We start from the raw sequence: 115,343 nt of genomic DNA, 5'->3' as shown, positions 1-115,343 counted from the left end.
TACCAAGATGACCAGCACCTAAAACTCCTACTTTTAACATGAGAATGTATTTTAAACAAAAATATAATTTATTTGTTTAACGTGAAAATGAATTTAGCTAATTGTGAGTTGTTAGTTATGAATTCTAAATTATCAGTTGTGGCTTTTGACTTTATTAATTTAATATTTAAAAATCAATATTTGAAATACTGTTTTGTTTCTTATTTTTGCCAAAATAAAACCAACCCATTTTGAAAGACACTGCCAAACATCAAGGACTTCGTAATCAATTAGTAAGCACTTTGGAACAAAAAGGAATTACTGACAGAGCGGTTTTGGATGCGATAAAAAAAATTCCAAGACACCTTTTTTTGAATTCAAGTTTTGAAGATTTTGCTTATCAGGATAAAGCTTTTCCAATTGGAGCAGGGCAGACCATTTCACAGCCTTATACAGTTGCTTTTCAGTCGCAATTGCTTGAGGTTAAAAAAGATCATAAAATTTTAGAGATTGGAACTGGTTCTGGTTATCAAACTGCCGTTTTGTTTATGCTTGGTGCTAAAGTGTATACTGTTGAAAGACAAAACGAGTTATTTAAGACAACATCTAATTTATTTCCGAAATTAAATATTCGTCCAAAGCACGTTACATTTGGAGATGGATATAAAGGATTGCCAAATTTTGCACCGTTTGACAGTATTATAGTTACAGCAGGTGCTCCATTTATTCCACAACCTTTAATGGCTCAGTTAAAAATAGGAGGAAGGCTAGTTATTCCGTTAGGTGAAGATGTTCAGATTATGACATTGTTAATCAGGAAAAATGAAACGCAATTTGAGAAACATGAGTTTGGAGAGTTTCGATTTGTTCCTTTATTAGAAGATAAAAATTAATAATAAGCCCAGTTAACGCTGGGCTTTTTTTTATTGCGTAAGAATTGAGATATATCTTTCTAAACTTTCCTTTTGTGTTTGAGCAATAAAAAGCAGAAAATCCTCTTTATCTTTTTTTGTCTGAGCAACTTCCAGAGATTGGTAATAACGCATTCGGTTTTCGTAATCACCTTTTATATTGGCAATTAAATAGCCTTTCTGCATCAAAATTAAATTCATAATCAATCTTGAAGTTCTTCCGTTTCCATCAATAAAAGGATGAATTGTTACTAATCTTTCATGCATTTCGGCAGCCAGAATAACTGGATGAAGTTTGTTTTTGTTGATTTCATACCAAGTAAAATATTCTTCCATTTCCTGTTGAACTAACAATGGTTGTGGTGGCATATGACTGCTTCCTTGTATCATAGCCTGAACTTTTCGGTAGCGTCCTGCATCTTCAGGAATTATCCCTCTAAGAATTAAATTATGAATAGACAAGAGATCACGTTCGTTTAATGAATTGTTTTTATTCATCAAATCTTTAATAAAACCAATTGCTTCTTGATGATTTATTGCTTCGAGATGTTCTCGCATGCTTTTTCCAGAAATTGTCAATCCTTCATTTATCACCATATCAGTTTCACGCAGGGTCATTGTGTTTCCTTCAATTCTATTGCTTTCAAAAGTATATTCAAGTTCTAAAGCTTGTTTAATTTTAAAACTGTCGAATTGTCGATAAGAGTCTAATTTTTCTTTTAGAAGATCAATTTCTTTTAATATTTTTTCTAATGAAGTAGATAATTTAAGACTTGAAACTGTTTTATTGTATTTGATTTCGTCTTCCGCAACTTTTAAAGCCTTCAAAGCAAATTCATCATTACCAATTTCGTAAAGGATCTTTTCTTTAAGCCAGGCAACCATTAAAGTTTCATAATCAATTTCTAAAAGTTGAGACAATTTAGAAATTTGATCTTTTGTTGGCTTTCGTGTTCCAGATTCAAATTTACTGATTAATGCCTGATCTATACCGAGCAATTGTGCAACCTCACGGGTTTTTAAACCTTTTTGTTCTCTGGCATTTTTTAAAAGTGATTTCACTGTAAGAAATATTTTGTCTTGACAAAATTAGTCAATTTTTAAATAAAAGTAAAGCAGCATTTTTTAGAAATGCTGCTTTATATTATTTTATTTTGGAGGTAAAGAACCGTCTTTTCTCATTTCCTTAACTACGGCTTGCATTATAGCATCAATTGTTTGACCTAAATCAGTAACGTATTGTGACTCTGTAGTTCCTGTCCAAATTAGTTTATTTTGTTTTAATGAAAAAATATTGGTTTCAACCATATAAGATGTTGTTTCCTGATAATATCCAGGATCATAGAAATTTGGAGAATACATTCCGTACCAATTGCCAAAGCCATAACCGTACATTCCAGTATACATTCCGTCAAATCCTCCGTAATACATTCCGGTATAAGTTCCAGGTACGTAATTGGTTTCTTTTTCTTTGCTGACTAAACGCATTGTGACAACGCCATCAAAGTTTTCATCCTGTAATATTTTTAATTTTTGCTCCTGAGTTAGTTGCGATGTTGCATTAAGATATTGATATGAAGTTTTAAAAATCGGATTGCTTGCTGCAATTCTGTTTTCAGTAATTCTTCTTGAAGCTTCGTCCTTGACCAAAGCAACAACTAAAACTTTTTTAAATTCTTCCTGAGCAACAGTTATGTCTGGATCTCTCCAGCTGTTTACAATAGAAGTATTACTGCCACAACCAGAAAGTGACAGTACGACGATTAAGAAGACTAGGTACTTTTTCATATTTTAAGGTTATATTGTTTGTAGTAAAAATAACGATAAAATATTTATAAACTCATCATTTTCAGAAAATTAAAACTTATTAGTTGTAAGCTTTTTTGATTCTGTCCAAATCTCGTTTTGTATCCTGTTCCTTTAAAGATTCGCGTTTGTCGTAGTTTTTCTTTCCTTTGCAAAGGCCAATTTGTAGTTTGGCTAATCCTTTTTCGTTGGTAAACAATTTCAGCGGAACAATAGTAAGTCCTTTTGCCTGAACGCTTTTATGAAGTGTCTTTAATTCTTTTTTGTTGAGAAGCAATTTTCTTTCACTTCTGGATTTATGATTGAATTGATTTCCAAACGAGTATTCTTCAATATAAGTATTGATTGCAAAAAGCTCCATACCGCTGAATTCGCAAAAACTCTCTGTAATATTTGCTTTGCCAAGACGTATTGATTTTATTTCGGTACCTGCTAAAACAATTCCTGCAGTATAAGTATCGATTATCTCATAATCAAATCGAGCCCTTTTATTTAGTATGTTAACTGATTTTATCATAACTGCAAATGTAAAACAAAATTGAAAAATTTTAATGCGATAAAAGATAATAAAAGATTTTTTTTAATCTATGATTTTAATCAGTATTAAAGAAAAAGCTTACAGTTAAGTTTGTTTAATAATTTAAAACAAACTCAAAATGAAAAAGATTTTTACACTAGTTAGTATTGTGTTTTTTGGATTTGCAGTTCAAGCTCAGGATTCAAATCAAGGTTTAAAAGGTGCATGGTTTGCAACTTCTCAATTTGGCTATCAACAAACAAAAACTGCCGATGTCAAAAATACAAATTTATCGGTATTGCCAGTAGTTGGAACATTTGTTACGCCATCTGTGGCAGTTGGGGCAGGAATTGGCTACATTAATATAAAACAGGATTCAAAAGTTGCAACTGCTGCAAATACAGATTTGATTGTAATTGAACCATTAGCAAGAAAATATTGGAACGTTGCAGGTTCGCTTTATTTCTTTGGACAATTAGCATTACCAGTTATCACAGGAAAAGAGAAAGAAAGTGAATTAAAAGTAAATCAGGTTGGTTTATCTCTTTCAGGTGGATTTGATTATTTTGTTACAAAGAATTTCTCTGTTGAGTTTTCTTATGATTTGGCAAATTTTACCTCAACAACACTTGATCCTAAAGTTGGAGAGAAAACAACTGTAACTAATTTTGCATTAGCTCATGTAGCAAATGTTGATTCAGCATACACAGTTGGGAATCCTACTTTGACAACTCCACTTTCTGTTGGATTTAAATTCTTATTCTAAATATTTATTATTTGATTAATGTCAAATTCTATTTTGTAATTTTGCAAAAAGAGAAAGACCGTACTTTTTTATAGTACGGTCTTTTTTATATAATTTAAAAAGTATAAAAATGGAAAATAAATCAAAAGATCCTTTACATGGAATTACACTTCAAAAAATCGTTGAGACTTTAGTTGATTTTTATGGTTTTGATACTTTAGGAGAACTAATTCCGATAAAATGCTTTATTTCAAATCCAAGTATAAAATCATCACTTACTTTTTTGAGAAAAACAGATTGGGCTCGCAAAAAAGTGGAAGATTTATATGTGAGATCTTTAAGTAAATTTGAAAAATTATAATTTATAAGAAATCATTACGCCTCCACGGTATGGCAACCACTCACCACTTTTGTTATAATCTTTAGCTTTGTCTGCAGGATATCTTCCAGGTGTTCCATCATTATATAATCCTTTATAAAAGCCTTGGTGCCATCCACCTCCAGCAAAAATATCTAATAAAAATTTATCATTTAATTTAATATTATATCCAACAGTAACTCCTAGTCTGTAACCAAAACCTTTTTCGTATTGATTAGTGTCCCAATAATCCCATTTTTGAATTCTGTAGATGTCTGGACCAGCATGACCTCCTACGTAAAATCCATTGTATTTTTCTTTAAAATGGTAACGAACTTCTGGAGTGAAAGTATAAAGTTCCATTGGGTTATGTCCGTTGAATGATTTCCAGAAGGATGCCATGACATCAAAGCTAAAAGTTGTTTTTTCTCCAATACTGGTTTCAATACCAACATTTGGAACTGCTAGAAGTGCGGTTGCTCCATTAAATTTAATAAAAGTCTGGCTTTGTGAATGAACCGAAAATAAGATAATGGCTAATAAAAATATTTTTTTCATAAAGGTGTTTTTAGAACGAAATCATGTAAAGTGGCTAATTTCGCGTGCAAATATAGCATATAAACACATTTTGAACATTAATAATATATGTTTTAACAAATATTATTTTTTTGTCAGAAATTAACAAATTCTATCGTTCTAATAATGAGTAAATTACTTTGTCTAAAAAACGCCCTTCATAAAATTCAGATTCTTTGAAATGCGCTTCTTTAACAAAACCGCATTTTTGCAAGACTTTTTCCGAAGCTTGATTTTCAGGGTCAATAACAGCTTCAATTGAATGTAGTTTTAAATCTTTAAAACCATAAATTATTAATCGGTTTACAGCTTCGGGGATGATTCCTTTTCCATGAAATTCCGGCAAAAGCATATAGCCAATTTCGGCGCGGTAATTTTCAGGTTGCATTCGATAATAACCGATAATTCCGAGAAGTTTTGGATTATCTTTTAAAGTAATTGCCCAATTGATTCCAATATTATTGTCAATATTTGTATTAATTGTTGCGATGTGTGCCAAAGCGTCTTCGTTGTTTTTGGCCAACGGACGCGGAATATATTTCATGGTCTCAGGATTCGAACGCAATTCGAAAACTTCATTAACATCATCGTTTGTAATTCTTCTCAATAATAAACGCTCTGTTTCGATTACTGGAAACGGATGGAAGTTGAATTCTAACATTTTATTTATAAGATTTTAATACTAAATTGAGAATGAAAGGTCTGATCTTCTTCTAAAACAATAATTCCTTCTTTTTTAAATAAATCGCCAGAATTATTTGCAGTATCAGAGTAGCCAAACCACGGTTCAATACATACAAATGGTGCTTGATCTTTGGTCCAGATACCTAAACTTGGAAAATCTTCAAAATCTACTTGAACATAAGGTTTCGAATTTTCAAGAATAGTCAACGAATTTGATTCTAACGTTTTAAAAACAAGCGCATCATTTTCGAAAAGTTTATAATTCAGCGGCACTAAGTTTTCAGTCGTTTTTAGAATTTCAGTTTTATTCGAAATTAAATCATTTTCAAGAAGATTGTATTTTAAAGGCTCTTCTTTTTCAAATTTAAAAGAATAGTTTGTAAAATTTTCAGGAAGTGCAATTGCAGGATGAGCCCCAATTGAAAAAGGCATTTTATTATCTCCTGTATTAATTACAATATATTCGATTTTTAGAGAGGTATTTTCTAATGTGTAAATAAGCTGTAATTCGAACTCGAAAGGATATTTTTTTAAGGTATCTGTATTTGATTTTAAAGAAAAAACGGCACTGTTCCCTGTTTTTTCAATTAATTCAAATTCCATATCTCTCGCAAAACCATGTCTTGGCAAATGATATTCATTTTCATTAATTGTATAAGAGTTGTTTTTCAATGTGCCGACAATAGGAAAAAGGACAGGTGAGTGTTTGCCCCAAAAATCAGGATTTCCTTCCCAGATGTATTCCTTGTTTTGATTGTTTTTTAATGAAAATAATTCGGCTCCGGCATGCTTAATTGAAGCTGTTAATATTGAATTTGATATAGTTGTCGTCAAAATAGTAGAGTTGAAAAGATTAATTTTTATGTAAATGTAAAGGTATTTGAATAATTTTTATTTTTTAAGGAAAATCGCTCAATTTATTTTATTTGTAAAATTTTGCTAAAATTAAATTTAAGCTTGATTATTTCTCTGTAAATAGCTTTTTTTTTCATTAATTTGCTACATAAACAGCTAAAAAATATGAAGAAGCAATCTGCAAAAGCCATTTTAACCGCGGCTTTATTTTTTGGGATTTCTTGTTCCTGGGCGCAACAAACACCTTCAGGGACAGCAACAAATCCAGTAAATAATTATAATTACCATGATGCCTTTGCCCCGCATTTTTACACTAAAAACGGAACATCTACACGTACAGCGAGTGGTCAGCCTGGTGTAGAGTATTGGCAAAACAGAGCCGATTACCAGATAACGGCAAAATTAAATGCTACAACAAATGAAATTGTAGGTACAGATCAAATTACATATACGAACAATAGTCCTGATAAATTAGGATTTCTTTGGTTGAATTTAGATCAGAATTTATTTAAAGATGATTCTAGAGGAAATGCCGTTGTACCTTTATCTGGAAGCCGTAACGGAGCCCAAGGACAGGTTTTTGATGGAGGAAATAAAATTAAATCTGTAAAAGTAATTTCTTCAGGGAAAAATGCTTTAGAGGTTGAGGCAAAATATATTGTTACAGATACCAGAATGCAGATTTTCCTTCCTCAGGAATTGGCCGCAAAAGGAGGTTCTGTAAAAATTAAAATCGAATTCTCTTTCATTGCTCCTTTTGAGGGATCAGACAGAATGGGAGTTTTGGAAACTAAAAACGGAAAAATCTTCACAATTGCACAATGGTATCCGCGCATGTGTGTGTATGATGATGTACGAGGATGGAATACAGCACCATATTTAGGAGCTTCTGAGTTTTATTTAGAATATGGAGATTTTGATGTAAAACTGACTGTTCCCGGAAATCATTATGTTGTTGCTTCTGGCGAGTTGTTGAATGGTCAGGAAGTTTTTTCTGCTGAACAGTTAAAACGTTACAAAGACGCTTCTCAAAGCGATAAAACGGTTATGATTCGTACTGCTGATGAAGTAAATTCGACAGCAAAAACAAATTCGGGAACTGAAAAAACTTGGCATTATAAAATCAAAAATGCTCGTGATTTTTCTTGGGCTTCATCTCCAGCTTTTATTCTTGATGGAGCAAAAATCAACTTGCCAAGTGGTAAAAAAGCTTTGGCATTGTCAGCTTATCCTGTTGAAAGTAATGGAAATGATGCATACGGACGTTCAAGCGAGTATGTAAAAGGAGCAATTGAGCATTATTCAAAACAATGGTTTGAATATCCTTATCCGGTTGCTACAAATGTGGCTGGAAATGAAGGTGGAATGGAATATCCTGGAATTGTTTTTTGTGGATGGAAATCAAAAGGGCAGGATTTATGGGGAGTTACAGACCATGAATTTGGTCATATCTGGTTTCCAATGATTGTTGGTTCAAACGAGAGATTGTTCGCATGGATGGATGAAGGATTTAATACTTTTATTAATTCATTGAGTACGGCAGCATTCAATAATGGTGAATACAAAGAAAAGCCAATAGATTTGCATGAAGAGGCAGAATCTTTTACACGTCCAGATTTAGAAACTATTATGAGTTCTCCTGATAATATGAAGGAAGCAAATATTGGTATGTTGTGCTATTTTAAACCAAGTGCAGGTTTGATTCTTTTAAGAGAGCAAGTTTTAGGAAAAGAACGTTTTGATACTGCTTTTAGAACTTATATTCAGCGTTGGGCCTTTAAACATCCTCAGCCAGATGACTTTTTTAGGTCAATGGAAAATGTTGCCGGTGAAGACTTAAGTTGGTTCTGGAGAAGTTGGTACGTAAATAATTGGCGATTTGACCAAGGTGTAAATTCGATTAAATACATAAAAAATGATCCGGCAAAAGGTGTAATTATTACGGTAGAAAATTTTGAGAAAATGCCAATGCCAATTGTTTTAGATGTTAAAACAAAAAGTGGGAAAGTAACGAGAGTTAATCTTCCTGTAGAAATTTGGCAACGTAATAATGATTGGTCTTTCAAACATAATTCTACTGAAGAAATAGAAAGCATTACATTAGATCCGGATCATGCGTTTCCTGATTTTAATGAATCAAATAATGTTTGGACTGCAGGAAAAGGTAAAGTTGAACAAGACGTTATTTTAGATGGTTATTTAGGAAATTATTCTACATCTAAAGCACCTATAAAAATTGAGTTTACAGAGAAAAACAGTGCTTTATATGCAGAATTGACTAATTATCCGAAATTCTCTGTGAAAGCTGTAGATGGAGAAAAAGATACTTTTGAATCAAAAAGAGCAGGTGTGAAGTTTAAATTTAACGAAGCTAAAACTGCTGTTGATATGATTTTGTCTGATGGAAAAGCAATTCCTTTTACTAAAAATTAAAAAGTAGATATTTTAAATCATTTAAAACCCGATAGTTACTGATAACTATCGGGTTTTGTTTTTTTGTATATTCACAAAACGTAAAAAAAATGTTAGAATTTTGATTTTTTGTTTTCTAAATAAAAAATTAATGTACTTTTGCACCGATGAATAAAATAAGTTTACATATAACTTCTTTGTCACGGACAAACTCACCGATTACTTCTCCCGAAGTACGGACGCTATCTCTATAGTGTTCACTGAGTTTTATAACCGTATATTTATTCATATCCATTTTTCATTTTGAAATCACATAATTTGTCCATTGGACAAACATATCCTAAAAGTATTTATTATTTTGTAAATTTCATTAATCAAGTTTTTGATTTTGAGAATGTTACTTCTATTTTGCTTAATTTTATTGGATTCAATTCTGGATTTCAAACTAAACAATATGCTTTAATTTTTAACTCTAACTTCAATTATTGAAATGAAGATCTCTATTGTTGTTACCCAGGAAGAACACTTCAAATTCGCACAAGAAATCTGCGATACGATAGAATCATCTGCCTTGTTAAGAGGCACGGGGATTGCTAAAAGAACTCCTGAGTATATTCAGAAAAAAATGTCGAATGGTGATGCAATGATTGCTCTGGCAGACGGGAAATTTGCAGGTTTTTGTTATATCGAAAGCTGGCAGCACGGAAAATTCGTGGCACATTCGGGGTTAATTGTACATCCTGACTATAGAAGTTTAGGATTGGCAAAAAAAATAAAATCTAAAGTTTTTGATTATTCTTTGCAGCGATATCCAGATGCTAAAATATTTGGAATTACAACTGGTTTAGCTGTAATGAAAATTAACTCTGAATTGGGTTATAAACCAGTTCCTTTCTCAGAATTAACCACAGATCCTAGTTTTTGGTCAGGTTGCAAAACTTGTACTAATTACCAAATTCTGCAAAGCAAAGAAAACAAAATGTGTCTTTGTACAGGGATGTTATACGATCCGAAGGAAAAACAAAAAACACCGCCAAGACATCCTTTTAACGAGGCTGTGTTGAGCAGACTTAAAAAAATAAAACAGGCTTTATTCTTAAACAAAATCTTGTCATTTGTTTTTTTATTTAAAATTTAATTAAAAAGAAATCTCAAACTGCTATATACGAAAGTATTAGCCTAAATTATAAAAAATGAAAAAAGTAGTATTAGCTTATAGCGGAGGATTAGATACTTCGTATTGTTTGAAATATTTAAAAAATGAAAAAGGATACGAAGTCCACACTGTTCTTGTAGATACAGGAGGATTTTCTGCTGAAGAATTAACAGCTATTGAAAAAAGAGCTTATGAGTTAGGAAGTGCTCAACACGCCAACTTAACAATTTTAGACAAATATTACGATAAAGCTATCAAATACTTGATTTTCGGAAACGTATTAAAAAACAACACATATCCATTATCAGTAAGTGCAGAACGTGTTTTTCAGGCTATTGAAGCTATAAAATATGCAAAAAAAGTAGGAGCAACTGCAATCGCTCACGGAAGTACAGGTGCAGGAAACGATCAAATTCGTTTTGATTTGATTTTCCAAACTATTGCTCCGGAAATTGAAATTATTACACCAATTAGAGATTTAAAACTTTCAAGACAAGAAGAAGTTGATTATTTGGCTCAAAATGGAGTTCATTATTCTTGGGAAAAAGCACAATATTCTATCAATAAAGGACTTTGGGGAACAAGCGTTGGAGGTAAAGAAACTTTAACTTCAAGCCAGCCATTACCAAGCGAAGCCTATCCATCGCAATTGCAAAAAGAAGGAGAAGAGAAAGTAACGCTTCATTTTGAACAAGGAGAATTAGTTGGTTTAAACGGAAAATCGGATAAACCTTCAAACAATATTGTAGCGCTGGAAAAACTAGCAAGTGCTTACGCAATTGGTAGAGATATTCACGTTGGAGATACGATTATTGGAATTAAAGGAAGAGTTGGTTTTGAAGCTGCTGCGCCATTAATTATTATCAAAGCGCACCATTTATTAGAGAAACATACTCTAGGAAAATGGCAGCAATATTGGAAAGAGCAACTAGGAAACTGGTACGGAATGTTATTTCACGAAGGTCAGTTTCTAGATCCAGTTATGAGAAACATCGAAACTTTCTTGCAAGACACACAAAAGACAGTAAACGGAAAGGTAACAGTTTCATTAAAACCATATCATTTCTCACTTGACGGAATCGAATCTGAAAATGATTTAATGAACACAGGCTTCGGTCAATACGGAGAAATGAACAATGCCTGGACGTCTGATGATGCAAAAGGATTTATTAAAATTCTAGGAAATGCACAAAACATATTTTCATCTGTAAATCAATTAGATCATGATTAATGTCGGAATTATTGGTGGTTCGGGCTACACAGCCGGAGAACTCATCAGAATTTTAATGTATCACCCAAAAGTCAACATTGATTTTGTTTACAGTACGACAAATGCTGGAAAACCACTTTCTGTGGCACACCAAGATTTGATGGGAGATATCGAAATGAATTTTACAGCTGAAATCAATCCAAATGTGAATGTTGTTTTCTTGTGTTTAGGTCACGGAAAATCGATTTCATTTTTGAAAGAAAATCAGTTTGCAACTCACACTAAAATCATTGATTTAGGAAATGATTTCAGATTGAATAAAGACGCTCATTTCGAAGGGAAAGATTTTATTTACGGATTACCTGAAATCAATAAAGCAGAAATCAAAAAAGCGAATTATATCGCAAATCCGGGTTGTTTTGCAACTGCTATTCAATTGGCTTTATTGCCTTTAGCAGAACATAATTTATTGAATAATGATGTTCATATTAATGCGACAACAGGAAGTACAGGAGCAGGAGTAAGTCTTTCAGAAACGTCTCATTTCAGCTGGAGAAATAATAATATGTCACATTACAAAGCTTTCGAGCATCAACATTTAGGTGAAATCGGAGAAAGTTTGGTCCAATTACAAGACGATTTTGACAGCGAATTGCTTTTTATTCCGAATAGAGGAGATTTTCCAAGAGGAATTTTTGCAACGCTTTACACATTGTGCGATGATAGTTTGGAGCAATTGGTTGCTAAATATGAAGATTTCTATAAAAATGAACCTTTTGTAACTGTTACCACAACAAACATTAACGTGAAACAAGTGGTGCAAACGAATAAATGTATCATCAGTTTATTGAAAAAAGGAAACCGGGTTCTCATAACATCAATTATTGATAATTTGACCAAAGGTGCTTCAGGACAAGCAATTCAAAACATGAATTTAATGTTCGGTTTAGAAGAAACCACAGGTTTACATTTGAAACCAAGCGGATTTTAGGAAAAATTTGTTTCAGGTTTAAAGTTTCAAGTTACACGTTTTGTGTAAAGCTTGAAATATGAAACAGAAACGCAAATCAGTTTCAAGTTTTAAGTTCCAAGTTTCACGTTCTGTGAAAACTTGAAACGTGAAACCTGAAACAAAATAAACAAAAAAAATGAACTTATTCAACGTTTACCCACTATACGACATAACTCCAGTAAAAGCAATAGATTGTACAATTATTGACGACAAAGGAGTAGAATATTTAGATTTATACAGCGGACATGGTGTGATTTCTATCGGACACACGCAACCGGATTATGTAGCAAAATTGAAGAATCAGTTAGATAATTTAGGATTTTATTCAAATGCCATTCAGAATCCTTTGCAGGTGGAATTGGCTCAGAAATTAGGAAAACTTTCTGGTTTAGAAGATTACGAATTGTTTTTATGCAGTTCTGGCGCCGAAGCCAATGAAAATGCTTTAAAATTAGCTTCTTTCCATAACGGAAAATCAAGAGTTGTAGCTTTTGATAATTCTTTCCACGGAAGAACTTCAGCAGCTGTTGCTGTTACTGACAATAAAAAAATTGTTGCGCCATTAAACGCACAACAAGAAGTTACATTTTTACCTTTAAACCAAATTGAATTAGTTGAAGCTGAATTGGCTAAAGGAGATGTTACGGCTGTAATTATCGAAGGAATTCAAGGAGTTGGAGGTTTAGACCAAGGAACAACAGAATTTTTTCAGGCTTTAGAAAAAGTATGTAAAAAATACGATGTTGTTTTGATTTTAGATGAGGTACAATCTGGATATGGAAGAAGCGGAAAATTCTTTGCTTTTCAACATCACGGAATTAATGCTGATATTATCTCCGTTGCAAAAGGTATGGGGAACGGTTTCCCAGTTGGAGCTATCTTAATTTCTCCAAAATTTGAAGCAAGTTTCGGATTATTAGGTACCACTTTCGGCGGAAGCCATTTGTCTTGTGCGGCTGGAATTGCTGTTTTAGATGTAATCGAAAAATTGGATTTACAAAAAAATGTAAACGAAGTTTATGAATATTTCTTAGAAAAAATAAAAGAAGTTGAAGGCATCAAACAAGTAAAAGGAAAAGGATTAATGCTTGGAGTTGAGTTTGATTTTGACGTAGCAGCTTTAAGAAAAAAACTGATTATCGAAAAGCACATTTTTACAGGAAGCGCCAACAATAAAAATCTATTGAGAATTTTGCCGCCGTTGACTGTAAAAAAAGCGGATATCGATACGTTTGTAAAAGCTTTAAAAGAAAGTTTAGAAGAACTTAAAAACTAAGTTTGCCTATAACTTTTAATTCGTTTAATCGTTTAACTGGTTAATCGATTAAACGAATTAACGATTAACCAATTAAACCAAAAAAATGAAACCATTATCAATTGAAAAACGCAATCTGGTTTTGCGGTTCATGGCCAAGCTGGTCGAACAGGAGCGGAACGAGATAATCTTGACCAATCAGGAAGATCTCGCTGATTATGACGGCTCAGATTTAGCGATGGAAGAACGCTTAAAAGTAGATGATAAAAAAGTCGACGAAATGATTTTGTCATTAAATCAATTGGCTTCTCAGGAAGATCCCGTTGGCGTTGAGCGTTTTCACTTTACTCATGATAATGGAATAAAAGTGGTGAATAAAACAGCCGCTTTCGGAACGATTTTAATTATTTACGAATCTCGTCCTGATGTTACCATCGAAGCGGGCGGAATTGCTTTTAAATCCGGAAATAAGATTTTATTAAAAGGAGGAAAAGAATCTTTAAAATCAAATTTGAAAATCGTAAGCCTTTGGCATAAAGCTTTGGAAGAAAACGGGGTTTCAAAAGACTGGGTGGAATATCTAAATTACAATAGAACAGAAACTCAGGCATTTTTAGAAAAACCAACTCAAAAAGTCGATTTAATTGTTCCAAGAGGAGGAGAAAAATTAATTGAGTTTGTAAAAGCGCACGCAACGTGTCCAGTAATTGTAAGCGGACGCGGAAACAATTTTGTTTACGTTCATAAAAATGCGGATACAGATTTGGCTTTAAAAGTGATTTTGAATGCCAAAACCTCTAAAATCTCGGCGTGCAATGCTTTAGATAAGGTTTTAATCGATTCAAGATTACCCAATTTTGAAGGTTTTACAGCAATGCTAATCGAAGCTTTAGTAGAATCAAAAGTGGAAGTTATTGTCGATAAATCTTTAACAAATTTCGAAAACACGAAAACACTTCAAAACGAAGATATTTGGTACGAAGAGTTTTTAGATTATAAAATTGTCATTGGAACAATAGATTCTCAGGAAAATGCAATCGAAATGATCAATAAATATTGCGGAGGACATTCGGCAGCAATTATTACAAGAGATAATGAAGTGGCAAAGCAGTTTATGGAATCGGTAGATGCAGCAGCAGTTTATCAAAATGCATCAACAAGATTCACAGACGGCGGACAATTTGGTTTAGGCGGAGAATTAGCCATAAGTACTGATAAACTGCATCAACGTGGTCCAATCGGCCTTCAACATCTCGTAACGAATAAATGGTACGTTTACGGAGAAGGACAGATAAGATAATTTTAGATTTTAGAGTTCAGATTTTAGATTGAAAAACTTAGAATTTCAGCATCTTAGAACCTTAGCACCTTTAAAAAAAAAATGGGTAAGAAACGGATTTTATTAAAAATAGGAAGTAATACTTTAACCAAAGAAACCAATCATATTTCGCGGGGAAAGATCGAAGACCTAGGAATACAGATTGCAGCTCTAAACGACGAATATGAGTTTATCATAGTAAGTTCAGGAGCAATTGCTGCAGCAAAACAGTTTGTGAAACTGGATAATCAGGATAAAGATGTTTTTGTAAAGCAGGCTTTAGCTTCTATAGGACAGCCTCATTTAATGCGGATTTACAATGAGAATTTTAAGGATTTAGGATTAAATACGTCGCAGTGTTTGCTTTCTTACTCTGATTTCGAAAAAGAACAGACCAAAAAGAACATTGTCAATACCATTAATGTATTGGTAAAAAATAATTACATTCCGATTATCAATGAAAATGATACTGTTGCCACTGATGAGATTCGGTTTGGAGATAATGATAAATTAGCAGCGTTAACGGCGGTTCTTTTAAATGTTGATATTCTGATAATTGCAACAAATACAAACGGGATTTACACGAAAGAATCCATTCATTATGAAAATCCAGAGACCATAAAATTGGTAAATGATTTAAAGTTGCTCGAAAAAGAAATCGGCGATTCAAAATCATCACACGGAACAGGAGGAATGCAATCCAAAATAGAAGCCGCCGCAATTTCAAAAGCAGCTAATATAGAAACCTGGATTGTAAATGGGTTGAATGATAATTTTATTTTAAAAGCATTAAAAGACGAAATTCCGTTTACTAAAATAATCTAATTATCACATTATCTAAACTAATAAAGAAAAACAAATGAACTATATCTCAATAAAAGACATCAACTCATTATCAAAATGGGTAAAAAGCGCGATCAAAATCAAAAAAGACCCGCTTAAAAATAAAAAATTAGGTAAAAATAAAACCTTAGGAATGTTATTTTTTAATCCGAGTTTAAGAACGCGTTTGAGTACTCAAAAAGCAGCAATGAACTTAGGCATGAACGTTATGGTAATGAATTTTACCAACGAAGGATGGACATTGGAATTCGAAGACGGAGCAGTGATGAATTCTGGCGCTTCTGAACATATCAAAGAAGCAGCAGAAGTAGTTTCACAATACTGTGATATTATTGCTATCCGTGCTTTTGCAGGTTTGGTTGACAAAGAAAAAGATTATCAGGAAACTGTAATTTCAGGATTTTTGAAATATGTTACAGTGCCAATCGTAAATATGGAAAGTGCTGTGCGTCACCCGTTACAGTCGTTGGCAGATGCCATTACAATGGAAGAATATAAAACGAAACACAAACCAAAAGTAGTACTTTCTTGGGCGCCGCATCCTAAAGCTTTGCCTCAGGCTGTAGCCAATTCATTCGTAGAAATGATGCAAATGCAAAAAGACATGGATTTTGTAATCACACATCCAGAAGGATATGAATTGAGTCCAGAAATCACGCAAGACTGTAAAATCGAATATGATCAAAATAAAGCTTTTGAAAATGCCGATTTCGTTTATGTAAAAAACTGGAGTAATTTCAACGATTACGGAAAAGTGACCAACAGCGATCCAAATTGGACCGTTACAGCCGAAAAAATGGCTTTAACGAACAACGGAAAATTCATGCACTGTCTTCCAGTTCGTCGCAACGTAATTGTAAGTGACGAAGTTCTTGATGGAGAAAATTCAATCGTAATTGAACAAGCGAATAATAGAACGTATTCAGCACAATTAGTTTTACAAAAGATTCTTAAAAAAATATAGCTTTTTTAGATACTAAGGTTCTAAGTTTCTAGGATGCTAAGAAACTGCCTAACAAAAACCTTAGTCCCTTAGAACCTTAGCAACTTAGAACCTCATGAAAAAAGTTACCGTAATCAAAATAGGTGGAAACATCATCGACAATCCGTCAGAATTAGAACAGTTCTTAACCGATTTTTCTAAAATTGAAGGCTACAAAGTTTTAGTTCACGGCGGTGGAAAATCGGCTACAAAAATGGCGCAGAGTATTGGTTTGGTTCCGCAAATGATTGATGGGCGCCGAATTACAGATGCTCCAATGCTTGATGTTGTGGTCATGATTTACGCCGGACAAATCAACAAACATATTGTGGCGCAATTACAGGCAAAAGATAATAATGCTGTTGGTTTTTCTGGAGCTGATGGAAATTTAATTCAATCAACAAAAAGAAATCACCCAACAATCGATTACGGATTTGTAGGCGATGTAAAACAAGTCAACACTAAACTGTTAGCGACTTTGTTAGAAACTGGAATTGTACCCGTTTTCTGTGCCATTACACATGACAAAAACGGACAATTGTTAAACACAAATGCCGATACAATTGCAAGCGAATTATCAATTGCATTGTCAGAAGTTTTTGATGTGACGCTGACATATTGTTTTGAAAAACAAGGTGTTTTACAAAATTCAGAAGACGATTCCTCTGTAATAACAGAAATCAACGAAGCATTATATCATAAACTAAAAGAAGAAAAAGTAATCCATTCAGGAATGATCCCAAAATTGGATAACTGTTTCAATAGTTTATCAAGAGGTGTGCAGAAAATCAAAATTGGTCATCACAAAATGCTCCAAAACTCAGATATTCCGCATACAACGATTACATTATAAAAAATGTTGCCACGAATTGACATTAATTTTTGCTGTTAAAAGAGAAAATAATTTTAGAAGAACATTAAAAAGTTCATTTTGATTTTAAATCTGTGATAAAAAAAGAATGTTTGAAAATCCATGTAATTAGTGGCAAAAAAATAGAGCGCACAAGGTATTTTAAATAAATTTGCGCAAGTAAAAATGGTCAAAGGAAAGCTCAAAAACTTTGCTGCTTTGTTCCTTTGAGCCTTTGAACCTTATTAAAATGAAAAATATAGATACGCTTACCCAGGAAGCAATTAGTTTATTAAAAAGCTTAATCGAAACCCCTTCATTTTCAAGTGAAGAAGACCAAACAGCTCTTTTAATCGAAAATTGGTTCAATCAGAATGAAATTCCTTTCAAAAGAGAAAACAACAATGTGTGGGCTTTTAACAAATATTTCGACGAAAACAAACCAACACTTTTATTAAACTCACATCACGATACTGTACGACCAAATCAAGCGTACACCAACGATCCGTTTAAAGCAATTGAAAAAGATGGAAAATTATTTGGATTAGGAAGCAATGATGCTGGCGGATGTTTAGTTTCATTACTGGCGACTTTCGTTCATTTTTACGAAAATAAAAACCTTTCTCACAATATTGTAATTGTGGCTTCTGCCGAAGAAGAAAGCAGCGGGAAAAACGGTTTAAATAGTGTTCTAAAACATTTACCAGAACTAGATTGCGCGATTGTAGGAGAACCAACTTTAATGCAATTAGCAGTTGCTGAAAAAGGTTTATTAGTCCTTGACGTAAAAGTAAAAGGTACAGCAAGCCACGCCGCACATCAAAATGATGATAATGCATTATACAAATCTATTCCGGTAATGGAATGGTTTAAAAACTATAAATTCGATAAAATATCAGATGTTTTAGGTCCTGTAAAAATGACCGTAACACAGATTAATGCTGGTAAACAACATAATGTGGTGCCGTCAGAATGTGATTTGGTTGTTGATATTCGTGTAACAGACCGCTATACAAATGCTGAAATTCTGGAAGTTGTAAAAGCAAATGTAAATGCCGAAGTAACACCAAGATCAATGCACTTAAATTCATCATCTATTCCAATTGCACATGGTTTAGTACAAGCCGGAATCGCTTTAGGAAGAACGACTTATGGCTCGCCAACACTTTCAGATCAATCCGTTTTAAGCTGTCAGTCTTTAAAATTAGGACCAGGAGAAACATTACGTTCGCATTCAGCAGATGAATTTATTTTTGTAAATGAAATTGAAGAAGGAGTTGACCTGTATATCAAAATACTAACAGATTTCTTTAAATTATAATATTTTTTAGGAGCTAATCCCGCTATCCGTTCCAATCTTTTGTGTCTCGTTAAAGAAACGAGACACAAAAGGATTTCCACTACTATCGGGGCTAGAAACACCACCAGTATAAACAATGACATTAGGTCTAAATTAGAAAAAAAATCTAAGAAGTCTAAAATCTAAGAAGTCTAAAAATCTAAGTTATGAAACTTTGGGAAAAAGGAATACCAACAGATAAACAAATCGAGCAATTCACAGTAGGAAACGATCGTGAACTGGATTTGGTTTTAGCAAAATATGATGCTTTAGGTTCAATCGCTCACGCTAAAATGTTGGGACAGATTGGTTTATTGACTACAGAAGAAACAACTTCTTTGGTTGATGCTTTAAACGAAATCATTGCTGATATCGTAGTTGGAAATTTCGAAATCGAAGATAGTTTCGAGGACGTACATTCTAAAATCGAATATCTTCTAACAGTAAAACTAGGCGATGCAGGAAAGAAAATCCACACTGCACGTTCTCGTAATGATCAGGTTTTGGTTGATGTTCATTTGTATTTAAAAGACGAATTAAAAGCCATAAAAGAACAGGTAAAAACACTTTTTGACTTGTTAATGGAATCGGCAGAAAAACATCAAAATGTGTTGTTGCCAGGTTATACCCATTTGCAAATCGCCATGCCATCATCATTCGGAATGTGGTTTTCTGCTTACGCTGAGAGTTTAATTGATGATGTAACGATGCTGAATGCAGCTTCAAAAATTGTAGATCAGAATCCGTTAGGATCTGCAGCGGGTTACGGAAGTTCATTTCCAATCAACAGAACATTTACAACACAGGAATTAGGTTTTGAAACCTTAAAATATAATGCTGTTGCAGCACAAATGAGCCGTGGAAAAGCAGAGAAAACTGTTGCTTTTGCGATGACAAGTGTGGCTGGAACATTGTCAAAATTTGCCATGGATGTTTGTTTGTATATGAGCCAGAATTTTGACTTTATTGGTCTTCCGGCGCATCTTACAACAGGTTCAAGTATTATGCCTCACAAGAAAAATCCTGACGTATTTGAGCTAATCAGAGGAAAATGCAACAAGATTCAGGCGCTCCCATACGAAATTACTTTAATTACCAATAATCTTCCGAGTGGTTATCATAGAGATTTACAGCTTTTAAAAGAAGGCTTGTTTCCAGCGATTCAGACTTTAAAATCTTGCTTGGATATTGCTATATTTTCTATTAAAGATATTACAGTTAAAGATCATATTTTAGAAGATAAAAAATACGATTATTTGTTTACGGTTGATACTTTAAACGAAATGGTGGTTGAAGGAATGCCTTTTAGAGATGCGTACAAAGCTGTTGCAGAACAATTAGAAGGTGGAACGTACAAATCTCCAAAAGAAACCAAACACACGCACGAAGGTAGTATTAATAATTTATGCTTAGATGCGATTAAAGATAAAATGAAAGCTGCTTTTTAATATTTGGGGATATAAAAAGTAAAAAATATAAAAGGTCATTGATTTGTTTCAATGACCTTTTTTACGGAAATAATTTAAATTTTCAGAAGTTTAAAAGTTTTACTGCGGTTTTCAATCTGAACCTTACAGATATAAATTCCTTTGGCAAGATTTCCAACATTTAATTCTAATTTTTCGGCAGCAGCAATATTTTTTGATTCCGAATATACTTTGGCACCACTGGAAGAAAACAAATTTACATAAGCTAAGCCGTTGTCGCTTCCTGAAAACTCAATGTTTAAAAGACGATTGATTTTGGTTGGATAACATTTAAGTTCTAAATCATTTTTGTTTTCTTTTAAGCCTAAACCATTGCAGCTTGATGCTATTTTTCCATCTTTAGAAACTTGAAGTGTTGCACCCGCGCCACACGAAGCATTGGCAACATATCCCACAACATCATTTACTGCAAAAGTAGTATAGGTATATGAAGGTTTTAAAACCGGGTCGCCATAATCTGCTCCAGCTTTTAGGCAGTTAGAAAATGTAATTCCAACAGTTCCGCCGTCTGTACTGATGTAATTTTTGAAAGCTGTTCCAATTTTAGCAAAATCTGTTCCTTCAACATAACAAGTTGTATTATTATCTCCACCGCCTAATCCAATTGCCAAAGAACTTGAAACGGAAGTATTGTAATAACAATTTAAAATATGTAATTCTGCATTTCTTGCACGAGGCATACGTTCTCTGCATCCGTCAGCCCAATAGCAATTTTTGAAAGTAATGCTGTAATGTCCGTCAGATGGTGCGTCGCTCTTTGAAGAACCTACTAAATCTGAAAATCGGTGATCATCGGCTCCACCAGACCCACCGGCTTTTGGTGTTTTTAAGTACGTAAACTTTGTCCATGAAATAGTCACATTGTCTGCGGCTCTTTTATTATCAAAATTGCCATCCATTCCATCCTGAAATTCGCAATGATCTACCCAAACATTTGTAGCTTCAGAAGTAAGATTATCATGTCCGTCCACATCATAAGCGCCAGGACCTTCAAAAATTAGATTTCGGATAATAATATTGTCTGATCCAGGTTTTAAGCTTAAAATTCCCGAACCCGCCGCAGTTTGATCGGTATTTACTAATCGGGCTCCGGGAAGCCCAATGATAGTCTTGTTTGTAACTAGTAAACTAGTATAACTGCAGTTGATTGTTCCAGAAACTAAAATGACTTGTGGTGTTGTCAGTTTTAGTTTCGATGTTAAATCGGTATAAGTGGTTACGGTAACGGGAGTTGTGTTGCCACCTCCGGTAGCAGACGCTCCAAATCCTTCTGGAGACGTCATCACATAATTTTGTGCAGAAAGAGACAGACTCAAGAGGAAAAGAAGTGAAAACAAATTCTTTTTCATTTTAATATTTGGTTTAAGTGGTTTTGATATCAATTTAATGTAATCGATTACACGAATGTAATTAATTAATTTTAAAGTCAATAATATTTGTGATTTTTTTGCATTCTAATACTTTGTTTTTATGAAGAATTTGGATTTCAGAAAGATGCCAATTAGTGTTTTACAAGAATAAAGCCGAATTTATTTACAAATAAAAATTGATTGCATTAAAAAAAAACTATTTTTGATTGTGCTTTTAAATAGAAAATATGAATAAGTTCGATGAGAAATTTACAGAATCGCTTCGGGATAAAAATCTAATTACAGAAAATCAGTACAAGGAAATTACATCTTATCGTAATTTGGGTATTTTTTCATTAAATGCAGAATTAAAACTGTTTTTGTATTTGTCTGTTTTGCTTTTTACTTCTGGAATTGGAATCTTGATTTATGAAAATATTGATACAATTGGTCATATTGCCATTCTTTCCATTTTACTTATAGTCATTGTAGTTTGTTTTTATTATTGTTTTAAAAATTCAAAAGGTTTCCAAAAATCAGAAACCGTTTTTGAACATCCGGTTTTAGAATATTTGGTGCTTGCGGCCAATATTCTGACTTGTATTTTTATTGGTTATTTGCAGTTTCAGTACAAAACCTTTGGCGAACATTACGGATTAGCGACTTTAGTTCCAACAATAGTGAGTTTCTTTTGTGCTTATTATTTTGACAACAAAAGCGTTTTGACAATTGCAATTACTGGTTTGGCAGCTTACATAGGACTTTCGGTAACACCACAAGATATTTTTAATGACAGTAATAATTTGTATGCAAGTCAGAATTTGAGCTATTCGGCTGTAATGCTTGGCGTCTTATTAATTTTATGGACAATTTACAGTCGTAGAATTTCCTTAAAAACGCACTTTAGTTTGATTTTTCTGACTTTTGCTTTGCATATTGTAAGTGTAGCTTCGACTAGTAATTTAACCAGTTACGATACCCTTAATTGGATGTTGTTTGCTATTGTTTTAATCGGTTCTACATTTTATTTCTATAAAGCTAGTTATGAGAATAAAGCAATGTCTTTATATGTTTTTATGATTGTTTACGGCTATATCGGTGGAAATATAATTTTGTTCAGAATATTTGAGAATATTGACTTTTCTAATATTTGGGAGCTATTCATATTTCTTTTACCGGCCTATTTTATTGGTTCAATAGTGCTATTTATAAAACTGATTAAAAAATTCAACAAAGAAATTAGAGCATGATAGTGTACGATAAAAAAATGTTAGATAATGGAGCTTTACTCGATGAAGCGGATACTTTATATAATGGAGGTTTTATAAGCAAGGATCAAAAGAAATTTATAGAAAAGGAATTGCCAGTTCTCAAAAGTCAAAGCAATATTCTGGTTAGAATTGGATTCTTTTTACTGGGTTGCTTATTATATCTTTCAATTTGTGGAGCAATTTCTTTATTTGGTTTAAGTGGCGAACATGTTTTTTTTCAAATTTGCTGCTATATTTTTGCTGTCGTTGGATTTGTTGGAGCAGAATTATTGGCTACACAAAATTATCATAATCATGGTTTAGATGATGCGTTTGTTCTAGGAGCACTGCTAAATGTCGGAATTGCAATTGCCGTCACAACAGAAGGCTATGAAGCTGTAATCGCTTTTTTTGTTGCAATTGCAGCACTTTTTATGTTTTTACGATACCTTCATTTGTTATCAATGTTAGTTTTCTGTATAGCTGCAACGGGATTTTTGTTTTTTGAAATGTTTGAATTTGGTGATATAGGAAAAACAATTTTGCCATTTGTAGCAATGATTTCTGCAGCAATTTTATATTTTGTGACTAAAAAAATAATCTTCAATTTAAAAGAAAGTTATTATTACAACGGACTTTTATTAGCCAATAGTTTTTGCTTGATATTGTTTTATCTATCCTGCAACTATTTAGTGGTTAGAGAACTTTCATCAGAATTATTAGGAAATGAAGTAAAACCAGGAACAGATATTCCGTTTGCATTTTTCTTTTATGCATTTACGATTATTGTCCCAATAATTTATTTGATTCAAGCTTTAAAAGGAAAAGACAGAATAATGCTATGGATCAGTTTTTTGGCAATTGCATTTTCAATTTACACTATCCGATTTTATTATTCCGTTTTGCCAATTGAAGTTGCACTTACACTTGGCGGAGTAGTTTTATTTGCAATTGCTTTTTTTTCAATTAAAAAATTAAAAGAAAAAGAAAGTGGTTTGACTTTTAAACCAGACCGAATCAATCATTCAGATAATTTCTTAAACACCGAAGCTTTAGTCGTCGCTTCAACTTTCGGAATGAAACCAGAAGTTAAGATAGATTCTCCAATGGAGTTTGGAGACGGAGGTTTTAGTGGAGGAGGTTCTGGAGGAAGTTTTTAATTTTAATTGTGAGTTGTGAGTTGTGAATTGAGGGTTCAAATTGAAATCAAATTAAAGTTAAATTTAAAGTAAAGAAAGAAAAAGCCTGAAATTGTCAAATACAATTTCAGGCTTCCTAATTTTTAAATTTCTCTGTAGTCTAAGCCGAGTGATAAATTCTATAATTCATAACTTAAATCTTGTTTTTCAATGCCTCGGCATCAATATCGCTGTGCGAAACATCGTAAACGGCTTTTCCGTTTTTGATTAAAATTAATTGTGGTGATTCATGATAAACACCAAATTTATTTGCAATTTCATTTGAAATATCACGATGCGCGATCAAATCCAGAAAATAAGCATCAACCACTTCTTCAAGATCAAACTCTCTTTCAAATTGTTTCAACGCCATTCGGCTGATGCTGCATCTTGTGCTGTGTTTAAAAATTACAACTGGCTTTTCGTTTGATATTGCTTCAATCTCCATTAATTGAAGAATATCGGTTAATTCTGTCCAGTTTACTTTACTTTTTGGAGTTTCTGAGTTCTCAGAACTTCCGAAGATTGAATTAAAAAAACTCATATTTGGCTTGTTTTATGACTTTTTGACATTTTAAAATGATAGAAATCATGTTTTTAATGTCATTTTGTCTTTATTTTTACTGTGGAATATAATTTGTCTATTCGAATACAAAGTTAGATTATTTGAATTAAAAATGTATCTCTATAAATCGTAACTTTAATGTTATTGAATATTAGATAATTAAAAATCAGTCAAATCATAAAAATATGAATATTAACAAGTTTACTATTAAATCGCAGGAAGCCATTCAGTTGTCACAGCAATTAGCGCAACGAAATGGCCAGCAGCAAATTGAAAATGAACACATTTTCAAAGCTATTTTTGAAGTTGATGAAAACGTAGCACCATTTATTTTGAAAAAACTAAATGTAAATGTGCCTTTGTTTTTACAAATTTTAGACAGTACAATTCAGAGTTTTCCAAAAGTTTCCGGAGGTGAAATTATGCTTTCAAGAGACGCCAATAAAGCTTTGAATGAAGCTGAAATTATTGCACAAAAAATGAACGACGAATACGTTTCGATCGAGCATTTAATTCTAGCTATTTTTGATTCCAAAAGTAAAGTTTCTCAGATTTTAAAAGATCAGGGAGTTACTGGAAAAGGCTTAAAAGCGGCTATCGAAGAATTGAGAAAAGGAGAAAGGGTAACATCAGCTTCGGCAGAAGAAACTTATAATTCGTTAAATAAATACGCAAAAAACTTAAACGAATTAGCAAGGACAGGAAAACTAGATCCAGTTATTGGTCGTGATGAAGAAATACGTCGTGTCTTGCAGATTCTGACGCGTAGAACAAAAAACAACCCAATGTTAATTGGAGAACCTGGAGTTGGTAAAACCGCCATTGCAGAAGGGTTGGCCCATAGAATTGTGGACGGCGACGTTCCTGAAAATCTAAAAGAAAAAATCGTTTTCTCATTAGATATGGGAGCTCTAATTGCTGGAGCAAAGTACAAAGGAGAATTTGAAGAACGTTTAAAATCGGTTGTAAAAGAAGTTACTTCGGCAGAAGGAGATATCGTTTTGTTTATTGATGAAATTCATACGCTTGTGGGAGCGGGTGGAGGAGAAGGCGCAATGGATGCGGCTAATATCCTGAAACCAGCTTTGGCTCGTGGAGAACTAAGAGCAATTGGTGCAACAACTTTAGATGAATATCAAAAATATTTTGAAAAAGATAAAGCGCTTGAAAGACGTTTTCAAAAAGTACTAATCGACGAACCAGATACTGAAAGTGCCATTTCAATTCTTCGTGGAATTAAAGAAAAATATGAGACGCATCATAAAGTTCAAATTAAAGACGAAGCTATTATTGCGGCTGTAGAACTTTCACAAAGATATATTACAAATCGTTTCTTGCCAGATAAAGCAATCGATTTGATGGACGAGGCTGCTTCTAAGTTGCGTATGGAAATCAACTCAAAACCTGAGGAATTAGATGTTTTGGATCGTAAAATCATGCAGTTGGAAATCGAAATTGAAGCCATTAAACGAGAGAAAGAAGAAAGCAAACTTAAGATTTTAGGTATGGAATTGGCCAATCTAAAAGAAGAGCGAAATGAAATCTTTGCAAAATGGAAACAGGAAAAAGATATTGTTGACGGAATTCAGGCTGTAAAACTAGAAATTGAAGACTTTAAATATGAAGCAGAACGCGCAGAACGTGATGGTGATTACGGAAAAGTAGCAGAAATTCGTTACGGAAAAATAAAAGAAGCGCAGGAACGCCAAGAAAATTTGCAAAAACAATTACAGGAATTCCAATCGGGAACTTCATTAATTAAAGAAGAGGTTACCAGAGAAGATATTGCAGAAGTGGTAGCAAAATGGACAGGAATTCCAGTAATGAAAATGCTTCAAACGGAAAGAGAAAAGCTATTGCATCTTGAAGACGAATTGCATAAGCGTGTAGTAGGTCAGGAAGAAGCGATAGAAGCTGTGAGCGATGCTGTTCGCAGAAGCCGTGCCGGTTTACAGGATATGAAAAAACCAGTTGGAACTTTCTTATTCTTGGGAACAACCGGAGTTGGTAAAACAGAATTAGCAAAAGCCTTGGCCGAATATCTTTTTGATGATGAAAATGCCATGACACGTATAGATATGAGTGAGTATCAGGAACGTCATAGTGTGAGCCGTTTGGTTGGTGCGCCTCCAGGATATGTAGGTTATGATGAAGGTGGTCAATTGACAGAAGCTGTTCGTAGAAAACCTTATTCTGTAATTTTGTTAGACGAGATCGAAAAAGCGCATCCAGATACTTTCAATATTTTATTACAAGTATTAGATGAAGGCCGATTAACAGACAACAAAGGTCGTCTTGCTGATTTCAAAAACACAATTATCATTATGACTTCTAATATGGGAAGCCAGATCATACAAGAGAAATTTGAAAATCTAAAAGGCGGAATTGAAGCGGCTACAGAAGCTGCAAAAACAGAAGTTTTAGGATTATTGAAACAAACAGTACGACCTGAATTCATAAACCGTATCGATGAAATCGTAATGTTTACACCTCTTACCGTCGATAATATTTCAAGAATTGTAAGTTTACAATTGAAGAGTGTTACGAAAATGCTGGCTCTGCAAGGTATTACAATGGATGCAACTCCAGAAGCAATCGCCTATTTATCTGAAAAAGGATTTGATCCTCAGTTTGGAGCAAGACCTGTAAAACGTGTGGTTCAGAGAGAGGTTTTAAATCAGTTGTCAAAAGAAATTCTAGCTGGAAATATTACTACAGACAGTATTATTTTAATTGATGCGTTTGACGGAAAATTGGTTTTTAGAAATCAAACATCAACAGTAGAATAATTTTTTTTAATACTTTAATGTTCTCAAAAAACATCAAATCAGAAATGATTTGGTGTTTTTTTGTTTAAATATTGAAACATTTTTTGAAAGTATTATAAATGATGTTCTAGGTATAATTCTCAAATTTACAATAACTTAAAAACATACATTATGAATAATATATTTAGAGGATTGATCGCAGGATATGGCGCCAAAAAATTAGGTGGAGGATGTTTCGGAACCATATTAGTTTTTGTAATTATCTGGCTTTTGTTGGGACAGTGCAGTTAGGAATTAATCCAATATTCAGTTAAGAAATTAGGATAAAAGTGGTAGATTCGCACAACTAAAAATTAATTAAAAAATGGGTTCAGGTTTTTTCGCTCTATTGGATGATATCGCAGCAATTATGGATGATGTTGCAGTAATGAGCAAAGTTGCAGCAAAAAAAACAGCTGGAATTTTAGGAGACGATTTGGCTGTAAACGCCGAAAAAGCTTCAGGTTTTGCATCATCGAGAGAGCTTCCGGTTTTATGGGCAATCAGCAAAGGTTCTTTATTGAATAAAATCATTATTCTTCCAATTGCATTTTTATTAAGTGCATTTTTTCCAGTTGCTATCATGGTAGTTTTGGTTTTGGGAGGATTGTTTTTAGCTTATGAAGGAGCCGAAAAAATCTATGAATTTATAGTTCCTCATGCGCATGAAGAATCTGAAGGAATTACAGATGAAGTACTTACGGAGGAAGAGATTTTAATAATTGAAAAAGACAAAGTAAAATCGGCCATTGTTACTGATTTTATTCTTTCTGTAGAAATCGTAATTATCGCTTTAGGAACTGTAATTGGTAAGCCCTTAATGTCACAAATTATCACAGTTTCAATCATTGCGTTGATAGCAACAATTGGAGTTTACGGAATTGTAGCGCTTATCGTTCGTATGGACGAAGTTGGTTTCAAAATGATTCAACGCAGTAAAAAAGAAAAAAGCCTTTTAAAATTTATTGGAAATATTTTGGTTCAGGCACTTCCAAAAGTGATCAAAGCATTAACTGTTATTGGCACAATTGCTCTTATTTTAGTAGCCGGAGGTTTGTTTGTGCATTATATCCCATACATTCATCATTTAGCGGAAGAAATCAAGATTCCATCAATTATTAAAGAATTTGTAGTGGGGCTTGTTTTTGGATTTATTGTCCTGCTAATCGTAAATCTTTTCAAAAAAATATTTAAAAAGAAAGAACCAGTAGTTTAAAATACTGATTTTAAAAATAACAAAAAACACTAGTCAAAAGGCTGGTGTTTTTTTTTTGGAGCAGAAATATCAGTTTTCAGTTCAAATTTAGTCCCGCTCTCCGCTATATCTTTTCCCTGCTAAAGAAGCAGGAAAAAGGATGCCGCTTCGATCGGGGCTAGACGAGAAGTTTTTATTTTCATAGGAAATATCGGCATTTTGAAAAAAAATATTAAAAAATAAACTTCTGATTTATAATGATTTGAATTTTTAATTAAACTATTTAACATTTTCTCAAAGCAACCTTTGCAGTTATGCCGCATCTTCATAGTAATTAACAATTAATTATTATTTTATATGAAAAGGTTTAGATTAAAATCAGTTTTAGTAGTATTATTTTTATCAACTGCATTAATTTCATGCAGCAACGACGATGACAACGCAGAGGCAGCAGTTAAAACAAAAACAGCATTTGTAACTAAAATTGAAGGTCCGGCAACAGGAAAAGTAAACGACGAATTGAGTTATGATGTTACTTATTTAGTAGATAATGCTTGCGGAGAATTCGATAAAATTGCTGAAACTACAATTGGTGAAGCAAAAGGATTACAAGTTGTGGCAAAATATCCAGTAGATGGAGTTTGTACACAGCAAGTTCCAGATCCTAAAAAGACAGTTTATAAAATCAAAGCAACTGCAAAAGGAACTATCGAAATCAAATTCAGAAAATCAGAAACTGAATTCCTGACTCAAAAAGTCGTAATCGAATAACAACTTTCTTAGTTGATATTTTTTTAGGTTGAAAGCCATTTTGCAAAAGTTTAAATTTTAAACTGATGTAAAATGGTTTTTTGTTTTTGATTGATTGCATTGCTTTCTTATATGTTATATAAAAGTTATAGACTTTGCCAATCCTTTAAAAAGTATTATTTTTGCACTCTAAAATTTATGTCATGCCGAAAAGAAAATATAAAATATCAGTAATTCAGTTGAATCTGAATGATGTTGCTGAAAATAATCTTAAAAAATGTATCAACTGGGTAAGAGATGCTGCAAGCCAAGGTGCTGAAGTTATCTTGCTTCCTGAACTATATAGCAGTCATTATTTCTGCCAAAGCGAAGATGTAGATAATTTTGCATTAGCTGAACCACTTTACAGTACTTCATTTATTGCTTTCAGTGAATTGGCAAAAGAATTAGGAGTTGTAATCATTGTTCCTTTCTTCGAAAAAAGAATGGCTGGAATTTACCATAATAGTGCTTATATCATTGATACAGATGGTACAGAAGCTGGTTTGTATCGTAAAATGCATATTCCAGACGATCCTCATTTTTATGAAAAATTCTATTTTACGCCAGGTGATTTAGGTTTTCAGGCAATAGAAACTAAAAAAGGAACTGTTGGAACTTTAATCTGTTGGGATCAATGGTACCCGGAAGCGGCGCGTATTACAGCATTAAAAGGTGCAGAAGTTTTATTCTATCCAACAGCAATCGGATGGCATCCTAAAGAAAAAGAACAATACGGTGAAAATCAATACGGCGCTTGGATGAACGTAATGAAAGGTCACGCAGTAGCAAACGGAGTTTTCGTAGCAGCAGCCAACCGAATTGGTCTTGAAAAATATCTTGAAGGAACTGAAGGAATTCAATTTTGGGGAGCATCATTTATTGCTGGACCACAAGGTGAAATTTTAGCTCAGGCTTCACACGATAAAGAAGAAATTTTAATTGCAGAAGTTGATTTGGATTTACAGGAAAATGTTCGTCAAAACTGGCCATTTTTTAGAGACAGAAGAATTGATGCTTTTGGCGATATTACAAAAAGAGCAATTGATAAATAATTATATTTATTTTCATATAAAACAAAAAGGCGGTTTCAATAGTTTGAAACCGCCTTTTTTAATTTAGTTATAATTGTTATTTCACCTGAAAAGTAACTCTTCTTACGATTTGTCTCGCTTCTTTAGAGTTTTTGTTAACAGAAGTATCTTCTCCGTTAGCAACTACATTCAATCTTGAAGCATCGATTCCAGCATTTATAGCTACTTTTTTCACAGCTTCAGCTCTTTTTCTTGATAATTCAGTGTTGTAGCTTGAATTTCCAATTTCGTCAGCATAACCAATAATATCAGCTGATTTTCCTGGATTGTTTTTCAAATATTTCACTAAAAAATCAACTCCAGACAAAGAAGCATTTGTAGGTTTTGATGAATTAAAATCGAAATAAACATTTACGTAACCTCCGTTAATCAATTCTTCAACTGTATTGTTTGTAAGACTTCCACTTCCAGCGCCTTTCTTTTCGTAAGTTTTGTCTAAATAACTTTCCAGCTCATCAGGTACGCCGTTTTGATTGGTATCAATAGATTGACCTTTTGTGTTTACCGCAACTCCTGCAATACTATTTGGTTCTAAATCATATAAATCAGCAACGCCATCTTTATCAGTATCTAGAAGTCCGGTTTCTACTAAATCAACTCTTTTTTCCAATTCGCTAATTCTGTCTTCTTCGCCTACCCAGTCGGCATGTTTTTCATTTTTACCTAAGTAAAAAGTCAAACCAACAGAAGCATTCAGTAATACCCCATCAAATGCACCCGTTGATGTATTTCCCATTCCGTCAAAGTTCCAATTTTGTCTTCCATTTACAATTCCGGTAAGGTCACCAGTTAGTGCGACTCTGTTTGATAATTTCACTTGTCCGGTTAGACCTAAAATCCCGTGTCCCATATAATCCTGACCACCCGGGCCAGTTTCGGTACTAATTTGTGAAACTCCAATACCTCCATGTGCTAAAACGCCAATAGTATTTGTCCATGTTTCAAAATTTAAAGCGCGTCCAATGTTTACAACACCCTGGATGCTTGCTCTTACGTATCTGCTTTCAAAATCCGGCGTGTCATCACGTTCTGTAAACTGGTCGTATCCAACATCCAATTTCACTCCAAATTTTGGACTAAACATATATCTCACACCTAAATCTGCATGAAATGGATTTAAAGTTGAAGTAGAGTAACCTGGAGTCATTGTTCGCGTCGGTTTATTAACCCCGCCATTTAATTCTATAGACCATTTGTTGTATTGTGATTGATCAACAGTTGGAGTAGTAGTGGTCGTCATATTTTGTGCGCTTGCAGAAAACGCTAATATTAAAAAGGACAGAGAGCATAATTTCTTTTTCATGATATTCAATTTTAGTTTGGTTTTATTTTAAACTCATGACAAAATTATGTGCTGGTTTTTAGAATGTGTTCTATTTGGTCTTACATAATTTCCACCTTTTGGCATTTTATTATGTAAAATCGTTAATGAAATTAAAATTTAGAGCACAAAAAAAGGGCAAAACATATATTTTGCCCTTTTGTACTTTGCCGTAGTAAAATTATTTTAAGTCCGGCTGGTATATTTTCACAGTTCCGTCACCTTCACTGCTCACTACAACCAAACTTCTCTTAGTAGGGCTTTTAGATGCAGGAATGAATAATATTCCTTCTGGTGCATCTCCTGTTTTTACAGTTTGTAAATACTGTGGAGAAGATGGATTGGTTACATCATAAGTCATAAAAGCATCAGATCTTTCAAGACCAACAAATAAAATAGTTTGATTTCCAATTTTAGTGACAACTACAGCTTCAGGTTCAGAACCTTTGTCATCACTTCGTTTGTCATCATAAGTTCCTAATTCGTTTGTTTTTTTATCAACATCATTTTTGCTGTCAAAAACGATTTTTCCTGTATTTCCATTCCAAATTGAGAAAGATCTAGCACCGAAACTCACCATTTCGTCTAAGTCTCCGTCGCCGTCTGTATCGCCCATGTCAGCAACAAGATTTAATCGGCCTAAATTTGTGTCTAGTTTTAATGTAGCAGCATCTGGAAAAACGGTTGCATCAAGTTTTAAGCTTTTCATTCTCTTTATATCTGTGTTTGCCGTATATTCTCTTGCGTCACCTTCATTGGCAGTTACAAAATAAGGAACATTGTTAGCAGAAAAATGACTGATAGCATCTGGCATATACATTCCTTTAATTTTCCAAGGGTTGAAAGCAATTTTGTCATCACTGTCGCTTACATCAATAGCATTTTCAGCAGTATTATAATCTTTTAAACCTAAAGGATAAATAGCAGTAATAGTTTTAGAAGCTAAATCAACTTTAGCGACTCCATTATTTTCCTGTAAAGTCACCCACGCAGTTTTAGAATCATCAGAAATAGTAATGTATTCTGGTTCAATATCCTGAGCAAAGCTTTTAGCAATCTTAGAAATTCTGAACCCATCTTTTGCTAAAGTTGCTGCTTGAGCACTGAAAGAACTGAAATCTAATGTTGTTACTGCATAAGTGCTTGTTTCAATAATAGAAATTGTTCCGTTAGGATCTTGTGAATAATCAGTATTTGGTTCGCCTTCATTGGCAGTCATGATATATTTTCCATCAGCAGAAAAAGTGATCATATCTGGCAAAGCACCAACAGTAACTTGTTTTATTAAGCTGTAATCTGATGTATTGAAAATAACTACTTTTCCATTTCCTTGTTTGTTTACAGTTGATTCTAAGGCAACTGCTAGTTTTCCGTCAAAAACAGAAACACTGTTTGATGCACCTTCGTATGCTGTTAAATCAATTTTTCCAATTTTTAAAGGTTTTGTAGGATCAGAAATATCGATAACATCAATTTGATTTGTTCCACTGTTGTTTACAGTGAAAAGTCTTTTAGTTTTTTCACAATAAGCTGAAATTTCAGCAGCAGCTTCTCCGCCAATAGTTATAGAACCAATTTCTTTAAAAGTTCCTGGATTTTCATTTACAATAACTTCTGGTTCATTGTTAGAATTTTCATCGTTATTACAGCTTGTCATAATAAGCAGTGCTGTTAATAACGAGATAGTTAATTTTTTCATTTTTTATTAGTTTTTAGTTTCGCAAATGTAATTCTCCGATTTTTGCCAAATATTAAGCCTTTATTATTTAATCTTTAACTTAATTTTTGCAGGATATTTTTGTAAAATTAGTTACGAATTTCAATCAAATGTTTTATAGTCCTAATGAATGCTTATCTTTGCATTTTCTAAATTAGAACCTTTTTATGTCAACAAATAATAGAAGATTTCCAGCAGAATGGGAAAAACAACAAGGAATTGTATTGTGTTTTCCTCATAATGGCAACGATTGGCCAGGAAAATATGAAGCTGTTCAATGGGCTTTTGTAGAATTTATAAAAAAAGTAGCCACTTTTGAAACTGTTTTTTTGCTCGTAGCCGACGAAAAACTTAAAGAAAAAGTTGCTGATATGCTTGAAAGAGCCCGAGTTAACATTAAAAATGTTTCTTTTATTATTCATAAAACAAACAGAAGTTGGATGCGTGATTCAGGTCCAATTATTGTGAAAAATGGTTCTAAAAGAGAAGCTTTAAATTTCAACTTTAATGGCTGGGCGAAATATAAAAACTATCAGTTAGATAAATTTGTCCCGGGTAAAGTTGCTGATTTTATTGATGTTCCATTAACACAAGTAATGTACAAAGGAAAGCCAGTAATTGTTGAAGGCGGTGCCATTGATGTAAACGGTAAAGGTACTTTATTGACTTCTGAAGAATGTTTAATGCATCCTACAATTCAAGTTAGAAATCAGGGTTTTACGAAAGAAGATTACGAAGCTGTTTTTAAAGAATATCTTGGAGTTACAAATGTGATTTGGTTAGGAGACGGAATCGAAGGTGATGATACACATGGGCATATAGATGATTTATGCCGATTTGTAAATGAAGATACAATCGTAACAATTGTCGAGACTGATAAAAATGATTCAAATTATAAACCTTTACAGGATAATTTGAAACGTCTTCAAAATGCAAAATTGGAAAACGGAAAATCTCCTGTAATTGTAGCGCTGCCAATGCCAAAACGTGTCGATTTTGAGGATTTAAGATTACCGGCGAGTTATGCTAATTTCTTGATTTTAAATAATTGTGTTTTAGTACCAACATTTAATGATAGCAATGATCGTGTCGCTTTAAATATACTAGCAGAATGTTTCCCAGATAGAGAAGTAATCGGAATAAGTTGTATTGATTTTATTTGGGGATTCGGGACATTGCATTGTTTAAGCCAGCAGATTCCAGCTTAATTTATTTTTGCTGCGAAGGCACAAATACACAAAGTTTTGTTTTGTCAGGCTGAGCGAAGTCGAATCCCGCAAAGTTTTTCTTCAAAGTATTATTGTAAAGATTTAATCCCGCAAAGTCGCGAAGACGCAAAGATTTTTATAATTTATTGAATAGCCTCCAGTTTTAACTGGAGGAAAAACAAAGTCAGCATTAAGGGCTTTAGCCAGACTCTTTTTTTGGCTAAAGCCTTTTTTCTTGCAAAATATAAATACCTCCAGTTAAAACTGGAGGCAACTAAAAAAAAACTTTGCGTCTTCGCGACTTTGCGCGATTCAAAACATTCGGATAAAAAAATCATTTTAATCCTTTTAATCTGTGGAAAAAAAAAACACAAAAAAACCTTGGCGACAACCAAGGTTTTTTATTTTCTATATCTCTTGAGGTAACTTATCTGCTCTTCATGGTCTGATAAATGGAGGTAAAAGCTGGCTTGCAACTTCTCCAAAACCAATTCTTACTTCTGCATTTTCGCAGAAACCTCTAATGATTACAGTATCATTATCTTCAATAAATTTGCGTTCGCTTCCATCCTTTAATTTTAACGGATTTTTACCGCCCCAAGTCAATTCCAGCATAGAACCAAAACTGTCAGGAGTTGGACCTGAAATAGTTCCTGATCCCATCATATCACCAGAATTTACACGACATCCGTTAGAAGTATGATGCGCTAATTGCTGTGCCATTGACCAATATAAATATTTGAAATTTGATTTGGAAACTATAGTTTCTTCTTGATCTTCAGGTTGTATTGAAACTTCTAAATGAATGTCAAAAGCTTTTTTTCCTTTTGTTTGCAAATAAGGAAGCGGCGACGGATCTTGTTTAGGTCCTTTTGTTCTAAAAGGCTCCAAAGCGTCCATTGTCACAATCCAGGGAGAAATTGAAGTTGCAAAGTTTTTAGCTAAAAATGGTCCAAGTGGTACATATTCCCATTTCTGAATATCACGTGCACTCCAGTCATTTAGTAAGACCATTCCGAAAATATAATCTTCTGCTTCATACGTTGGGATGTTTTCTCCCATAATATTTACATCAGTAGTAATAAAAGCGGTTTCAAGCTCAAAATCTACTAAACGAGATGGACCAAAAACAGGATAATCGCCGCCGGCAGGCATTGTTTGTCCCATTGGTCGGTGAACCGGAATTCCAGACGGAACAATTGTAGAACTTCTTCCATGATATCCAACAGGGATATGAAGCCAGTTTGGAAGAAGCGCATTCTCTGGGTCACGGAACATTTTTCCTACGTTTGTAGCGTGTTCTTTACTTGAATAAAAATCGGTATAATCACCAATCAAAACTGGCAATTGCATCTCGACATCGTCGATATTAAAAATAACAATATCGCGATCTTTTGTTGAATCTCTAAGCTGTGGATTGGTTTCGTCGAAAATATCAGCGATACGATTTCGAACTAAACGCCATGTTTTTTTTCCGTCAGAAATAAAATCATTTAGCGTGTCCTGCATAAACATATCATCGGTTAAATCTATTCCCTCAAAATAGTTTAACTGTTGTAAAGCCCCTAAATCTATAGCGTAATCACCAATTCTTGTTCCTACTGTAACGACATTTTCTTTAGTAAGAAATACACCGAAAGGAATATTTTGAATAGGGAAGTCACTATTTTCTGGTACTTCTAACCATGATTTTCTTTTGGTATCGTTGGCGGTTATTGGCATGTTAGATGTTAATTATTTGTTGAAAAATTACATGTCAAATATATCATAATCTAACTGTATGACAAACGTTTTTTTGTATTTTTGCATCAAATTAACGAAAAACGAAAAAATGCAACGCGACGAACAAATTTTTGATCTTATCCAAGAGGAAAAAGAAAGACAAATTCATGGACTAGAGCTTATCGCTTCTGAAAACTTCGTAAGTGATGAAGTAATGCAGGCAGCTGGTTCTGTTTTAACGAATAAATATGCTGAGGGTTATCCTGGCAAAAGATATTACGGAGGCTGCGAAGTAGTTGACGTTATTGAGCAAATTGCAATTGACAGAGCTAAAGAGTTATTTGGTGCTGAATACGCAAACGTACAACCGCACTCAGGTTCTCAGGCAAATACAGCTGTTTATCACGCTTGTTTGAATCCTGGTGATACTATTTTAGGTTTCGATTTATCTCATGGTGGTCACTTGACGCATGGTTCTCCAGTAAACTTCTCTGGACGTTTATATCGTCCTGTATTTTATGGTGTAGATGCTGAAACTGGTCGTTTAGATTATGATAAAATCCAGGAAATTGCAACCAAAGAAAAACCAAAATTGATTATCGCAGGAGCTTCGGCTTATTCTCGTGATATGGATTTTGCTCGTTTCAGACAAATTGCAGACAGCGTAGGAGCAATTTTATTTGCTGATATTTCTCACCCGGCTGGTCTTATTGCAAAAGGTTTATTGAATGATCCAATTCCACATTGTCATATTGTTTCTACAACAACGCACAAAACATTAAGAGGACCACGTGGAGGTTTGATCTTAATGGGGAAAGATTTCCCAAATCCACAAGGATTAACAACTCCTAAAGGAGAAATCAGAATGATGTCTTCATTATTAGATTTAGCTGTTTTCCCAGGAAATCAAGGTGGACCTTTAATGCACATTATTGCTGCTAAAGCAGTTGCGTTTGGTGAAGCCCTTAAAGATGAGTTCTTTACTTATGCAATGCAATTACAAAAAAATGCAAATGCAATGGCTGACGCTTTCGTAAAAAGAGGTTACAACATTATCTCTGGCGGAACTGATAACCACATGATGCTTATTGACTTAAGAAATAAAAACATTTCTGGTAAAGAAGCTGAAAATGCATTAGTAAAAGCTGAAATTACAGTAAACAAAAACATGGTTCCTTTTGATGATAAATCACCATTTATCACTTCTGGAATTCGTGTTGGAACAGCTGCTATCACAACTCGTGGTTTAGTTGAAAAAGATATGGAAACTATCGTAGCTTTAATCGATAAAGTTCTTGCTGATCACACAAACGAAGATCTTATCGAAGAAGTTGCTGAAGAAGTAAACGAATTAATGAGCGAAAGACCGATTTTTGCGTATTAAGAAATAGTTTCAAGTTTAAAGTTTCAAGTTTAAAGTTTTACATTGTCCAAAGACAGTTTAGAACTTTAAACTTTTTTCGTTCCTAAAAGAACCTTAAACTTGAAACCTGAAACAAAAAAAACAAAGACAATGGGCGTATTAAGATTACAATTGCCAACCGACCCAAGATGGGTAAATATCGTTGAGAAAAACATCGAAGAAATCTTGACAGATCACGCTTGGTGCGAGCAAAAAGCAGCAACAAACGCGATTACAATTATTACTAATAATTCAGAGCATCAGGATTTAGTGAAAGATCTATTGGCTTTGGCTAAAGAAGAAATTGATCATTTTGAGCAAGTTCACAATATCATTATCAAAAGAGGACTAAAATTAGGTCGTGAACGTAAAGATGATTATGTAAACGAACTATACCAATACATGAAAAAAAGCGGAGATGGTAGCCGTGTTTCTGGTCTTGTAGAAAGATTATTATTTTCTGCAATGATAGAAGCAAGAAGCTGTGAACGTTTTAAAGTGCTTTCTGAAAACATTAAAGATGAAGAATTGGCTCTTTTTTACAGAGAATTAATGGAAAGCGAAGCTGGGCATTATACCACATTCATTACTTACGCTCGTAAATACGGAACAGGAATTGACGTTGAAAAACGTTGGAGAGAATGGTTGGAGTTTGAAGAATCAATCATTACCAATTACGGAAAAGGAGAGACTATTCACGGATAAAGTTTTTGTTTCTTTTGTTTAATGTTCCAAGTTTCAAGTTTGTCAGGATGAGCCAAGAAGAAGTCCACGAAGAGTGTATTAAATAGATTGAAAATTACTTTGGATAGCGCTTTCGCGAAAGCAAACTAAATAGTCTAATTGTTCAAAAGTTCAAGTTTTTGTTAATCTAATATCTGAAATCTAAAATCAGAAATTCTTACATTTGAGAGTAACCAAAATCTCGAACTATGAGAATAGAAATGGACCTAAAGCTTGGGTTTAAAGATGTAATGTTTAGACCAAAAAGATCAACGCTAAAAAGCAGATCGGAAGTTTCGTTAGAGCAGAATTTTAAATTTTTGCACAGCACAACATCTTGGACAGGAATTCCAATTATGGCTGCCAATATGGATACGGTCGGAACTTTTGAAATCGCAAAGGTTTTGGCAAAAGAAAAGCTTTTTACAGCCATTCATAAACATTACACTTTAGAAGAATGGAATAGTTTTCTTCAAAACGTCACTCCAGATTTTTATGATTATATAGCAGTTAGTACAGGAACAGGAAAAGAAGATTTTGAAAAGATTGGAAAAATAATAGATGCAAATCTTTTACTGAAATTTATCTGTATTGATGTTGCAAATGGTTACTCAGAGCATTTCGTTCAGTTTTTAAAGAAAACCCGAAAACAATATCCAGATAAAATCATCATAGCCGGAAATGTAGTTACAGGAGAAATGACGGAAGAACTTTTATTAGCTGGCGCTGATATCGTAAAAGTTGGAATTGGGCCGGGTTCTGTATGTACGACGCGTGTTAAAACTGGCGTTGGTTATCCGCAATTATCTGCAATTATAGAATGCGCTGATGCAGCACACGGTTTGGGTGGACATATTATCAGCGATGGAGGTTGTACAACTCCGGGAGATGTCGCAAAAGCTTTTGGAGCTGGAGCCGATTTTGTAATGTTGGGGGGAATGCTTGCAGGTCACACAGAAAGTGGTGGTGAACTAATCGAAGTAAAAGGCGAAAAATTCAAGCAGTTTTACGGAATGAGTTCTAAAACAGCAATGGACAAACATTCCGGAGGTGTTGCAGAATACCGAGCTAGTGAAGGAAAAACAGTTCAGGTTCCTTTTAAAGGCGATGTAATTCATACGGTTTTAGATATTTTAGGCGGAATAAGAAGCACTTGCACTTATGTAGGAGCTTCAAGATTAAAAGAATTGACTAAACGAACGACTTTCATCCGCGTAAGCGAACAAGAAAATCAAGTTTTTAAAAAATAAATATGATTAAGATTACCGAAGCATTTGTTGAAGATATTGCTAAAATTCAGGAAATTGCACATATAACCTGGCCAATAACGTATGGCGAAATTTTGACTTCAGAACAATTACATTATATGTTAGATCTGATTTATTCTGATGAAGCGCTTTCCAAACAAATTCAGAATAAAGAACAATTGTTTTACCTTATTTCAGATTTAGAATCTGTAATTGGATTTATCGGAATTGAACACAATTATAAAAATGAAGCGATTACCAAAATTCATAAAATTTATCTTTTGCCAGAAACTCAGGGCAAAGGTTACGGCAAAATAGTGTTTGAAGAAATTGCAAAAATGGCTTCAGAAAACCATTCAAGAGAACTTTTGTTAAATGTAAACCGATTTAATACGGCTTTAAATTTCTATAAAAAACTCGGTTTTGAGATTAAAGAAACGGTTGATATAGCAATTGGGAATGGGTATTTAATGGAGGATTATGTGATGGGGAAAAATATTTAAAAGTAATTTTTATCTTGTTAAAAATATTCTAATTTTACTTTTTTAATTTAGTCAAAGAATGGTAGAGGTATTATTAGGTATAATAATTAGTATTGTTACAGGTGTGATTTCATCATATCTATTTTTAATGTATTTCCTAAACAGAAAAAGAGTCAAAATAGAAATTTCTGCACATATAAGTAAAGTTACTTTCGAAGGACAGACGAATTATTTTTTTAAATTCGTTAATAAAACAAATTCTGAAATATTTGACATTCGAGTGGAACCCACTTTTTATAAGCAAGTTGGAGGTGTTGGAGGAATGAATATTCAAGGAAAAGATATTCTTTTAATAGATAATTTCATTTCTTACATACCAGGCAAACGAAAAAGTGATAATAATAGTTTGCATGCAATGAGAGTACGAACTGTGGAAGATATCGAAGGAAATTGGAGTAATCCTTCATCTTATATAAGACTTACAGTTATTGCAAAGCATTCATTGTCTGGTTTTACAGATATTTTTGTGAAAGATTTTTATTCTAAAGATGCCATTACAACAAAGAAATTCAAATCGGGAGATGATTTGGGAGTTGCATAATATTTAACATTCATAAATTGCGGATTGTATTATTTATCTGTAATATTGTATATAATTAAAAATTAGTTGTCATGAAAAACGATGTAATAGTAGGATAGTATTCGAAATAAAAATATAACAACAGCCAGTTTTGTAAACTGGCTTTTTTTATTCTACGAACTCACAACCACATCATGCTTAAATAATAGACCTTTCACTTCATTCAAAGAAAAAACAGCCTTCTTCAATTTAGTTTTTGATGGATCAATAGTATAATTATAACTCGTTTTAAAATCGGTTTTGTTGGCGATGGCTTTGTCGAATTCTGAGCGGTATAAATCACAATTGTAGAAAACCACATTCGTAAGATCTGTTGCCATAAAATCTACGGCTATCAAACTACAATTGGTGAAAAATGTTCCTTTTAATTTTAAAGTGTAAAATTTCGAAAAATCCAAAATGCACTCATTAAAGCGAACTTCAAAAATCAGTTTGTCACACATGGCAAAATTCACTTCTATAATTTCGCAATTATTAAATGTAACAGTTCGAAACGCCACATAATTAATCTTGGCTTCACTAAAAATACAGTCGTTAAAAACGCAATCTATAAAAGTAACAGCTAAAAAAGCACAGGCAGAAAAATTGCAATTATTAAAAACGCAGCATTCAAAATCCTTAAAATTTAAGTCATCTTTGGCGTAAATAATAGTATTGTATTCTTTGTCAAGAAAATATTCGCTTTCTTTTTTCAAGTTTATTCCGATAATTATTTGAGGCTGAAAAGGTAATAATTTGTGGCAAAATATTCGGTCTAAATCATAAAACATTTAAAAACCTATCTGCTTTCGAGTAAAAATAATGTAGCTTTACACATATTTTTTTAAGCTAAAACATATCGATTTATTATATGGAATCAACAAGAAAAGAGCATGATTTTTTAGGAGAATTAGAAATTCCCAATCATTTATATTATGGAATTCAGACTTTTAGAGCGGTAGAAAACTTCAATATTACCGGAATTCCAATCTCAAAAGAACCATTATTTATAAAAGCATTAGGATATGTAAAAAAAGCTGCGGCATTGGCAAACAAAGATTGCAATGCAATTGATCCTAAAATTGCCGAAGCGATTTGCTATGGGAGTGATCAGGTTATTTCGGGTAAATTTGATAGAGAATTTGTAAGCGATTTAATTCAGGGCGGAGCAGGAACTTCTGTAAATATGAATGCCAATGAAGTTATTGCAAATATCGGATTGGAATATCTTGGTCACAAAAAAGGCGAATACAATTTTCTTCATCCAAACAATCATGTAAACTGTTCGCAGTCAACAAATGATGCTTATCCATCAGCATTCAGAATTGCTTTGTATTTAAAAATGGAAAGCTTTATTAAAACTTTAGCAGGTTTAGAAGTTGCTTTTGCCAAAAAAGGCGTGGAGTTCAAAGAAGTTTTAAAAATGGGAAGAACGCAGTTGCAAGATGCTGTTCCGATGACTTTAGGACAGGAATTTAAAGCTTATGCAACGACAATTGGAGAAGATATTCAACGTTTGAAAAATGCTCAGGAATTATTGTTAGAAATCAATATGGGCGCAACAGCCATTGGAACAAAAGTAAATGCTCCGGAAGGTTATCCTGAAATCTGTGTAAAATATTTGGCTGAGGAAGTCGGAATTCCGTTAACGCTTTCACCTGATTTAATTGAAGCTACAGTTGATACAGGCGCTTATGTTCAAATTATGGGAACTTTAAAACGTTCGGCGGTTAAGATTTCAAAAATTTGTAACGACTTAAGATTGTTAAGCTCTGGTCCAAGAACAGGATTAAACGAAATTAATCTTCCTGCACGCCAGCCAGGTTCGTCTATTATGCCAGGGAAAGTGAATCCGGTAATTCCGGAAGTTGTAAATCAAACTTGTTTTTATGTAATTGGTCAGGATTTAACGGTTACAATGGCGGCAGAAGCGGGACAATTACAATTGAATGTTATGGAACCGGTTATTGCTTTTGCAATGTTTACTTCGTTGGATTATCTTTCAAATGCGATTCAAACTTTAATTGATAAATGTATAAACGGTATTACAGCAAATGTGGATCATTGCTATAATATGGTAATGAACAGTATTGGAATAGTAACGCAATTAAACCCAATTATAGGCTATGAAGAAAGTGCTAGTATTGCCGGAGAAGCTTTAAAAACAAATAAAAGTGTACATCAGATTGCTGTTTTAGAAAGAAAGCTAATTACTCAGGAAAAGTGGGATGAAATCTATTCGCTAGAAAATTTGATCCATCCAAAATTTATCACAAAATAGATTTCTTATAAAAATTATTATCGCGAGCCGTCATTTATCTGACGGCTTTTTTTTATTTCAATTTTGTTGAGATGTTATCTTAAAATATTGAAAATAAGCTATATATTTACATGTGAATTGATTATTGCTTCAAAAAATTAAAACTTTCACATGGTAAAATTTTTAAAAAATAATTATTTTCAGCATAAATTTAAAATCTTATGGTTGCTCTTTTTTATTCAATTTAATTTGAATGCCCAAACCGAAATTGACAGCTCAAAGATTTGTCCTCCTAAAACAATATTAGAAATCTTCAAAAAAAAGGATTCTGTTTATGTTGTAAAGCCCATAAAAAATAGTTTTTTTCTAATAATTCCGGCAATTGGTTCTCAGCCTGCAACGGGATTTTTTTATGGCGCGGTGGCACAATATACTTTTAAAGGGAAAGAAAAAGCAGATAAGTATTCTATCGCAAATGTTGGAATAACGTATACCACAAAAAAACAATGGCTGGTAAATGTCAAAAACAATATTTTGCTCAAGAACAACAATATATTTTTAAGTGGCGATTATCGATTATACATATTTTCACAACCAAATTACGGTTTAGGAACTAATATTATTCCGCCTCGGCGAAATCAGGAACCCGGCTTCAGTATTGATTCTATTGCAGAGCCAATGGATTATAATTATTTCAAATTTCATCAGTCGGTTTCCTTTCAGGTTCGACCGAATTTTTATGTTGGTGGCGGTATTAATATCGATTGGTATTCCAGTATTGTTGATAAAGATCTTGATGTTGCAAACGGAAATTTGACTTATCACTATAATTACAGCCAACAATACGGATTTAATGATAAAGAATATTTTTTAAACGGAATGAGTCTTAACTTAGTTTATGATTCAAGAGACAATCAGGTAAATGCAAGTCACGGATGGTTTGCTAATATCAATTACCGTTTTAATCCAGTTTTGTTTGATAATCAGGAAGTAAGTAATGTTTTGTATGCTGAATATCGAAATTTTATTCCGGTTTCACAAAAAGATAAAAGGTATATTTTGGCACTTTGGACTTATGGGCAATTTGTCACGAAAGGAAAAGTACCTTATTTAAATTTACCTGCAATTGGTTGGGATCAACGCAGCCGAAGCGGGGAGGGCTATACACAAGGATTATTTAGAGGAACAAATTTAGTTTATCTGGCAACCGAATTTAGGTTTCCAATTACTTGTAACCAAATGTTGAGCGGTACCGTTTTTACAAATTTCGTTACCACAAGTAATCCAGAAACCAATACTAAGCTTTTTGAATATGTACAGCCGGCTTTTGGCTTTGGGCTTCGAATTTTAATTGACAAAGCAACAAGAACCAATCTTATCGCAGATTATGCCTGGGGAAATAATTCAAAAGGTTTTTATTTGAATGCAGGCGAAACTTTCTAATCGTTTTAAACTCTTGTTTTTAAATGTAAATAGTTATTGTTCATAATTAAATCATAATTTTTAACTATTCTGATTTACATTTTTAATGTCAATCCCTATTTTTGTTGTATATCCAAATTTAAATGAAGTTACTAATAGTCGAAGACGAACCAAATCTTTTATCGATTTTACGAAAAGGATTTGCGGAAAACAATAACGAAGTAAGTGTGGCACTCGATGGAAAAACGGCTATCGAAATGATTCACAATTACCATTTCGATGTTATCGTTTTAGATGTAATGCTTCCGGATATTAACGGAATCGAAATTTGCAGAAGACTTCGTGCCAGCAAAAATTTTGTACCAATTTTGCTTTTGACGGCCTTAGGAACTTCAGAAAACATTGTTACAGGACTAAATGCAGGTGCAGATGATTATCTTGTAAAGCCTTTTAAATTTGGTGAACTCGATGCCCGAGTAAATGCTTTGCATAGAAGAGCAAATCAGGATACAGAAAGAATCGATAAAATCATAATTGGTGATTTAGAAATTGACGGAAAAGCCAAATCTGTAAAAAGAGATGGAGAAGCAATTGTTTTGACCGCTAAAGAGTTTAAATTATTGTATTATTTAGCCAGAAATGCCGGCAGAATTGTTTCTCGTGATCAAATTCTAGATAATGTCTGGGATATTAATTTTGATATGAACACAAATGTTGTAGATGTTTATATCAATTATTTACGAAAGAAAATTGATAAACCTTATAAAACCAAACTGATTCACACTATGAAAGGTTTAGGTTATGTTATACAGCTATAAAATGGATATAAGAAAAAAAATTACGTTCAATTATGTAGCTTTATCGACCTTTAGTACGTTATTGTTATGTATTATAGTTTTTGTTTTATTTAGAGAAAATAACCGATATCACTTTTTAAAAAGATTGGAAGACCGTGCTAAAATTGTAGCTTCGATTCATTTTCAAAAAGATCCCGAAAAAATAAAATACTACAGCAATCTAAAAAAAAATGGACTGGAAGAACTTATCGAAGAAGAAGAATATGTTCTTAAAATAAACAGTGCCAATAGTTTTGATTACAATACAAAACTAAATTTACCCAACGAGTTTTATACCAACATTCTAAATACCGGAAAAGATTATTTTGAAGTCAACAGCAAGTATTATTTAGGTCAGATTTTTACAGAAAGCAATCAAAAATATATTGTTATTATTGGTGCAAGAGATCGAAGAGGAAAAACAACAAGTATTTATATTATAAAAATTTTACTTTTTGGCGGTATCGGATTTGTGCTTCTGGCTTTCTTTTTAGGACGTTTTTTAGCAAAAAGAGTTATTGATCCTGTAGCGAGAATTACAAAAGAAGTAAACCGAATCAGTGCGTCAAATCTTCATAACAGATTGCCTGAGGTCAAAAATTCAGATGAAATTTCAGATCTGACACATACTTTTAATGATATGCTCGATAGACTTGAAACTTCGTTTGAAATTCAGGCCAATTTCATAAATAATGCTTCACACGAATTAAAAACCCCGATTACGACTATTATTGCTGAGGCGGAAATTATGCTTTTGAAAGAAAGAGAAGTTTCAGAATATATTCAGTCTCTTGAAAATATTTACAGTCAAGCTTCGAGATTAGGAAATTTGACCGAAAGTTTATTAAAACTTACACAAACTGGCTACGACGGAAAAAAACAGGTTCTGGATATTGCCAGAATTGATGAGTTATTGATGGAAGTAAAATCGGATTTGGATAAAATTTTCCCAGACAACCGCGTAAGCATCAAACTTAATTTTGCGCCAGAAGATTCTAATTTACTTTTAATTCCGTGCAATAAACCACTTTTAGAATTGGCAATCAACAATATTATTACAAACGGTGTGAAATATTCGGATAATAATGAAGTATTTGTAACACTTTCTGCCAATAAAGAAGTAATTAAAATTGCTATTAATGACATAGGAATTGGGATTCCGCCAGAAGATATTCCGCATTTATATGAGCCTTTTTTCAGAGGAAAAATTGCAACTAAATATATTGGATATGGTTTGGGACTTCCTTTGGCATCTAAAATCATTCGCATGCACGATGGCGAAATTCAGGTACAGTCTGAACAAAATAAAGGAACAATCGTTACTATTATTTTCAACAAATCAAAAATCAAGAAAAACAACATTAAAAATTCTAATGTTGAATCTTAGAAAATTCTAATTTAAGATTAATATCCTTCTAATTTACAGGGAGTTATTTTGTACGTATAAACTAAAAGATTATACTTATGAAAAATATCCTTATACCGACTACTTTAAAAAATGATACAATTTGCGCAGTAAAATCTGCCGTAAATCAAAGCAAAGATTCGGCTTGTGAAATCATTTTATTGATGGTTGCCGAAACTCCGGATTCATTTTCTTCTTCATTTTATTTGCGTGAAATGAAAACAGGACTTACCATCAGTCAGGAAGAAGTTTTGGAAACTTGCAGATATATTGTAGAACATACGCCAAACTGCAAAATAAAAGTACACAATCAATACGGACTTTCATCTCCAATTTTCAAACGTGTTATTGAGCATTTCTCCGTAAAATTAGTTATTCTGACTAATTCTTATAAACAGGAAACAAAACGTATTCACCAATATTTGATTCAATTGGCCGGAAATCAAAAATGTCCAATTCTGCATTTAGGAAATGAGCGTTTAAAAGAAGATTTCACAAAAGCACTTTATATTGAAAATGGCAGAGCCAATATGCACGTAAAAGATGTACAGCAATTTTTGAATGAGAATTTCTCATATGAAATTGTAAGCCAGGCTTCTAAAATTGAAGATGATTACGAAAATCTTGCTCCGTATTTATCTGAAGCAATTTCGAAATATGAAATCGATTTGTTAGTTGAAACGCGAAAAGGCGAGAAAATCAAATTCAAAAAAAAGAAAAAAGAAAACATCAATGAAAAACTTGGACTTCCGGTTCTTTCATTGTACGAAGAGATGGCTTGATTTTTAAGCTTCTAAGTTTTCTAATTCGTAGATCTTAATGCCTTAGCATCTTAGTTCCTTAGAACCTTAAAAAAATATTAATTTAATTTAAAACCGAAAATATGTTATTAAAGAAAAGAATACCAATGAAGTATGTTCTCGGGAAAATTAAAGTAGAAATTGTACTTGTATTAGCTTACACGATTTTATTTGAGATTTTTCATTACTATTTCATCAATTTGCCTGTAGATATTCCTATTGCAATTCCAACAATGATTGGAACAATTATATCATTATTGTTGGCTTTTAAATCAAATCAGGCATATGACAGGTGGTGGGAAGCCAGAATTGTGTGGGGCGGAATTGTAAATGATTCCAGAACATTGATTCGTCAGGTTTTGACATTTTACAAAGACCCTGATTTTTCTCTTGAAGCAAGCGAGTTCAAGGAAAATTTTGCAAAAAGACAAATTGCTTGGTGTTATAGCTTGGGGCAAGCACTTCGAAATAAAGATGCCGTAAAACCGCTTGAAGGTTTGATGAGTGAAGAAGAAATAAAATATATTAAAAATCATCAAAACATACCAAATGCGATTTTAATGCTCCATGGACGCGACTTGCGAAATGCTAAAAATGATAAGCGATTCAATAGGTATCAACAAGTTGAAATTGATAATACGGTAACACGATTGTGTGACGGAATGGGTAAATGTGAAAGGATTAAAAATACCATTTTCCCAACGACTTACAGTATGTATATAAGATTGATGCTATGGTTGTTTATTATGTTATTACCATTTGGACTGACTAGTGTACTAAGCTGGTTTGCAATTCCACTAATCACGGCAATAGGAGCAGTGTTCTTTTTAATTGAAAGAATGGCGATTCATTTACAAGATCCATTCGAAAACAGAGCTACAGATACTCCAGTAACAGCAATTGCGAATACAATTGAAAAAAATATCAAGCAAATGCTGAATGAGTACCAAAGCGAATTTGATATTCTGAAAGAATTTGAGTTGAATGAAGAACCTAAAAAGGCTGAAAAAGATGCCTATTATGTTTTATAAAAAGCAATTGACTTAGTTTCTCAATTTGTTCCAGGCAGCGTTTTAATTAGTGGCGCTGTCTGGTTTTTTTATTTTAAAGTGAATATTGTTTAAGCAAATTCCCCAAAGTTTGAATTGATAAACGCAATTCATTTGTCCACGGAAGACCGAAACTCAAGCGCATACAATTTGAAAATTGATCTTGAAAAGAGAAAATTCTTCCCGGTGCAATGCTGATATTGTGTTTCATAGCCAAATGATAAAATGCCGCTGTATCTATTTTTTTATCCAGTTCTACCCATAGAAAAAAACCGCCTTGAGGCTGACTGACTTTTGTTCCAGTAGGAAAAGATTCCAAAACGGTATTGATATAATTATTGCAATTCCGATTTAAAATCTGGCGTATTTTTCGGAGGTGATTCTCATAGCGACCATTTTTCAGGAAATTACCAACAACTTCGTGCGTAATCGTAGTTGCAGAAATGGTGTGATACAATTTAGTTCGCAATATTTCTTTTTTAAATTTTCCGGGAGAAACCCAGCCAACACGATATCCCGGCGCCAATGTTTTAGAAACCGAACTGCAGCAAAGTACAATACCGCTTTCGTCATAGGTTTTACAGTTTGTAGGTCGGCTTGCGCCAAAGTACAAATCGCCGTGAATATCATCTTCAATTAATGGTACATTATAAAAATCCATTAAACGTACAATTTCTTTTTTATGTTCGTTTGGCATCATGCTTCCAGACGGATTACTGAAGTTGCTCATTAAAACACACGCTTTTACTTTGTTGGTTTTCAGTGTTTTTTTTACAGCTTCCAGTTCTATTCCGGTTGTCATATTGGTTGGAAGTTCCATTACATACAAACCTAAAGATCTGGCCAATTGCAGAATACCAAAATAAATCGGACTTTCAGTAATAATGGTATCGCCGGGTTTTGTCAGCGTTAACAAACAATCAGAAATGGCAGATATACAGCCGGGAGTTGTAATAATATCATCTTCAGTCAAAGAACCGCCCCACTTAAATGACCAACGCGCAATTTCTTTTCTCAGGTTGCTGTTTCCCTGAATTTCCTCATAACTTGTACCACTATTTGGCAATTGACGCATCGCCTGAACCATTCCTTTATTCAGTTTGGCAATTGGCAAAAGTTCATTTGAAGGAAAACCAAGCGAAAGCATCGTAACATATTTCACTCTCATATCTCCATAAACTAAATCAAGCAAATCTTCGCGATCGATATTTTCAACTTTTAAAATTGGCTTGCTCGCAGAAGGTTCAGCAATAACTCTGGCTGAAACATTACTCACATAATACCCAGACTGCGGACGCGATTCAATCAGTGATCTGCTCTCGACTTCATAATAGGCTTTGCTGACTGTACTCATGCTATAGCCAGTTTCCGCACACACTTCTCTTATCGATGGCAATTTGTCGCCAACATTTAAAAGACCAGATTTTATCTGCTTTTCAATAATATCTGCAAACTGTAAATACAAGTAATTGGAACTTTTCATAAAATAAACTGTTATGCTGCAATTTACAAAAACTGTATCTGTATTGCTATTTAATTTTTAAGAAATTTGTCTCAAAATAAAAGAAGAAATAGAAATCGTGAAAACAACAAAATATTATACTGCTGCGATTACCGCTTATACTGTCTGGGGATTTTTCAGTTTGGTTTTAAGACCAATTCATGATTATCAATCCTTGGATATATTATTTTTTCGAGTTTTCAGTTGCAGTATCTTAATGCTACTGATCTCTTTTCTTTTTAAAAGAAGCAAAATAAAAGAAACAGTGGGGAGTTTCAAAGCGCTTTCTTCTTCAGAAAAGAAGAAAGCAATTTTGCTTAACATTGGCGGAAGCTTTTTTCTAATGGCAAACTGGTTCACTTTTATTTATGTAATGAATCATGTGAGCGTTAAAGCGACTTCTTTAGCGTATTTGGTTTGTCCGATTTTAACAACTTTACTGGCTTATTTTTTATTGAAAGAAAAATTGGCTAAAACACAATGGCTTGCTGTAGGATTAAGTATTTTAGGTTGTTTGTTGCTGTCTTATGCAGATATCATGGATATGTTTTTCAGCATCATTATCGGATTGACGTATGCTTCTTATTTAGTAAGTCAGCGAATTAATAAAGGTTTTGATAAATTCATTGTATTAACATTTCATATTACTTTGGCAGCATTGGTTTTATTGCCTTTTTACCCAGCATACAGCGGACCAGTTCCAACAGAATTTAAATTTTATTTTTTCATTGAAACGATTGCAATTGCGTTTACAATTATTCCATTGTTTTTGAATTTATATGCTCTTTCAGGTCTTCCATCTTCAACTGTGGGAATGTTATTGAATATAAACCCAATGATTGCTTTTATGTTGGCTGCTTTTGTATTTAATGAACAAATTAGCACTTTGCAGATTGCAGCTTATAGTATAATTTTTATAGCTGTGTTAGTTTTTAATTCACATCATATTTTTGCTCTAAAACAAAAAAATATCCTGTCATCTAAAGATTCTCAATAAAGTAATTTTACATTTTTTATTGGTTTAAAAAGTAAAATTACGAGAATCTTAACAGGGTTTTAAAACAGGAATGATTATTTTTCATCCCTGTTTTTTTTATGCGATAAAATGAAATAAAAGGTCAGCCACGAATTACACGAATGATTTTCAATAAATGAATTTACAATTCGTGAATTGCTTCGCCTGTTCGCTATCGCTCGGGTCGTGGCTAATTTTTTGCACAAAGAAAATTAATTCTTTTAATCTGTGTAATCAGTATCAGACTATCAATTTAAATTAGATTTTTAATGCACGATAAACTATTAAATTTAGTTAGAGAAATTATTGAAATCGATGAAACTGATATCAAAATGATTCAAAGTTTTTTCGAGCCTATTTCTTTTGAAAAAGGTCAAATTTTAGAAATTGAAAACAAACCTGCTAAGTATTTATATTTTATAAATTCGGGCTTTATAAGAATCTTTTATAATGAAAATGGGGCTCGGGTTACAACCCATATTAATTGTCCTTCCGGATTTATTACTTCTTTTAATAGTTTTATAAACAGAACTGCTTCAAATGAGAATGTAGAATGTATAACATCTTGTGAAGTTTTGCGAATTACAAAAAGCGATTTTGATATTCTTTGCCGAAAAAGTCAAAAATGGGCTGATTTTGCTAAAATCGTTTATGAAAAATCTGTGATTTATAATGAACAGAGAACTAAAGACATTATTAATTTATCAGCGGAAGAGCGATATTTAAATCTATTGAAAAATAATTCTGATATAATTCAGAATGTACCACTTCAATATATTGCATCTTTTATTGGGATCAAACCCGAAAGTTTAAGCCGAATTAGAAGAAAACTAATTTCCTAACATAAGTCAAGTAGAATAGTTTAGTTATTGCTGAATTTTGTATCAGTAAAATAACTAAAAATGAAAACAATAAAAAATAAAACGGTGCTGATAACTGGTGCATCTTCAGGTATTGGTGAAGCTTTTGCTTACGAATTTGCAAAACAAGGATCTAATCTAATTCTAACAGCAAGATCAGAAGACAAATTGAATTTTTTGGCCAGCAAAATTTCTAAAGAATATAAAGTAAAAGTGAGTGTTTTTGGAGGTGATCTTCTTCAAAAAGAAACCCCATACAAATTGTATAATCAAATTAAAGAAGCTGGTTTATCTATTGATATTCTTATAAATAATGCTGGATTTGGGAAATGGACAAATTTTCTGGATGAAAGTATAGAACAGTATGAGGATATGATAGAAATAAACATTAATGCACTGCTGAAATTATGTCATTTGGTACTACCGGATATGATTAAAAAAGGAGAGGGAGGTATCATTAATGTTGCATCTACCGGAGCATTACAGCCTTGTCCGTATGTTGCTGCGTATTGTGCAAGCAAATCTTTTGTACTTGATTTTTCAGAAGCTTTATATGGCGAGTATAATAAAAAAGGTATAACTATAATGGCTCTTTGTCCTGGCAATACAACAACTGGATTTCAATCTGTTGCAAAAGCTTATACAAAAGGTATGGCAGCAGATAAGCCACAAGATGTTGCAAAACAAGGAATCAAAGCACTTCTGAAAAATAAAAGCTTTAAAATTGTTGGAACAATGAACTATATCCAATCGTTTTTGCCAAGATTCTTAACCAGAAAAGCAATGATTAATGTTGTAAGTGGTATGATGAACAGCAAGATAAACAGATAATTTGCATACTGCAATTTCAATAATATATTAAGAGAATCTTAACGAACTTTAAGCGAAATTTCTTTAATTTAACCAAAGTAAAAATTAAGATTCTCTATGAAAAATACCAAACTTCAAGCCTTTATTCCGTTATTTTATTTAGTGTGGTCTGATGATTTACTGACACAAAAAGAGTTTATTACTCTAAAAGAGTTTATCAATTCGCTGTCAGCATTAACTTCAGCCGAAAAAGAATTTCTTCTCTCAAAAGTGGATATTTCAAATCCGCCTTCGCGAAATGAACTCACGCAATGGAAATTAGACATTGAAAAAAGTATTCAGGATAGATCGTCTATAAAATCTATTTTAGACATTGCAAAAGCACTTTCGGGAAGCGATTTGGATTTAACGCCAATTGAATCTGATTTTAAAAAATTGGAAAATGATCTTGGAATTTTAGGCGAAGAAGCACTTCAAAATTTCAAAACAAAAGCCGATTCATTTACAGCAAATTCGCAGACATCTGAAAATTTTGATATTAATAAAATAACCGAATTATTAGACGGAAAAGAAGCTCCAATTATAAAAAGAGTAAAATCAATTATTTCCCGACCTGAATTTGCTTATGAAACTTCAACAGATATAAATGTTTTTCGTCAAACGGTTTATAATTGGTGTAAAATTTTAGCCGAAGAAAACTTAGGAAATATGGCTTATCCGAAGGAATATGGTGGAGGAGGCAATGTAGAGGATTATTTTGCAATTATGGAAACGCTGAGTTATCACGATTTGAGTTTGGTGATAAAATTTGGTGTTCAGTTTGGACTTTGGGGAATGAGCGTTCAGTCTCTTGGAACCGAAAAACATTATGCTAAATATTTAAAAGATATTGGCTCTCTGAAACTTCCCGGTTGTTTTGCCATGACCGAAACCCATCATGGATCAAATGTAAAAGGTTTAGAAACCACTGCGACTTATAATCATAACAATCAGACCTTTACGATTCATACACCAAATAAAAATGCACAAAAAGAATATATCGGAAACGCAGCTGTTCACGGCCAAATGGCAACTGTTTTTGCTAAATTAATTATCGACGATCACGATTATGGCGTAAATGCTTTTGTAGTGCCTTTGCGTGATCCAAATGGAAATGTTTTAAACGGCGTTACTATTGGTGATTGTGGTCATAAAATGGGTTTAAATGGCGTTGACAATGGAACAATCAGTTTTGATAACGTCGTAATTCCGAAGGATAATATGTTGGATCGTTTTGCTTCTGTAAATGAAAAAGGAGAATTCGAAAGTCCAATTCCGAGTGATAACCGTCGATTTTTTACAATGCTTGGAACTTTGGTAGGAGGAAGAATCGGAATTCCGCGTTCGGCTTTGGCGGCAGCCAAATCAGGTTTGACCATTGCCATTCGCTACAGCGATCAAAGAAGGCAATTTGGACCAGAAGGTGGATCAGAAGTTCCGATTTTAAATTACAGAATGCATCAACGAAGATTACTGCCGAATTTGGCTAAAACATACGCGGTTCATTTTGCACTTCAATACCTTACGAATAGATTTTTGAATAGAACAGAAGCCGAAATGCAGGAGATTGAAGCCTTGGCTGCCGGATTAAAATCATATTCAACCTGGAGCACAAGAGATATTTTACAGGAATGCCGTGAAGCATGTGGCGGAAAAGGGTATTTATCTGAAAACAGAATCGATGCTTTAAAAAATGATACTGAAATTTACACGACTTTTGAAGGAGATAATACCGTTTTAATGCAATTGGTAGCTAAAAACCGTTTGTCTGAATTCAGAAAATCTTTTGGAGAAATGGGATCGCTTGGCATCATCAATTATGTTTATGAAAATGCAAAAACGGCTTTGTCAGAAAAGAATCCAATCGCAACCAGAAGAACGGAAGAGGAACATTTGTTGGATGCCGAATTTCATCATCAAGCTTTTGTTCATAGAGAAAAAACAATATTAGCATCGGCGGCAAAACGTATCAAAAAATTAGTTGACGGAGGATTAGAAGCTTATGATGCCTTTAATGTCGTACAACATCAAATGATAGATGTGGCGCAGGCATATTTAGAACGTATTGTTTTAGAACAGTTTCAAGAAGCTTTGAAGACAATTTCAGATGAAAATTCAAAACAAATATTAACGAAATTATATCAGTTATTTGCGCTTTCGCAGATTGAAAAAAACAAAGCCTGGTATCTTGAAGACGGTTATATGGAAGCAGTTAAAACAAAAGCGATCCGTAAAATAGTAAATCAGTTATGCTGGGATATTCGCCCAGATGCTGTGGCTTTGGTAAATGCTTTTGATATTCCTGAAAGTTGTCTTTCAGCTCCAATAGCAGTAAAATAATAAAGTTTCCTGCCACGAGTTTACGAAGTAAATTCGCGGCAGATAAAAAAACTTAGCACCTTAGCACCTTAGAACCTTAGTATCTCATTATATTTGCTTTTCTAAAAACTATCGACCACCACATTGAAAAACCTTTTATTTTTTTGTGTTTTATTGCTTAGCTTTCCAATATTTGCTTTGGATAGCGAAGACATTATTTTGGATAAATTAAATGATGCTTTAAAAAATAAACAGCATTATGTAGAGCTTAAAGAAGAACGAATTTTAAACTTCAAAAGAATAAAATCGGAAAGCTTAACTCCAGAACAGGAATATAGTTACAATAAAACGTTGTATTTAGAATATCAGAAATTCAATTCGGATTCGGCTATTCGTTATGTAAAAAAGAATATCAAAATTGGCGAACAGCTTCAGGATAAAAATCTTCTCAATTTAGCACAATTAGAATTGGTTACGCTTTATTCTTCTTCAGGAAAATACCGCGAATCTGAAGCTATTTTAAAAAGTATCAATAAAAACAAACTGGCTTTAAGCTTATTGCCAAATTATTACATCGCCTATCGCGAATTTTTCGAACATTATGCTGCAAACAGTTACAATGACGAATATCGCCAGCAAATTGGAAAATATCGTGATTCGCTTTTATTGGTTTTAAAGCCTAATACTTTAGATTACAAAATCACTAAACTTACGCAGGATCTTTTTCATAAAAAATATAGCAACACGCAAAAAAAGCTGGAAAGCCTACTCAAAACTACAACCGAAGATAATCCGCAATATGCTATTATTACCTATCTCTTAGGAAAAATTAATGAAGCAACTCACAATCTGGAACTTCGAAAAAAATATTACGCACTTTCTGCAACGGCAGATCTAAAAAACGCGAATAAAGACAATGCTTCTTTGCAGGAATTAGCGTCAGTTTTTTATGAAATTGGCGATGTCGATATGGCTTATAAACTTACACAATCGGCAATTGAAGACGCGCTTTATTGTAATGTTCAATTTAGAACGCTCTTGATGTCTGAAGTTTATTCGATTATCAATACCGTTTATTTGGAGAAAGAAGCAAAACGAAAATCAGAATTGCAATTTTATTTGATGTGTATAAGCTTATTGTCTGTGTTCTTGATTGTTGCGATAATTTACGTTTACAAGCAAATGAAAAAGGTTTCGAGAATTAGGGGAGAACTTTATGAAACCAGTCAAAAATTAGCCGAATTAAACAAAGATATTACGCAAACAAACGAGCAACTTAAGGAAACAAATTCGCAATTATCTGAATCTAATCATGTTAAAGAAGAATATATAGCACACTTTTTCAGTCTTTGTTCGACTTATATCAATAAATTGGAAAACTATCGCATTATTCTAAATAAAAAAGCGACGGCAAAACAGTTTGATGAAATTTATAAAATATTAAAATCAACCACTTTGGTCGATAACGAACTTGAAGAGCTTTATAAAAACTTCGATATTATTTTTTTGAATCTTTATCCAACATTCGTAAAGGATTTTAATACGCTTTTAATTCCTGAAGAACAAATTGTATTAAAACAAGGCGAATTGTTAAATACCGAATTAAGAATCTTTGCTTTGATCCGACTCGGAATTACTGACAGTGTCAAGATCGCAGCTTTTCTTCGCTACTCTTTAAGTACAATTTACAATTACCGAACCAGAGCTCGAAATAAAGCTGCAGTTTCTCGAAATGATTTTGAAGAAATGGTGGCGAAAATTGGTTCAATGGCCTTGAAATCATAAAGAAATATTTTAAAAGCACTACTTTTTTTGCTATATTTTTTTTATTATTTAATTGATAATCAATTATTTAATTTTTTAATTCACTACTTTTTTGCGTTTAAAAATGTAACATGTACGATAACGTTTTAGTTTTACAATATTATTAAAAGGTACAAATGACTACTAGAGTATCTTTAATTAAATTGAATGCTTAAATAAATAATAGTTATGTTTAAAAACGTTAAAACAATCGTTGTTTTAGTTTTATTGAGTTCATTCGGATTGAATGCACAAAATAAAGTTCCGGTTTATCTTGATGATAGAAAGTCAATTGAAGAGCGAGTAGAAGATGCGCTTAAAAGAATGACAACTGACGAGAAAATTGCCATGATTCATGCGCAGTCAAAATTTAGTTCGCCTGGTGTAAAACGTCTTGGTATTCCAGAAAACTGGATGACCGACGGACCGCACGGAATTCGTACCGAAGTAAAATGGGACGAATGGGATCAGGCGGGTTGGACAAACGATTCTTGTATTGCTTTCCCTGCACTTACGGCACTTTCTGCAACATGGAACAAAGAATTGGCTTCTTTATATGGTAAGTCTATTGGAGAAGAAGCACGTTACCGTAATAAAAATGTACTATTAGGACCTGGAGTAAACATCTACAGAAGTCCATTAAACGGAAGAAACTTCGAATACATGGGAGAAGATCCGTTTTTAACTTCAAAAATGGTTGTTCCTTATATTAAAGGAGTCCAGTCAAATGGAGTTGCTGCTTGTGTGAAACATTTTGCATTAAACAATCAGGAAACAAATCGTAATACTGTAAACGTTGTGGTTGATGACCGAGCTTTATACGAAATTTATCTTCCGGCTTTTAAAGCAGCTGTACAAGATGGAGACGCGTGGGCGATTATGGGATCTTACAACAAATACAAAGGACAGCAATGTTGTCATAACGAGTTTTTGTTAAACGATATTCTTCGTAAAGAATGGGGTTTCAAAGGCGTTGTAGTTTCAGACTGGGGCGGTGTTCATGATACTAAACAAGCTATTTACAATGGTTTAGATATGGAATTCGGTTCTTGGACAAACGGACTTTCTTGGGGAACAAGCAATGCTTATGATAATTATTATTTAGCAAAACCTTATTCAGAAATGATCAAAAAAGGTGAAGTTGGAACTAAAGAATTAGACGAAAAAGTACGTCGTATTCTGCGTTTGGCTTTCTTGACAACAATGGATAAAAATCGTCCTTTTGGGTCTTTCGGAACACAAGAACACGCTGATGCAGGCCGTAAAATCGCTGAAGAAGGAATTGTATTATTGCAAAACAACAACAATATTTTACCAATCAATCTTTCTAAAACAAAGAAAATTGCAGTGATTGGTGAGAATGCAATCAAAATGATGACAGTAGGAGGAGGAAGTTCTTCTCTAAAAGCGAGATACGAAATTACCCCTCTTGAAGGATTAAAGAAAAAAATAGGAAATCAGGCTGAAATCGTTTATGCGCGTGGTTATGTTGGAGATCCAACAAGCAATTATAACGGAGTTGTAGCGAAAGTAAGTTTAGAAGAAAAACGTTCACCAGCTGAATTGACTGCTGAAGCTTTAAAAGTAGCTAAAGATGCTGATATTGTTCTTTTTATTGGAGGTTTGAACAAAAGCCCAAATCAAGATGATGAAGGACACGATCGTAAAGGATTGGAACTTTCTTATGGACAGGATGAATTAATTAGCCAATTGGCGAAAGTAAATAAAAACATTGTTTTTGTAAATATTTCAGGAAATGCCGTAGCAATGCCTTGGATTAAAGAAGTTCCGGGAGTTGTTCAAGGATGGTTTTTAGGAACTGAAGCAGGAAATGCTTTGGCAAATGTTTTGGTTGGAGACGTGAATCCGTCAGGAAAATTGACTTTCACTTTCCCAGTAAAATTAACTGATAACGGAGCACACGCTTTAGGTCAGTTCCCAGGTGGAGATGAAGTTGTTTACAACGAAGGAATTTTTGTTGGATACCGTTGGGCAGACAAACAAAAAATCAAACCATTATTCCCTTTTGGACATGGATTAAGCTATACAACTTTTGCTTACGGAAAAGTTACTGCAGATAAAAAACAAATGACTTCAAGTGATAAAATAACATTCTCAGTTACTGTTAAAAACACAGGAAACCGTGAAGGATCTGAGACTGTACAGCTTTATATCAGCGATTTAAAATCTTCTTTACCTCGTCCAATTAAAGAATTAAAAGGATTTGAGAAAGTTTCACTTAAAGCGGGAGAAGAAAAAACAGTAACTTTTACAGTTGATAAAACAGCTTTAAGTTTCTTTGATGATAAAAAACACGACTGGGTTGCTGAGCCAGGGGCTTTTGAAGCTTTAATTGGTGCATCTTCAGCCGATATAAAATCTAAAGTGGGCTTCTCACTTCAATAATTTCATTATTTCTAAATTGGTTGGTTTGTAAAGCTGCAAGTGTAAGAATTTGCAGCTTTGCTTTTGATTTAAATTTTATCATTAAGACATTAAGGTTCATAAAGTGAAACTTTATTTTCTTAATATCAGCTAAGATTAAGATCATTAAGTCCAACTTAATTTTCTTTATATCTTAATGGTTTAAAAAATAAATGACATGAAAAAAAATATACTTGCCGTTTTGATTTTATTTTTTGCGTGTAAAATCTCGGCACAAAGTTTAAATAAAATGCAATGGTTTAATGAACCAGAAAAATGGGAAATTAAAAACAATGCACTAATCATGAATGTAACGCCAAATAGTGATTATTGGCGAATTTCGCATTACGGATTCACAGTTGACGATGCGCCTTTTTACTATGCAACTTATGGCGGAGAGTTTGAAGCCAAAGTAAAAATTACAGGAAATTACATCGCTCGTTTTGACCAAATGGGATTAATGATTCGTGTCGATGAGAAAAATTACATTAAAACCGGAGTAGAATTTGTTGACGGAAAATTCAATATCAGTACAGTCGTAACACATGATAAAAGTGATTGGAGTGTTACAACGCTTGAAAAAGCGCCACCGTTTGTATGGATTAAAGTGGTAAGAAGACTGGATGCCGTAGAAGTCTTTTTCTCTTATGATGATAAAAATTATATCATGACCAGAAATGCGCCATTGCAGGACAATACACCAGTTATGGTAGGTTTGATGGCTGCATCGCCAGACGGAAATGGTTTTGAAGCTAAATTTGAAAACTTTACCGTAAAACATCTTCCAGATCAAAGAAGATTAGAATGGCTGAAAAATCACCAGTAATAATTCTCAATTCACCATTAACAATTTATAATTAACCATTATATGAATGATATTACACCGAAAAAGCATTATGAGATTCTGGATGGTTTGCGTGGAGTTGCTGCTATTTTAGTTGTTACGTTTCACATTTTTGAAACTTTTAATGGCGGAAACCGTTTTAAACAAATTATCAATCACGGTTATTTAGCCGTTGATTTCTTTTTTCTTTTATCCGGATTTGTTGTTGCGTATGCGTATGATGACCGTTGGGGAAAAATGACGCAATGGGAATTTTACAAACGCCGATTAATACGTTTACAGCCCATGGTAATTATGGGAATGATCATTGGCGCAATCTTTTATTATTTTCAGACTTCAGATATATTATTTCCAATGATTGCAAATATGGAGGTTTGGAAATTGATTCTGACGATGGTAATTGGTTTTACGTTGCTACCAATTCCACCTTCCTTGGAAATCAGGGGCTGGGGCGAAATGCATCCATTAGATGGTCCGGCATGGTCACTTTTTTTCGAATACATTGCAAACATCTTGTACGCCCTAATTTTTCGCAAATTTTCGAAAAAAGTATTATCATTTTTTGTAGTGATATTTGCCGGACTGCTAATTAATTATCTGGTTTTTGGACCAAAAGGCGATGTAATAGGAGGCTGGTCATTGAACTTGGAGCAAATGAATATTGGATTTACCCGATTATTGTATCCGTTTTTTGCAGGTATGTTGCTTTGCCGTTTAGGAAAATTAATTCATCTGAAAGGTGCTTTTTGGATTTGCAGCATTTTAATTACAATTGTTTTGGCTTTGCCAAGATTTGGAGATGAAAACTCTTTATGGATGAATGGTTTATATGAATCTTTCTGTATTATTTTAGTTTTTCCACTTATCGTTGCAATCGGTGCAGGGGGACAGATTAAAAGTGATTTTTCGGCTAAAATATGTAAACTTTTAGGTGATATTTCATATCCAATTTATATCACGCATTATCCGCTTATTTACTGGTATACGGCTTGGGTCGTGAATAATAAGGTTTCGCTTGAAGACGGATTACTTCCTGGAATTGCACTTCTTGTAGCAAGTATTGTTTTAGCTTTTGTATGTTTAAAATTATACGATGAACCAGTTAGAAATTGGCTTGTAAATAATTTTCAAAATAAAAAAGTTTTGAGTTAAGTCACAAAGAAACAAAGTGACAAAGTTTTAGAGAAAAACCTTTGTCACTTTGTAACTCTGCAACTTTGAAACTTAAATAAAAATATTGAATTTCTAATTTTGTTAGTTATAGATATTCAAAAAAGGGATAAACATAATTGTTTATCCCTTTTGTATTATAGAAAATAACAAAGATTGAAGGAAAAACTTTGTCCCTTTGAACCTTTGCATCTATGTGCCTTATTCCAAAACCAATGCTCCCAAAGCTTCTTTACTGAAACCTTTTAATTCGTCAGTTTTTCCAGCTTTAATTTTAGCAACCCAATTTGGATCAGATAAAAGTGGTCTTCCAACGGCAACTAAATCAAAATCGCCTCTGTCGAAACGTCTGTTTAATTCTTCTAAAGAAGTTGGCTCAGAACTTTCTCCTGCAAAAGCACCAAAGAAATCGCTTGAAAGTCCTACAGAACCAACAGTAATTGTTGGAGCTCCGGTAACTTTTTTCGCCCATCCGGCAAAGTTTAAATCAGAACCTTCAAACTCAGGTTCCCAGAATCTGCGTTGTGAAGCGTGAACAATATCAACTCCGGCATCAACAAGAGGAGTAAGCCAAGCTTCTAATTCCTGTGGGTTTTTAGCTAGTTTATAGTTGTAATCAGAAGGTTTAAATTGAGAGAATCTCATAATCACAGCGAAATCATTTCCAACTTGTCTTCTGACTTCTTTTACAACTTCAATTGCAAATCGATTGCGTTCTGGCAAAGTTTTTCCACCATAAATATCTTCACGTAAATTGGTTTCGGCTCTAAAGAATTGGTCAATTAAATAACCGTGAGCGCCGTGAATTTCGATCGTATCAAAACCAAGTCTTTTTGCATCGGCAGCAGCTTTACCAAAAGCCAAAATTGTATTTTCAATATCTTTTTCTGACATCGTAACTCCATTTCTGAAATCAGGACGGTTTAATCCAGATGGACCTTCAAATGGAACAGGAGGAACCCATCCAGAATGATGATTATCCATAACTCCCATATGCCAGATTTGCGGCCCCATTTTTCCACCAGCAGCATGAACTTCGTCAATAACTTTTTTCCAGCCATTTAAAGAAGATTCTCCATAAAAATGTGGAACGTTTGCATCGTTTGATGATGAAGGTCTGTCGATTACAGTTCCTTCAGATAAAATTAAACCAACTTCGCCTTCAGCTCTTTTTTGGTAGTAAGTGGCTACTTCGTCAGTTGGAACTCCGTTTGGAGAAAAAGAGCGCGTCATTGGCGCCATTACGATTCGGTTTTTCAGGTTTAACGATTTTAAGTTAAATTCTGAAAACAGGTTGTTTGTACTCATAGTAATTTTACAAATTAGATTGAATTAATTTACTGAGTGCTTCAAAGGCACCTTCGTTGCGTTTATAATAAGTCCATTGCCCAACACGTTTGGCTTCGATAAAACCAGCGCGCTGCAAAATAGACAAGTATTCAGATACTGTAGATTGTGTCAAACCAGCTTTAGCCTGAATTTGTCCCACGCAAACGCCGTGCTCAAATCCGCCATGTTCCAGCTGACTGGGAAAGTTTATTTCAGGTTCTTTCAGCCATTCCAGCATTTGCAATCTGGACTTGTTTGAAAGGGCTTTAAAAAGTTCTATATTTTCCATGATGCAAATATATCGACTTTTCCCGATATATCAATTTAAATAGAAATATTTAGGATTTTTTTATGATGAAGAAGGAGAATTGGTGAGGAATTTAGTAAAGAAAATTTATATTTGTTTACAAAAAAGAGAGGGTTGATGATTTTTTCTTGCTAATATTATAGCAAATTTTCAATTTATAAAGGAGAGATTTGGAGTTGATTTATTAATAGAAGATTCAAATGAATACAAAGAAAGTTGGCTGTCCCGATTGTTCAATACTTATAAATTATAATTTTAAATAAACATATAGTCCCAAATATTACAAATAAACTTAATCAATTATGAAAAAAACTTTACTAGTTCTAGGATTCTTATGTTGTGTAATAACCAGTTCAAAAGCACAGGTTGTAGGTGTAGATGTTGGCGATATTGCTCCAGAAATTGAGCTTCCAGATCCAAAAGGAAATGTCGTATCGCTTTCGTCATTTAGAGGCGCTTTAGTATTAGTTGACTTCTGGGCTTCCTGGTGCGGACCTTGCATCAAAGAACAACCAGCTTTATTAAAACTGCATAATGCTTATCCAGAGAAATTATTTATTTATGGTGTTTCAATGGATACAAAAAAGCCTTTATGGACAGCTGCAATTGCAAAAGGAAAACTGCCTTGGACGAACGTAAGCGATTTAAAATATTGGAGTTCACCAGTTGTGAGTGCTTATATGCTTCAATCCGTACCATTGAATTTTTTAATTGATAAAAACGGAATTATTTTAGCTAAAAATATTCACGGAAAAGCTTTAGAAGATATGGTTAATGGTTTATTGACTAAATAATTTGTTTCAAGTTTCAGGTTTCAGGTTGTGCCTAAAATATGATAAAATTTGCGTTCCCGATAATTATCGGGATTGTGCTCTTTGCGGTTATATATCGCGCAAAGCATCTCAACTTGAAACTTTAAACCTGAAACTAAAAAAAGTCCCTCATTAGGGACTTTTTTAATTATTCGTTTTCTGTATTTGCCTTTTTGACACCTCCAAAACTCGTTTTCATCATTTCTCTAATTTGAAATTGCGATTTGTTTCGCGTAACATTTTTCCATTCCTCAAAATCATAAATGTGAATTTTGTCAGCATACGGATTGGTTACAAAAAAGAGCCTTGATATAGAGAATTTATAATATTTCAGTTCATGCGATATGTGGCGGTCGGGTACGACAATCAGAATCGTTTCCCAGTCCAGAAAATTCTTAGGAACATCTTCTCTTTCAGTTAATCCAAGAGATTCAAAAAAGGCAAGAATCTTTTGGTCATTATTCTTATCGATCTTTTCATCGATACGTTTTATGACGCTCAGAAGCTTTTTTTCATCTTTTATAACACTCATAGTAATCTTTGTTTTTTTTATTTTAGTATAAAATTACACCAAAAGAAAATTATTTCAGAATGTATAGCCAATAGAATGATTCTAAATTTTAGTAGCCATTTTTGATGGGGTCTAACAGGATAATTGTTTATGATTTTGATAAAATACTATTGATTTAAGTACCTTCAAAAGCCTAATTTTATATTTTCTAACTATCCTCAAACTATTTTCATGAGAAATTCTTGTCTTAAAAAAGCCTTTTTTGTTTTTGTTTTTTTGATTTCATTTTTGGCTTTCGCCCAAAAGAAATCGCACAGAGAATTGATTTTGATCGATAAAGACTGGCGATTTTCATTCGGACATTTATTTGATACCGAAAAAGATTTTGGACATGCAACAGGCTATTTTTCGTATTTGACAAAAACAGGCTTTGGAGACGGTTCGGCGGCTAAAGATTTTGATGACCGTGCGTGGCGCAAACTCGATTTGCCACATGATTGGGCAGTTGAACAGTCTTTCAGTGAAAATGGAAGTTTCAGTCACGGATTTAAAACGTCGGGAAAAGGTTTTCCGGAGAAAAGCATCGGTTGGTATAGAAAAAAAATCAAGATCCCAGAAACCGATAATGATAAAATTATTTCATTGAAATTCGACGGTGTTTTCAGAAATTCAAAAGTCTTTTTTAACGGCTATTATCTCGGAACAGAAGAAAGCGGTTACAACGGATTTGAATATGATGTTACGGCTTATGTAAATTATGGCGGAGAAAATACGATAGTTGTTCGTGCCGATGCCTCAATGGAAGAAGGTTGGTTTTATGAAGGTGCAGGTGTTTACAGACATGTTTATCTGCAGAAAACAAATCCGATTCATGTTAAGACAAACGGAACATATGTCACTTCGGAAATAAAAAATAATGAAGCAGAAATTAGTGCTGAAGTTGCAATTGAAAATAAAGGAAATTATAAAGGTTCGATTGAAATAATTCAGACAATTCTTGATGCTTCAGGAAAACAAATTGCAAGTGTTTCGGAAAACATGAATACTTCTGAATTTTATAAAAGCAATGTTTGTGCTTCAAAATTAAATGTGAAAAATCCGCTTTTGTGGGATATTGATAATCCAAATTTATATAGTTTAGAAACTCAAATTAAGCAAAACGGAAAACTAATAGATATTTACGAAACTTCTTTCGGAATTAGAACCGTTAAGTTTGATCCAGAAAAAGGTTTTTTTCTGAATGGAAAATCTTTAAAATTAAAAGGAACCAACAATCATCAGGATCATGCCGGAATTGGAACGGCTTTACCAGACGAAATTCAGTATTATAGGATTCAGAAATTAAAAGAAATGGGTTCTAATGCCTATCGTTGCTCGCATCATCCGCCAACTCCTGAACTTTTGGACGCTTGTGACAAACTAGGAATGCTTGTAATTGATGAAACCCGTTTAATGGGAATTAACGATTATCATTTGAATGATTTGGAACGAATGATAAAACGCGATCGAAATCATCCAAGTATTTTCTGCTGGTCGGTTGGAAATGAAGAATGGAATGTTGAAGGAAATATCGTGGGCGAAAGAATTACAAATGTGATGCAGAATTTTGTCAAAAGCATCGATTCGACAAGACCTGTAACAGTTGGAATCAGCAGCGGATTTAAAAGCGGAATTTCATCTGTAGTAGAGATTATGGGCTATAATTATCTGGGAAATGGTGATATTGACGCGCACAGAAATGAATTCAAACAACAACCCGGAATGGGAACAGAAGAAGGTTCCACTTTTGCAACACGTGGCGTTTATTTTACAGACGATGTCAAACATTATAAAAGTGCTTACGACCAAAAACCTAGACCCACTTTTTATAGTATTGAAGAAGGTTGGAAATTTTATGATGAAAGGCCCTATTTGGCAGGAATGTTTATTTGGACAGGATTTGATTATCGCGGAGAGCCAACGCCTTATGGCTGGCCATCGGTAACATCGTATTTCGGAATGATGGATGTTTGCGGTTTTCCTAAAGACAATGTTTTCTATCTGAAATCGTGGTGGGGAAACAAACCGGTTTTGCACATTATGCCACATTGGAATTGGACTGGGATGGAAGGTAGAGAAATCGATGTTTGGGTACAATCGAATTGTGATGAAGTCGAACTTTTCGTAAATAAAAAAAGTCTTGGTAAAAATAAAATGGAATTGAACGGTCATTTGGAATGGAAAGTCAATTATACTCCTGGAACTTTGGAAGCTGTTGGTTATAAAAATGGAAAAAAAGTCTTAACTGAAATCCAGAAAACGACTGAAAAACCTGAAAATATTAAACTTTCTATAGATAAAGAAAATCTTTCCAATGCAAAAGTAACAGTTGTTTCGGTTGAAGTTACAGACAAAAATGGTTTACATATTCCAACAGCAAATGATAAAATCATGTTTTCAATAAAAGGCGGAAAGATTTTAGGTGTAGGAAATGGCGATCCGACTTCATTGGAAAAAGATCAGTTTATTGATGATGTTTTATTAGTTGCAATAACCAATTTTAAAGAACAAAAAGGATCGACAGTTAATTTGCCTCAAGAATTACAAAATTATCCTGAAAACGATTGGAAAACAGCCTTTAAAGACCGTGATTATAAAAATCAGGCGCCGTCTTATATTTATAAAGGAGAATTTGATTTGAATACTATTTCGAAATCAAATATTGTAAGTTTCTTTTACAAAAAAATTGGAGTTGAAACGGTTGTTTTTATTAACGGAAATAAAGTAAATCCAAGTCCTGAAGATTTGCAGAAATATATTTTGGATTCGGCTATTTTGAAAGAAGGTAAAAACATAATTCATATTGCCGCAACGCCATTGCAAAAAGTAAAAGACTGGGATGTCATGAATACAGATCCTGGAATTATTCAGGTTGTAACACCAGCTGAACCTTGGAAAAGAAAACTTTTTAACGGCTACGCCCAAATTATCATTCAAAAAGAGGATAATGCCAAAGAAGTTATTTTATCCGCTTCCGCGAAAGGATTACGATCTGCGATTTTAAAGAATTAGTTTTTTTAACTGCAGAGCACACAAAGCAAATAAAACTTTGCGTCTTTGCGCCTTTGTGAGATTTTTATATTTTTTTTGCGTGCTTTGCGGTGAAGCTGAAACCAGAAACAAAAAAATAACAAAATAATATTATTTGATTTTCATAACTTTGCAAAATGAATAATCAGACAGGAAATATTAATAATTGCGATTTTACTTCAGATTTACAACTGAAAGGTTTTAAGGTTTATCAAATAAATGGAGATCAAAGCAAGATTCCTGTTTATAGCCGAAGGGATTTTTACAAAATTTGTATTAATACAAGTAAAAGTATCATACAATATGCTGACCGCGGAATAGAAACAGACGGTACGATTTTGTTTTTCGGTAATCCAATTATTCCCTATTCATGGGAAACCATTTCAGGAGAGTATGAGGGATATGCATGTGTTTTTACAGAAGAATTCTTAAAATCAAAAGAACGTTCAGAAGCACTTCACGAATCGCCGTTGTTTAAAATAGGAGGAACGCCAATATTTTCTTTAACAGCTGATCAAAAGGGTTTTATAGATTCATTGTTTCAAAAAATGATTCAGGAATATGAAACGGATTATGCGTTTAAAGATGATTTGATGCGCAATTACATCAATCTGATTTTGCATGAATCTATGAAAATGCAACCTTCGGAAAACTTTTTCAAGCCGAAAAATGCTTCTTCCAGAATCACTTCTTTGTTTTTGGAATTATTAGAAAGACAATTCCCGATTGAAACAAAAGATCAGCCTCTTTTATTAAAAACACCTCAAGATTATGCGCAAAGTCTTGCTGTACACGTAAATCACTTAAATCGTTCGGTTAAAGAAGTCACAGGAAAACCAACCACTTCGCATATTACAGAAAGAGTTATTAACGAAGCAAAAGCACTTTTGCAGCATACAGACTGGAGTATTTCAGATATTGGTTATTCGCTAGGATTTGAATATCCGAGCTACTTTAATAATTATTTTAAAAGACTTACAGGAACGGTTCCAAAATCGTTGAGAATGTAAATTGTTTCATTTTCATAATTTTTTGTTTGAATATTGTTATTTCTGGACTTTAGTATTGCACTACATTTGTCCCAGATTAATAAACAAATCATTTATCGGTTTTTAAAGATTAAAAAATACTTCATAAAAGCGAGGTCCCAGCTTTACGGTTTAGTTTTAAATGCTTGATATAAAATAATATAAAATTTTAAAGAATAAATAAATCCGAAATCTCTTTTTAAAGAGGTTAGACACTTTGATTTTGCTATCGAAAGATAGTTTACAATAACTTTTAAAATAATTATTAACCTAAAACAACTAAATTATGTCGACACAATACACCACAGTGACCGAAGAAGGAAAAGTTCCAAATACTTATATGACAGGTGAAGTGTCATATAAAAAGCAAACCAGCGAAATTCATCCTGAAAATACAGTAATCAAAGAAGTTTCATTTGAACCAAGCGCACGAAGCAACTGGCACAGCAATGTAAGTCTTCAAATGTTGATTGCTACAGGCGGAACTGGTTATTATCAGGAAAGAGGAAGCGAAATCAGAATGCTTCAGAAAGACGAAGTAGTGACTATTTTACCGGGCGTTGAACATTGGTACGGAGCAACTCCATTCAATAAATTCTCTTACATCGCTATTATTACAGAAGTTGATAAAGGTTTTGGAACTTGGCTTGAAAAAGTAACAGACGAAGAATATTTTTCTTTTCAAAAAGCTTGATTTTTTTTAGACACTAAGATACTAAGGTTCTGACATACTAAGTTTTTTTTTGCATATTTTGGAATGATTTATTTTGATAGTAATGAAGAAATATTTTTGTAACTTTCATATTATCAATTTGATATAAAATAAATCTGTTTAAATCTGCCAAATCTGCGTGCAACTTTTAGTCGTTCCAAAACCTGAAACTTCAAACTTCAAAAAACAACAAAATATAATTATGGAAACAAAAGACATCAAAGCCTTTGGTACTGAAGCTGCCGAAGCACCGTTAAAAACATTAAATATTAAAAGAAGAGCTGTACAGGCGCATGACGTAGAAATTGAAATTTTGTACTGCGGAATTTGTCATTCTGATTTGCATTCAGCGAGAAATGAGTGGCACGGAACAATGTATCCAATTGTGCCAGGACACGAAATTGTAGGACGCGTTACGAAAGTTGGTGATCATGTTAAAAACTTCAAAGTTGGTCAGTTAGCCGGAGTTGGCTGTATGGTTGATTCTTGCAGAGAATGTGATCATTGCAAAAATGATTTGGAGCAATATTGCGATGAAGGAAACATATTGACTTTCAATTCGCCAGACAAACATTTGGGCGGACATACTTTTGGAGGATATTCTCAAAGTATTGTAGTGGATGAAAATTATGTATTGCATATTTCTGATAAACTGGATCTTGCAGGAGTTGCGCCATTACTTTGCGCTGGAATCACAACGTATTCACCATTAAAACACTGGAAAGTTGGACCTGGACAAAAAGTGGGGATTGTTGGTATTGGTGGTTTAGGACATATGGGAATCAAATTAGCAAAAGCTATGGGAGCTCATGTGGTGGTTTTCACAACATCGCTATCTAAATTTGAAGCTGCAAAAGAACTTGGCGCTGATGAAGTAGTTTTATCTACAGATCCGGAGCAAATGGCAAAACATGCAAAAAGCCTGAATTTCATTTTGGACTGCGTTTCAGCAGAGCACAATATTGATTCGTACTTAAATTTACTAAAAGTTGACGGAACTCTAACGCTTGTTGGCGCCCCAATGGAACCACTTCCTGTAACATCATTCAGCCTTTTGTTAGGAAGAAGAAGTTTTGCTGGTTCAGCTATCGGAGGAATTGCCGAAACTCAGGAAATGCTTGATTTTTGTGCGGAACACAACATTACTGCAGACATCGAATTAATCGGCGTAAACGAAGTGAATGACGCTTATGAAAGATTATTAAAAGGGGATATTAAATACCGTTTTGTAATTGATATGGCTTCTTTGAAATAAGATACTAAGTTGCTAAGGTTCTGAGATGCTAAGAAATTAGAATTTTTAAACTTTGGCAATTTTTAAATTTAAATTAAATAGCTGCTGAGATTTAAGACAAGAAAAAAACTTAGAGCAGCATCTTGGCACTTTAAAAATATGCAAACACGTAAACTAGGAAATAGCGGTCTTGAAGTCTCAGCATTGGGACTTGGCTGCATGGGAATGAGTTTTGGATATGGACCTGCTCATGACAAAAAAGAAATGATAAGTCTTTTGCGTTCAGCGTATGAAAAAGGAATTACTTTTTTTGATACAGCAGAATGTTATGGACCACATTTAAACGAAGAACTTTTAGGAGAAGCTTTAGCGCCCTTTCGCGATAAAATTGTAATTGCTACGAAATTTGGTTTTTTGGAGGGCGATTCTAAAAAAGGATTAGATAGCCGTCCTGAATGGATTAGAAAAAGCATCGAAGGTTCATTAAAAAGACTGAATATAGATGTGATTGATTTGTATTATCAGCATCGTGTTGATCCAAATGTTCCTATCGAAGATGTAGCAGGAACTATAAAAGATTTAATTCAGGAAGGAAAAGTAAAACATTTTGGACTTTCAGAAGCGGGAGCAGAAAGCATTCGTCGTGCGCATGCCGTTCAGCCAGTTACAGCACTGCAAAGCGAATATTCACTTTGGTGGAGAACTCCGGAGGAAGAAATTTTCCCAACATTAGAAGAACTCGGGATCGGATTTGTGCCTTTCAGTCCGTTAGGAAGAGGTTTTCTTACTGCAAAAATTGATGAGAATACACAATTCGACAGTTCTGATTTTAGAAATTCATTACCTCGTTTTGCTCCCGAAGCCAGAAAAACAAACCAAGCTTTTGTTAAATTATTATCAAAAATGGCAGCCGACAGAGGCGTAACAAATGCACAAATTGCATTAGCGTGGAATTTAGCTCAAAAACCTTGGATTGCACCAATTCCTGGAACAACAAAATTGCATCGTCTAGAAGAAAATCTTGGCGCATTAGATTTAAAACTTTCTGCAACTGATCTTTTAGAAATCAACGAAGCAGCTTCAAAAATAACAATCGAAGGCTCAAGATATCCAGAACATCTACAGAAAATAGCTGGGAAATAAGGTACTAAGATGCTAAGGTTCTAAGAAAAAAAAACTTAGCACCTTAGAACCTTAGTATCTTAGCCACTAAAAAAACAAACCCCTCAAGCAATTCAACTCTTGAGGGGTTTTTAGCAAAGATTTGGGGTTCTTAGATGCTCACTTAACTTAGTATCTCAGAATCTCAGAATCTTCGTTTAAATAAATAATAACCAATTAAATCTATTTTATTTTTTGTCTAAATTCTGTTTCAGCATTTTAGCATGTTCCAAATGCGCTGTTAAACCAGCAATATTATTTGATGCCCAAAGTTTAACATCATTATCAGTCGCATCTTCAGAAGCTTTCTGAAGTTTTTTGATTGCTTTTTCGTGACCGTCGATCATCATGTCGGCAAATTTTTTGTCAAAATCTACACCTGATTTTTCGCTTAGTTTATTGTATTCATCCTGACCTTCTTCAGTTAAAGAAGTTGGTAGTGTAAAGTTTTTGGCTTTTGCCAAAGCACTAACTTCAGAAGCCGATTTAGTATGTTCATCAACCAGCATTTTTCCGAATTTTTTCACTTCAGGATTAGTACTTTTTTGTTGTGCCAATTTTCCAATTTCGATTTCAGCCAAATTAATTTCAGCCTGATCCACTAAAAACTCAGAATCATCTTCTTTGTTGTCAATTGAGTCAAATTTGGCTTCGTTAGCATCTTCCGCAACCTCTTTTGGATCTTCTTGTTTCGTTTCATTTTTGCAAGAATTCAAGAATATAATAATTAGTCCTGCTCCTAAAATTACTTTTCCGGCTAATAGTATCTTTTTCATGATTTTAATAGTTTGAATGTTATGATGTAAAATTATTCAGGAAGCAGGAGAAATGCCTTACAGGATTTTTAGAGATTGTTATATGATTTGGATGCTATTATTAAATGAAAATTATATATTAGCACTAAATCAATTATTAATGTATGTATTCAAGGAAAATCTTTTTTAAACTATGCTTGTTCGTCGGATTATTTTTCCTTTCTGGTGGTATAATTATGAAGGTGTTTGAAATTTCTTCCACTAGTTTAGTATTTGGGAAAAGAGGAATTTCTACTGAAACAATAGATGGAAACGGAACCATATTTATAGCTTTTATCGTATTGAGTATCTCTTTTCTAACTTATTTAAAACTGAAAAAAGATGAAATAGAAATAAATAAACGAAAAGATAATGCTGATGAAGAAAAAGTTTTAATAAAGAAAAGTATTCGCAAAAAAAAGAAAATAATTTCCTGAAATTAATCCCCAATAAATGAAACAAAAAATTGCCTTACTATTTCTTCTCGCAACAACTTTTCTTTCTGCCCAAATAAGCTACACTGGATTTATCGATAAATATCCAATAGAATTTGTGACCTATCTTTATTCTGATGGAGTAGGAACGGCAATTTATGCTTATTCTAATTTTGACACTCCAATTGTATTAAGCGCCAAACTTACTGGAAAGACTTTGGTTTTCACCGAAAAAGATAAAACGAATAAGGAAACTGCAAAATTAACTTTTCAGAATTATAATGAAAAAAGCCAACAGTTAAATGGAATATGGAAAGATTTAAATTCAGGAAAAGAACTCAAAATTACTTTATCGAAAGAATTTGTGATCGATTATGGCGATAATGTTGAATGGATAGATAGAGAAATTCTGCAACCTGAATCCTTTAAGGACAAATATTTCAAGTTGATTGTGTCGAAGGAAAAAGGTAGTTTTTATGCCCAAGTTACTGGCGTAAAAATCATTGAAAAAAAGACAGATAAACTGATTCAGAAAATAGATTTAGAATGTCAGCTTTGGGGATTGAACAACATAAGTATCGACGATTATAATTTTGACGGAATTCCTGACTTTTCTGTTTTTGAAAGCAGTTATGCTGGACCAAATACATCAAGTTTGTATATTCTTTACAATCCAAAAACAAAAAAATATTTTCAGAGCAGTTTTAGCGGAACTTCTTTAGAGTTTGATTCTAAAGCTAAAAGAATTTATGAGCATAATCAATGTTGTGCGGGCAGCAGTCACATGAATGCTGAATATAAAGTGGTGAATAATAAAATGGTTTTAATAAAGAAAACTTGTCTGGAATTAGATGAAAAAACTGGTGATTTGGTGGAAAGAAAATGTGATTAATTGTTTAGCATAAATTCAATTTCAAATGAAAATAATTAAGGTATTTGCTGTAGTACTATTTTTAGGAATGTTTTTTCTGTACTTAAATTTCTTTTCGTCATTTGTTATGCCTTGGCAAAAAAAAGATGCGATTAATGCCTCATTAAGCTGGGGACAATTAAATGAGCTTCCTAAAGATGCTGTTATTTTTCATCTGGAAAAAAGAGGAAGTATGTTTACAAGACAATTTATTATTGAATTTACAAGTTCTAAACCTGCAATTAAAAATTGGATTTTAAAAAGCAGAGGTTTTAAAAATGTCAAACCTGAAATAAAAAATGGAATTAAAACATATGAAATTCATCCAAGAGATAGTGATGCCTTGGGAGGAAAAGTTGAAATAGAAGGAAATAGAGTTTTAATAAATATGAGCTGGAGCTAATTAATTTAATAATGAAAAAACTTTTCCTTTTTGTATTGTTTCTTTTAAATCTTAATATTTCTGCGCAAGCCTATTATCCAAGATTTACAGATTTCTTTTTAAATGATCCTGATGAATCTCTCTTTAGTCCGGAGCTTAATTATTTTAGAGAAGAATTAAAAGTTGCCACTAAAACCATTTATGTGGGCGACGTACAAACATCTACAAGTAAATCTAGTGGCTTTTATGCCTTTAAAGTTGTACCAAGTTCTGTGCGTGAGTATAACTTTTTAAATTCGGGAGTGTTTTTAAGATTCAATGTGAATTTAAGAGAGAAATTTGCTTCATTTCCTGTTACTTTTGAGGAGCTTATCGATAGAGATAATGAAGAAGGAAGTGGCAGAATAGAGATTGGCACACAAGGGGTTTCTTTAGGTTTTGATCAAAAAATAATTAAAATACTAAATCCCGCATCTATTAAAAATAAAGCAGATTTTATAGTTACCAAAATTGAATACAAAATCAAAAAGACAAATCTGGAAATCGAGTTTAAAGGTTATTTTGGCACTGATATAATTATTAAAGGAAAGAAAACTAAAAAAGATGAAATTTCTCTGCTGACATTGAAAGCAGATAAAACAGGATTTGATATTTCTTATGAAACTCAAATAAAAAAGGAAAAATTATTTAGTTTTAAAAAAGTTAAATAATCTCCCTATTTAAATTACAAAATCCCAATTCCAAAAGAATTGGGATTTTTTTTGCTCTGAACTTTCGACTTTCCAACTTTCGACTTTCAACTTTTAAGTTTCGTCTTTATGACCTACAACTAACTCAAATTATGAAAGTTAAATCAGAAATTATATAACAGAAAAATCTTCCTTTTTGGGAACTTTGAATTACCATACATCTTAAATCATTAATATAAAACTAGAAGTCATGCCTAATCCAAGAATTAAAAATGAAAAGCAGTATCAGGCTTTAGTAGAAAAAGGATACAGCAAAGAGAAATCGGCCCGAATTGCCAATACGACAGATGCAGGAGTAAAAGGCGGAAAGGCAAAGCCGTACGAAGAATGGACAAAAGAGGAATTGCTCAAACAAGCCATCAGAGTTGGAATAAAAGGCCGTTCCTATATGAACAAAAAAGCGCTTATTAATTCTTTACGAAACAATTAAAATTTAAACCAATGCCTGCAAAAATCGCTCAGCAAAAACTTATGAATCAGTTAATCAAGTCTCCACATTTGGTACTTGAAAAATTGGATTTGGTTTATGTCAGCAATCAAAAACTGCCAATTGAGCGATTGCAGGAAAAGGATGGATTTGTTTATAAAAAGAATGGACGATATATCAAACAGAAAAGCGAATTAAAGCGCTTCAATAGTTTGGTTTTGCCGCCGGCTTGGGAAAATGTCAGGATTTCAGATTTAGCAAACGGACATTTACAGGCTGTTGGTTTAGACGTAAAAAACAGAAAACAATACCGTTATCACCCAAAATGGAATCAAATCCGAAATCAGACCAAGTTTTATAAAATCGCTGAATTTGGACAAAAACTGCCTGCGATACGCAAACAAGTTGATCAGGATTTAGAACAAAAAGAATGGTCTAAAAACAAGGTTATAGCGCTCGTAATTCGGTTAATGGAAGAAACGCATATTAGAATCGGAAATGAAAAATATGCTAAAGACAATAAATCATATGGGCTTTCAACCTTGCGAAAAAGACATATCAACATCAATAAAAATTCGCTCCGATTTGAATTCATCGGAAAAAAAGGAAAACAACATACCATTACAACCCGAAACAAACAATTAATAAAGTTGGTGAGTCGCTGTGAAGAAATTCCGGGTTGGGAAGTTTTTAAATATTATGATAATAATGGAGAGCGAAAAGTTCTGGACAGTCATATGGTCAACGAATATTTGCATCAGATTTCGGGCGAATATTTCAGCGCTAAAGATTTTAGAACCTGGGCAGCTTCGATAATATTCTTTGAAAATTTAATGGAAATCGGAGTTTCATCTGACGAAAAAGAAATTAAAAAAAATATTTTGATCGCATACGATGCCACTGCCGAAGCGCTTGGCAACACAAGAAATGTTTGCAAAAATTATTACGTTCATCCGCTATTGGTTTCGACTTATGAAGACGGATCAATTCAGCCTTATTTTGACAAAGTAAAAAAGAGTCGTAGCAATAAAAAATACTTCTCTCGCTCTGAAACGGTCTTTGCAGAATTGATTGAAAAATATCAGGTCAATTTGCTGTAAGTAACCATTTATAGAGCTAGAAATAAATTGTTTAGAGTTAATGCATCTCCTTTAAAAGCATGAAATTTGAGAAACATACAAATCGTTATTAACTAAAAATCAATTATTATGTTACGTTGGACAGTCATATTTATTATTTTGGCAATAATTGCTGGAATATTTGGTTTTGGTGGTATTGCCGCTGGAGCAGCTAGTATAGCAAAAGTTTTATTTTTTATATTCCTGGTTTTATTTATCATTTCGCTTATAAGTGGCCGAAGAAGTGTGTAAACCAAGAATCTCAGTAAGTATATCAAATAAAAACGACACAATTATATCTTGGTATTTTGTGTCGTTTATCTTTTAAAAAAATAGCAATTATGGGAACGAAAAGCGGTGCTTATCAGGATGTCTACGTAAAAAGAGAAGACGAAATGGTAAGCTTGAAAAATGATGTGACAGATTTTTGTGAAAAGTATATCAAACCTGTTCATCCTCAAAACTGGGATTGGTCGGTTCGTGATTTTGAAAACCCTCAAAATAACCCAACAACTGCTGAAGCACGAGCAATTGCAAATGTGGTTTATAAAGATTTAATGGATGATAAACACACCGAAGTCGATCTTTCGACAATGAATAATGTTGAGGCAATTAAGGCTTATTTGAATCCCGAAAGCAAATATGCAGAATTTAATATGGAAGAATTTGCTTATGCCTTAAAAGTCGAATTGGAGCACGGAAAAATTAAAGATGTGAATGTAACAAACAATCATCCGTTTTTGACGGCAATGATTGCGCTCGCACACATGACAGAAAGCCTAACGTATTACAAGCGTTTGCAAGTAATGGAAGCAGAAGGTGAGATTTATGAAATTATGCGAAAAATTGAGAACGCCTCAACGGGAAATGAAGAATGGTATAAAGAATTAGGCAAAGCAGAACTTGAATTGACCGAAGCCAGAGCGGGACTAACTGAGCGTCTTCAAAAAATGGACGATATTCCAACGCTTGAAAAAATAGGCGATTAAAACTAAAATTGACATCTGATTTACGCAATAAAAAACATAAATAAAGCCGTTAAGAATATCTAATCTTAACGGCTTTTCTTCTTTAAAATTTAAACTTTATTTTCTTAAATCGTCATCTGAGTACGCGTCATCATCTTCCTGAACATCGTCCTCAACATAAGTAGTATCATCATCGTTATCATCATCTTCGTTATTAAAATCATCGTCATCTTCGTCATCATCTTCTAAATCCTCCAAATCGTCTTCGGTTTCATTAAAGTCGTTTTCAAAAGTGTCAGCAGGATTATCAAACTCGTCGTTTTCTTCTTCTTCTTCGTCAAGATCTTCGTCTATATAATCATCGTCGTTTTCTAGTTCAACTTCATAGACGTCATCATTATTGTCTTCTAAGTCACGATCAGTATGAAAATCATCATCTAGGTCATCTAAATCATCGTCGCTATAATCAATAGAGTTTTCATCAGGATTTGGTTTGTCTGGATTATGTCCATTTCGTACTGTATAACCACGATTTGCAGTTTCTTCCATACTGTTATCGGTCTCTTTTTGATCATTTAAATCATAAAGTTCCTCGTTCATCACCGTATTTCTGTTGGTGTTTGGGTTTCTGTTAAGAATGCTGTTATTTCTATTTATAGTATTCATAATATCAGTTTTTTATAATTTCTATAAAACAAATCTAATTCTAAATGCAAGAGAATTCTTTATAGAATTGTCTAGTGTAATTGTATAATTATCAGATGTGTAGAATAGAATTTTATTAAAAAATCGTATAACCCTGTAAGAAACTCGAATGTTAATTTTATTTTCTATTAATCATTAAAAAAAATTACCATGAAAACTGTGAATAAAAAAACAGAAACAACTGCAAAGCAGGAAGTGAAAAGAGGTGTCACAAAACCAAAATCAAATGCTGCTGCAGGTTTGACAGAATTATTTGAAGATGGCCTGAAAGATATCTATTGGGCAGAAAAGGCTTTAACGAAAGCACTTCCAGTAATGGCTAGGAACGCAACATCAGAAGAATTGATTTCGGCAATCAATAATCATTTGGTTGAGACAGAAGAGCATGTAACGCGTTTAGAGAAAATTTTTGAGCTAATTGGGAAAAAAGCCACAGCAAAAAAATGTGATGCAATGGAAGGTTTGATTGAAGAAGGAAAAGGAGTTCTTGAAGAAACTGAAATTGGAGTTGTAAGAGATGCTGGAATTATTGCCGCTAGCCAGAAAATTGAGCATTACGAAATTGCCACTTATGGAACTTTGAGACAATTTGCTGAAACGCTTGGTTTAGAAGAAGCTGCTTCTTTATTAGAGTTAACACTTGATGAAGAAAAAGGAGCCGATAAATTATTGACCGAAGTTGCTGTAAATGCCGTAAATCTTGAAGCTGCCGAAGCAGAGTAGGTGTAAAATTAGAATATAAAAGTGCAGTTTTTAAACTGCGCTTTTTTTTAATTTAAAAAGAAAATTTATGCCCGAAGGTCCATCTATATTGATTTTAAAAGAAGAAGTACAGCAGTTTTCAGGAAAAAAAATAATTGAAGTTTCTGGAAATAGCAGTGCTGATATTCAGCGTTTAAAAGATAAGAAAATTCTTTCATTTAAAACTTGGGGAAAGCATTTTTTGATCTGTTTTGAAGAATTTACAGTAAAAATTCACATGCTGATGTTTGGTACTTACAGGATTAACGAACAAAAGGAAAGCAAGCCGAGAATGCATTTGAAGTTTGCTAATGGCGAAATCAATTTTTATACTTGTTCCATTAAAATTCTCGAAGGTGATATAAATCAATATTATGATTGGAGTGAAGATGTGCTGAATGAAAACTGGAATCCAAAGAAAGCAAAAGAAAGCCTGGATAAAATTCCGGAAGTTATGATTTGTGATGCTGTTTTAGATCAGAATATATTTTCGGGAGTTGGGAATATTATTAAAAATGAAGTTTTGTACCGGTGTTTTGTTCATCCTGAATCGCTGGTAGGGAAAATTCCGCCTGAAAAAATTGCTGAAATTATCTCCGAATGTTCTATTTACAGTTTTGAATTTTTATATTGGAAAAAAAAGTTCGAGTTAAAGAAACATTGGCTTGCTTATACAAAAAATACCTGCCTTCGCTGTAATTTGCCTCTCATACGAAAATATACAGGAAAAAAGAACCGCCGAACTTTTTTCTGTACTAATTGTCAACAGCTTCATACATGAAAAATGATATTTTAATAGGATGCTCAAGCTTTAATAACCGATTTTGGAAAGGCATTTTTTATCCTGAAAATCTGCCGTCATCAAAATGGTTTGATTTTTATTGCCAGCATTTTAATACGTACGAATTCAACGGAAGTTTTTATAAATTTCCAACTTTAAGAATTTTTGGAAATTGGTATAAAAAAGCACCAGAAAACTTCTTTTTTTCTGTAAAAGTGCCAAAAGAAATTACGCACATCAGGAAATTTATTGATTGTGAAGATTTATTAAATGACTTTTATTTATGTTGTGCAGACGGCTTTAAAGAAAAATTGGCCTGTGTTTTATTTCAGTTTCCGCCAAGTTATTCTTTTACTTCTGAGCGATTGCTGCATATTATTCAGAATTTGGATTTAAATTTCAAAAACGTGATTGAATTTCGTCATATAAGCTGGTGGAATCAGGAAGTTTGGGATTTATTTTTAGAAAAAAATATAACATTCTGTAGTGTTAGTTATCCGGGGTTGCCACAAACCATTTTTACGGAATTTCCGCTTATTTATATTCGACTGCACGGTGTCCCAAAACTGTTTTATTCGAGTTATTCATCTGATGAAATCTTGGAAATTAAAGCAAAAATCGTTTCTAAATCTGGATTTTTATATTTTAATAATACGGCAAGCGAGGCAGGAATTTTGAATGCTTTAGAGATGAAGAGAATTTTTTATTAAGACATAGTTTTGTCATTTCGAGGAACGAGAAGTCTCCACGAGAAGCTCGACAAAGATTGGATTCTCATTGCGGAGTTACTTGCGGAGATTTCTCGTTCCTCGAAATGACAAAAATGAGGATATTTTTTTTCTGTTAAAAAAATTTACTGCAATTGCAAATTTCCTTCAATTCCGTCATCCATAGTTTTTCCGGTTACAAGTGCAGCAGTCATTTTAGCAATTGCAACCATTTTCCCATGTTTATTATTCCAGTAATAACCATCTTCAGGCACCACTTTTATAACACTCAAGTTGGGGTCGTCAATACCGCCAGGCATCCAGACTTTTACAATTGGATCATATAAATCTTTGATGATTTCTCTTTCATAAGAAATAGTAGCTGATCCGTGCAGTGTCAGGAATTTGTCGTGTGGTTCAGAGAAAAATATTTCTACGGTTGGATTTAATGTAATTTCAGCATTTTGACTGCTGTTTCGATCTGATAAGAACCAGAGATTGCCCAAATCATCAATTTTTTGAACAGACATTGGTCTTGATTGCAGGCGGTCGCTGTTGTACGTACAGAACATACAGGTTTTAATATTCTCTGCCAATTCTTTTATTTTATTTACCGCTAATTCTTCGGTAAGGTTTTTATGATCTCCCATGGCTTTTTACTTTAAAAATTAAATAATAAATTATTGTATTTGTTTTGTTTGCAAATACTTAAGTAAAGTTGGGATTTTTAAAATGGAAATATTTATAGAATTATATTTTTTAATTATCAGATTTCAATTTGCTGTTTTTGTCAGAATATTTTAGCATATTATTGTTGGTGAGCTTATTTTTTTTATCTTTACAAAAACAGTTTAACCCATTCTACATGAACGATTTGTTAATTTTCTACACAGATGATGATGAAGACGATTTAAGCATTTTTGCTGATGCTGTCGAATCATTATCAAAAGACATAGTGTTGCAAACCTATTCGGGTGGAGAAAAGTTACTAAATGCAATAGCACACTCGCCTCCAAAGCCAGATGTTATTTTTTTAGACTTAAATATGCCCGGGAAAAATGGTTTTGATGTTTTAACTGAGCTCAAAGGTTCTAATGAAAATAGTGACATTCCAATTATCATTTTTTCAACCTCAAATGAGCCTAGTATTATTGAAAAAAGTCTTGCTTTAGGGGCAAATTATTTTATTACAAAGCCAGTTTTGATGAAAGATATCGTAAAATCTATAGAACATTCGCTCTCCATAAACTGGAAAGAGTTTGTCCCAGATCATAAAACTTTTGTCTACAAATTATAATCTCAGCTCTTTACAAAAAGAAAAAGAAGTACCAGATTCATTTATTAAAATGAATCTGGTATTTTTTTTATAATTCGGGAAGATAAATTTTAAATGTGGCTCCGTGGTTTTTTTTGCTGTTTGCTTTAATAATTCCCTTATGGTTTTCGACAATTTTTTTCACAATTGCCAGTCCAATTCCGGTTCCTAAGTATTCACTATCGGTGTTTAGACGTTGAAAAACTTCGAAAATGCGCTCTTTATAAGCATCTTCAAAACCAATTCCGTTATCACTTATTCTCAGACAAAAATAAATTTTTTCAGGATAATCAACCTTGAATTTTAATTTATGGCCAATAACTCTTCGTGCTTTTATTTGTATTTGTGGCGGAACATCTTTGCGTGAAAATTTTAATGCATTTCCAATTAAATTATGAAGCAGTTGCCTAAATTGAAAAGGCATTACAGTTCCTTCTCCAAGGGGTTGCAGTTCAATCACTGCATTTTTTTCTTCTATACGATCAGAAAAATCCATTAGCACTTCTTCTGCAATTTCATTTAAATTAGTTTTTACAAAAGTTCTATCGGCTGAATTGGTTCTAGAATAGGCTAGAAGATCTTGTATAAGTGCCTGCATTCTTTTGGCCGAAAACTCAATACGTTCTAAATAAGTTTTGGCTTTGGCTGAAATATTCTGTTCGTCAAGATCAGTCAAACGGCTGGCAAAAGTCTGGATTTTTCTGAGCGGTTCCTGCAAATCGTGGCTTGAAATATAGGCAAAAGACTGAAGTTCAATATTCATGTTTATTAAATCTTTGTTTTTGCTTTCCAGCTCTTCTGTGCGTTGTAAAACTTGTTTTTCAAGTAAAGTTGTAGAGTCTTTTTGATCTTGAATGTCAGTACTTGTTCCTACCCACATCTGGATTTTTCCATCAGCATCTTTTTGCGGAATTGCGTGACTGGCGTACCATCTGTATTTTCCATCATGTCGTTGAAATCGATGTTCGAATAAAAAATCATTTCCCGTTTTTATTGATTCCATCCAACGATTGATATTTTCTTCACGATCATCTGGATGAATAATCTGAAGCCAACCATTTTGATTTATATTAATTTTTGAAAGACCAGAAAAATTGTAAAGTGACTGATTAAAATAATTCATATTTCCCATAGCATCACTGGTCCATACAAATTGCTGAATAGAGTCGGCAAGGAGTCTGAATTTTTCCTGACTTTTCATTAAAACTTCCTGGCTGTTTTTCTCGTCTGTAATATCCATTACAATTCCAAGCATTTTTACAGGATTCTTTAAATCGTCAAAAAACATTTTGCCGTGAACTCTGATCCATGCAATAGAGTCATCTGGTTTTAGGATTCGGGCTTCGTATTTGTAAATAGTTGTTTTTAATGCTTTTGCAAATGCTTTTTCAATTATGGGGAGATCTTCCTCAAAAATTTGGTTTAAAATCTGTGCACGAGTCACTTTTTTATTTTTTTCAAGACCAAAAAGCGTCAACAAATTGTTAGAATAAATCAATTCTTGTGTAGGAACATTTAAATCCCAGGTTACAATTTCGGCAATTTCCGATGCTAAGCGAACTCGTTCTTCTGCATCTTCGACTTTTTTTCGGGTTTCTACTTTATCTGTGACATTATTGACATTAATCATTACACCCGAAATTTCGCCATTTGGCTCATAAAGTGGCGTGTATTGATAATCAAGATAAAATTTTTCCAGTTTGCCTTTAATATTGATGTAAGCAACAGATTCATTTTCGCGAATAATTTTTCCGTCGTTCAATACATCGTTCAACAGTTTAGGATATTTTTGTGTTCGTAATTCCGGAAAAACTTCTAATGCGGGTTTGCCAATTGTTTCACTTTCTTTTTTCTGCCAGATATCATTGAGCATTGTAGTATTTGCTAATTCAATAATATGCTCCTTTCCTTTAAAAATTGTCATGGCAATAGGGGACTGCATCACTAAATTTCTAAAAGCTTTTTCTTGTTCAGCCAAAAGATATTTAGCCCGTACTGATTCTGTTACCTCGTATCCAACAACGATAACGCCAGAAACTTCATTATTATCTTCTTTTAAAGGATGAAAAACGATATTAAAATAGCATTCTTCTTTTCGGCCATACCGATTTATAATGACTGGCAATTCATTAGTGAAAAACGGAATTCCTTGTTGATAAACTTTAGAAATTAGCGGATAAACAGCATCTTTAGTTTCAGGAACCGAGTCAAAAACGGGTTTATTAAGCGTTTCTTCTTCTGTTTTATCTACAATTTGATAATATGTATCATTTGCTAATTCGATAATATGATCAGGACCTCTGAGAATTGCAATTCCGAGTGGTACTTGTCGTACGATATTTTTAAATTGCTTTTCGCTTTCTTCAATTGCATTACGCGCCATGACTTGAAGCGTGACATCATTTGCAATTGCTACAATTCCAGAAATTATGCCATCAGACCCTTTTAGAGCTTCATAAACAACGTTAATAAAGGTATTTACAACTTTGTCATTTCGGGTTAATTTTACAGGAAGTTCATTTGCTGTAAAGCGTTCGCCAGTTGTAAAAACTTTCAATAAAATATCTTCTATACCTTGTCCTGCGGCTTCTGGCAATGATTCAAAAATGGGTTTATTAAGAACTTCGTGTTCCTTACGGTTCCAAATTTCAAGCATTAACTGGTTGGCAATTTCAACCACAAAATCTTTTCCTCTCAAAATGCACATTGCATTTGGTGATTGCAGTATATTATTTCGATAGCGTTCATTGCTTTCTTCAAGCCTTTTGAGGATATTTACTTTATCAGTTGTCTCGGTGCATACAACTAAGACACCTGCAATTTTCCCGTCGTCATTGATTACGGGGCTATAACTAAAAGTCCAGTAAACATTTTCTAAACTTCCGTTTCTGTAAATAGGAACCAATTGATCTTCATGCCAAGTAGATTCTCCATTTTCCATAACCTGAGTTATTAAGGGACCAATAAAATCCCAAATTTCTGACCAATAGTCGGCTCCCTTTTGTCCTAAAATATCAGGATGTTTTCCTTCGTTCCCAAGACTCGGGCGATAAGCATCATTGTAAAAGCATATATGTTCTGGTCCCCAAAATAAAAACATGGGGAACTTTGAGTTTAGGAGAATACCTAAAGTTGTTCGAAGACTTTGTGGCCAGGTTTCGACCGCACCAACAGCGGTTTTGCTCCAATCTTTGGCACGGGTCAGGGCACCCATTTCGCCACCTTTTGAAAGAAAATCGTAACTTAAATTGTCCATTAAAATTTGTTTTTGCTGGGAGTTGAAAAAATAAATTTTATCTATTAAATATAGTACTTTTTACCTTGTAAGTACTTAGAAATTAAAAGTAATAAAAAATTTCAGGACTGAAAAAGTGCTTTTTTGAATGAGCTAATTTTAAAATCGTTTGAGTTAATTTTATTTGTGAAGTATGATGAAATTTGATTAATCAAGATTGCAGAAATTGTAATTCAAATTTAGAATCATGAAAAAAGAGCAAAAACACGAAACCGATTATATTCAGAAATATCAAGATGAAGGCTATACAGCAAATTTTTTATTTGAGAACGGTTCTTTAATTGATACTGATTCAAAATATGCTTATCAGCCTGATGAAATTTATATTGTTGCCCATCATAGATATGAAGGTATGAGTGATCCTGATGATATGTCAATATTGTATGTAATCGAAACAAAGAATCAAATTAAAGGAACGCACTTGTTAGGATATGGTCCTACGGCTGACTTAGATGAAGCGGAGTTTTTTAAAGATATTCCTAAAAAGAATTATTCAAAAAACGCCGATATCAGCGAACTTACATAAGATAAAATAAATAGGTATTTTTATTTTGCTGAGGAGCAGTTGTTCCAGATTAATTCTGGGGCAGCTGTTTTTTTTTAAAGATGCTAAGATGCTAAGATTCTAAGGCACTAAGTTTTTAAAACTTTGCAAAACATTCAGTGTATATTTTATTATCTCAGAACCTTAGCATCTTAGAATCTTATAATCTATGTAAATAAAAATTATGAAATATCTGACTGAAATTGTGTAATAGTTTGATTTGTAATTAATACGAAATTTGGATTATAGAAAATGAGAATATTATTCAAGTCATTTTTATAAAAACTAATCAAGTATTGACTACTTTGTAAAACCGAACTAAAATGAAAAAACTATACTTAAACAATGGTGAATTTGATACTGTTTTTAATGATCTTAAAGATAGTTTTAATGGTACGCTAAGTACCAAAGACAATAATTATAATTTAGAGATTCAGTCAAAATGGACTAAAGGTTCTATCAAAGGAACTCGCTTTGATAATAAAATTTTATTTATGCACTTTGACTTGGTTTTTCACCAGGATGTAAGTTTGAGTATAGAAGCATTCCAGTCGGCGCCAGTATTTTTTGTGTACTGCGAAGACGGAAATATATGCCATAGTTTTGGTTCAAATGGAGAAAAGAAAATTTTGCATAAAAATCAATCGGCAGTTTTAAACAATTCTTCTGTTATAAATAGTGTTTTATACTTTGAGAGTCATAAACGCATCCAATTTACTTTATTAGGAATGCCAACAATGGATAATACAAATGTACCATTAGTTTCTCAGGTAAAACAGTATTTTACAAACGATTCTGGAAATTACATTTACATTGGAAAAGAGAACTCTAGAATTTCGAAAAAGATTGAGCAATATAAAACAATGTCAGAAAACGGTATTGTAGGCACACTTCTTAAAAAAAGCATTTTGAGCCATATTGTAGAAATGGAAATAGAACAACATGCTTTCAATTATTTAAAAACATTCGATCCAATTGTAGATATAGCCGTAAAACAAATTAACGAAATCAAACGAATTTCGGCTATGAGTTTTTCTGATGTAATGAGTTCTGTCAAACTTTTCAGAGCCAGACATCATTGGTCGTTTAAATTATATAACCAGAAATTAGCTAGCTAACAAGCATTATATATTTTATCTTGAGATACTAAGATTCTGAGGTTCTGAGGTTCTAAGTTGCAAACTTGGTATCTCAGAATTTTTATTTTTAAGATTCTAAGTTATTAAGCTTCTAAAAAAAAACTTAGTCCCTCAGTATCTTAGCACCTTAGATTACTCTTTTTCATAGTAAATTATAAAATAGACCATTACTAAATTCAGGAATAAAGAAACACAATTGGTTATTATGATTGGAAGATCAGCTTTCAAAACACCATAAATAATCCACACAACAATTCCAAAAGTTAGAATTCCAAAAGTTTTAAGCGAAATATCCTTTACTTTCTTAGTTTTCCAAACTTTTAAAATCTGCGGAATTGTTGATAATGTGATGCAGGTTCCGGCAAATAATCCTATGATGTCTATGTAGCTCATTTTTTTTTAAGGTTCTATCCCGATAGCAGTGACTGAGATGCTAACTAAGTTTCTTTTTTAACCCCCAACTAATTCTCCGCCATTAATGTGAATAAATTGCCCTGTAATATAGCTGCTGTCCTCGCAGGCCAAAAATACATAGGCTGGTGCAACTTCTGATGGTTGACCGGCTCTTCCCATTGGATTATCTTTTCCGAAATCAGATAGTTTGTCGAAACTGGCCACAATCAATGGTGTCCAGATAGGACCTGGTGCAACGCCGTTGACTCTGATTTTTCTTTTTGCAAGCATAGCCGAAAGCGATTTGGTAAAACTTACAATTGCGCCTTTTGTACTGGCATAATCTACTAAATGTTCGCTGCCTCGGTACGCAGTTACCGAGCTTGTGTTGATAATAATATCATTTTCATTTAGAAATGGCAACACCGCTTTTGTTATATAGAAATACGGATATATATTAGTTTCAAAAGTTTTTTGAAGCTGTGCGGCAGTAATTTTTTCTAATTCGTTTTGTGGATACTGAACCGCAGCATTGTTGACCAAAATATTTATTTTTTTAAATAAACTGATGCATTTCTTAACGGCACTTTTACAGAATTTTTCGTCTTTCAAATCACCGTTTATCAAAAGGCATTCTTGTCCTTCTTTTTCAACTAATTCTTTTGTAAATCGTGCATCTTTATCTTCTTTTAAATAAACAATTGCAATGTTGGCGCCTTCTCGGGCAAAATGAACAGCAACGCTTCTTCCAATTCCGCTGTCGCCACCGGTTATAAAAGCGACCTTTCCAAGAAGTTTGCCGCTTCCAGTATAATTTTCCCGAATAATTTCAGGCTCTGGATGCATTAGATATTCATTTCCGGGAAGTTCCTGTTTTTGTTCAGGAAATGTTTTTTTCTTTTCCATATTAATTTCATTTAAAACAATTCGATTCTAATTTAAAACGTTTTATGAAAATGAATTAACCGAAAGAAATTTTTGATTGTCTCAATAAATCATTTTATATTATTTTAATCAAAACATGGGAATTATGTAACGAATTTGGTTTTCGATGAAAGACCTATTTGCCTTTTCTTTATAAATTTGAAAGTTGCGCTAAAGTTGTTCAAAATAGGATTAAATGTTTTGAAATCCTTTGCGACAATGGATTTAAAACCAAAATATTTTATTTTATAACAACTTTACCCCCAGACAGATGGTATTAATTGTAGACGATATAAAGGCAAATATTATTGCCTTGAAAAAAACATTAGAGCTGCATAATATTGATGTCGATTCGGCCGAATCTGGGGAAGAAGCACTGAGGAAAATTTTAAAAACAAATTACTGCCTCATTATTATGGATGTTCAGATGCCGGGACTTGACGGCTTTGAAGTAGTGAAAATTCTCTCCGGAAATAAACGGACAAAAGATATTCCGGTTATATTCCTTTCTGCTTTAAACATTGAAAAAAAATACATTTTTAAAGGTTACGAAACTGGAGCAGTTGAATATATCACAAAGCCCGTAGATACCGATTTGTTGATGCTAAAAGTGAAAACTTTTATTAAGATTTACGAACAGCAAAACGAATTAAAAGGCATAAAAGATCTTCTTTCAAAAGAAATAAAAATTAGAAAAGAAGCTCAGGATAATCTAGAAATTAAAATTGCCGAGCGAACAAAAGAACTGGTTTTAAAAAATGAAGAATTGGAGATGAAAAACCACGAATTGCAGCAATTTGCCTGGGTGGTTTCGCACGATTTAAATGAACCAATACGTAAAATTCAAATTTTTATAAAAATCATCAAAGATCTTTATTTGACAACCGACGCAAAGGCAATCGATTATGTTGACCGAACGATAAAATCGGCTGAGCGAATGCAGACTTTGATTACCGATCTTTTGGCTTATTCGCGATTATCAGCACAAGTTAAACCAGAAACTACAGATCTTAATGTGGTTTTACAAGAAGTGCTTTCAGATTTTGATTATTTAATTGATAGAAAAAATGCGACGGTCAAAACCTCTGAACTTCCAACAATAGATAGTATTCCAAGCCAATTACGACAAGTTTTTCAAAATCTGATCGGAAATGCGATAAAATTCTCCGGCGTAAATGAACCTCCTTTAATTGAAATTACTTCGGAGTTTATTTCCGAAAAATCATTTGACAGTCCAACTTCTCCCGATGGAAAGTTTTGTCGCATTGTAGTAAAAGACAACGGAATTGGTTTTGACGAAATTTATCTGGACCGCATATTTATCATTTTCCAAAGTCTGAATGATCGTCAAACTTATGAAGGAACCGGAATTGGACTCGCAATTGCAAAAAAAATCATAGAAAAACATAACGGGTTAATCACCGCTAAAAGCGAAGTAGGCAAAGGCGCAAGTTTTATTATTGTACTTCCTTTAAAATATGAATAAAACAGTATCAACAAATATGAAGAATAATTTTAAAAGAAATCTGCTAATCAGTTCTTTAGTTTCATTATTAGTACTTACAATCAGCTCTGTTGCTTCATTTATAAGCATTAAAAGTTTATTGCACAGCAATTTTTGGGTCAATCATACTCAGGAAGTTATTTACAATTTAAATGAGGGTTCGGCAATTATTACAGAAGCGCAAACCAGTATGCGCGGTTATTTGATTACCGGTGACGAACAGTTTGTGGACCGATATAATGAAGCTGAGACTAAGTCAAACACTTATTTTGATAAATTAGAAGAACTGACCGTTGATAATCCTTCTCAACAAAAACAGTTGGAAGAATTACGAGTGATGCGCGCTAATTTTTTCAAATACTTAAACAATCAGATAGTCAAAAAACGTCTCGGAAAAGATACCATGGTTTTCGATTTAAATGGAGGCAGAAAAATGATGAATGATCTCCGCGCCGTTATTAAGAAAGTAGAAGCCACCGAACAAGGACTTTTAGTAGAACGTAATGCAAATTCAGAGCGATACGGGAATTATAGTTTAATGTTGATTATTGTAGCGTTTTTTATTGCATTTATTATTTCAATTGTTTTCCTGATCAGAATTTTGAAAGATTTCAACGAACGTAATGCTTTACAACTTGAATTAGAGAAGAAAGATTTTGAAACAGCTCAAAGAATTGAAGCGATCAGTACAATTGCTACTAATATTTCAAACGGAAACTATGACATTCGTGTTGACGATACAAAAGCTGATGCGCTAGGAAGTCTTGGTGAATCACTGAATACAATGGGGATTAATCTTAAAAATTCTTTTGAATTAATATCTCAGAAAGAATGGCTTCAAACTGGTATTGCCGATTTGAATAATGCCATGTTAGGGGAAAAACCATTGCAAAAATTATCAAAAGATATTATAGAATTTTTATGTAATTATACCAACAGCAGTGCAGGTGTTATGTATGTGATTGACGGCGATGAACTTGCCGTTGCTGCAGGTTATAGTTATATACCAAGCAAAAATAGAGAACGCATTAAAAAAGGAGAAGGGCTTATTGGACAGGCTATTACTTCCGGAAAAATGTTAGAATTAAAAGCTTTGACACCAGATGATATTCAGATTAATTATGCTTTAGGTCAAATTAAGCCTACGCATGTTGTTGCATTTCCTTTGATTGATAATAAAGTCGAAGGAGCGCTTGAACTTGCCAGTATTTACGGATATTCAGAACTGCATTTAGAGTTTTTGAAAACGGTTGGAAACAACATTGGAATTGCGATAAGATCGACTCAAAATCGAAGAAGAGTAACTGAATTGCTGGAAGAAACCAGAGCACAATCTGAAGAGTTACAACAGCAACATAGCGAATTGGAAGCAATTAATGCGGAATTGGAAGCGCAAACAGAAAAACTTCAGGCATCTGAAGAAGAATTAAGAGTGCAACAGGAAGAATTGGAACAAACCAATGAAGAATTGTCGGAAAGAAGCGTTTTATTGGAAGAAAAAAACAATGAAATTCAAAAAAAATCGGAAGCTCTGGAACTTACAACGCGCTATAAATCAGAATTTTTGGCTAATATGTCTCATGAATTGAGAACACCATTAAATTCCATTTTGCTTTTAAGCAGATTATTATCTGAAAATAATAATCAAAGCATGAACAAAGAAGAGATTGAATTTGCAAAAGTAATTCAAAGCTCAGGAAACAGCTTGTTAGGCTTAATTGATGAAATTCTGGATTTATCTAAAATCGAGGCCGGTAAAATGGAATTGGAATTTTTAGATGTTTCGACTAAAGAAATTACAGATTCACTCTGGAATTTATTTAATCTGGTTGCTAAAGAAAAAGGAATTGAATTTGAAATTATTGCTAAAGAAGCGCCAATTGTCATCAAAACGGATAAGATGCGTTTAGAGCAAATTTTGAAAAACCTAATTTCAAACGCGATTAAATTTACTGAAAAAGGAAAAGTTAGTCTCGAAATAAAAGTCAGTACAGATGATGACAAAATCATTTGTTTTATTGTAAAAGATACCGGAATCGGAATTCCAATAGAGAAACAACCATTAGTTTTTGAAGCTTTCCAGCAGGCCGATGGTTCAACAAAACGAAAATATGGCGGAACCGGTTTGGGATTATCAATCAGCAGAGAATTAGCAAAATTATTAAAAGGAGAAATTATACTGCACAGTAAAGTTAATGAGGGAAGTTCGTTTACATTATGTCTGCCCGTATTTGGATCGGCATACAATAAAGTGAATGTTGAAAAAATACCTCCAACCGATTTTACAGAAATTGAATCTGAAGCAGAAGAAGCTCCGGCTAAAAAATACATAAGTCTTGTGATTCCTGATGAAATCGACGATGACCGAAATTCAGTTAAAGAAGGAGATAAGGTGATTTTGATAATCGAAGATGATGTTAATTTTGCGAAATCACTTTTGGCTTTTACACGTCAAAAAGGATACAAAGGAGTTGTGACCGTTCGTGGTGATTATGCATTGAATTTTACAATCCTTTATAAGCCAGTTGGTATTTTGCTGGATATTGAACTTCCGGTAAAAAGTGGTTGGGAAGTTTTGGAAGAATTAAAAAATCACGCCGAAACAAAACATATTCCAGTGCATATTATGTCGTCGCACAAATTAAAACAGGAAAGTTTGCTAAAAGGCGCAGTTGATTTCTTGGATAAACCAGTTGCTTTTGAAAAAATTCCAGACGTATTTTTGCGAATCGAACATATCATCAATAAAGAAGCACAAAAAGTCTTAATTATTGAAGATAACCCAAAACATGCCAAAGCTTTAGCTTATTTCTTAGAAAGCTATAATATCAATTCAGAGATCAAAAGCGAAGTTTCTGAAGGGCTTCAGGCTTTAAATAAAACGGAGGTTGACTGTGTAATTCTGGATATGGGAATTCCAGACAAACAAGCTTATCAGATTTTGGATGGTGTAAAGAAAAATCCAGGTCTGGAGAATTTACCAGTAATTGTTTTTACCGGAAAAAGTTTGTCGCTTAAAGAAGAAGTAAAAATTAAAAAATATGCCGATTCAATTATTGTAAAAACGGCACATTCGTATCAAAGAATGTTGGATGAGGTTTCGCTTTTTCTGCATTTAGTAGAAGATAAAAAAGAAGGGAAACACCAAAAAGAAGGATATAAAAAACTAAATTTACTGAATAACGTTCTACATGATAAAAAAGTCCTGATTGTTGATGATGATGTTCGAAATATTTATTCGCTTACAAAAGCTTTAGAAGCATTTAAAATGACTATTATTACGGCTTTTGACGGAAAAGAAGCAATCAAGATATTAAACGAAAATCCAGATACGGATGTTGTTTTATTAGATATGATGATGCCAAATATGGATGGTTACGAAACAGCAGAAAAAATCAGGTCAAATCCGAAATTTTTGAATTTGCCACTAATTGCCGTAACTGCGAAAGCTATGACAGGAGACAGAGAAAAATGTATCAAGGCAGGAGCATCTGATTATATTACAAAACCAGTTGATGTCGATCAATTATTATCATTGCTGCGTGTTTGGCTTTATGATAAAGTTTAAAAATAAAAAAAGTTATGCCATTTCTAATCGCTATTGTGAGTGGTAAAAAAAATAGTAGAGAAATATGAGTAAAAAACGACTTTTAATTGTAGATGACGATTCCAGAAATATCTTCGCATTAGAACATACTTTGCGTGTCAGATCATACGATTGTTTGTCTTGTACAAGTGCTGAAGATGCTTTAAAGTTATTAAAATCGGATGAAAAGGTTGACGTGGTTTTATTAGATATGATGATGCCCGAAATGGATGGTTATGATGCAATTCCGCTAATAAAAGCAATTCCGTCAAGAGCATCTATTTTTGTAATTGCGGTAACCGCCCAGGCAATGACGGGCGATAAAGAAAAATGTTTACAAGCCGGTGCAGATGATTATATCTCAAAACCGGTCGATGTTGATAAGTTACTGCTGATTTTAAGCAAAATTTAAATGGATTATGATTGAGGATATTGAGTTAGAAACGCTAATCAATGAGGTTTTTGAGTATTATGGTTTTGATTTTGGGAGTTATTCCAGAGCTTCGTTAAAAAGGCGTGTCAATCGAATTTTTCATTTGGATGGCTTCACGCATTTTCATGAATTTCTTTCAAGAGTCCGTTCTGATCCGGAATATTATAAAAGAATGGTTGACGAAATTACGGTAAATGTAACCGAGATGTTTCGCGACCCCGCATTTTATAATGTTTTGCGAAACCAAATTCTGCCCTTATTGGGAACAAAACCTTTTATAAGATTATGGCATGCCGGCTGTTCTACAGGCGAAGAAGTGTATTCGATGGCAATTATGCTCAAAGAAGCCGGACTTCTTCATAAATCTTTAATTTACGCAACTGATATAAATGCAACGGTTTTAGAAACTGCCAAAAAAGGAATTTTTCCGCTCCGAATGATGAAAGAGTATTCGCAAAACTATCGTGATGCGGGAGGTCAGGAGGATTTTTCAAGTTATTATACGGCCAATTATGGAATCGCAAAATTTAATAGCGATTTGGCAGAGAAGATGGTTTTTTCGCAACACAATCTCGTTTCAGATACTTCATTCAATGAATTTGATATGATTTTGTGCCGAAATGTTTTGATTTATTTTGATGCCGATTTGCAAAAACGTGTAATTAATTTATTTGATGAAAGTTTGGCTGTTTTCGGGTTTTTAGCCCTAGGAACTAAAGAAACTATAAAATATTCTATTGCTCCAAATAAATACAAACAATTGGATAAAGATAAAATATGGAGGAAAATAAAATAATATCAGATTGTAAAGTAGTAATTATTGGAGGATCTGCGGGAAGTCTGAATGCTTTAATGCAGATCTTGCCAGAATTGACTAAGCTCAATAATTTTGCTATAGTCATTGTTCTTCATCGAAAAAGTACTGACGATCAGACTTTGGAAAATTTAATTACACTGAAATCAAATGTAAAAGTAATGCCTGTAGAAGATAAAACACCGCTTTTGCCGGGTTTTATATACATAGCACCATCCAATTATCATCTACTATTTGAAAAAGAAGGTTTTTTTGCATTAGATACTTCAGAAAAAATAAACTACAGCCGTCCGAGTATTGACGTTTCTTTTGAATCGGCGGCAGAAATTTATGGGTCTTCTTTAATCGCCATTTTATTATCGGGTTCTAATTCAGACGGAACAGAAGGTTTAAAAGCAATTAAAGCAGCAGGCGGAATAATTGCGGTTCAAAATCCTCTTTCAGCCGAAATGCCTTTTATGCCTAATAACGCTATTTTATACACAAATCCGGATTTCATTTTAAACACTCAGGAAATACTTCATTTTATTACTTCAATAAATAAGCCTTGATTTAGTTTTTGGGCTTCTCATCTTCAGGAAGAATAACCTTATTTAATTCGGCTTCTTCTGCGGCTCTTTTTTTAGCCGCTTTTCCTTTTCCAATTGGTAATCCAGCCGTAATATACCAAGATCTGTTGAATTGATTATTTGGTCCGTCACCTTTCATTACAGTTACAAGACCATAATAGTATTGAACAGTAAAATTTAGTCCGTTGCCAACATTTAAATGATAGCCAACTCCTGCTGCAAGTCCGGCATCAATAACATGAATTTGATCGCGAATATTTCTTTTGTAGATTACATCATCTTTTTCATATTCAGTTTTGAATTCATCAAAGGCTTTCGCCAACAGACCAAATTGAGGTCCGGCTTTAACATAAATATTGTTTTTGAATTGATATTTAATTAAAATCGGAACATTAAAATAACGAATTTCGCGATTCACACTTCCTCCAACAAAAGCATTGTCTAAATTAACATCGCCCGTAGGATAAACCGGAATTCCCTGTGCGCCCATTGGTGATTTTACGATTACACCAGTATTAATCATCCAGGCAGGATTTTTCCTTGATCGAAGGTCAAAATAAAATCCAAGATTAAAACCAGGATTCGTTCCGGAAGATTCCATGTTTGAAATCGTAGAAAAATTCACGCCACCTTCTAAACCAAATTCCAAAAACTCAGAGTTAAGTTTATCTCCAAAAATTAAGGAAATTAAAACTTGTGACCGTGCTGATGAAATGCTGAAGAAAATGAAGAGGATTAATAAAATCTTTTTCATAAAATGGATGAATTACAGTCCAAAACGATATTGAAGACTTCCCAATACTTGAGTACGGCTTGCTAAGAAGCCACATTCTGCACGAAACATAAAATGTTTATTGAATTGAAATTGCGACCCAACAATAAAGTTCCACATATCTTTTGGTCTTTTTTGGAGCGAATATTGTACAGATGAATCTCCGGCTGTGCTCAATGCTCCGTCTAGAGTTGCCAAGAAAGTTCCTGCTCTTTCTAAAGCTCTGTCTGCGGTATTATGTTTCGCGATATTAACCGGATTTTTTTGTTCAGCCGGGCTTAAACTGTCCCACCAGTTATCTACTTTCGTTTGATTTTCCGATACTTTCTGAAGTCCGCTATCTACTTTAGCCTGAGCGCTGCTTAAATCAATAAAATCAGACAAAGGCAAATCTCCATTAGTATCTCCAGAGACATGAACTCTGAAACCTCCAACCCAAACTGCAATATTTTGTTCCGGTTTATTGAATTTAAATGTTTTTCCTAATCTCGGTCCAAAAACATAAGAAAACGCAGGTTTATCAAGCGAACTGATATCAGTCCAGGCCATATTCATATCAAGTGCCAGCCAGCCTCCGCCAATACCAATTGTTGGCGTCATACCAATACCAAAAGTCGTAGCATCGAAATTTGCTTTGGTGCTGAAATTTGCAATTTCAGACCAGTTATTATCAGCATCTGGAACCCAAATACCGGCATTAATTTTTGTGGAAGTATTAGCTTTTCCAAAAATTCCATAAATATTTAAGAAGGGAAGCAACCAAATATCAGGTCTAACGGTCAAAGCGCCAGCTTCTACAGTAGATTTATCAAATCGTACGATTTCGTCTAAATTATAAAGCGGACCGTGATTAAATCCAACTTCCAGATTATTAATTATGATTTCAGATTCCTGCCAAAAATAATTAACAGAAACTCCGGCAGAGTATGGAAGTTTATATCCTTTTTGGGCTACTTTTTCACCCCAGATGGGCAAAGCATAAGGGTATTTTTCGACAGCTAGACTGTCTTTTAATTCTTCATTTTTTTTTCCTACAATTTTGTCGGTGTAAACCTGCCCGAAAATCTGTATGCTAAATAATAATAAAAAGGCTGATATTAATGTTTTACATTTCATTGATTTGAGTGTTTTAATGTTAATTAATAAACTGCGAAAAATAAATATGTCCTAATAATGATGGGTAATCTTTTTATTTGCTATACTGTTTGTAGGTTTTTTTGAAATTATGCTTAAGGCTTAATAATGTGTTAATTAATGTTAAAGTTAACGAAATTTTCTTACCTCTTGCAAAATATTTTTAGAAAGTATTAATTCATTTCAAAAATAAGTTACGAGTTGTTAAAAGCAGGCTTGTAGTTTTTTATATTTATCAGTGTCAATAATTTATATTTTTAAAAAATAATAGTATTTTTACACTATGAAATGGATTACAGTATTATTGTCAATTTATTTGATAGCACTTTCAAGTATGCCTTGTGCAGATATGGAAGTGAATAGTGCTGCTCATAAAACAGCTCAGTTTTCTTCTGAAGCAAATCATTCTCATGACAAAGACAACGATTTATGCTCACCATTTTGTGCCTGCAACTGCTGTGGAGCGCAGGTATTAAATTATCAAAATGTTGCAGTTTTTGAGTTTCCTTCAGAAAATCATCTTATTTCAATTCCTTTACCAAGTTATAATTCTGTTTTTGCTTCCAATTTCTATGGAAGTATTTGGCAACCCCCTCAGATAGCATAATGATGCCTTACCTAATTTAAATTAGGATCAGGTTAGAGAGTTGCGGACTTTCCGCACATTTCGGGCAATAATTTGCCTAATTTCTCATATCATTATATTATTCAAATGCTAGATAAAATCATTCAATTTAGTATAAAGAACAAATTCGTTATACTATTATTTACCCTCGTGCTCATTGCATGGGGAAGTTATTCGCTTAAAAAATTGCCACTTGATGCTTTGCCAGACGTGACCAATAATCAAGTGCAGATTATCACTACGGCGCCGACTTTAGCAAGTCAGGAAGTAGAACAATTAATTACTTATCCGTTAGAAAGAGCTGTAAAAACAGTTCCGAATGTAATCGAACTCCGCAGTATCTCCCGTTTCGGATTATCAGTTGTGACTGTTGTTTTTGAAGACGATGTAGACATTTACTGGGCTCGTGAACAGATATTTCAGCGCTTAAAACAAGCCGAAGAAAATATTCCGGATTATGTAAATTCTCCCGAATTAGCACCTATTTCTACAGGTTTAGGCGAAATTTACCAATATGATGTTTATGCCAAAAAAGGCTATGAAAACAAATACAGCGCCATCGAACTGCGAACAATTCAGGATTGGATTATTATTCCGCAACTGCAGGGCGTTCGTGGTGTAGCTGAGGTAAGTGCATGGGGCGGAAAACTAAAACAATACGAAATCGCCGTAAACCCTAATATGCTCAATAGTTTAGGCGTTACTATTACCGAAATTTTTGATGCTTTAGAAAAAAATAACCAAAATACAGGAGGCGCTTATATTGAAAAAGATCAATACACCTATTTTATTCGCGGAGTAGGAATGGCGAAAGGCATTCAAGATCTTGAGAATGTTGTGGTAAAAAACCGAAATGGTTCACCAGTTTTAGTGCGTAATGTAGCTGAGGTGCGTGAAGGAGTGGCATTGCGATATGGCGCTTCTACAAAAGACGGAAAAGGCGAAATTGTTTCAGGAATGGTTTTAATGCTGAAAGGAGAAAACTCCAGTGCTGTTGTAAACCGTGTTCATGAAAAAATGGCTCAGATTAATAAAAGTCTTCCGGAAGGAGTTGTTGCCGAAGCCTTTATAGACAGAGGAAAACTCGTGGATAATTCAATCAAAACTGTTGCAAAGAATTTATTAGAAGGCGCTTTAATTGTCATTTTTGTACTGATTTTGTTCTTAGGAAATCTTCGTGCCGGATTAATAGTCGCTTCGGTTATTCCTTTGGCGATGTTGTTTGCTGTTATTCTGATGAATGCTTTTGGCGTAAGCGGGAATTTGATGAGTTTAGGCGCAATAGATTTTGGGATTATTGTCGATGGCGCTGTAATCATTGTCGAAGCTACAATGCATCATCTTCACAAATTGAAAAGCAAAAAAGAATTAACGCAGGAAGAAATGGATTCCGAAGTATATAATTCGGCTTCAAAAATCAGAAATAGCGCAGCTTTTGGAGAAATAATCATTTTAATCGTTTATCTGCCAATTCTAGCTTTAATTGGAACCGAAGGAAAAATGTTCAGACCAATGGCAATGACAGTTGGTTTTGCCATTATTGGGGCGTTTATTCTTTCGCTGACTTATATTCCAATGATGAGCGCTTTGTTTTTATCTAGAAAAACAGATCATAAAAAAAACATCAGTGATCGAATGATTGCTTGGTTAGAAAATAAATATACGCCTTTGTTAAATAAAGCTTTGGAATTTAAAAAAGTAGTTCTTTCTATCGCTTTAGGATTGTTCGCTTTGGCATTTATTATTTTCCAAAATATGGGAGGCGAATTTATTCCAACAATTGAAGAAGGTGATCTAGCCATAAATGCCACAATTATGACCGGAAGTTCGCTTACGCAGATGGTTGAAACCGCTACAAAATTGGAACAGATTTTAAAGGCTAAGTTTCCTGAAATCGAAACTATTGTAACCAAAATAGGAAGCGGCGAAATCCCAACCGATCCAATGCCAATTGAAAGCGGTGATTTGATTATCGTTTTAAAAGACAAAAAAGAATGGAAAGGCAAATATCATAATTGGGAAGAATTGGCAAACGCTATGAAAGAAGAAATGGAAGTAATTCCTGGCGCCAATATTGAGATCTCGCAACCTATTCAAATGCGTTTTAACGAATTAATGACGGGAAGCCGATCTGATATTGCCATTAAAATTTTTGGAGATGATTTAGATGTTCTGGATTCGAAAGCAACAGAATTGATTTCGAAAATCAAAAATATTGACGGAATAGGCGATTTAAAAGCAGATAAAGTCACAGGATTGCCCCAAATTACGATTAAATACGATTACAATAAAATTGCCCTTTACGGATTGAATATTTCGGATATCAATCAAATTATTCGTTCGTCATTTGCTGGTGAAAGCGCCGGAAAGATCTATGAAGAAAGTAAAAGATTTGATGTTGTCGTGAGAATGAATGAAGACAATCGAGGTGATATTACAGATGTAAGTAATTTATTTATTCCGCTTCCAAATGGCCAACAAGTACCACTTTCTCAAGTGGCTTCGGTCGAATACGAACAAGGTCCAGTGCAGGTTATCCGTGAAGACGGAAAACGAAGAATTACAGTCGGGCTTAATGTTAGAGGAAGAGATATAAAAAGTGTGGTTGAAGAAATCCAGTCGAAACTCGATAAAAATTTTAAACTTCCCACAGGTTATTATGTAACATACGGCGGCCAATTTGAGAATTTAATTGAGGCTTCAAAAAGACTTTCTGTCGCGTTGCCAATTGCTTTGGGATTGATTTTAGTTTTACTTTATTTTACTTTCAAAAGTGTAAAACAAGCGCTGTTGATTTTTAGCGCCATTCCGTTATCAGCCATTGGAGGTGTTTTTGCTTTGTCATTGCGAGGAATGCCATTCAGCATCTCTGCTGGAATTGGTTTTATTGCTTTATTCGGAATTGCGGTTTTAAATGGAATCGTGCTGATTTCGTATTTCAATCAATTAAAAACAGAAGGAATTTTAGATCCATTGCAACGTGTTTTAATCGGAACCAAAACAAGATTAAGACCGGTTTTAATGACAGCTTCTGTAGCTTCATTAGGATTTTTGCCAATGGCATTGTCAACAAGCGGTGGGGCAGAAGTACAAAAACCATTAGCAACTGTAGTTATCGGGGGATTAATTTCAGCTACGTTATTGACCTTGATCGTTTTGCCGATTTTTTATTTAATGTTAGAACGTGGATTGAACCGCAAAGAGCGCAAAGATTTACGTGAAGTACACTAAGAAATTTTAAAAGAAAATGAAAAAGTTACTATATAATTTAAGAAAAATAACCTTTGCGAACTTCGCGCTTCCTTTGCGAACTTTGCGGTTAAATAAGTTTTTGTTGGCAAATAAAACCATGCTATTAAGCATGTTCCTACTGGTAAGTTCCACTATTTCAGCACAGCAATCCATAAGCCTTGAAAAAGCAATAGAACTAGCTAAATCAAACAATATCGACCTGAAAATCGCGGATAAAGAAATCGAAAAACAAACGGTTTTGAAAAAAGCTGCTTTTCAGCCAGATCCGCTTCAGGTGCAATATCAGGGAGGTCAATTCAATAGTGCCGATTATGATCATAACGTTTCAGTACAACAATTTTTTCCTTTAGGAAATATTACAAAAGCCAACCGGCAATTACAGGAAGAATTGGCAAAATTGGCTGAAAAACGAAAAGCTTTGTCTTCTTACGAAATTGAAAAAGCCGTGACTTTGGCGTATTATCAATATTTGTACGGCCTTTCAATTCAGAAATTGAATGCTGAGCTGAATGAGATTTATACCAAATTCCTTAAGAATGCTGAACTTCGTTTTAAAACCGGAGAAAGCGGAAATATTGAGGTGATTAGTGCAAAAGCCAAAGTAAAAGAAATTGAAACGCAGAAAGCTCAATTAGAATATGATTTGGCGATTTATCAGAAACAATTGCAATTTTTTATTCAGACAAATGAAAATATTGTTCCGGACCAAAATACAGCATTGCAATATACTTTCATAGAAAATCAGCAAAACACAAAGGCAGAAACTTTAGTGACAGATTTGTATCAACAGCAGATTTCAGTTTATCAAAAAGAAGCGCAAACATTTAAAGCGTTAAGAACACCAAAAGTTGGTTTAGGATATTTTGCTCAAACCATTAATACAGAATCTCTTTTTCAGGGTTTTACAGCAGGATTACAGATTCCACTTTTTGGAGGTGTGAATACGACTAAAGCCAAAGCGGCAGAAATCAGTATTTTGCAATCACAATTGACTTTAGACAAAAATAAAATGATATTGAATCTGCAAAGAGATGAATTGCAGAACAATTTCGAAAAGCAGCAGAAAAATTTAGCGTATTTTCAGAATGAAGGTTCGCAATACGCCAATCAGATTATTGAAACGGCACAGAAAAGTTACGCAAATGGCGATATGAGTTATTGGTCGTATATCAGTTTTTTAAATCAGGCAATTGATATTAAAAAACAATTTGCAGAGGCTACGCACAGCTACAATCAAAGTGCAATCGAACTTCAATTCCCAATCATCAAAAATAATTAAAATGAAAAATATATCTAGTTATTTAACCGCAGATTTAACCGCAAAGAACGCAAAGACAAAACGCAAAGTTCGCAAAGGAATAAAACTTAGTGTCTTTTGCGCAACCTTTGCGTTCTTTGCGGTTACGCTAACAAGTTGCAATGAAAAAAAGACTGAAGAACCACAGGAAGAAGAAAAATCAACTACAGAAGTTGTTTTAACCACTTCTCAATACAAAACAGTCGGAATTGAAACCGGAATTGTCGAAGATCGAAATCTGAATAAAATCATCAAAGCGAATGGCTATACAACAGTTCCTCCTCAAAACTCGGCTGAGATTTCGACTTTAATTGGCGGAACGGTAAAAGATATTTATGTTTTGGAAGGAACTTTTGTCAATAAAGGAAAAGTTTTGGCCACAATTCAAAATCTGGAAGTAATTGAAATGCAGGAAGATTACCATTCTGCTACAGCTAATGTGGAATATTTGCAATTGGAATACAATCGTCAGAAAACTTTAAGTGATGAAAATGTAAATCCGAGAAAGACTTTTCAGGAAGTAAAAGCAAAATTAGCCGCAGAAAGAGCGCGCGCACAGGCAGCAAAAAATAAACTTGATGCTTTGCATGTAAGTACAAAAGGAACAACATCAGTAGTGCCAATTGTTTCACCAATAAATGGTTATGTTGGAAAAATCAATATTGCTAAAGGCGCTTTTGCGAACACAGGAGTTTCACTTTTTGAAGTGGTTGATAATAGTCAGATGCATTTGGATTTAAACGTTTATGAGAAAGATTTAGGTTCGATTTCTATTGGTCAGGTAATTGATTTTGTATTAACAAATCAGTCGAATAAATCGATTAAAGGAAAGATTTTCGGAGTCAATAAATCATTTTCTAATGAAAGTAAAACCGTCGCTGTTCATGCTAGAATTGACCCTGCTGATGCAAAAGGTTTAATTCCGGGAATGTATGTTTCGGCGAATATAAATATTACTAATGCTACTCTTCCTGTGTTGCCAAAAGACGCTGTAGTTAAAAACGCAGACAAATATTTTGTATTTATGCAAGAGAATGAAAAAAAGGAGCAAAAACATAATCATGCAGCTGGCGAAAAAGAAGAAGTTCATGAACAGGAAGTTCATTTTAAAGCTATAGAAGTGGTTCCTGGAACAACAGATTTAGGTTTTACAGAAGTTAAGTTTGTAAATGATATTCCTGTGAATGCTAAAATTGTAACGAAAGGCGCTTTTTATCTGCTTTCAGCAATGAAAGGTGGAGGAGAACATGAGCATTGATTTTTAAAGGTTCTAAGGTCTAAGATGCTAAGTTGCTAAGTTTTTTTCTATAGATTTTATAAGATTAATTTGAGTTGCCTCCAGCTTTAGCTGCTTAATAAGATTGTGATTGGCTATAGCCAAACTTGCGATTTTAGGCTAAAGCCTTCTTTGTTTTTATTATAATCCTCCAGCTAAAGCTTGAGGCAATTCAATTGAAAAACTTTGCGGCTTCGCGCCTTTGCGAGATTAACTCCTTTCAACCTTAAAAACTTTGTGTCTTAGTGCCTTTACGGCTATAAACTTTGCTACAAAATGCTTAAATTTAGAACATTATTTAAACAAAGTTTCGGTGCTACTAAAACCTGAAACTTGAAACTCAAAAAATGATACATCAAGATCAAGAAGTAAAAAATACAAAAAGTAAGCCCAAACCTTCCTGCTGTTGCTCGCACGATGAACCAATACATTTAGAAAATGATGGACACGATCACGGAGGTCATGATCATGATCACAATACTGAGGGTGGTCTTTTTAAACTATTTATGCCGTCCATAATTTCCTTTGTATTATTGATTATCGGAATTGGTTTTGATAATTATTTTCCGCAAAGCTGGTTTACGGGATATGTTAGAATTGCTTGGTATGCCATTGCGTATCTTCCGGTTGGACTTCCTGTTTTGAGAGAAGCTTACGAAAGTATTATAAAAGGCGATGTTTTCTCCGAATTTTTCCTAATGTGTCTTGCCACAATTGGAGCGTTTGCGATTGGCGAATATCCGGAAGGTGTTGCCGTGATGTTGTTTTATACGATTGGAGAAACCTTTCAGGGAATGGCGGTTAAAAGAGCCAAATCGAGTATTAAAAGCCTTTTAGATCAGCGTCCAGACGAAGTGAATATTCTTCAAAATAATACCGCTACAAAAGTAAAAGCTAAGGATGTTCAGATTGGAACGATTATTCAGCTAAAAGCGGGTGAAAAATTAGGTTTGGATGGCGAATTATTATCAGATTCTGCTTCGTTTAATACAGCTGCTTTAACGGGAGAAAGTAAACCTGACACCAAAAAGAAAGGTGAAACCGTTCTTGCCGGAATGATAAACGGAAATACGATTGCAGAAGTAAAAGTGACAACTGCTTACAACGACAGTAAATTGTCTAAAATTCTAGAATTGGTACAAAACGCCACAACCAAAAAAGCTCCAGCCGAATTATTCATCAGAAAATTTGCTAAAATTTATACGCCAATTGTGGTGTATCTGGCAATCGCAATTTGTCTGTTGCCAATGCTTTTTGTAGACCATTATGTTTTTAGCGATTGGTTGTATAGAGCATTGGTTTTCTTAGTGATTTCTTGTCCTTGTGCGCTGGTTATCAGTATTCCGCTTGGTTATTTTGGAGGAATCGGTGCTGCAAGCAAAAACGGAATTCTGTTTAAAGGAAGTAATTTTCTTGATAGTATTTCAACGATTCAAAATGTTGTAGTAGACAAAACCGGAACGATGACAAAAGGCGTTTTTAAAGTTCAGGAAGTTATTATAAAACCGGAATTTGATAAAGAAGAAATTCTGAAAATTGTAAATGCCTTAGAAAGCCGAAGTACACATCCTGTGGCAACTGCAATTCATAATCATGTCGGACCAATTGATTCTTCGGTTGAATTAAAAGATATTGAAGAAATTTCCGGACACGGATTAAAAGCTTCTTATAAAGGAAAAGAATTGTACGTTGGAAACTTTAAGCTTCTAGATAAATTCAATATTCCGTACAATATTGATCCGTCAGCAATAATTTATACCACAATTGCGATTGCTTACGAAGGAAAATTTGCTGGATATTTAACGATTGCAGACGAAATTAAGGAAGATGCGAAAGAAACGGTTTCAAAACTAAAATCTTTAGGTGTAAAACTAACAATGCTAAGTGGCGATAAAACTAATGTAGTTCAATTTATTGCTGATAAACTCGGAATTACAAATTCGTTTGGAGATTTACTTCCCGAAGATAAAGTCAATAAAGTAAACGAAATAAAAGACAAAAACGAAACAGTCGCATTTGTTGGCGATGGTGTTAACGACGCGCCTGTAATTGCACTCAGCACAGTTGGAATCGCCATGGGAGGTTTAGGAAGCGATGCCACTATTGAAACCGCAGATATTGTAATTCAAGATGATAAACCAAGTAAAATTGCAATGGCAATCAACATTGGAAAACAAACCAAAAAAATTGTCTGGCAAAATATTACGCTGGCTTTTGTTGTAAAAGCTTTTGTTTTAATTCTAGGTGCTGGCGGACTAGCAACTATGTGGGAAGCTGTTTTTGCAGATGTTGGTGTGGCTTTGTTGGCGATTTTAAATGCGGTAAGAATTCAGAAGATGCGGTTTTAGGTTGATGAAATTCTGTCTTATTTTGATATATTTATAACTGATGTCGAATATTCTAATTGTTTTATATAGAGATATTTGTAACTGAGAATAAATTTAATTAGTTATGAATTGGGATAATTATTTATTAGAAGAAAAAGCACCATATGGAGAAATAGCTCATTTAGGCGTTTTAGAAGGAAATGTTTCTGAAATCTATGATTTATCTAAAGTAGATAATGATACGCGAGTTCTAAGTTTATCTACTCCACCTAAAAAAATTAAAAAAACGTATACAAATTTTTCTTCTTTGATTGGAAATGAAAAAATTGAAGCTATTTGTGTCAATGACATTGATAAAGAACGTATTTCAGTTTTTTCAACATTACCAAATTTAAAATACCTACAAATAAGTGTTAATCGACAAGAAGAAATTCCAGACTTGTCTTCTCTCAAATCTATTGAAGTTTTGATACTTGCAAATATGACAAGAATCCAAAATATAGATTTTGTAAGAAATATGAAAAATTTGAAAACTCTGTATATTTATGAAATAAATAATCTTTATGATTTAACTCCAATTTCTACTTTAATAAACTTACAAGAACTCGCTGTTGACCATGGAAAAATGAGTGGAACAGGAAAAGGTATTAAAAGTATTACTCCATTAAAATTATTGGAACAGTTGAAATATTTAAGATTATCAATAACAATAGAAGATGAAAGTAGTGACTTAACAGCTTTGTATGAATTAAAAAAATTAAAAGAAGTTATGTTGCTTCCACGATATTTAAAAAAAGGTAGCTGGGAACGTTTAAAAGAACAATTACCATTAATAAGATAGTCTAGATAAGTAAAAGATTTTTTTTAAATAATGAAAAAATTTGAAAAGAATTATTTGAGAGTATTTTTAAATATAGGAAAAAAAGAATACTCAGAAGAAGAAAAGAAGAATGCGACAGAATTATTGATAAGCATTGCAAATAATTTGTGTAAGTATTCAAAATTAAAGTACGATATTTCAGGTTCTGGATATGGAATTTCAAAAGGTGATGGTTTTATAGGTGAAAAATCTTTAAAAAATAAAATTGAAAGAAAGGGATTTAAAAATCTTTTTGGTTTTACAGTGCATTCAAATGACCATAAATACAAATCAGGTTTTTCTATTTTTTCAAATGAATATGTTGTAAATAGAATTGATATGTATTTTAGTTGGCCTTATGAAGATTCTAAAAGTCTAGACAAAGCAGTTCAAATTATTAAAATGGTTTCTGAGAAGTTAAAAATTGATTATGCATATGCTTATTCAGATGATAAAACTTTATTTGAAAATGGAGAAGTAAGAATTAAGACTTATATTTTCTCTAGCATTTTAAAAGTACCCGAACAAGAAAGAATATGGGAAGATAAGCTTTTGGAAATACTAAGAGGAACAATTAAAAAATTGTACCCTATAAATGTTTTTAATAAAAAACAAATAGAAGGGTTAGATAATATTAATTCCGAAAAGCAAATTGAGTTATCTGATGAAAATCAAATTTGGATTTTTGATCCCATTAAATTGAAAGCAGAAAATGTTAAGGTTAAGATGAAAGTAATAGATTAAAGATGAATAAATATAATCTAGAATATAAGCCCATTTCATAATAGAAACAGGCTTGAAAATTTGTGAATTTTGGGGCGCATTCACAAACTTTTTTAATCTTTATTTTTTTTTGGAATTATAAGTTACTGTACAATAATTGCAACGTGTGAAAATCGGTTGATCCGTTAAAGTATTTATGAAGCGCTTCCTGAAATACAGGCTCAGTATTTTGTACGCTGGCAAATAAAGTCAGACACGATTGAAGTTTTTCATGATCAGGAGTGCCAAATATTTCTTCGGCTGTTTTTTCTTCAGTTTTAATTAATTCTGAAGTAATTTCAATGAGATGTTTTCCTAAAATGGGATGTTCCAAAAAGGCAATTGCTTCATCTGCATTTTTAATTTCATAGAATTTTGAAGTATCACACGATCCTGATCCTTTTATTTGCGGAAACACAAACCACATCCACGGTGATTCTTTTTTACCTTTTTTAATTTCAGCCAGCGCTGATAGGTACAATTTATTTTGTGCGTCTAAAAAACGCATTAACTCATTTGTATTGTAGGCCATTATATGATGATTTTGTTTGGGACAATCACGAGATAAAACTACTGAAAATATGTTTAGTTGTACACTTCAAAATCACTTTTTTTACTCTTAATTTTTAAAGAAATAACAGAAATATAATTATGTAAGGCTTATCCTGCCTGCGATTTAGAGATTGCTAAAAAAGACGACTTTTAGAAAACAATAATGAAAAAATGAATTTTAGGCAACAAATTAATTTAGCAATATTATTCTTATTAAGCATTTTTTTTGTGGTTACATACGAGGGATTTTAATGGGATTCCCGTGATATTTTTCCTATTTTAGCAAAAGAAGATAATTAACAGTTTTATTAATTATCATTTTTAGTCGGCATTAGTTTCAATAAAATGCCAATTTCTGCTAACGGACATTTCGTCCAAAAAACATAAAAAAGTATGAAAATAGGATTAATCGGATTCGGGAAAACCGGAAAATCAGTGGCTTCAATATTACTTGAAAATAAAAAATTCTCACTCGAATGGGTTTTAAGACAAAGTAGTGTTTTGGAACACAGATCTGTTCCTGAATTTTTTGGTATGGAGTCAAACGAACCCGGATTAATTTATTCCAGTTCCAAAACCTCAATCGAAGAACTGCTTGAAAATCATCCGGTTGATGCCATAATTGACTTTTCGTCAAATGAAGGAATTTATACATACGGAGAAACAGCGGCCAAAAAGAAGGTCAAAATTATTTCGGCAATATCACATTATAAAGACAAGGAACTGCAATTTCTAAAAAATCTTTCGCAAAAAACGACAGTATTTTGGTCGCCAAATATTACACTCGGAGTTAATTATTTATTGTTTGCTGCCAAATTTTTGAAGAAAATTGCGCCGTGGGTTGATATTGAAGTTAACGAAGAACATTTTAAAACGAAACAAGGGACATCGGGAACGGCAATAAAAATAGCTGAAGCTTTGGAGGTTGAAAAAGAAAATATCAATTCGGTGAGAGCAGGAGGAATTGTTGGAAAACACGAAGTTATTTTTGGTTTTCCATTTCAAACCGTCAGATTAATTCACGAGTCCATTTCGAGAGAAGCTTTTGGAAACGGAGTTATTTTCGTAGCCGAAAATTTAAAAGACAAACAAAAAGGACTTTATAACTTTGAAGATATTTTGACGCCGTATTTTGCGGTTTAGAAAACGACACTTTTGTTTCACACAGATTTTGCAGATCACGCAGATTTAGAGTTAAATAAAATTTGTTTAATATGCTCTAATCAGCTTAAAATCTGCGTGAAACATTTTTAATTTAAATAAGATTTATTTTCTAAGAAGAATCGCTTTACTATACTCATAATTCATTTTTGCAATTGAAAGTACCGAAATACCTTGCGGACATTCAATTTCACAAGCTCTTGTATCTGAACAATTACCAAAACCTAATGCATCCATTTGCTGAACCATCGTTAAAACTCTCTTTGAAGCTTCAATTTGACCTTGTGGAAGCAAAGCAAGATGTGTAATTTTTGCGCCCGTAAACAAAGCTGCACTGGCATTTTTGCAACTGGCAACACAGGCTCCACAACCAATACAAGCGGCAGCATCAAAAGAAGCCTCGGCGGTTTCGTAGGAAATAGGAATACTGTTTGCTTCTGGCGCCTGACCCGTTGCGGCGCCAATAAAACCACCGGCTGCAATAATCAAATCAAATGCTTTTCTATCAATTTTTAAATCGCGTAATACAGGAAAAGCCTTTGCACGAAAAGGTTCAATATAAATCGTGTCGCCGTCTTTAAAACTTCTCATATGAAGTTGGCAGGTTGTAGTGTTTTTTAACGGTCCATGAGCTCTTCCGTTTATCATCACACCGCATTGCCCGCAAATTCCTTCTCTGCAGTCATGATCAAACTCGATAACGCGTTCTCCTTTTTGAACAAGAGATTCATTCAAAAGATCCAGCATCTCTAGAAACGACATATGCTCTGATACTCCATCAATTTCATAATCTGTCGTTTCTCCTTTTGATGAAGAGTTAAACTGCCGCCATATTTTTAGATAAAGTTTCATATATAATTGTAAATTATGAATTATGAATTATGAATGAGTATTGTGAATTAATAATTTACAATTAACAATTCACAATTAATATTCACCATTTATTTATAGCTTCTTACTGCAAGTTCTACCGATTCAAAGGTTAAAGGCTCTTTGTGAAGCTCTGGTTCGTTATTTTGGCCTTTCCATTCCCAAGCCGATACATAACAAAATTCATCGTCGTTGCGGACAGCTTCTCCGTCAGCAGTTTGATATTCTTCTCTAAAATGAGCACCGCAGGATTCTTCGCGCTGCAAGGCATCGTAGCACATTAATTCGGCCAATTCAATATAATCGGAAATTCGGCCGGCTTTTTCTAATTCACTATTTAAAGTGTTATCACCAGTAATTCTGAGATCTTTTTCAAATGAAGCTTTGAGGTCGCGAATTTCGATTAAAGCTTCTTCCAGCTTTTTTCTGCTTCGCGAAAGACCACATTTCTCGTAAAGAAGACGTCCAATTTTTTTGTGAAAATAATCAGCTGAAAGAGTTCCGTTGGTATGTAAAAAACGATCCAATTGTCTTCTGACTGCTTTTTCGGCTTCTTCAAAAGCAGGATGCGCGATATCTATTTTTGGAGCACTTAATTCTCCAGAAAGATAATTCGGAATCGTATAAGGGGCAATAAAATAGCCGTCAACGCAAGCCTGAAGTAGTGAATTTGCGCCAAGTCTATTAGCGCCATGATCGGCAAAATTGGCTTCTCCCAAGGCAAATAAACCAGGAATTGTCGTCATTAGTTCGTAATCAACCCAAAGTCCGCCCATAGTAAAATGCGCTGAAGGTGAAATAAGCATTGGTTCTTTGTAAGCATTAATTCCAGTAATTTTTTCATACATCGCAAAAAGATTGCTGTATTTGGCTTCGATTTTATCCTTTCCTTGTGATTTTATGGCATCAGAAAAATCGAGATAAATAGCATTTTTCATTGGGCCAACGCCATGTCCCGCATCAATCTGTTCTTTTGCTGCTCTTGAAGAAATATCTCTGGGAGCCAGGTTTCCAAACGAAGGATATTTTCGTTCCAAATAATAATCACGTTCTTCTTCGGGAATTGAATTTGGATTTCGGTCGTCAGCGGCTTTTTTCGGAACCCAGATTCGGCCATCATTTCGAAGAGATTCCGACATCAAAGTTAATTTTGATTGATTTTCACCATGCTGTGGTAAAGAAGTAGGATGAAACTGAATCCAGCTGACTCCAGCCATAAAAGCACCTTTTTTGTGCGCTCGCCATATCGCAGAACTATTACAGCCCATTGCTAATGTTGAAAGATAATATACTTTTCCGTAACCACCAGAAGCCAGAACAACGGCATCGGCGGCATGACGTTCTAATTTTCCAGTTTCAAGATTTCTGGCGATAATGCCTTTTGCTTTTCCGTCAATAACTACTAGTTCCAGCATTTCATGTCGGGTATGCAAATCAACTTTTCCAAGCGAAACTTGTCGAAGCAAACCTTGATAAGCACCAAGTAAAAGTTGCTGTCCGGTTTGACCGCGTGCATAAAATGTTCGCGAGACCTGAACGCCACCAAAAGAGCGATTATTTAAATAACCCGCATATTCTCTTGCGAAAGGCACGCCTTGGGCTACAGCATGATCAATCAACGCAGCAGAACATTCTGCTAAACGATAAACATTTGCTTCACGAGATCTAAAATCTCCCCCTTTGATGGTATCATAAAACATTCTGTAAGTACTGTCGCCGTCATTTTTGTAGTTTTTTGCGGCATTTACACCGCCTTGTGCCGCAACAGAATGGGCTCTTCTTGCAGAATCCTGAAAACAAAAAGATTTGATATTATAACCTTGCTCCGCCAAAGATGCAGCACATGAAGCACCTGCAAGTCCAGTTCCAACAACAATCACGGTAAGTTTTTTTCGATTCGCCGGATTTACCAGTTTGGCTTTGGCTTTATAATTGTTCCATTTTTCGGCAAGCGGTCCTTCGGGTATTTTTGATTCCATTCTTTTCAGCTGTTTAAAATAGTTGAGACAAAATTTTAAAGAAATAGAAATTGTAAGGGCACTCTAATTTACTATAAATTATTTAATTACGAATAATTTATCAAAATTTAAACTTCATTTTATAAAGTGTTTTTTATGATTGAAGCAAAAAAACAAACCCGCAAAACCATTCTTTTTTTGGTTATGCGGGTTTATAATTGTTTTCTAAAATTTATTGTTTGCTGATTGGTATCGCTTTGCTGGTTTCATTTGTTTTGATGAAATAAATTCCTGTAGCATGTTCAGAGATCGAAATCAGATTCCCTTTGCCTTGTTTGATTTTAGTTCCCAAAGGAGAAAACACCGTCCATTCCAATTCTTTAGATAAATGGAAAATTCCTTTAGACGGATTTGGAAAAACGATGATTTTATTGGATGATTCATCTGGATTTTCTACACCAAGATGGCAATCATGAACCATATAGGAAATATCTTTAGTGTTGCTTCCGCCAGAATTAGTTACAGTCAAAGAAACTTCTTTATCACCTTCTGTACTGTAAATAACAGAATGCGGACCAATTCCTGTGGCTGTCGCCGGCTGTGCATTTACGCCAAAATTCCAAGCATAAGTATCTACAGTACCGACAGAAACAGAAGTAAAAGTGACAGCAGTATTTGTACAACCCATTTGAGGCGTAAACTCAAAATCTGCAATAGGAGCTGCAATGCCTGCTGTAAGAATAAATTCCATTTTATTGACGTTGATGTCGTTTTCATCAAAATACAAAGTAATAACGTGATTGCCCTGCGTTAACGCAATATTTGGAATAGCGACAGTCTGCCAAGCCTGAAAACCTCCCGTATTTGGAATGTTCACAACACCCGTTACATTTGCACCATCAACTTCCAAATGTAATTTTCGGGTATTGTAAGGTGTTGAGATTCTTAAATTAATAGTATAAGTTCCGGTAGTGTTTACTCTTGCGGTATATTTTAGCCATTCATCTTTTGCGACGTAAGACAGGTTAAATCCGCCTTCATTACAAACTTCTGTTCCAACACCGTCGCCAGCTCTGTATGCAGTATCTCCACCGCCATTTTTATCCAGAAAAGCACTCGGACCGACATCATAATTTTCGGCTTCAATAATTCCAGGAATCTGAGCCACTAATCCCTGATAAGGTGCATTTTGAAGCGTAGTTGCTGTATAAGAAGCGGTATAGGTTATTGTCCCTGTTGCTGGAGCTTTAAAAGTTTGATTGGCTGTTCCTCCCTGACTCCAGTGATCAAAGTCATAACGGATATTTCCAACATATTGCGGAGTTGGTGCATTTAAAGTCTGTAAAGCCGCGTTTGCTACAACTTGTTTTGTTGAAGGCGCTGTAACTGTTTTTTGATTAAATTCTAAATTAAGTGATACAGGCAAAGAAGCTGCTGTAACATCAACCAGATTAGGTTTGATATCAACAAAAGCCGTAGCTGTTAAACCATTGCTGTCTGTTACTTTTACAGTAAAACGATACCATACATTTGGTGTCTTTTCGCCTTGATTTGATGCTGTAAAATTTCCTGATTTTACACCTTGTGGACTTGCACCTGGGTGCGAATGTCCGGCTCCCGGAATATCTTCGTGAAAAAGATCCATACTCCATGAAAAAGCGCTTGCAGGCAATGTGCCGTCTTCAATATCTGATGCCGTTGCTTCAAAATAGACAATATCTTCAGCATTCCATTTCAAAGAAGGCAAAGGAGAAAGTATAGAAACTGTTGGTGCATTCGTAAAAGGTGTTACTGTCAAAACTGCATTATTGCTGGTTACATTTCCTGCTGTATTTGTCACAATAACTCGATAATTCCCTGCATTTGCAGCGGTCACATTTGGAATTGTATAACTAGCGGAAGTTGCACCGTTAATATTTGCATTGTTATACTGCCATTGATAAGTAAGCCCAACACCACTGGCAGAAACGGTAAATGTTACAGGTTTTGTTTCCATTATGGATTGGGAAAGTGGATGATTTACGATAGTAGGAGCAGCAGTTGCAATGTAATCAAGTTTAATAAGCGCACCATTGTTTCCGTATGCGCAATAATAAATATAGCCATCATTGCCCAGCATCATTCCGAGAGCCTGCTGTTGTGGAGCCGAATAAAATTCAGTAGAAACGGGATCAGCAATATTTGGGTCAAAAGAGCGTATGGCATTTCGAACAAAATCCTTGATAATAAATTTGCCCTCAAGATTAGGATAACGAGGTGTATCAGGATTATATAATACACCATTGGTCAATGCATTACCAATAGTTCCTGTTCCGTACGTGAATATCGGATTGGTAAATAAATTGGTTTCTGTCTGCTTTCCGTCACCTCCTTGTGGATGTCCCCATGCATAATTACGAATGGCCGGATTGCTGATTTCGTTTATTTCTTCCCAAGAAGTTCCCACGTCCAAAACAAATAATTTATTGGCTTTTATGTTCGGAACCAGTCTCCACGGATTTCTAAAACCATATACCCAGATGCTCTGTCTTTGTAAAGAACCGCTTCCATAAAATGGATTTCCCGGTGCAGGCTGTCCATTTTCTGTAAGTCTGAGGATTTTTCCTTTGTATGTGTCCAAATCCTGAGAATTGGTATTCTGCTGGCTGTCACCAACAGTTACATAAAGAAAACCGTTAAAGAATTTTAAATCACCTCCGTTATGAAAACCACCGCCAATAGGTTCTAAAAGTAAAATTTCCTGTCTGCTGACTACCTGATTGGCATTATCGATTTTAATTCTTTCGATACGATGTCTGATTACAGTTCCGTCGTTGATTGAATAAAAAACATAAATATAACCGTTTGTAGCGAAATCTGGATGCAAAGTCAAACCAAGTAGACCTTGTTCATTGTCTGTAACGGTATTTACGGTAAAAACGGTAGAAACAGCATTGTTCTGAAAAACTTTTACAATACCGCCTCTTTCTGCAATGAAAATTCTTCCGTCAAAAGATTGTTCCAGCGAAAGTCCTTCTTTGATAACTGCTGTAGGAGCAAGATTTTGTGTAATGTACTGACTGTAGGATTTTGAGGTCATCAATAAAATGAAAACACAAAATAAATGCAGTAATTGTCGCCTTTTTTTAATTCGGACCTGTAAGTTTTTTTTCATAAGTATTTAATAGGATTAATAAATTTGGGTAACCAAATTTAATCTTTTTCCTCTTAATTACTTATTTAACAATTACTTATTTGCCAATAATTTCTTTTCGATGTAAAGTTCCCCATTCATTCAGAGCTCCAATGACATTATACAAAGTATGGCTATGTTCTGTTCTTGCGTATTCAACGGTTGGCGGAAAAGTATCATAAACCGTTCTGGTAACGAGTTTGTTCATTTCCAGATCTTTCAGCTCTTTAGAAAGCATTTTATCTGTAATTCCGTTGATATCTTTAGAAATCTCTTTGAATCGTTTTGGCCTGTTTGATAATGCAATCAAAATAGGCAATTTCCATCTTCCGCTTAGAACTTCTAATGCATCTCTTACTGGTAATAATGCGGCCAGACATCCTTCCGGCTCACAGCTCATTTCTTTTGTTA

The 115,343-nt window shown here is 33.7% G+C and carries 103 protein-coding genes (2 of these 103 running past the window's edge); 73 read left to right on the top strand and 30 right to left on the bottom strand.

Annotated elements, in window-relative coordinates; translation table 11 throughout:
• Positions 1-40, bottom strand: the beginning of a protein-coding gene (locus tag ACWA1B_RS06835) for a Gfo/Idh/MocA family protein (RefSeq protein ID WP_035644905.1). It extends 926 nt beyond the left edge of the window; 40 of the gene's 966 nt are visible here — the first part of the coding sequence; the start codon lies at positions 38-40; the stop codon falls past the left edge of the window.
• A gap of 190 nt (positions 41-230) precedes the next feature.
• Between ACWA1B_RS06835 and ACWA1B_RS06830 the strand changes: the two genes are divergently transcribed.
• Positions 231-872, top strand: coding sequence for a protein-L-isoaspartate(D-aspartate) O-methyltransferase (locus ACWA1B_RS06830; protein WP_035644903.1), 642 nt, complete (start codon positions 231-233; stop codon positions 870-872).
• Between the two features lie 30 nt (positions 873-902).
• On the opposite strand, the gene ACWA1B_RS06825 is transcribed toward ACWA1B_RS06830, so the two are convergent.
• The 3 genes from ACWA1B_RS06825 to smpB form a co-directional block, all read right to left on the bottom strand.
• Positions 903-1,952: a Fic family protein gene (locus tag ACWA1B_RS06825; RefSeq protein ID WP_456905347.1), complete on the bottom strand. Its 1,050-nt coding sequence runs from the start codon at positions 1,950-1,952 to the stop codon at positions 903-905.
• An 87-nt stretch (positions 1,953-2,039) separates the two neighbouring features.
• Complete coding sequence (locus tag ACWA1B_RS06820; RefSeq protein WP_456905345.1) at positions 2,040-2,678, bottom strand: hypothetical protein; 639 nt, start codon at positions 2,676-2,678, stop codon at positions 2,040-2,042.
• A gap of 79 nt (positions 2,679-2,757) precedes the next feature.
• The gene (gene smpB / locus ACWA1B_RS06815; RefSeq protein WP_026729458.1) at positions 2,758-3,213 is read right to left on the bottom strand and encodes an SsrA-binding protein SmpB; all 456 of its coding nucleotides are present in this window, start codon (positions 3,211-3,213) and stop codon (positions 2,758-2,760) included.
• 139 nt (positions 3,214-3,352) lie between these two features.
• On the opposite strand from smpB, the gene ACWA1B_RS06810 reads away from it, so the two are divergent.
• Positions 3,353-3,979 (top strand): hypothetical protein, encoded by a 627-nt coding sequence (locus tag ACWA1B_RS06810; protein WP_456905343.1) that lies wholly within the window; start codon positions 3,353-3,355, stop codon positions 3,977-3,979.
• A 109-nt stretch (positions 3,980-4,088) separates the two neighbouring features.
• The gene (locus tag ACWA1B_RS06805; RefSeq protein WP_456905341.1) at positions 4,089-4,319 is read left to right on the top strand and encodes a VF530 family protein; all 231 of its coding nucleotides are present in this window, start codon (positions 4,089-4,091) and stop codon (positions 4,317-4,319) included.
• Here ACWA1B_RS06805 and ACWA1B_RS06800 read toward each other — a convergent pair.
• The 3 genes from ACWA1B_RS06800 to ACWA1B_RS06790 form a co-directional block, all read right to left on the bottom strand.
• Entirely contained in the window at positions 4,314-4,874 is a 561-nt protein-coding gene (locus ACWA1B_RS06800) for a DUF3575 domain-containing protein (RefSeq protein ID WP_456905339.1), read from the bottom strand. The genes ACWA1B_RS06805 and ACWA1B_RS06800 overlap by 6 nt on opposite strands.
• A 130-nt stretch (positions 4,875-5,004) precedes the next feature.
• Positions 5,005-5,553, bottom strand: a complete 549-nt coding sequence (locus ACWA1B_RS06795; protein WP_456905337.1) for a GNAT family N-acetyltransferase — start codon at positions 5,551-5,553, stop codon at positions 5,005-5,007.
• 5 nt (positions 5,554-5,558) lie between these two features.
• The gene (locus ACWA1B_RS06790; RefSeq protein ID WP_456905335.1) at positions 5,559-6,410 is read right to left on the bottom strand and encodes an aldose 1-epimerase family protein; all 852 of its coding nucleotides are present in this window, start codon (positions 6,408-6,410) and stop codon (positions 5,559-5,561) included.
• A 186-nt stretch (positions 6,411-6,596) separates the two neighbouring features.
• Here ACWA1B_RS06790 and ACWA1B_RS06785 point away from each other — a divergent pair, with 186 nt between their 5' ends.
• From ACWA1B_RS06785 to argH, 11 genes are all read left to right on the top strand, one after another.
• Complete coding sequence (locus tag ACWA1B_RS06785) at positions 6,597-8,864, top strand: M1 family metallopeptidase (RefSeq protein WP_456905333.1); 2,268 nt, start codon at positions 6,597-6,599, stop codon at positions 8,862-8,864.
• A 469-nt stretch (positions 8,865-9,333) separates the two neighbouring features.
• Entirely contained in the window at positions 9,334-9,981 is a 648-nt protein-coding gene (locus ACWA1B_RS06780) for a GNAT family N-acetyltransferase (RefSeq protein WP_456905331.1), read from the top strand.
• 55 nt (positions 9,982-10,036) lie between these two features.
• The gene (locus tag ACWA1B_RS06775; protein ID WP_456905329.1) at positions 10,037-11,230 is read left to right on the top strand and encodes an argininosuccinate synthase; all 1,194 of its coding nucleotides are present in this window, start codon (positions 10,037-10,039) and stop codon (positions 11,228-11,230) included.
• On the top strand, positions 11,223-12,200 hold the full coding sequence (gene argC, locus ACWA1B_RS06770) for an N-acetyl-gamma-glutamyl-phosphate reductase (protein WP_456905327.1): 978 nt from the start codon (positions 11,223-11,225) through the stop codon (positions 12,198-12,200). The genes ACWA1B_RS06775 and argC overlap by 8 nt, the downstream gene beginning before the upstream one ends.
• A gap of 157 nt (positions 12,201-12,357) precedes the next feature.
• Positions 12,358-13,497 (top strand): aspartate aminotransferase family protein, encoded by a 1,140-nt coding sequence (locus tag ACWA1B_RS06765; protein ID WP_456905325.1) that lies wholly within the window; start codon positions 12,358-12,360, stop codon positions 13,495-13,497.
• An 85-nt stretch (positions 13,498-13,582) separates the two neighbouring features.
• Entirely contained in the window at positions 13,583-14,776 is a 1,194-nt protein-coding gene (locus ACWA1B_RS06760; RefSeq protein WP_456905323.1) for a glutamate-5-semialdehyde dehydrogenase, read from the top strand.
• 81 nt (positions 14,777-14,857) lie between these two features.
• Positions 14,858-15,619, top strand: a complete 762-nt coding sequence (proB, locus tag ACWA1B_RS06755) for a glutamate 5-kinase (RefSeq protein WP_456905321.1) — start codon at positions 14,858-14,860, stop codon at positions 15,617-15,619.
• A gap of 34 nt (positions 15,620-15,653) precedes the next feature.
• Complete coding sequence (locus ACWA1B_RS06750; RefSeq protein WP_456905319.1) at positions 15,654-16,601, top strand: N-acetylornithine carbamoyltransferase; 948 nt, start codon at positions 15,654-15,656, stop codon at positions 16,599-16,601.
• Between the two features lie 94 nt (positions 16,602-16,695).
• The gene (gene argB, locus ACWA1B_RS06745) at positions 16,696-17,472 is read left to right on the top strand and encodes an acetylglutamate kinase (RefSeq protein WP_456905317.1); all 777 of its coding nucleotides are present in this window, start codon (positions 16,696-16,698) and stop codon (positions 17,470-17,472) included.
• A gap of 247 nt (positions 17,473-17,719) precedes the next feature.
• Positions 17,720-18,790: a M20 family metallo-hydrolase gene (locus tag ACWA1B_RS06740; protein ID WP_456905315.1), complete on the top strand. Its 1,071-nt coding sequence runs from the start codon at positions 17,720-17,722 to the stop codon at positions 18,788-18,790.
• A gap of 185 nt (positions 18,791-18,975) precedes the next feature.
• The gene (gene argH, locus ACWA1B_RS06735) at positions 18,976-20,256 is read left to right on the top strand and encodes an argininosuccinate lyase (protein ID WP_456905313.1); all 1,281 of its coding nucleotides are present in this window, start codon (positions 18,976-18,978) and stop codon (positions 20,254-20,256) included.
• Positions 20,257-20,330: 74 nt separating this feature from the next.
• Here argH and ACWA1B_RS06730 read toward each other — a convergent pair whose 3' ends face one another.
• A complete protein-coding gene (locus tag ACWA1B_RS06730) occupies positions 20,331-21,644 on the bottom strand; it encodes a pectate lyase family protein (RefSeq protein ID WP_456905311.1) in 1,314 nt (437 codons plus the stop codon).
• 248 nt (positions 21,645-21,892) lie between these two features.
• Here ACWA1B_RS06730 and ACWA1B_RS06725 point away from each other — a divergent pair, with 248 nt between their 5' ends.
• The gene (locus tag ACWA1B_RS06725; protein WP_456905309.1) at positions 21,893-22,894 is read left to right on the top strand and encodes a DUF2157 domain-containing protein; all 1,002 of its coding nucleotides are present in this window, start codon (positions 21,893-21,895) and stop codon (positions 22,892-22,894) included.
• Positions 22,891-24,054 (top strand): hypothetical protein, encoded by a 1,164-nt coding sequence (locus ACWA1B_RS06720; RefSeq protein ID WP_456905307.1) that lies wholly within the window; start codon positions 22,891-22,893, stop codon positions 24,052-24,054. The genes ACWA1B_RS06725 and ACWA1B_RS06720 overlap by 4 nt, the downstream gene beginning before the upstream one ends.
• A 172-nt stretch (positions 24,055-24,226) precedes the next feature.
• Here ACWA1B_RS06720 and ytxJ read toward each other — a convergent pair whose 3' ends face one another.
• Positions 24,227-24,616, bottom strand: coding sequence for a bacillithiol system redox-active protein YtxJ (ytxJ, locus tag ACWA1B_RS06715; RefSeq protein WP_456905305.1), 390 nt, complete (start codon positions 24,614-24,616; stop codon positions 24,227-24,229).
• Between the two features lie 206 nt (positions 24,617-24,822).
• Between ytxJ and clpB the strand changes: the two genes are divergently transcribed.
• The 4 genes from clpB (at position 24,823) to ACWA1B_RS06695 (ending at position 30,483) form a co-directional block, all read left to right on the top strand.
• Entirely contained in the window at positions 24,823-27,426 is a 2,604-nt protein-coding gene (clpB, locus tag ACWA1B_RS06710) for an ATP-dependent chaperone ClpB (RefSeq protein ID WP_456905303.1), read from the top strand.
• Positions 27,427-27,769: 343 nt separating this feature from the next.
• Positions 27,770-28,660: a DUF808 domain-containing protein gene (locus ACWA1B_RS06705; protein WP_035644841.1), complete on the top strand. Its 891-nt coding sequence runs from the start codon at positions 27,770-27,772 to the stop codon at positions 28,658-28,660.
• Between the two features lie 336 nt (positions 28,661-28,996).
• Positions 28,997-29,410: a hypothetical protein gene (locus ACWA1B_RS06700; protein WP_035644837.1), complete on the top strand. Its 414-nt coding sequence runs from the start codon at positions 28,997-28,999 to the stop codon at positions 29,408-29,410.
• A gap of 182 nt (positions 29,411-29,592) precedes the next feature.
• The gene (locus ACWA1B_RS06695; protein ID WP_456905301.1) at positions 29,593-30,483 is read left to right on the top strand and encodes a carbon-nitrogen hydrolase; all 891 of its coding nucleotides are present in this window, start codon (positions 29,593-29,595) and stop codon (positions 30,481-30,483) included.
• 76 nt (positions 30,484-30,559) lie between these two features.
• On the opposite strand, the gene ACWA1B_RS06690 is transcribed toward ACWA1B_RS06695, so the two are convergent.
• Complete coding sequence (locus ACWA1B_RS06690) at positions 30,560-31,825, bottom strand: OmpA family protein (RefSeq protein ID WP_456905299.1); 1,266 nt, start codon at positions 31,823-31,825, stop codon at positions 30,560-30,562.
• A gap of 199 nt (positions 31,826-32,024) precedes the next feature.
• Complete coding sequence (locus ACWA1B_RS06685) at positions 32,025-33,542, bottom strand: choice-of-anchor I family protein (RefSeq protein WP_456905297.1); 1,518 nt, start codon at positions 33,540-33,542, stop codon at positions 32,025-32,027.
• Between the two features lie 185 nt (positions 33,543-33,727).
• Between ACWA1B_RS06685 and ACWA1B_RS06680 the strand changes: the two genes are divergently transcribed.
• Complete coding sequence (locus tag ACWA1B_RS06680; RefSeq protein ID WP_456905295.1) at positions 33,728-34,768, top strand: agmatine deiminase family protein; 1,041 nt, start codon at positions 33,728-33,730, stop codon at positions 34,766-34,768.
• Between the two features lie 438 nt (positions 34,769-35,206).
• On the opposite strand, the gene fahA is transcribed toward ACWA1B_RS06680, so the two are convergent.
• Positions 35,207-36,490, bottom strand: a complete 1,284-nt coding sequence (gene fahA / locus ACWA1B_RS06675) for a fumarylacetoacetase (RefSeq protein ID WP_456905293.1) — start codon at positions 36,488-36,490, stop codon at positions 35,207-35,209.
• A gap of 109 nt (positions 36,491-36,599) precedes the next feature.
• Here fahA and glyA point away from each other — a divergent pair, with 109 nt between their 5' ends.
• The 5 genes from glyA to ACWA1B_RS06650 all read left to right on the top strand — a co-directional run bounded on the left by glyA (position 36,600) and on the right by ACWA1B_RS06650 (position 40,945).
• Positions 36,600-37,874, top strand: a complete 1,275-nt coding sequence (gene glyA / locus ACWA1B_RS06670; protein WP_456905291.1) for a serine hydroxymethyltransferase — start codon at positions 36,600-36,602, stop codon at positions 37,872-37,874.
• Positions 37,875-38,003: 129 nt separating this feature from the next.
• Entirely contained in the window at positions 38,004-38,597 is a 594-nt protein-coding gene (locus ACWA1B_RS06665; protein ID WP_456905289.1) for a MiaE family protein, read from the top strand.
• A 227-nt stretch (positions 38,598-38,824) separates the two neighbouring features.
• Complete coding sequence (locus tag ACWA1B_RS06660; protein ID WP_456905287.1) at positions 38,825-39,865, top strand: GMP reductase; 1,041 nt, start codon at positions 38,825-38,827, stop codon at positions 39,863-39,865.
• A gap of 2 nt (positions 39,866-39,867) precedes the next feature.
• A complete protein-coding gene (locus ACWA1B_RS06655) occupies positions 39,868-40,365 on the top strand; it encodes a GNAT family N-acetyltransferase (RefSeq protein WP_456905285.1) in 498 nt (165 codons plus the stop codon).
• A gap of 58 nt (positions 40,366-40,423) precedes the next feature.
• On the top strand, positions 40,424-40,945 hold the full coding sequence (locus ACWA1B_RS06650; RefSeq protein ID WP_456905283.1) for a hypothetical protein: 522 nt from the start codon (positions 40,424-40,426) through the stop codon (positions 40,943-40,945).
• Positions 40,946-41,097: 152 nt separating this feature from the next.
• On the opposite strand, the gene ACWA1B_RS06645 is transcribed toward ACWA1B_RS06650, so the two are convergent.
• Positions 41,098-41,679, bottom strand: coding sequence for a pentapeptide repeat-containing protein (locus tag ACWA1B_RS06645; RefSeq protein ID WP_456905281.1), 582 nt, complete (start codon positions 41,677-41,679; stop codon positions 41,098-41,100).
• Between the two features lie 155 nt (positions 41,680-41,834).
• Here ACWA1B_RS06645 and aspA point away from each other — a divergent pair, with 155 nt between their 5' ends.
• The 6 genes from aspA to ACWA1B_RS06615 all read left to right on the top strand — a co-directional run bounded on the left by aspA (position 41,835) and on the right by ACWA1B_RS06615 (position 48,717).
• The gene (gene aspA / locus ACWA1B_RS06640) at positions 41,835-43,244 is read left to right on the top strand and encodes an aspartate ammonia-lyase (RefSeq protein ID WP_456905279.1); all 1,410 of its coding nucleotides are present in this window, start codon (positions 41,835-41,837) and stop codon (positions 43,242-43,244) included.
• 150 nt (positions 43,245-43,394) lie between these two features.
• Positions 43,395-44,666, top strand: a complete 1,272-nt coding sequence (locus tag ACWA1B_RS06635) for a BamA/TamA family outer membrane protein (protein WP_456905277.1) — start codon at positions 43,395-43,397, stop codon at positions 44,664-44,666.
• A gap of 122 nt (positions 44,667-44,788) precedes the next feature.
• Complete coding sequence (locus ACWA1B_RS06630; RefSeq protein ID WP_456905275.1) at positions 44,789-45,463, top strand: response regulator transcription factor; 675 nt, start codon at positions 44,789-44,791, stop codon at positions 45,461-45,463.
• 1 nt (position 45,464) lies between these two features.
• On the top strand, positions 45,465-46,868 hold the full coding sequence (locus tag ACWA1B_RS06625; RefSeq protein ID WP_456905273.1) for a HAMP domain-containing sensor histidine kinase: 1,404 nt from the start codon (positions 45,465-45,467) through the stop codon (positions 46,866-46,868).
• Positions 46,869-46,945: 77 nt separating this feature from the next.
• Positions 46,946-47,668: a hypothetical protein gene (locus ACWA1B_RS06620; RefSeq protein WP_456905271.1), complete on the top strand. Its 723-nt coding sequence runs from the start codon at positions 46,946-46,948 to the stop codon at positions 47,666-47,668.
• Between the two features lie 101 nt (positions 47,669-47,769).
• Entirely contained in the window at positions 47,770-48,717 is a 948-nt protein-coding gene (locus ACWA1B_RS06615; RefSeq protein ID WP_456905269.1) for a bestrophin family protein, read from the top strand.
• Positions 48,718-48,790: 73 nt separating this feature from the next.
• Here ACWA1B_RS06615 and ACWA1B_RS06610 read toward each other — a convergent pair whose 3' ends face one another.
• Complete coding sequence (locus ACWA1B_RS06610; RefSeq protein ID WP_456905267.1) at positions 48,791-50,218, bottom strand: aminotransferase-like domain-containing protein; 1,428 nt, start codon at positions 50,216-50,218, stop codon at positions 48,791-48,793.
• Between the two features lie 97 nt (positions 50,219-50,315).
• Here ACWA1B_RS06610 and ACWA1B_RS06605 point away from each other — a divergent pair, with 97 nt between their 5' ends.
• From ACWA1B_RS06605 to ACWA1B_RS06570, 8 genes are all read left to right on the top strand, one after another.
• Complete coding sequence (locus ACWA1B_RS06605; protein WP_456905265.1) at positions 50,316-51,233, top strand: EamA family transporter; 918 nt, start codon at positions 50,316-50,318, stop codon at positions 51,231-51,233.
• A 287-nt stretch (positions 51,234-51,520) separates the two neighbouring features.
• Entirely contained in the window at positions 51,521-52,093 is a 573-nt protein-coding gene (locus ACWA1B_RS06600) for a Crp/Fnr family transcriptional regulator (protein ID WP_456905263.1), read from the top strand.
• A gap of 60 nt (positions 52,094-52,153) precedes the next feature.
• Complete coding sequence (locus ACWA1B_RS06595; protein WP_456905261.1) at positions 52,154-52,942, top strand: SDR family NAD(P)-dependent oxidoreductase; 789 nt, start codon at positions 52,154-52,156, stop codon at positions 52,940-52,942.
• Between the two features lie 96 nt (positions 52,943-53,038).
• Complete coding sequence (locus ACWA1B_RS06590; protein ID WP_456905259.1) at positions 53,039-55,300, top strand: acyl-CoA dehydrogenase family protein; 2,262 nt, start codon at positions 53,039-53,041, stop codon at positions 55,298-55,300.
• 177 nt (positions 55,301-55,477) lie between these two features.
• Positions 55,478-57,064: a DUF6377 domain-containing protein gene (locus ACWA1B_RS06585; RefSeq protein WP_456905257.1), complete on the top strand. Its 1,587-nt coding sequence runs from the start codon at positions 55,478-55,480 to the stop codon at positions 57,062-57,064.
• 207 nt (positions 57,065-57,271) lie between these two features.
• The gene (locus ACWA1B_RS06580) at positions 57,272-59,488 is read left to right on the top strand and encodes a glycoside hydrolase family 3 C-terminal domain-containing protein (protein WP_456905255.1); all 2,217 of its coding nucleotides are present in this window, start codon (positions 57,272-57,274) and stop codon (positions 59,486-59,488) included.
• Between the two features lie 196 nt (positions 59,489-59,684).
• Positions 59,685-60,332, top strand: a complete 648-nt coding sequence (locus ACWA1B_RS06575; RefSeq protein ID WP_426485550.1) for a DUF1349 domain-containing protein — start codon at positions 59,685-59,687, stop codon at positions 60,330-60,332.
• Positions 60,333-60,374: 42 nt separating this feature from the next.
• Positions 60,375-61,502 (top strand): acyltransferase family protein, encoded by a 1,128-nt coding sequence (locus tag ACWA1B_RS06570; protein ID WP_456905253.1) that lies wholly within the window; start codon positions 60,375-60,377, stop codon positions 61,500-61,502.
• 219 nt (positions 61,503-61,721) lie between these two features.
• Here the strand turns inward: ACWA1B_RS06570 and ACWA1B_RS06565 are convergent, their stop codons facing one another.
• Both ACWA1B_RS06565 and ACWA1B_RS06560 read right to left on the bottom strand, forming a co-directional pair.
• Positions 61,722-62,828, bottom strand: coding sequence for an NADH:flavin oxidoreductase (locus ACWA1B_RS06565; protein WP_456905251.1), 1,107 nt, complete (start codon positions 62,826-62,828; stop codon positions 61,722-61,724).
• A gap of 7 nt (positions 62,829-62,835) precedes the next feature.
• The gene (locus ACWA1B_RS06560) at positions 62,836-63,138 is read right to left on the bottom strand and encodes an ArsR/SmtB family transcription factor (protein ID WP_035644774.1); all 303 of its coding nucleotides are present in this window, start codon (positions 63,136-63,138) and stop codon (positions 62,836-62,838) included.
• Positions 63,139-63,458: 320 nt separating this feature from the next.
• Here ACWA1B_RS06560 and ACWA1B_RS06555 point away from each other — a divergent pair, with 320 nt between their 5' ends.
• Positions 63,459-63,950: a TlpA family protein disulfide reductase gene (locus tag ACWA1B_RS06555; RefSeq protein ID WP_456905248.1), complete on the top strand. Its 492-nt coding sequence runs from the start codon at positions 63,459-63,461 to the stop codon at positions 63,948-63,950.
• 166 nt (positions 63,951-64,116) lie between these two features.
• Here the strand turns inward: ACWA1B_RS06555 and ACWA1B_RS06550 are convergent, their stop codons facing one another.
• Positions 64,117-64,500, bottom strand: coding sequence for a hypothetical protein (locus tag ACWA1B_RS06550; protein WP_456905247.1), 384 nt, complete (start codon positions 64,498-64,500; stop codon positions 64,117-64,119).
• 210 nt (positions 64,501-64,710) lie between these two features.
• Between ACWA1B_RS06550 and galA the strand changes: the two genes are divergently transcribed.
• From galA to ACWA1B_RS06525, 5 genes are all read left to right on the top strand, one after another.
• Positions 64,711-67,530, top strand: coding sequence for a beta-galactosidase GalA (galA, locus tag ACWA1B_RS06545; protein WP_456905245.1), 2,820 nt, complete (start codon positions 64,711-64,713; stop codon positions 67,528-67,530).
• A 155-nt stretch (positions 67,531-67,685) separates the two neighbouring features.
• On the top strand, positions 67,686-68,558 hold the full coding sequence (locus ACWA1B_RS06540; protein WP_456905243.1) for a helix-turn-helix domain-containing protein: 873 nt from the start codon (positions 67,686-67,688) through the stop codon (positions 68,556-68,558).
• 304 nt (positions 68,559-68,862) lie between these two features.
• Positions 68,863-69,270 (top strand): cupin domain-containing protein, encoded by a 408-nt coding sequence (locus tag ACWA1B_RS06535; protein WP_456905241.1) that lies wholly within the window; start codon positions 68,863-68,865, stop codon positions 69,268-69,270.
• A 220-nt stretch (positions 69,271-69,490) separates the two neighbouring features.
• Positions 69,491-70,543: an NAD(P)-dependent alcohol dehydrogenase gene (locus tag ACWA1B_RS06530; protein WP_456905239.1), complete on the top strand. Its 1,053-nt coding sequence runs from the start codon at positions 69,491-69,493 to the stop codon at positions 70,541-70,543.
• Between the two features lie 138 nt (positions 70,544-70,681).
• Entirely contained in the window at positions 70,682-71,665 is a 984-nt protein-coding gene (locus tag ACWA1B_RS06525; protein WP_456905237.1) for an aldo/keto reductase, read from the top strand.
• A 206-nt stretch (positions 71,666-71,871) separates the two neighbouring features.
• Here ACWA1B_RS06525 and ACWA1B_RS06520 read toward each other — a convergent pair whose 3' ends face one another.
• The gene (locus tag ACWA1B_RS06520) at positions 71,872-72,459 is read right to left on the bottom strand and encodes a DUF4142 domain-containing protein (protein WP_456905235.1); all 588 of its coding nucleotides are present in this window, start codon (positions 72,457-72,459) and stop codon (positions 71,872-71,874) included.
• A gap of 215 nt (positions 72,460-72,674) precedes the next feature.
• Here ACWA1B_RS06520 and ACWA1B_RS06515 point away from each other — a divergent pair, with 215 nt between their 5' ends.
• From ACWA1B_RS06515 to ACWA1B_RS06480, 8 genes are all read left to right on the top strand, one after another.
• Positions 72,675-72,914 (top strand): hypothetical protein, encoded by a 240-nt coding sequence (locus tag ACWA1B_RS06515; RefSeq protein WP_456905233.1) that lies wholly within the window; start codon positions 72,675-72,677, stop codon positions 72,912-72,914.
• Positions 72,915-72,930: 16 nt separating this feature from the next.
• The gene (locus ACWA1B_RS06510; RefSeq protein ID WP_456905231.1) at positions 72,931-73,803 is read left to right on the top strand and encodes an XAC2610-related protein; all 873 of its coding nucleotides are present in this window, start codon (positions 72,931-72,933) and stop codon (positions 73,801-73,803) included.
• A gap of 25 nt (positions 73,804-73,828) precedes the next feature.
• Entirely contained in the window at positions 73,829-74,224 is a 396-nt protein-coding gene (locus ACWA1B_RS06505; protein WP_456905229.1) for a hypothetical protein, read from the top strand.
• Between the two features lie 35 nt (positions 74,225-74,259).
• A complete protein-coding gene (locus tag ACWA1B_RS06500; RefSeq protein ID WP_456905227.1) occupies positions 74,260-74,913 on the top strand; it encodes a hypothetical protein in 654 nt (217 codons plus the stop codon).
• A 229-nt stretch (positions 74,914-75,142) separates the two neighbouring features.
• The gene (locus tag ACWA1B_RS06495) at positions 75,143-75,382 is read left to right on the top strand and encodes a DUF7218 family protein (RefSeq protein ID WP_456905226.1); all 240 of its coding nucleotides are present in this window, start codon (positions 75,143-75,145) and stop codon (positions 75,380-75,382) included.
• A gap of 11 nt (positions 75,383-75,393) precedes the next feature.
• Positions 75,394-76,479: a DNA topoisomerase IB gene (locus ACWA1B_RS06490; RefSeq protein WP_456905224.1), complete on the top strand. Its 1,086-nt coding sequence runs from the start codon at positions 75,394-75,396 to the stop codon at positions 76,477-76,479.
• Positions 76,480-76,587: 108 nt separating this feature from the next.
• The gene (locus ACWA1B_RS06485) at positions 76,588-76,749 is read left to right on the top strand and encodes a DUF1328 family protein (RefSeq protein ID WP_456905222.1); all 162 of its coding nucleotides are present in this window, start codon (positions 76,588-76,590) and stop codon (positions 76,747-76,749) included.
• Between the two features lie 89 nt (positions 76,750-76,838).
• Positions 76,839-77,486, top strand: coding sequence for a DUF5661 family protein (locus ACWA1B_RS06480; protein WP_456905220.1), 648 nt, complete (start codon positions 76,839-76,841; stop codon positions 77,484-77,486).
• A gap of 96 nt (positions 77,487-77,582) precedes the next feature.
• On the opposite strand, the gene ACWA1B_RS06475 is transcribed toward ACWA1B_RS06480, so the two are convergent.
• On the bottom strand, positions 77,583-78,131 hold the full coding sequence (locus tag ACWA1B_RS06475) for a hypothetical protein (protein ID WP_456905218.1): 549 nt from the start codon (positions 78,129-78,131) through the stop codon (positions 77,583-77,585).
• A gap of 189 nt (positions 78,132-78,320) precedes the next feature.
• On the opposite strand from ACWA1B_RS06475, the gene ACWA1B_RS06470 reads away from it, so the two are divergent.
• The 3 genes from ACWA1B_RS06470 (at position 78,321) to ACWA1B_RS06460 (ending at position 80,402) form a co-directional block, all read left to right on the top strand.
• Entirely contained in the window at positions 78,321-78,893 is a 573-nt protein-coding gene (locus ACWA1B_RS06470) for a YciE/YciF ferroxidase family protein (protein ID WP_456905216.1), read from the top strand.
• 67 nt (positions 78,894-78,960) lie between these two features.
• The gene (locus ACWA1B_RS06465; RefSeq protein WP_456905214.1) at positions 78,961-79,692 is read left to right on the top strand and encodes a DNA-formamidopyrimidine glycosylase family protein; all 732 of its coding nucleotides are present in this window, start codon (positions 78,961-78,963) and stop codon (positions 79,690-79,692) included.
• Complete coding sequence (locus tag ACWA1B_RS06460) at positions 79,689-80,402, top strand: DUF72 domain-containing protein (RefSeq protein ID WP_456905212.1); 714 nt, start codon at positions 79,689-79,691, stop codon at positions 80,400-80,402. Before ACWA1B_RS06465 ends, ACWA1B_RS06460 begins: the two co-directional genes overlap by 4 nt.
• 143 nt (positions 80,403-80,545) lie before the next feature.
• Here the strand turns inward: ACWA1B_RS06460 and ACWA1B_RS06455 are convergent, their stop codons facing one another.
• Positions 80,546-81,049 (bottom strand): pyridoxamine 5'-phosphate oxidase family protein, encoded by a 504-nt coding sequence (locus tag ACWA1B_RS06455; protein ID WP_456905210.1) that lies wholly within the window; start codon positions 81,047-81,049, stop codon positions 80,546-80,548.
• 215 nt (positions 81,050-81,264) lie between these two features.
• Between ACWA1B_RS06455 and ACWA1B_RS06450 the strand changes: the two genes are divergently transcribed.
• Complete coding sequence (locus ACWA1B_RS06450) at positions 81,265-81,696, top strand: response regulator (protein WP_456905208.1); 432 nt, start codon at positions 81,265-81,267, stop codon at positions 81,694-81,696.
• Positions 81,697-81,763: 67 nt separating this feature from the next.
• On the opposite strand, the gene ACWA1B_RS06445 is transcribed toward ACWA1B_RS06450, so the two are convergent.
• Positions 81,764-84,970, bottom strand: a complete 3,207-nt coding sequence (locus ACWA1B_RS06445) for a PAS domain-containing protein (RefSeq protein WP_456905206.1) — start codon at positions 84,968-84,970, stop codon at positions 81,764-81,766.
• Positions 84,971-85,196: 226 nt separating this feature from the next.
• On the opposite strand from ACWA1B_RS06445, the gene ACWA1B_RS06440 reads away from it, so the two are divergent.
• Together ACWA1B_RS06440 and ACWA1B_RS06435 are read left to right on the top strand one after the other, a co-directional pair.
• Positions 85,197-85,535 carry a hypothetical protein gene (locus ACWA1B_RS06440; protein ID WP_456905204.1) on the top strand — a complete coding sequence of 113 codons (339 nt, stop codon included), beginning with the start codon at positions 85,197-85,199 and terminating at the stop codon, positions 85,533-85,535.
• A gap of 341 nt (positions 85,536-85,876) precedes the next feature.
• Positions 85,877-86,671: a hypothetical protein gene (locus ACWA1B_RS06435; RefSeq protein WP_456905202.1), complete on the top strand. Its 795-nt coding sequence runs from the start codon at positions 85,877-85,879 to the stop codon at positions 86,669-86,671.
• A gap of 153 nt (positions 86,672-86,824) precedes the next feature.
• Here the strand turns inward: ACWA1B_RS06435 and ACWA1B_RS06430 are convergent, their stop codons facing one another.
• Positions 86,825-87,085 carry a SemiSWEET family sugar transporter gene (locus tag ACWA1B_RS06430; protein ID WP_456905201.1) on the bottom strand — a complete coding sequence of 87 codons (261 nt, stop codon included), beginning with the start codon at positions 87,083-87,085 and terminating at the stop codon, positions 86,825-86,827.
• 57 nt (positions 87,086-87,142) lie between these two features.
• On the bottom strand, positions 87,143-87,991 hold the full coding sequence (locus ACWA1B_RS06425; RefSeq protein WP_456905199.1) for an SDR family oxidoreductase: 849 nt from the start codon (positions 87,989-87,991) through the stop codon (positions 87,143-87,145).
• Between the two features lie 289 nt (positions 87,992-88,280).
• On the opposite strand from ACWA1B_RS06425, the gene ACWA1B_RS06420 reads away from it, so the two are divergent.
• The 5 genes from ACWA1B_RS06420 (at position 88,281) to ACWA1B_RS06400 (ending at position 94,897) form a co-directional block, all read left to right on the top strand.
• Positions 88,281-89,495, top strand: a complete 1,215-nt coding sequence (locus tag ACWA1B_RS06420; protein WP_456905197.1) for a hybrid sensor histidine kinase/response regulator — start codon at positions 88,281-88,283, stop codon at positions 89,493-89,495.
• A complete protein-coding gene (locus ACWA1B_RS06415) occupies positions 89,488-93,081 on the top strand; it encodes a response regulator (RefSeq protein WP_456905195.1) in 3,594 nt (1,197 codons plus the stop codon). Before ACWA1B_RS06420 ends, ACWA1B_RS06415 begins: the two co-directional genes overlap by 8 nt.
• 64 nt (positions 93,082-93,145) lie before the next feature.
• Entirely contained in the window at positions 93,146-93,511 is a 366-nt protein-coding gene (locus ACWA1B_RS06410; RefSeq protein WP_456905193.1) for a response regulator, read from the top strand.
• 7 nt (positions 93,512-93,518) lie between these two features.
• A complete protein-coding gene (locus tag ACWA1B_RS06405; protein ID WP_456905191.1) occupies positions 93,519-94,328 on the top strand; it encodes a CheR family methyltransferase in 810 nt (269 codons plus the stop codon).
• On the top strand, positions 94,310-94,897 hold the full coding sequence (locus tag ACWA1B_RS06400; protein ID WP_456905189.1) for a chemotaxis protein CheB: 588 nt from the start codon (positions 94,310-94,312) through the stop codon (positions 94,895-94,897). The genes ACWA1B_RS06405 and ACWA1B_RS06400 overlap by 19 nt, the downstream gene beginning before the upstream one ends.
• 1 nt (position 94,898) lies before the next feature.
• On the opposite strand, the gene ACWA1B_RS06395 is transcribed toward ACWA1B_RS06400, so the two are convergent.
• Together ACWA1B_RS06395 and ACWA1B_RS06390 are read right to left on the bottom strand one after the other, a co-directional pair.
• Positions 94,899-95,669 carry a porin family protein gene (locus ACWA1B_RS06395; RefSeq protein ID WP_456905187.1) on the bottom strand — a complete coding sequence of 257 codons (771 nt, stop codon included), beginning with the start codon at positions 95,667-95,669 and terminating at the stop codon, positions 94,899-94,901.
• 12 nt (positions 95,670-95,681) lie between these two features.
• Positions 95,682-96,803, bottom strand: coding sequence for a hypothetical protein (locus ACWA1B_RS06390; protein ID WP_456905185.1), 1,122 nt, complete (start codon positions 96,801-96,803; stop codon positions 95,682-95,684).
• Between the two features lie 301 nt (positions 96,804-97,104).
• On the opposite strand from ACWA1B_RS06390, the gene ACWA1B_RS06385 reads away from it, so the two are divergent.
• From ACWA1B_RS06385 to ACWA1B_RS06355, 7 genes are all read left to right on the top strand, one after another.
• A complete protein-coding gene (locus tag ACWA1B_RS06385) occupies positions 97,105-97,428 on the top strand; it encodes a DUF6660 family protein (RefSeq protein WP_035644632.1) in 324 nt (107 codons plus the stop codon).
• Between the two features lie 105 nt (positions 97,429-97,533).
• Positions 97,534-100,677: an efflux RND transporter permease subunit gene (locus tag ACWA1B_RS06380; protein WP_456905183.1), complete on the top strand. Its 3,144-nt coding sequence runs from the start codon at positions 97,534-97,536 to the stop codon at positions 100,675-100,677.
• A 16-nt stretch (positions 100,678-100,693) separates the two neighbouring features.
• Positions 100,694-101,977, top strand: a complete 1,284-nt coding sequence (locus ACWA1B_RS06375; protein WP_456905181.1) for a TolC family protein — start codon at positions 100,694-100,696, stop codon at positions 101,975-101,977.
• 1 nt (position 101,978) lies between these two features.
• The gene (locus ACWA1B_RS06370; protein WP_456905179.1) at positions 101,979-103,253 is read left to right on the top strand and encodes an efflux RND transporter periplasmic adaptor subunit; all 1,275 of its coding nucleotides are present in this window, start codon (positions 101,979-101,981) and stop codon (positions 103,251-103,253) included.
• Positions 103,254-103,618: 365 nt separating this feature from the next.
• On the top strand, positions 103,619-105,619 hold the full coding sequence (locus ACWA1B_RS06365; RefSeq protein ID WP_456905177.1) for a heavy metal translocating P-type ATPase: 2,001 nt from the start codon (positions 103,619-103,621) through the stop codon (positions 105,617-105,619).
• Positions 105,620-105,722: 103 nt separating this feature from the next.
• Complete coding sequence (locus ACWA1B_RS06360; RefSeq protein WP_456905176.1) at positions 105,723-106,439, top strand: leucine-rich repeat domain-containing protein; 717 nt, start codon at positions 105,723-105,725, stop codon at positions 106,437-106,439.
• Positions 106,440-106,469: 30 nt separating this feature from the next.
• A complete protein-coding gene (locus ACWA1B_RS06355) occupies positions 106,470-107,201 on the top strand; it encodes a hypothetical protein (RefSeq protein WP_456905174.1) in 732 nt (243 codons plus the stop codon).
• 115 nt (positions 107,202-107,316) lie between these two features.
• Here ACWA1B_RS06355 and ACWA1B_RS06350 read toward each other — a convergent pair whose 3' ends face one another.
• Positions 107,317-107,751, bottom strand: coding sequence for a DUF1810 domain-containing protein (locus tag ACWA1B_RS06350; RefSeq protein ID WP_456905172.1), 435 nt, complete (start codon positions 107,749-107,751; stop codon positions 107,317-107,319).
• 413 nt (positions 107,752-108,164) lie between these two features.
• On the opposite strand from ACWA1B_RS06350, the gene ACWA1B_RS06345 reads away from it, so the two are divergent.
• Positions 108,165-108,914 carry a 4-hydroxy-tetrahydrodipicolinate reductase gene (locus tag ACWA1B_RS06345; RefSeq protein WP_456905170.1) on the top strand — a complete coding sequence of 250 codons (750 nt, stop codon included), beginning with the start codon at positions 108,165-108,167 and terminating at the stop codon, positions 108,912-108,914.
• A gap of 123 nt (positions 108,915-109,037) precedes the next feature.
• Here ACWA1B_RS06345 and ACWA1B_RS06340 read toward each other — a convergent pair whose 3' ends face one another.
• The 4 genes from ACWA1B_RS06340 to ACWA1B_RS06325 all read right to left on the bottom strand — a co-directional run.
• Positions 109,038-109,784: a succinate dehydrogenase/fumarate reductase iron-sulfur subunit gene (locus ACWA1B_RS06340; protein ID WP_456905168.1), complete on the bottom strand. Its 747-nt coding sequence runs from the start codon at positions 109,782-109,784 to the stop codon at positions 109,038-109,040.
• Positions 109,785-109,873: 89 nt separating this feature from the next.
• Complete coding sequence (locus ACWA1B_RS06335) at positions 109,874-111,781, bottom strand: fumarate reductase/succinate dehydrogenase flavoprotein subunit (RefSeq protein ID WP_456905166.1); 1,908 nt, start codon at positions 111,779-111,781, stop codon at positions 109,874-109,876.
• A 211-nt stretch (positions 111,782-111,992) separates the two neighbouring features.
• Positions 111,993-114,914 carry a PQQ-dependent sugar dehydrogenase gene (locus ACWA1B_RS06330; RefSeq protein ID WP_456905164.1) on the bottom strand — a complete coding sequence of 974 codons (2,922 nt, stop codon included), beginning with the start codon at positions 114,912-114,914 and terminating at the stop codon, positions 111,993-111,995.
• Between the two features lie 76 nt (positions 114,915-114,990).
• On the bottom strand, positions 114,991-115,343 hold the 3' portion of the coding sequence (locus tag ACWA1B_RS06325; RefSeq protein WP_456905162.1) for a winged helix-turn-helix transcriptional regulator. The gene runs 19 nt beyond the window's last position; only the last 353 of its 372 coding nucleotides appear in the window; the start codon falls outside the window, past its right edge; its stop codon occupies positions 114,991-114,993.

Source organism: Flavobacterium xizangense (assembly GCF_054075145.1).
This window is presented reverse-complemented; position numbering and strand designations above follow the sequence as displayed.

Bases quoted from the DNA above. Each gene is read 5' to 3' on its own strand.
- ACWA1B_RS06375 (WP_456905181.1), top strand. From the start codon at position 100,694: ATGAAAAAGTTACTATATAATTTAAGAAAAATAACCTTTGCGAACTTC.
- ACWA1B_RS06690 (WP_456905299.1), bottom strand. From the start codon at position 31,825: ATGAAAAAGAAATTATGCTCTCTGTCCTTTTTAATATTAGCGTTTTCT.
- ACWA1B_RS06450 (WP_456905208.1), top strand. From the start codon at position 81,265: ATGAACGATTTGTTAATTTTCTACACAGATGATGATGAAGACGATTTA.
- ACWA1B_RS06730 (WP_456905311.1), bottom strand. From the start codon at position 21,644: ATGAAAAAGAATTTGTTTTCACTTCTTTTCCTCTTGAGTCTGTCTCTT.
- ACWA1B_RS06530 (WP_456905239.1), top strand. From the start codon at position 69,491: ATGGAAACAAAAGACATCAAAGCCTTTGGTACTGAAGCTGCCGAAGCA.
- ACWA1B_RS06525 (WP_456905237.1), top strand. From the start codon at position 70,682: ATGCAAACACGTAAACTAGGAAATAGCGGTCTTGAAGTCTCAGCATTG.
- ACWA1B_RS06655 (WP_456905285.1), top strand. From the start codon at position 39,868: ATGATTAAGATTACCGAAGCATTTGTTGAAGATATTGCTAAAATTCAG.
- ACWA1B_RS06355 (WP_456905174.1), top strand. From the start codon at position 106,470: ATGAAAAAATTTGAAAAGAATTATTTGAGAGTATTTTTAAATATAGGA.
- ACWA1B_RS06620 (WP_456905271.1), top strand. From the start codon at position 46,946: ATGAAAAATATCCTTATACCGACTACTTTAAAAAATGATACAATTTGC.
- ACWA1B_RS06580 (WP_456905255.1), top strand. From the start codon at position 57,272: ATGTTTAAAAACGTTAAAACAATCGTTGTTTTAGTTTTATTGAGTTCA.
- ACWA1B_RS06795 (WP_456905337.1), bottom strand. From the start codon at position 5,553: ATGTTAGAATTCAACTTCCATCCGTTTCCAGTAATCGAAACAGAGCGT.
- ACWA1B_RS06330 (WP_456905164.1), bottom strand. From the start codon at position 114,914: ATGAAAAAAAACTTACAGGTCCGAATTAAAAAAAGGCGACAATTACTG.
- ACWA1B_RS06550 (WP_456905247.1), bottom strand. From the start codon at position 64,500: ATGAGTGTTATAAAAGATGAAAAAAAGCTTCTGAGCGTCATAAAACGT.
- ACWA1B_RS06365 (WP_456905177.1), top strand. From the start codon at position 103,619: ATGATACATCAAGATCAAGAAGTAAAAAATACAAAAAGTAAGCCCAAA.
- ACWA1B_RS06810 (WP_456905343.1), top strand. From the start codon at position 3,353: ATGAAAAAGATTTTTACACTAGTTAGTATTGTGTTTTTTGGATTTGCA.
- ACWA1B_RS06705 (WP_035644841.1), top strand. From the start codon at position 27,770: ATGGGTTCAGGTTTTTTCGCTCTATTGGATGATATCGCAGCAATTATG.
- ACWA1B_RS06420 (WP_456905197.1), top strand. From the start codon at position 88,281: ATGGTATTAATTGTAGACGATATAAAGGCAAATATTATTGCCTTGAAA.
- ACWA1B_RS06495 (WP_456905226.1), top strand. From the start codon at position 75,143: ATGCCTAATCCAAGAATTAAAAATGAAAAGCAGTATCAGGCTTTAGTA.
- ACWA1B_RS06485 (WP_456905222.1), top strand. From the start codon at position 76,588: ATGTTACGTTGGACAGTCATATTTATTATTTTGGCAATAATTGCTGGA.
- ACWA1B_RS06565 (WP_456905251.1), bottom strand. From the start codon at position 62,828: ATGAGTACAAACAACCTGTTTTCAGAATTTAACTTAAAATCGTTAAAC.
- ACWA1B_RS06390 (WP_456905185.1), bottom strand. From the start codon at position 96,803: ATGAAATGTAAAACATTAATATCAGCCTTTTTATTATTATTTAGCATA.
- ACWA1B_RS06490 (WP_456905224.1), top strand. From the start codon at position 75,394: ATGCCTGCAAAAATCGCTCAGCAAAAACTTATGAATCAGTTAATCAAG.
- ACWA1B_RS06345 (WP_456905170.1), top strand. From the start codon at position 108,165: ATGAAAATAGGATTAATCGGATTCGGGAAAACCGGAAAATCAGTGGCT.
- ACWA1B_RS06540 (WP_456905243.1), top strand. From the start codon at position 67,686: ATGAATAATCAGACAGGAAATATTAATAATTGCGATTTTACTTCAGAT.
- ACWA1B_RS06465 (WP_456905214.1), top strand. From the start codon at position 78,961: ATGCCCGAAGGTCCATCTATATTGATTTTAAAAGAAGAAGTACAGCAG.
- ACWA1B_RS06805 (WP_456905341.1), top strand. From the start codon at position 4,089: ATGGAAAATAAATCAAAAGATCCTTTACATGGAATTACACTTCAAAAA.
- ACWA1B_RS06400 (WP_456905189.1), top strand. From the start codon at position 94,310: ATGGAGGAAAATAAAATAATATCAGATTGTAAAGTAGTAATTATTGGA.
- ACWA1B_RS06720 (WP_456905307.1), top strand. From the start codon at position 22,891: ATGATAGTGTACGATAAAAAAATGTTAGATAATGGAGCTTTACTCGAT.
- ACWA1B_RS06535 (WP_456905241.1), top strand. From the start codon at position 68,863: ATGTCGACACAATACACCACAGTGACCGAAGAAGGAAAAGTTCCAAAT.
- ACWA1B_RS06590 (WP_456905259.1), top strand. From the start codon at position 53,039: ATGAAAAATACCAAACTTCAAGCCTTTATTCCGTTATTTTATTTAGTG.
- ACWA1B_RS06630 (WP_456905275.1), top strand. From the start codon at position 44,789: ATGAAGTTACTAATAGTCGAAGACGAACCAAATCTTTTATCGATTTTA.
- ACWA1B_RS06765 (WP_456905325.1), top strand. From the start codon at position 12,358: ATGAACTTATTCAACGTTTACCCACTATACGACATAACTCCAGTAAAA.
- ACWA1B_RS06695 (WP_456905301.1), top strand. From the start codon at position 29,593: ATGCCGAAAAGAAAATATAAAATATCAGTAATTCAGTTGAATCTGAAT.
- ACWA1B_RS06740 (WP_456905315.1), top strand. From the start codon at position 17,720: ATGAAAAATATAGATACGCTTACCCAGGAAGCAATTAGTTTATTAAAA.
- ACWA1B_RS06395 (WP_456905187.1), bottom strand. From the start codon at position 95,669: ATGAAAAAGATTTTATTAATCCTCTTCATTTTCTTCAGCATTTCATCA.
- ACWA1B_RS06575 (WP_426485550.1), top strand. From the start codon at position 59,685: ATGAAAAAAAATATACTTGCCGTTTTGATTTTATTTTTTGCGTGTAAA.
- ACWA1B_RS06335 (WP_456905166.1), bottom strand. From the start codon at position 111,781: ATGGAATCAAAAATACCCGAAGGACCGCTTGCCGAAAAATGGAACAAT.
- ACWA1B_RS06425 (WP_456905199.1), bottom strand. From the start codon at position 87,991: ATGGAAAAGAAAAAAACATTTCCTGAACAAAAACAGGAACTTCCCGGA.
- ACWA1B_RS06445 (WP_456905206.1), bottom strand. From the start codon at position 84,970: ATGGACAATTTAAGTTACGATTTTCTTTCAAAAGGTGGCGAAATGGGT.
- ACWA1B_RS06475 (WP_456905218.1), bottom strand. From the start codon at position 78,131: ATGAATACTATAAATAGAAATAACAGCATTCTTAACAGAAACCCAAAC.
- ACWA1B_RS06510 (WP_456905231.1), top strand. From the start codon at position 72,931: ATGAAACAAAAAATTGCCTTACTATTTCTTCTCGCAACAACTTTTCTT.
- proB (WP_456905321.1), top strand. From the start codon at position 14,858: ATGGGTAAGAAACGGATTTTATTAAAAATAGGAAGTAATACTTTAACC.
- ACWA1B_RS06470 (WP_456905216.1), top strand. From the start codon at position 78,321: ATGAAAACTGTGAATAAAAAAACAGAAACAACTGCAAAGCAGGAAGTG.
- ACWA1B_RS06800 (WP_456905339.1), bottom strand. From the start codon at position 4,874: ATGAAAAAAATATTTTTATTAGCCATTATCTTATTTTCGGTTCATTCA.
- ACWA1B_RS06460 (WP_456905212.1), top strand. From the start codon at position 79,689: ATGAAAAATGATATTTTAATAGGATGCTCAAGCTTTAATAACCGATTT.
- ACWA1B_RS06570 (WP_456905253.1), top strand. From the start codon at position 60,375: ATGAATGATATTACACCGAAAAAGCATTATGAGATTCTGGATGGTTTG.
- ACWA1B_RS06455 (WP_456905210.1), bottom strand. From the start codon at position 81,049: ATGGGAGATCATAAAAACCTTACCGAAGAATTAGCGGTAAATAAAATA.
- ACWA1B_RS06615 (WP_456905269.1), top strand. From the start codon at position 47,770: ATGTTATTAAAGAAAAGAATACCAATGAAGTATGTTCTCGGGAAAATT.
- ACWA1B_RS06340 (WP_456905168.1), bottom strand. From the start codon at position 109,784: ATGAAACTTTATCTAAAAATATGGCGGCAGTTTAACTCTTCATCAAAA.
- ACWA1B_RS06405 (WP_456905191.1), top strand. From the start codon at position 93,519: ATGATTGAGGATATTGAGTTAGAAACGCTAATCAATGAGGTTTTTGAG.
- ACWA1B_RS06350 (WP_456905172.1), bottom strand. From the start codon at position 107,751: ATGGCCTACAATACAAATGAGTTAATGCGTTTTTTAGACGCACAAAAT.
- ACWA1B_RS06440 (WP_456905204.1), top strand. From the start codon at position 85,197: ATGAAAAAAGAGCAAAAACACGAAACCGATTATATTCAGAAATATCAA.
- ACWA1B_RS06750 (WP_456905319.1), top strand. From the start codon at position 15,654: ATGAACTATATCTCAATAAAAGACATCAACTCATTATCAAAATGGGTA.
- argC (WP_456905327.1), top strand. From the start codon at position 11,223: ATGATTAATGTCGGAATTATTGGTGGTTCGGGCTACACAGCCGGAGAA.
- ACWA1B_RS06555 (WP_456905248.1), top strand. From the start codon at position 63,459: ATGAAAAAAACTTTACTAGTTCTAGGATTCTTATGTTGTGTAATAACC.
- clpB (WP_456905303.1), top strand. From the start codon at position 24,823: ATGAATATTAACAAGTTTACTATTAAATCGCAGGAAGCCATTCAGTTG.
- glyA (WP_456905291.1), top strand. From the start codon at position 36,600: ATGCAACGCGACGAACAAATTTTTGATCTTATCCAAGAGGAAAAAGAA.
- ACWA1B_RS06725 (WP_456905309.1), top strand. From the start codon at position 21,893: ATGAATAAGTTCGATGAGAAATTTACAGAATCGCTTCGGGATAAAAAT.
- ACWA1B_RS06595 (WP_456905261.1), top strand. From the start codon at position 52,154: ATGAAAACAATAAAAAATAAAACGGTGCTGATAACTGGTGCATCTTCA.
- argH (WP_456905313.1), top strand. From the start codon at position 18,976: ATGAAACTTTGGGAAAAAGGAATACCAACAGATAAACAAATCGAGCAA.
- ACWA1B_RS06515 (WP_456905233.1), top strand. From the start codon at position 72,675: ATGAAGGTGTTTGAAATTTCTTCCACTAGTTTAGTATTTGGGAAAAGA.
- ACWA1B_RS06820 (WP_456905345.1), bottom strand. From the start codon at position 2,678: ATGAAAAAGTACCTAGTCTTCTTAATCGTCGTACTGTCACTTTCTGGT.
- ACWA1B_RS06370 (WP_456905179.1), top strand. From the start codon at position 101,979: ATGAAAAATATATCTAGTTATTTAACCGCAGATTTAACCGCAAAGAAC.
- argB (WP_456905317.1), top strand. From the start codon at position 16,696: ATGAAAAAAGTTACCGTAATCAAAATAGGTGGAAACATCATCGACAAT.
- ACWA1B_RS06635 (WP_456905277.1), top strand. From the start codon at position 43,395: ATGGTAAAATTTTTAAAAAATAATTATTTTCAGCATAAATTTAAAATC.
- ACWA1B_RS06480 (WP_456905220.1), top strand. From the start codon at position 76,839: ATGGGAACGAAAAGCGGTGCTTATCAGGATGTCTACGTAAAAAGAGAA.
- ACWA1B_RS06700 (WP_035644837.1), top strand. From the start codon at position 28,997: ATGAAAAGGTTTAGATTAAAATCAGTTTTAGTAGTATTATTTTTATCA.
- ACWA1B_RS06660 (WP_456905287.1), top strand. From the start codon at position 38,825: ATGAGAATAGAAATGGACCTAAAGCTTGGGTTTAAAGATGTAATGTTT.
- ACWA1B_RS06505 (WP_456905229.1), top strand. From the start codon at position 73,829: ATGAAAATAATTAAGGTATTTGCTGTAGTACTATTTTTAGGAATGTTT.
- ACWA1B_RS06380 (WP_456905183.1), top strand. From the start codon at position 97,534: ATGCTAGATAAAATCATTCAATTTAGTATAAAGAACAAATTCGTTATA.
- ACWA1B_RS06610 (WP_456905267.1), bottom strand. From the start codon at position 50,218: ATGAAAAGTTCCAATTACTTGTATTTACAGTTTGCAGATATTATTGAA.
- ACWA1B_RS06650 (WP_456905283.1), top strand. From the start codon at position 40,424: ATGGTAGAGGTATTATTAGGTATAATAATTAGTATTGTTACAGGTGTG.
- ACWA1B_RS06360 (WP_456905176.1), top strand. From the start codon at position 105,723: ATGAATTGGGATAATTATTTATTAGAAGAAAAAGCACCATATGGAGAA.
- ACWA1B_RS06410 (WP_456905193.1), top strand. From the start codon at position 93,146: ATGAGTAAAAAACGACTTTTAATTGTAGATGACGATTCCAGAAATATC.
- ACWA1B_RS06600 (WP_456905263.1), top strand. From the start codon at position 51,521: ATGCACGATAAACTATTAAATTTAGTTAGAGAAATTATTGAAATCGAT.
- fahA (WP_456905293.1), bottom strand. From the start codon at position 36,490: ATGCCAATAACCGCCAACGATACCAAAAGAAAATCATGGTTAGAAGTA.
- ACWA1B_RS06430 (WP_456905201.1), bottom strand. From the start codon at position 87,085: ATGAGCTACATAGACATCATAGGATTATTTGCCGGAACCTGCATCACA.
- ACWA1B_RS06760 (WP_456905323.1), top strand. From the start codon at position 13,583: ATGAAACCATTATCAATTGAAAAACGCAATCTGGTTTTGCGGTTCATG.
- galA (WP_456905245.1), top strand. From the start codon at position 64,711: ATGAGAAATTCTTGTCTTAAAAAAGCCTTTTTTGTTTTTGTTTTTTTG.
- ACWA1B_RS06775 (WP_456905329.1), top strand. From the start codon at position 10,037: ATGAAAAAAGTAGTATTAGCTTATAGCGGAGGATTAGATACTTCGTAT.
- ACWA1B_RS06665 (WP_456905289.1), top strand. From the start codon at position 38,004: ATGGGCGTATTAAGATTACAATTGCCAACCGACCCAAGATGGGTAAAT.
- ACWA1B_RS06415 (WP_456905195.1), top strand. From the start codon at position 89,488: ATGAATAAAACAGTATCAACAAATATGAAGAATAATTTTAAAAGAAAT.
- ACWA1B_RS06435 (WP_456905202.1), top strand. From the start codon at position 85,877: ATGAAAAAACTATACTTAAACAATGGTGAATTTGATACTGTTTTTAAT.
- ACWA1B_RS06560 (WP_035644774.1), bottom strand. From the start codon at position 63,138: ATGGAAAATATAGAACTTTTTAAAGCCCTTTCAAACAAGTCCAGATTG.
- ACWA1B_RS06625 (WP_456905273.1), top strand. From the start codon at position 45,465: ATGGATATAAGAAAAAAAATTACGTTCAATTATGTAGCTTTATCGACC.
- smpB (WP_026729458.1), bottom strand. From the start codon at position 3,213: ATGATAAAATCAGTTAACATACTAAATAAAAGGGCTCGATTTGATTAT.
- ACWA1B_RS06385 (WP_035644632.1), top strand. From the start codon at position 97,105: ATGAAATGGATTACAGTATTATTGTCAATTTATTTGATAGCACTTTCA.
- ACWA1B_RS06680 (WP_456905295.1), top strand. From the start codon at position 33,728: ATGTCAACAAATAATAGAAGATTTCCAGCAGAATGGGAAAAACAACAA.
- aspA (WP_456905279.1), top strand. From the start codon at position 41,835: ATGGAATCAACAAGAAAAGAGCATGATTTTTTAGGAGAATTAGAAATT.
- ACWA1B_RS06520 (WP_456905235.1), bottom strand. From the start codon at position 72,459: ATGAAAAAGATACTATTAGCCGGAAAAGTAATTTTAGGAGCAGGACTA.
- ACWA1B_RS06785 (WP_456905333.1), top strand. From the start codon at position 6,597: ATGAAGAAGCAATCTGCAAAAGCCATTTTAACCGCGGCTTTATTTTTT.
- ACWA1B_RS06685 (WP_456905297.1), bottom strand. From the start codon at position 33,542: ATGAAAAAATTAACTATCTCGTTATTAACAGCACTGCTTATTATGACA.
- ACWA1B_RS06780 (WP_456905331.1), top strand. From the start codon at position 9,334: ATGAAGATCTCTATTGTTGTTACCCAGGAAGAACACTTCAAATTCGCA.
- ytxJ (WP_456905305.1), bottom strand. From the start codon at position 24,616: ATGAGTTTTTTTAATTCAATCTTCGGAAGTTCTGAGAACTCAGAAACT.